Origin of the sequence: Veillonella sp. VA137 (genome assembly GCF_003992015.1) — a bacterium.
GTDB lineage: Bacteria > Bacillota > Negativicutes > Veillonellales > Veillonellaceae > F0422.
Genome location: NZ_RQVK01000001.1, coordinates 115,344 through 230,686 on the forward strand (window position 1 = coordinate 115,344; position 115,343 = coordinate 230,686).

Annotated in this window: 92 protein-coding genes and 1 riboswitch (1 of these 93 only partly in view); of the genes, 12 read left to right on the forward strand and 80 right to left on the reverse strand. The window is 39.3% G+C overall.

The genetic code is table 11. The annotated features are described in order from the left end of the window. Positions 1 to 96 precede the first annotated feature (96 nt). A riboswitch (TPP riboswitch) is annotated at positions 97 to 204 on the forward strand. A 143-nt stretch (positions 205 to 347) separates the two neighbouring features. The 3 genes from cytX to EO116_RS00550 all read left to right on the forward strand — a co-directional run bounded on the left by cytX (position 348) and on the right by EO116_RS00550 (position 2,163). Beyond that, positions 348 to 1,529, forward strand: a complete 1,182-nt coding sequence (cytX, locus tag EO116_RS00540; RefSeq protein WP_127160184.1) for a putative hydroxymethylpyrimidine transporter CytX — start codon at positions 348 to 350, stop codon at positions 1,527 to 1,529. Between the two features lie 81 nt (positions 1,530 to 1,610). After that, positions 1,611 to 1,883, forward strand: a complete 273-nt coding sequence (locus EO116_RS00545) for a type II toxin-antitoxin system RelB/DinJ family antitoxin (RefSeq protein ID WP_127160185.1) — start codon at positions 1,611 to 1,613, stop codon at positions 1,881 to 1,883. A 1-nt stretch (position 1,884) separates the two neighbouring features. Beyond that, the gene (locus tag EO116_RS00550; protein WP_126937299.1) at positions 1,885 to 2,163 is read left to right on the forward strand and encodes a type II toxin-antitoxin system YafQ family toxin; all 279 of its coding nucleotides are present in this window, start codon (positions 1,885 to 1,887) and stop codon (positions 2,161 to 2,163) included. Positions 2,164 to 2,263: 100 nt separating this feature from the next. On the opposite strand, the gene EO116_RS00555 is transcribed toward EO116_RS00550, so the two are convergent. The 31 genes from EO116_RS00555 to EO116_RS00705 form a co-directional block, all read right to left on the reverse strand. After that, positions 2,264 to 2,956 (reverse strand): DNA repair protein RecO, encoded by a 693-nt coding sequence (locus tag EO116_RS00555; RefSeq protein WP_127160186.1) that lies wholly within the window; start codon positions 2,954 to 2,956, stop codon positions 2,264 to 2,266. Positions 2,957 to 3,106: 150 nt separating this feature from the next. Further along, positions 3,107 to 4,408 carry a hemolysin family protein gene (locus tag EO116_RS00560; RefSeq protein WP_127160187.1) on the reverse strand — a complete coding sequence of 434 codons (1,302 nt, stop codon included), beginning with the start codon at positions 4,406 to 4,408 and terminating at the stop codon, positions 3,107 to 3,109. A 100-nt stretch (positions 4,409 to 4,508) separates the two neighbouring features. Next, on the reverse strand, positions 4,509 to 5,408 hold the full coding sequence (gene era, locus EO116_RS00565; protein WP_127010370.1) for a GTPase Era: 900 nt from the start codon (positions 5,406 to 5,408) through the stop codon (positions 4,509 to 4,511). Then, positions 5,401 to 5,877, reverse strand: a complete 477-nt coding sequence (ybeY, locus tag EO116_RS00570) for an rRNA maturation RNase YbeY (protein ID WP_127160188.1) — start codon at positions 5,875 to 5,877, stop codon at positions 5,401 to 5,403. Before ybeY ends, era begins: the two co-directional genes overlap by 8 nt. Beyond that, entirely contained in the window at positions 5,874 to 6,845 is a 972-nt protein-coding gene (locus EO116_RS00575) for a PhoH family protein (RefSeq protein WP_127160189.1), read from the reverse strand. The genes ybeY and EO116_RS00575 overlap by 4 nt, the downstream gene beginning before the upstream one ends. Positions 6,846 to 6,855: 10 nt before the next feature. Further along, entirely contained in the window at positions 6,856 to 7,818 is a 963-nt protein-coding gene (locus EO116_RS00580) for a TIGR01212 family radical SAM protein (RefSeq protein ID WP_127160190.1), read from the reverse strand. A gap of 1 nt (position 7,819) precedes the next feature. Next, positions 7,820 to 9,790, reverse strand: a complete 1,971-nt coding sequence (locus EO116_RS00585; protein ID WP_240629082.1) for a B12-binding domain-containing radical SAM protein — start codon at positions 9,788 to 9,790, stop codon at positions 7,820 to 7,822. A 104-nt stretch (positions 9,791 to 9,894) separates the two neighbouring features. Continuing rightward, positions 9,895 to 12,699 carry an autotransporter outer membrane beta-barrel domain-containing protein gene (locus tag EO116_RS00590; protein WP_164726012.1) on the reverse strand — a complete coding sequence of 935 codons (2,805 nt, stop codon included), beginning with the start codon at positions 12,697 to 12,699 and terminating at the stop codon, positions 9,895 to 9,897. Positions 12,700 to 13,350: 651 nt separating this feature from the next. After that, complete coding sequence (locus EO116_RS00595) at positions 13,351 to 16,515, reverse strand: efflux RND transporter permease subunit (protein ID WP_127160192.1); 3,165 nt, start codon at positions 16,513 to 16,515, stop codon at positions 13,351 to 13,353. Between the two features lie 9 nt (positions 16,516 to 16,524). Next, entirely contained in the window at positions 16,525 to 17,691 is a 1,167-nt protein-coding gene (locus EO116_RS00600) for an efflux RND transporter periplasmic adaptor subunit (protein WP_127160193.1), read from the reverse strand. Then, positions 17,672 to 17,962 carry a hypothetical protein gene (locus EO116_RS00605; protein WP_127160194.1) on the reverse strand — a complete coding sequence of 97 codons (291 nt, stop codon included), beginning with the start codon at positions 17,960 to 17,962 and terminating at the stop codon, positions 17,672 to 17,674. Before EO116_RS00605 ends, EO116_RS00600 begins: the two co-directional genes overlap by 20 nt. 6 nt (positions 17,963 to 17,968) lie before the next feature. Beyond that, positions 17,969 to 18,259, reverse strand: a complete 291-nt coding sequence (locus tag EO116_RS00610; protein ID WP_127160195.1) for a TetR/AcrR family transcriptional regulator — start codon at positions 18,257 to 18,259, stop codon at positions 17,969 to 17,971. A gap of 271 nt (positions 18,260 to 18,530) precedes the next feature. Then, the gene (locus EO116_RS00615; protein ID WP_062402936.1) at positions 18,531 to 19,517 is read right to left on the reverse strand and encodes a deoxyguanosinetriphosphate triphosphohydrolase; all 987 of its coding nucleotides are present in this window, start codon (positions 19,515 to 19,517) and stop codon (positions 18,531 to 18,533) included. 15 nt (positions 19,518 to 19,532) lie between these two features. Continuing rightward, positions 19,533 to 20,351, reverse strand: coding sequence for a pyruvate, water dikinase regulatory protein (locus EO116_RS00620; protein ID WP_127160196.1), 819 nt, complete (start codon positions 20,349 to 20,351; stop codon positions 19,533 to 19,535). Positions 20,352 to 20,359: 8 nt separating this feature from the next. Continuing rightward, entirely contained in the window at positions 20,360 to 20,989 is a 630-nt protein-coding gene (locus EO116_RS00625) for a CBS domain-containing protein (protein ID WP_009354020.1), read from the reverse strand. A 51-nt stretch (positions 20,990 to 21,040) separates the two neighbouring features. Beyond that, entirely contained in the window at positions 21,041 to 23,413 is a 2,373-nt protein-coding gene (gene ppsA / locus EO116_RS00630) for a phosphoenolpyruvate synthase (RefSeq protein WP_127160197.1), read from the reverse strand. A 465-nt stretch (positions 23,414 to 23,878) separates the two neighbouring features. Further along, complete coding sequence (gene tyrS, locus EO116_RS00635; protein WP_127160198.1) at positions 23,879 to 25,087, reverse strand: tyrosine--tRNA ligase; 1,209 nt, start codon at positions 25,085 to 25,087, stop codon at positions 23,879 to 23,881. Positions 25,088 to 25,101: 14 nt separating this feature from the next. Continuing rightward, positions 25,102 to 27,204 carry a penicillin-binding protein 1A gene (locus tag EO116_RS00640; protein WP_127160199.1) on the reverse strand — a complete coding sequence of 701 codons (2,103 nt, stop codon included), beginning with the start codon at positions 27,202 to 27,204 and terminating at the stop codon, positions 25,102 to 25,104. A 97-nt stretch (positions 27,205 to 27,301) separates the two neighbouring features. After that, entirely contained in the window at positions 27,302 to 29,677 is a 2,376-nt protein-coding gene (locus EO116_RS00645) for an endonuclease MutS2 (protein ID WP_127160200.1), read from the reverse strand. Continuing rightward, the gene (locus tag EO116_RS00650; protein ID WP_127160201.1) at positions 29,677 to 32,130 is read right to left on the reverse strand and encodes a DUF3656 domain-containing protein; all 2,454 of its coding nucleotides are present in this window, start codon (positions 32,128 to 32,130) and stop codon (positions 29,677 to 29,679) included. The genes EO116_RS00645 and EO116_RS00650 overlap by 1 nt, the downstream gene beginning before the upstream one ends. A gap of 73 nt (positions 32,131 to 32,203) precedes the next feature. Then, the gene (pheT, locus tag EO116_RS00655; RefSeq protein WP_127160202.1) at positions 32,204 to 34,648 is read right to left on the reverse strand and encodes a phenylalanine--tRNA ligase subunit beta; all 2,445 of its coding nucleotides are present in this window, start codon (positions 34,646 to 34,648) and stop codon (positions 32,204 to 32,206) included. Between the two features lie 9 nt (positions 34,649 to 34,657). Further along, complete coding sequence (gene pheS, locus EO116_RS00660) at positions 34,658 to 35,680, reverse strand: phenylalanine--tRNA ligase subunit alpha (RefSeq protein ID WP_127160203.1); 1,023 nt, start codon at positions 35,678 to 35,680, stop codon at positions 34,658 to 34,660. A 17-nt stretch (positions 35,681 to 35,697) separates the two neighbouring features. After that, on the reverse strand, positions 35,698 to 36,150 hold the full coding sequence (locus EO116_RS00665; protein WP_127160204.1) for a PaaI family thioesterase: 453 nt from the start codon (positions 36,148 to 36,150) through the stop codon (positions 35,698 to 35,700). Positions 36,151 to 36,218: 68 nt separating this feature from the next. Beyond that, the gene (gene ligA / locus EO116_RS00670) at positions 36,219 to 38,207 is read right to left on the reverse strand and encodes an NAD-dependent DNA ligase LigA (RefSeq protein ID WP_127160205.1); all 1,989 of its coding nucleotides are present in this window, start codon (positions 38,205 to 38,207) and stop codon (positions 36,219 to 36,221) included. A gap of 12 nt (positions 38,208 to 38,219) precedes the next feature. Then, entirely contained in the window at positions 38,220 to 40,403 is a 2,184-nt protein-coding gene (gene pcrA / locus EO116_RS00675) for a DNA helicase PcrA (protein WP_127160206.1), read from the reverse strand. A gap of 64 nt (positions 40,404 to 40,467) precedes the next feature. Continuing rightward, positions 40,468 to 41,754, reverse strand: coding sequence for a manganese-dependent inorganic pyrophosphatase (locus tag EO116_RS00680; RefSeq protein WP_127160207.1), 1,287 nt, complete (start codon positions 41,752 to 41,754; stop codon positions 40,468 to 40,470). 130 nt (positions 41,755 to 41,884) lie between these two features. Then, positions 41,885 to 42,064 carry a 50S ribosomal protein L32 gene (gene rpmF / locus EO116_RS00685; RefSeq protein WP_009354192.1) on the reverse strand — a complete coding sequence of 60 codons (180 nt, stop codon included), beginning with the start codon at positions 42,062 to 42,064 and terminating at the stop codon, positions 41,885 to 41,887. A 32-nt stretch (positions 42,065 to 42,096) separates the two neighbouring features. Then, on the reverse strand, positions 42,097 to 42,609 hold the full coding sequence (locus EO116_RS00690) for a DUF177 domain-containing protein (RefSeq protein ID WP_127160208.1): 513 nt from the start codon (positions 42,607 to 42,609) through the stop codon (positions 42,097 to 42,099). Between the two features lie 178 nt (positions 42,610 to 42,787). Further along, positions 42,788 to 42,925, reverse strand: coding sequence for a rubredoxin (locus EO116_RS00695; protein WP_009354175.1), 138 nt, complete (start codon positions 42,923 to 42,925; stop codon positions 42,788 to 42,790). 226 nt (positions 42,926 to 43,151) lie between these two features. Further along, positions 43,152 to 43,925: a YgcG family protein gene (locus tag EO116_RS08400; RefSeq protein WP_164726013.1), complete on the reverse strand. Its 774-nt coding sequence runs from the start codon at positions 43,923 to 43,925 to the stop codon at positions 43,152 to 43,154. Between the two features lie 184 nt (positions 43,926 to 44,109). Beyond that, positions 44,110 to 44,664 (reverse strand): LemA family protein, encoded by a 555-nt coding sequence (locus tag EO116_RS00705; RefSeq protein ID WP_127160209.1) that lies wholly within the window; start codon positions 44,662 to 44,664, stop codon positions 44,110 to 44,112. 352 nt (positions 44,665 to 45,016) lie between these two features. On the opposite strand from EO116_RS00705, the gene EO116_RS00710 reads away from it, so the two are divergent. Together EO116_RS00710 and EO116_RS00715 are read left to right on the forward strand one after the other, a co-directional pair. After that, positions 45,017 to 45,955 carry a nitronate monooxygenase gene (locus EO116_RS00710; protein ID WP_127160210.1) on the forward strand — a complete coding sequence of 313 codons (939 nt, stop codon included), beginning with the start codon at positions 45,017 to 45,019 and terminating at the stop codon, positions 45,953 to 45,955. A 210-nt stretch (positions 45,956 to 46,165) separates the two neighbouring features. Then, positions 46,166 to 46,714, forward strand: a complete 549-nt coding sequence (locus EO116_RS00715) for a gamma carbonic anhydrase family protein (RefSeq protein ID WP_127160211.1) — start codon at positions 46,166 to 46,168, stop codon at positions 46,712 to 46,714. 267 nt (positions 46,715 to 46,981) lie between these two features. Here EO116_RS00715 and nrdG read toward each other — a convergent pair whose 3' ends face one another. The 28 genes from nrdG to EO116_RS00855 all read right to left on the reverse strand — a co-directional run bounded on the left by nrdG (position 46,982) and on the right by EO116_RS00855 (position 75,731). Next, positions 46,982 to 47,479, reverse strand: coding sequence for an anaerobic ribonucleoside-triphosphate reductase activating protein (gene nrdG / locus EO116_RS00720; RefSeq protein ID WP_127160290.1), 498 nt, complete (start codon positions 47,477 to 47,479; stop codon positions 46,982 to 46,984). 25 nt (positions 47,480 to 47,504) lie between these two features. Then, complete coding sequence (nrdD, locus tag EO116_RS00725; RefSeq protein WP_127160212.1) at positions 47,505 to 49,655, reverse strand: anaerobic ribonucleoside-triphosphate reductase; 2,151 nt, start codon at positions 49,653 to 49,655, stop codon at positions 47,505 to 47,507. 632 nt (positions 49,656 to 50,287) lie between these two features. Continuing rightward, positions 50,288 to 50,818 (reverse strand): biotin transporter BioY, encoded by a 531-nt coding sequence (locus EO116_RS00730; protein WP_127160213.1) that lies wholly within the window; start codon positions 50,816 to 50,818, stop codon positions 50,288 to 50,290. Then, complete coding sequence (locus EO116_RS00735; protein ID WP_127160214.1) at positions 50,805 to 51,413, reverse strand: hypothetical protein; 609 nt, start codon at positions 51,411 to 51,413, stop codon at positions 50,805 to 50,807. Before EO116_RS00735 ends, EO116_RS00730 begins: the two co-directional genes overlap by 14 nt. A gap of 258 nt (positions 51,414 to 51,671) precedes the next feature. Further along, on the reverse strand, positions 51,672 to 52,247 hold the full coding sequence (locus EO116_RS00740; protein ID WP_127160215.1) for an outer membrane beta-barrel protein: 576 nt from the start codon (positions 52,245 to 52,247) through the stop codon (positions 51,672 to 51,674). A 23-nt stretch (positions 52,248 to 52,270) separates the two neighbouring features. Then, entirely contained in the window at positions 52,271 to 53,287 is a 1,017-nt protein-coding gene (gene ftsZ, locus EO116_RS00745; RefSeq protein WP_240629084.1) for a cell division protein FtsZ, read from the reverse strand. A 150-nt stretch (positions 53,288 to 53,437) separates the two neighbouring features. After that, positions 53,438 to 53,785, reverse strand: a complete 348-nt coding sequence (locus EO116_RS00750) for a small basic family protein (RefSeq protein WP_240629085.1) — start codon at positions 53,783 to 53,785, stop codon at positions 53,438 to 53,440. Then, on the reverse strand, positions 53,785 to 54,465 hold the full coding sequence (locus tag EO116_RS00755; protein WP_127160218.1) for a DUF881 domain-containing protein: 681 nt from the start codon (positions 54,463 to 54,465) through the stop codon (positions 53,785 to 53,787). The genes EO116_RS00750 and EO116_RS00755 overlap by 1 nt, the downstream gene beginning before the upstream one ends. 12 nt (positions 54,466 to 54,477) lie before the next feature. Beyond that, positions 54,478 to 55,344: a cell division protein FtsQ/DivIB gene (locus tag EO116_RS00760; RefSeq protein WP_127160219.1), complete on the reverse strand. Its 867-nt coding sequence runs from the start codon at positions 55,342 to 55,344 to the stop codon at positions 54,478 to 54,480. An 8-nt stretch (positions 55,345 to 55,352) separates the two neighbouring features. Then, complete coding sequence (locus tag EO116_RS00765; RefSeq protein WP_127160220.1) at positions 55,353 to 56,285, reverse strand: D-alanine--D-alanine ligase; 933 nt, start codon at positions 56,283 to 56,285, stop codon at positions 55,353 to 55,355. Between the two features lies 1 nt (position 56,286). Next, on the reverse strand, positions 56,287 to 57,660 hold the full coding sequence (gene murC / locus EO116_RS00770; RefSeq protein WP_127160221.1) for a UDP-N-acetylmuramate--L-alanine ligase: 1,374 nt from the start codon (positions 57,658 to 57,660) through the stop codon (positions 56,287 to 56,289). 14 nt (positions 57,661 to 57,674) lie between these two features. Next, positions 57,675 to 58,781, reverse strand: coding sequence for an undecaprenyldiphospho-muramoylpentapeptide beta-N-acetylglucosaminyltransferase (murG, locus tag EO116_RS00775; RefSeq protein WP_127160222.1), 1,107 nt, complete (start codon positions 58,779 to 58,781; stop codon positions 57,675 to 57,677). A 10-nt stretch (positions 58,782 to 58,791) separates the two neighbouring features. Further along, positions 58,792 to 60,144, reverse strand: a complete 1,353-nt coding sequence (murD, locus tag EO116_RS00780) for a UDP-N-acetylmuramoyl-L-alanine--D-glutamate ligase (RefSeq protein WP_127160223.1) — start codon at positions 60,142 to 60,144, stop codon at positions 58,792 to 58,794. Between the two features lie 61 nt (positions 60,145 to 60,205). Then, the gene (gene mraY, locus EO116_RS00785) at positions 60,206 to 61,168 is read right to left on the reverse strand and encodes a phospho-N-acetylmuramoyl-pentapeptide-transferase (protein ID WP_127160224.1); all 963 of its coding nucleotides are present in this window, start codon (positions 61,166 to 61,168) and stop codon (positions 60,206 to 60,208) included. Between the two features lie 17 nt (positions 61,169 to 61,185). Beyond that, the gene (gene murF, locus EO116_RS00790) at positions 61,186 to 62,550 is read right to left on the reverse strand and encodes a UDP-N-acetylmuramoyl-tripeptide--D-alanyl-D-alanine ligase (RefSeq protein ID WP_127160225.1); all 1,365 of its coding nucleotides are present in this window, start codon (positions 62,548 to 62,550) and stop codon (positions 61,186 to 61,188) included. A 1-nt stretch (position 62,551) separates the two neighbouring features. Continuing rightward, positions 62,552 to 64,036, reverse strand: a complete 1,485-nt coding sequence (locus EO116_RS00795) for a UDP-N-acetylmuramoyl-L-alanyl-D-glutamate--2,6-diaminopimelate ligase (protein ID WP_127160226.1) — start codon at positions 64,034 to 64,036, stop codon at positions 62,552 to 62,554. Positions 64,037 to 64,084: 48 nt separating this feature from the next. Next, positions 64,085 to 64,492 (reverse strand): cell division protein FtsL, encoded by a 408-nt coding sequence (locus EO116_RS00800; RefSeq protein WP_127160227.1) that lies wholly within the window; start codon positions 64,490 to 64,492, stop codon positions 64,085 to 64,087. Positions 64,493 to 64,507: 15 nt separating this feature from the next. Then, positions 64,508 to 65,440 carry a 16S rRNA (cytosine(1402)-N(4))-methyltransferase RsmH gene (gene rsmH / locus EO116_RS00805; RefSeq protein WP_127160228.1) on the reverse strand — a complete coding sequence of 311 codons (933 nt, stop codon included), beginning with the start codon at positions 65,438 to 65,440 and terminating at the stop codon, positions 64,508 to 64,510. 10 nt (positions 65,441 to 65,450) lie between these two features. Continuing rightward, a complete protein-coding gene (gene mraZ / locus EO116_RS00810) occupies positions 65,451 to 65,888 on the reverse strand; it encodes a division/cell wall cluster transcriptional repressor MraZ (RefSeq protein ID WP_127147949.1) in 438 nt (145 codons plus the stop codon). A 452-nt stretch (positions 65,889 to 66,340) separates the two neighbouring features. Further along, on the reverse strand, positions 66,341 to 67,585 hold the full coding sequence (locus tag EO116_RS00815; RefSeq protein ID WP_127160229.1) for an aminotransferase class I/II-fold pyridoxal phosphate-dependent enzyme: 1,245 nt from the start codon (positions 67,583 to 67,585) through the stop codon (positions 66,341 to 66,343). Positions 67,586 to 67,952: 367 nt separating this feature from the next. Beyond that, positions 67,953 to 68,663 (reverse strand): ABC transporter ATP-binding protein, encoded by a 711-nt coding sequence (locus EO116_RS00820; RefSeq protein ID WP_009353026.1) that lies wholly within the window; start codon positions 68,661 to 68,663, stop codon positions 67,953 to 67,955. A 1-nt stretch (position 68,664) separates the two neighbouring features. Beyond that, positions 68,665 to 69,423, reverse strand: coding sequence for an ABC transporter ATP-binding protein (locus EO116_RS00825; RefSeq protein ID WP_126937350.1), 759 nt, complete (start codon positions 69,421 to 69,423; stop codon positions 68,665 to 68,667). Positions 69,424 to 69,433: 10 nt separating this feature from the next. Further along, positions 69,434 to 70,447: a branched-chain amino acid ABC transporter permease gene (locus tag EO116_RS00830; RefSeq protein ID WP_127160230.1), complete on the reverse strand. Its 1,014-nt coding sequence runs from the start codon at positions 70,445 to 70,447 to the stop codon at positions 69,434 to 69,436. After that, a complete protein-coding gene (locus tag EO116_RS00835; RefSeq protein ID WP_127160231.1) occupies positions 70,444 to 71,325 on the reverse strand; it encodes a branched-chain amino acid ABC transporter permease in 882 nt (293 codons plus the stop codon). The genes EO116_RS00830 and EO116_RS00835 overlap by 4 nt, the downstream gene beginning before the upstream one ends. A 10-nt stretch (positions 71,326 to 71,335) precedes the next feature. Then, on the reverse strand, positions 71,336 to 72,484 hold the full coding sequence (locus EO116_RS00840; RefSeq protein ID WP_127009454.1) for an ABC transporter substrate-binding protein: 1,149 nt from the start codon (positions 72,482 to 72,484) through the stop codon (positions 71,336 to 71,338). A 425-nt stretch (positions 72,485 to 72,909) separates the two neighbouring features. Further along, positions 72,910 to 74,154, reverse strand: coding sequence for an adenosylhomocysteinase (locus EO116_RS00845; protein ID WP_127160232.1), 1,245 nt, complete (start codon positions 74,152 to 74,154; stop codon positions 72,910 to 72,912). Between the two features lie 32 nt (positions 74,155 to 74,186). Further along, positions 74,187 to 74,981, reverse strand: coding sequence for an S-methyl-5'-thioadenosine phosphorylase (mtnP, locus tag EO116_RS00850; protein ID WP_127160233.1), 795 nt, complete (start codon positions 74,979 to 74,981; stop codon positions 74,187 to 74,189). A gap of 144 nt (positions 74,982 to 75,125) precedes the next feature. Continuing rightward, positions 75,126 to 75,731 (reverse strand): hypothetical protein, encoded by a 606-nt coding sequence (locus EO116_RS00855; protein WP_127160234.1) that lies wholly within the window; start codon positions 75,729 to 75,731, stop codon positions 75,126 to 75,128. Positions 75,732 to 76,008: 277 nt separating this feature from the next. Between EO116_RS00855 and EO116_RS00860 the strand changes: the two genes are divergently transcribed. Next, positions 76,009 to 78,096 carry a nitrilase-related carbon-nitrogen hydrolase gene (locus EO116_RS00860; protein ID WP_127160235.1) on the forward strand — a complete coding sequence of 696 codons (2,088 nt, stop codon included), beginning with the start codon at positions 76,009 to 76,011 and terminating at the stop codon, positions 78,094 to 78,096. 167 nt (positions 78,097 to 78,263) lie between these two features. Here the strand turns inward: EO116_RS00860 and EO116_RS00865 are convergent, their stop codons facing one another. Continuing rightward, positions 78,264 to 81,413 (reverse strand): YadA-like family protein, encoded by a 3,150-nt coding sequence (locus tag EO116_RS00865; protein WP_164726014.1) that lies wholly within the window; start codon positions 81,411 to 81,413, stop codon positions 78,264 to 78,266. A gap of 330 nt (positions 81,414 to 81,743) precedes the next feature. Between EO116_RS00865 and pflB the strand changes: the two genes are divergently transcribed. The 4 genes from pflB to EO116_RS00885 all read left to right on the forward strand — a co-directional run bounded on the left by pflB (position 81,744) and on the right by EO116_RS00885 (position 86,377). Further along, complete coding sequence (pflB, locus tag EO116_RS00870; RefSeq protein ID WP_164726015.1) at positions 81,744 to 83,873, forward strand: formate C-acetyltransferase; 2,130 nt, start codon at positions 81,744 to 81,746, stop codon at positions 83,871 to 83,873. A gap of 2 nt (positions 83,874 to 83,875) precedes the next feature. After that, positions 83,876 to 84,115: an autonomous glycyl radical cofactor GrcA3 gene (gene grcA3, locus EO116_RS08690; protein WP_126938357.1), complete on the forward strand. Its 240-nt coding sequence runs from the start codon at positions 83,876 to 83,878 to the stop codon at positions 84,113 to 84,115. A gap of 6 nt (positions 84,116 to 84,121) precedes the next feature. Further along, entirely contained in the window at positions 84,122 to 84,892 is a 771-nt protein-coding gene (gene pflA, locus EO116_RS00880) for a pyruvate formate-lyase-activating protein (protein ID WP_127160237.1), read from the forward strand. Between the two features lie 303 nt (positions 84,893 to 85,195). After that, the gene (locus EO116_RS00885; RefSeq protein ID WP_127160238.1) at positions 85,196 to 86,377 is read left to right on the forward strand and encodes a sodium/glutamate symporter; all 1,182 of its coding nucleotides are present in this window, start codon (positions 85,196 to 85,198) and stop codon (positions 86,375 to 86,377) included. A 192-nt stretch (positions 86,378 to 86,569) separates the two neighbouring features. On the opposite strand, the gene EO116_RS00890 is transcribed toward EO116_RS00885, so the two are convergent. The 7 genes from EO116_RS00890 to EO116_RS00920 all read right to left on the reverse strand — a co-directional run bounded on the left by EO116_RS00890 (position 86,570) and on the right by EO116_RS00920 (position 98,333). Then, complete coding sequence (locus EO116_RS00890) at positions 86,570 to 87,889, reverse strand: gluconate:H+ symporter (RefSeq protein ID WP_009353623.1); 1,320 nt, start codon at positions 87,887 to 87,889, stop codon at positions 86,570 to 86,572. An 18-nt stretch (positions 87,890 to 87,907) separates the two neighbouring features. After that, complete coding sequence (locus EO116_RS00895; RefSeq protein ID WP_127160239.1) at positions 87,908 to 89,461, reverse strand: gluconokinase; 1,554 nt, start codon at positions 89,459 to 89,461, stop codon at positions 87,908 to 87,910. Between the two features lie 12 nt (positions 89,462 to 89,473). After that, on the reverse strand, positions 89,474 to 93,172 hold the full coding sequence (locus EO116_RS00900) for a PolC-type DNA polymerase III (protein ID WP_127160240.1): 3,699 nt from the start codon (positions 93,170 to 93,172) through the stop codon (positions 89,474 to 89,476). Between the two features lie 12 nt (positions 93,173 to 93,184). Further along, positions 93,185 to 94,537, reverse strand: coding sequence for a VanW family protein (locus tag EO116_RS00905; protein WP_127160241.1), 1,353 nt, complete (start codon positions 94,535 to 94,537; stop codon positions 93,185 to 93,187). A gap of 7 nt (positions 94,538 to 94,544) precedes the next feature. After that, a complete protein-coding gene (gene holA, locus EO116_RS00910; RefSeq protein WP_127160242.1) occupies positions 94,545 to 95,513 on the reverse strand; it encodes a DNA polymerase III subunit delta in 969 nt (322 codons plus the stop codon). A 10-nt stretch (positions 95,514 to 95,523) separates the two neighbouring features. Continuing rightward, complete coding sequence (locus EO116_RS00915; protein WP_164726016.1) at positions 95,524 to 97,629, reverse strand: ComEC/Rec2 family competence protein; 2,106 nt, start codon at positions 97,627 to 97,629, stop codon at positions 95,524 to 95,526. Between the two features lie 101 nt (positions 97,630 to 97,730). Further along, entirely contained in the window at positions 97,731 to 98,333 is a 603-nt protein-coding gene (locus EO116_RS00920; RefSeq protein WP_127160244.1) for a helix-hairpin-helix domain-containing protein, read from the reverse strand. A gap of 85 nt (positions 98,334 to 98,418) precedes the next feature. Between EO116_RS00920 and EO116_RS00925 the strand changes: the two genes are divergently transcribed. Beyond that, positions 98,419 to 99,645: an aminopeptidase gene (locus EO116_RS00925; protein WP_127160245.1), complete on the forward strand. Its 1,227-nt coding sequence runs from the start codon at positions 98,419 to 98,421 to the stop codon at positions 99,643 to 99,645. A gap of 235 nt (positions 99,646 to 99,880) precedes the next feature. Here EO116_RS00925 and EO116_RS00930 read toward each other — a convergent pair whose 3' ends face one another. Next, complete coding sequence (locus EO116_RS00930) at positions 99,881 to 100,552, reverse strand: HAD hydrolase-like protein (protein ID WP_127160246.1); 672 nt, start codon at positions 100,550 to 100,552, stop codon at positions 99,881 to 99,883. 221 nt (positions 100,553 to 100,773) lie between these two features. Here EO116_RS00930 and EO116_RS00935 point away from each other — a divergent pair, with 221 nt between their 5' ends. Beyond that, a complete protein-coding gene (locus EO116_RS00935) occupies positions 100,774 to 100,998 on the forward strand; it encodes a (2Fe-2S)-binding protein (protein ID WP_009353629.1) in 225 nt (74 codons plus the stop codon). Positions 100,999 to 101,107: 109 nt separating this feature from the next. Here EO116_RS00935 and sufU read toward each other — a convergent pair whose 3' ends face one another. The 12 genes from sufU to EO116_RS00995 form a co-directional block, all read right to left on the reverse strand. After that, on the reverse strand, positions 101,108 to 101,533 hold the full coding sequence (sufU, locus tag EO116_RS00940) for a Fe-S cluster assembly sulfur transfer protein SufU (RefSeq protein WP_127160247.1): 426 nt from the start codon (positions 101,531 to 101,533) through the stop codon (positions 101,108 to 101,110). Between the two features lie 13 nt (positions 101,534 to 101,546). Beyond that, the gene (locus tag EO116_RS00945; protein ID WP_127160248.1) at positions 101,547 to 102,776 is read right to left on the reverse strand and encodes an aminotransferase class V-fold PLP-dependent enzyme; all 1,230 of its coding nucleotides are present in this window, start codon (positions 102,774 to 102,776) and stop codon (positions 101,547 to 101,549) included. Positions 102,777 to 102,790: 14 nt separating this feature from the next. Then, on the reverse strand, positions 102,791 to 103,840 hold the full coding sequence (locus EO116_RS00950) for a SufD family Fe-S cluster assembly protein (RefSeq protein WP_127160249.1): 1,050 nt from the start codon (positions 103,838 to 103,840) through the stop codon (positions 102,791 to 102,793). Positions 103,841 to 103,849: 9 nt separating this feature from the next. Further along, complete coding sequence (gene sufB / locus EO116_RS00955) at positions 103,850 to 105,259, reverse strand: Fe-S cluster assembly protein SufB (protein WP_127160250.1); 1,410 nt, start codon at positions 105,257 to 105,259, stop codon at positions 103,850 to 103,852. A 9-nt stretch (positions 105,260 to 105,268) separates the two neighbouring features. Beyond that, positions 105,269 to 106,012 (reverse strand): Fe-S cluster assembly ATPase SufC, encoded by a 744-nt coding sequence (gene sufC, locus EO116_RS00960; RefSeq protein WP_009353596.1) that lies wholly within the window; start codon positions 106,010 to 106,012, stop codon positions 105,269 to 105,271. Between the two features lie 609 nt (positions 106,013 to 106,621). Then, positions 106,622 to 107,875, reverse strand: coding sequence for a diaminopimelate decarboxylase (locus EO116_RS00965; RefSeq protein ID WP_127160251.1), 1,254 nt, complete (start codon positions 107,873 to 107,875; stop codon positions 106,622 to 106,624). 648 nt (positions 107,876 to 108,523) lie between these two features. Next, positions 108,524 to 108,943: a DoxX family protein gene (locus EO116_RS00970; RefSeq protein ID WP_127160252.1), complete on the reverse strand. Its 420-nt coding sequence runs from the start codon at positions 108,941 to 108,943 to the stop codon at positions 108,524 to 108,526. Positions 108,944 to 109,555: 612 nt separating this feature from the next. After that, positions 109,556 to 111,025: a catalase gene (locus tag EO116_RS00975; RefSeq protein ID WP_206168300.1), complete on the reverse strand. Its 1,470-nt coding sequence runs from the start codon at positions 111,023 to 111,025 to the stop codon at positions 109,556 to 109,558. A gap of 364 nt (positions 111,026 to 111,389) precedes the next feature. After that, positions 111,390 to 113,018 (reverse strand): chaperonin GroEL, encoded by a 1,629-nt coding sequence (gene groL, locus EO116_RS00980; protein ID WP_127135461.1) that lies wholly within the window; start codon positions 113,016 to 113,018, stop codon positions 111,390 to 111,392. A gap of 42 nt (positions 113,019 to 113,060) precedes the next feature. Further along, the gene (gene groES / locus EO116_RS00985) at positions 113,061 to 113,339 is read right to left on the reverse strand and encodes a co-chaperone GroES (RefSeq protein ID WP_126938549.1); all 279 of its coding nucleotides are present in this window, start codon (positions 113,337 to 113,339) and stop codon (positions 113,061 to 113,063) included. A 206-nt stretch (positions 113,340 to 113,545) separates the two neighbouring features. Then, positions 113,546 to 114,118 (reverse strand): ANTAR domain-containing response regulator, encoded by a 573-nt coding sequence (locus EO116_RS00990; RefSeq protein WP_127160254.1) that lies wholly within the window; start codon positions 114,116 to 114,118, stop codon positions 113,546 to 113,548. Then, positions 114,096 to 115,343: the 3' portion of a sensor histidine kinase gene (locus EO116_RS00995; protein ID WP_164726017.1), read on the reverse strand. It continues 213 nt past the right edge of the window; only the last 1,248 of its 1,461 coding nucleotides appear in the window; its start codon lies beyond the right edge, outside the window — the gene reads right to left on this strand; its stop codon occupies positions 114,096 to 114,098. The genes EO116_RS00990 and EO116_RS00995 overlap by 23 nt, the downstream gene beginning before the upstream one ends.

Sequence of the window (115,343 nt, forward strand, 5' to 3'; positions counted from 1 at the left end):
TCTCAATATAGATATTCAAATATTCTATGTATTTCATATAATATATTACATTCACCTATACATTCCTATTGACGTAGTATCATTCAATTCGTATAATACATCTATAAGGGGTGCTCACTAAAGTGGGCTGAGAAGTGGCTACGTGCTACTAACCCATAACCTGATTTGGATAATGCCAACGTAGGGATATATTAGTATATTTTTGTAGTACCTATACAAACACATAAGGACACATTACCATATGGTTCCTGTTTGCAATACTAGGTATCTTAAGAATATCTATCATCTATAGGCTAATCGTTTCAGATTAGTCTTTTTTGTTCCCACTGGCATAGTTAGGAGTATTCATGACAGAATCAAAACTTTCATCATCGCGGTTGTCCCTCATTTGGTTCGGCGCCGCTCTTTCCATTGCGGAAATTATGACGGGCACCTATTTTGCGCCCCTAGGATTTTCCGACGGCCTATTAGCCATCATCATAGGTCACGTCATCGGCTGTTTGTTATTATTTGGTGCAGGACTCATCGGCGCTCGTGAACACATGAGTTCTATGCAAACTGTATCCACTGTCTTTGGCAATGGGGGCATGAAATTATTTTCCATTTTAAACGTTCTACAACTGATTGGTTGGACCGGTATTATGATTTATGACGGTGCTCTTGGTGCCGTAGAATTATGGAATCTACCATTCACTGCATGGACTATCATTATCGGTGCTCTCATCATTGTATGGCTCTTCATCGGTATCCGTAATATGGGCTACATCAACAGCATCATGGGCTACGGCTTAGGTATTCTGTGCATCTATTTGCTAATTAGCTTGTTACAAGAAAGTTCCATTCATAGCCAAGGCATCATCACTGATGAAATGACTTTCACAGCGGCTTTGGAATTATCCATCGCTATGCCATTGTCTTGGCTACCATTGATTAGTGATTATACTCGATTATCCAAGAACCCAGTGGCAGGTACTGCATCTAGTGCCATCGTATACGGCGTAACTAGTTCTGTCATGTATGTATTAGGCCTCGCTGCGGCCCTCTATACAAATGAAAGCAACATTGCGAAGGTTCTTCTTCATGCTGGCTTAGGATTTGGTGGGTTAATTATCATCGTATTCTCTACTGTCACAACTACTTTTATGGATGCCTTATCTGCTGGTATTTCCTCTGAAAGCTTGCAGACTAAATATTCTGGTCGCACCATCGGTATTATCGTTACGATCATTGGCACTATCGGTGCATCCATCTATCCAATGGATAATATCATCCCTTTCTTATATATGATTGGATCCGTGTTTGCCCCCATGATTGCTATTTTATTAACTCACTATTTCTTATTGCGCAAATGTCCGCGCCTTGACCATGGTCCTACCCTATACATCATTTGTTGGGCATCTGGTACTTATATGTACCATCAATTCCTTGATAGCAACCCATTCTTAGGGGCTAGCCTATCTACTATCGTAGGAACAGCATTAGCAGCCATTGCAACGGCCTATATCATTAGCAAATTGAGCAAAAGTTAATATTCCCCTTATTATTTTATAATTACATTTAATTTACATTGTAAACTGAATGTAGTAAAATAAGAAAAAGGAGGTAAGACTATGGCTACAATTCCTACACAAATACGTATCGACGAACATGTAAAAAAAGAAGCTACTGAACTTTTTGGATTACTCGGTTTAGATATGTCTAGTGCTGTAAATATGTTTTTAAACCAATGTATACTACGAGGTGGAATTCCATTTTCAATAGAAGTACCAAACTATTCCACTAAAGTTCTAGATGCCATGAATGAAGCCCGACATATATCTAAAAATCCTAACGTAGTTGGTTATACTACCATGGAAGATCTAAAAGAAGCATTAGAGGCATAATATGTTTACAATTAAGTTTACTACTGCATACAAGAAAAGTTATAAACTTATGAAAAAAAGAGGTCTAAATCTTTCCCTCTTAGATTCAGTGGTGTACATGCTTGCAAATGGAGATACACTTCCAGAAAAATATCATGATCACGCCCTCAAAGGTAAGTTCAAAGGGTTTAGAGAATGTCATATTCAACCAGATTGGCTACTAATCTATATGTTAGAAGATGATATCTTAACTCTTACATTAGTAGATACTGGTACCCATACCGATTTATTAAATATTTAATACTTTATTATACATTACTTTTAGAAACTACATTTTATCATAGAACTATTTTAGTATCTTATAATAACAAAACGCGGTCACATGACCGCGTTTTTATTAATTATATCATCGTCTCTAAAAACTCAATGCTATGCAATGTATATCCTAGTTGATATGTCAAAAGTTTCCGTAATAGAATTTCTAATTGATCCCATTGATTCGCAGTAAGACGTAAAGGCTTTGTAGGAATCCAATCATAGTTCAAAAGCATTGTTATACCTTGTTGTAACTCTTGTTTCACTACATACTGACAGGCTTCATAGAATTCATCACAAAGAATTGCCATTACCTCAGGGTCTTCACAATGTTGCCCTTGTGGCACAAATCCCGCTAGACTTAACATATGCCAACCTAATACAATAGAGCCTAAGCGAATGGGTTTATCCTGTATAGATTGTAAAAATCGGCTCATATTTGTATATACACTGCGGTCTAATTTACCTTTTTCAAACAAAGCACTTACTAGTTCACCGCTAAAGGTAGCATAGGAAATATCTTCTAAACTTTCATAATCACGTGTAGAAATCCCATCTATCTGGATAATATCGTACATGTCTCCGTTAGGAGCTACGGTCAAATATAAACGGCTTAAAGGTTGCAAATACGCCCCTTCTTTATAGTTAGCTTTACGTTTATGAGGCACAGAACAAAGTATAATGCCTTCTAACTTTGTGAGGAATGCATAGATACTATAGTATTTTCGTTTTTTACGCCACAGTACGATGGCTTCACTAGTAAACGTATTTGCTTTCATCTAGAAATCCTCACACTTAACGGTATATTAATACTAATTTAGCAATACATGTATCATCCTTGTATATACTCTTAATATTCTGCTACATATACATACTCTATGTAGTCTACACAAACTTAAAATCTGCATGATTCTTGCATACAGTATCTATTAATTTGATTCGTCATCTATTTCTTCTTCAACAGGCACTGGCACGGCATATACACGTTCGATACGATAGCCTTGCATTTCTGTGACTGTGAAAGTATATCCATCTACGGTAATGACGTCACCAATGGCAGGTGTTCGCTCTAACATACCGAAAATAACACCACCAATAGTATCTTCGTCCACATCACCAAAGGAAATATCCAATAGATCTTCTACCTCATCCACCAGCACTTTACCGGCAAAGTTATAAGTTCCATTAGGATTTTGAACAATGGCAGGCAAGTCACGTTCGTGTTCGTCTTGAATATCACCCACCAGTTCTTCTAGGATATCTTCTAAGCCAACTAAGCCCACCATACCACCGTATTCATCCACCACAACAGCTTGATAAATACGACGTGTCCGCATGTGCTGTAATAGAACCGATAATTTCATCACTTCTGGAATGACAAGAATATTACGACGTATGGAACGTAAATCTTTACTCGCCTCTTCACGGCGTTCCATTAAATCCTTAATATGCACCAAGCCGATAATATGATCTTTATCTTCTAAACACAATGGATATCTTGTGTGGCTTGTAGACGATACGATATGCATGGTCTCTTCAAAACTATCTTGGGTATATACACACACCACATCTTGTCGAGGAATCATAACTTCCTTCGCAATACGATCCACAAAATCGAATACATTATCGATAAGCTCACCTTCCACATGGTCAATTTCACCTTGTTGATGACTACGGCTTACCAAGGCACGGATTTCTTCTTCTGTATGAACTAAGTCAATTTCTGTACGATACGGCGCTTTGAAAGCTTTCAGTACTGTATTACCAATTTGTTCCGCAAGATATACAAAAGGAATTACAATTTTTCCAGCTAACCGAACAATCGTCACTGTAGTCCCTACATAGCGTTCAGGGAATGATAATGCTAGTCCTTTTGGGATAATTTCTCCGAAAATAAGTATTACCACAGCAAATAAAGCTAGCACAATCCATTCCACTACAATGGCATACATAGAATCATAGAAACCGAACCACTGTAGCAGAGTATCAGCACCATCTTCTAAATAGCGTCCTACATAGACTGCTAAAACGACTATAAAGAAGAGAATAAAGAAAGTGGATGTATTCATAAACCGTTCAGGTCGTTGGTATAATTCACGTAATTCTTCTTTTTTTCCATCACTCAAGGAGTCCATATCTTCTAGATGTTCTTCTCGTAATCGAGCAAAGGAGAATTTACTTATAACAAACAAACTAATGATTAAAATACAAAAGATGGCAAATAGAATCATGCCACCCGTGACGGGGGTATCGATATAAATCAGTCCTTTCTATATACACTATTTTAACAATGCCATACTCTATCTCAAGGTATGTGATTTTTCATACGTACTAATTACGGTATCCCAATTCAGATAACATACCAGATTTATTGCGCCAGTCTTTTTTTACTTTTACCCATAAATCTAGGAATACTTTTGTAGCCAATAAACGCTCTACATCACCACGAGCTTGGCGGCCAATAGTTTTTAACATGGCTCCTTGTTTACCAATGATGATACCTTTTTGGGAATCTCGCTCTACGTAAATAGTAGCTCGTACATAGGTAGTGCCATCCTCTCTCGTTTTCATTTCATCTACATCGACAGCAATGGCATGAGGAATTTCATCATGAGTCTGTAACAGGATTTTTTCACGCACAATATCAGAGATAATCAAACGTTCCGGTTGATCTGTAATCATATCATCTGGGAAGTATTTTGGACCTTCCGGTAAATGTTTTTCTAGTAAATTCACCACTTCTTCAATATTGTCTTTTTCCTTTGCAGAAATCGGCACTACTGCCTCAAAAGGATAGCTATTTTCATAGGATACGATAGCCTCTAACAAGTCTTGTTTTTCCATCGTATCAATTTTATTCACAATTAAGAATACTGGTACATTAACCTTACGAAGTTGTTCAATGACGAAGTTGTCCCCAGGACCACGTTTTTCATTCGCTGCTACTACAAATAAAACAGCCTCTACTTCACGTAAAGAATCTACCGCTTGGTCTACCATAAATTCACCTAACTTATGTTTTGGCTTATGTATACCCGGTGTATCCATGAACACAATTTGTTTCTTTTCATCTGTATAGACACAAACAATACGATTTCGCGTCGTTTGCGCTTTATCAGAAACAATAACAATTTTATCATCAATTAAGGCATTAATTAACGTAGACTTCCCTACATTAGGACGTCCTACAACGGCTACAAAGCCTGACTTAAATCCTTTTTCACTATTCATTATATGGCATATCCTCTCGTACATAACCTAAATTACCAAGCACAAATTCTTCCTCTGTGCGCATTTCTTTCTTATCGTCTTCTGTCATATGGTCATAACCTAAAATGTGTAAACAGCTATGAACAGTTAAATAGGCAAGTTCACGAATAAAATCATGATTATACTCTTTTGCTTGTTCTGCTGTACGCTCTAGGGAGATAACAATATCTCCTAATAATTGACCTTCTTCCTCGATAGAAGCTTCATCTCCTTCATTGAGGGCAAAGGATAACACATCTGTAGGCATATCTTTTCCACGGTATTCACGATTTAATTCCTGAATTTTTCCGTTGTTACAGAGGAGCACACTATATTCATCTTCCTCGTGTAATCCATACACACGAGCCACTTCATTACAGCACCGTTGAATGACTTCCTCGTAAGTGCTATTCTGTTCGATTCCCTCATCATAGGAAATACTTACAATCATTCTTGTTTCCCTTTCTCTGAAAGTTGATATTCTTCATAGGCTTTCACAATACGACCTACCAAATCATGACGCACCACATCTTGGTCAGAAAAATAAATACACCGAATCCCTTTGATGCGTTGTAACACTTGTTCTGCTTCGATTAAACCGGATGTGATTTTAGGAGGTAAATCAATTTGCGTAGGATCACCATTGACTACCATCTTTGACTGATAGCCTAAGCGAGTTAAAAACATTTTCATCTGTTCTGGCGTCGTATTCTGCCCTTCATCAAGGATCACAAAGGAACGTTCCAAGGTGCGACCACGCATGTAAGCCAATGGTGCTACCTCGATAGTCCCTTGTAAGAGCATCTTCTGCACTCGTTCTACACCGAACATATCATGTAAAGCATCATAGAGAGGACGTAAATAAGGGTCTACTTTTTCTTGTAAATCGCCTGGCAAATACCCTAGCTTTTCCCCTGCCTCTACGGCAGGTCTCGTCAAAATAATACGATCCACTTCACGATTTTTCAAGTAAAATGCTGCCAGTGCAACAGCTAAATAGGTTTTTCCTGTTCCCGCAGGACCAATACCAAAGGTGATCGTATTGCGACGGATACTATCTATATATTGTTTTTGGCCCACTGTTTTAGGAATAATAGGATTCCCCTTCACAGTCACATTGATAGTATCTTCATATAACTGAAAAAGTGATTCTTTTTCGCCTTTCAAGATCATCGTAGTAGCGGTTCGTACATGATGGTCTGTGATCTTAATGTGATTTTTAAATAAATATAACAATACATCAAGAACTTCTATCGCCACATGTACAGATGTTTCAGAACCTGTCACGTCTATGGTCGTATCTCGATGTAATATATCAACTGTCAATAGTTCTTCTAATACTTTCATGTGAGATCCTTGAGGTCCCACGATAGGTCCTACCATGTCATAAGTAGGTATGGTAAATCTCTGATTAGCCATATGCTCCCTTTCACAGAAATTTTTGAACCGCAGCGCCATGTAAATAATCATAGCCGCTGCCTTGAGAAATATCTTCGTCTTCCATAATTTGATCAATCAAATCTTGTACACGCCACCAGCCCATAGACCAATTCGTGAAGATTGTATTTTCCTCTGGCGCACGTCCTACGAGTCGTTGTAAGACAATCATAGGATCTAGGTAACGTAAAAATTCTACCACTCGTCGAGCGTATTCTTCCGCACTGATTAAGGTAAATTCACCAGCCTCATAATCACGTGCCATTTTCGTATTCTTTACTAAGTATAATGCATGGAGCTTCACTTGGTCTACTTGTAAGGCTGATAAAGTTTTCGCCCCTTCAATGACATCATCCATGGTATCCCACGGAAGATTGAGTATCATATGAGTACATACTTCAAATCCATAGCGCTTGATGCGCAGTACCGCGTCGATAAACTCCGCCATCGTATGTCCTCGATTCACCTTTTGCAGTGTATGATAGTTCACCGATTGTAGGCCTAATTCTATGTAGATATCAATGCCATATTTATTTTGTATTTCTTTTAAAATATCTAAATACGCATCATGTACACAGTCCGGGCGTGTGGCAATGGCAATACCTACCACATGTTCTAAACAAGCTTCCTCCACATACTGGCGAAACTTCTCTGGTGGTAAATAGGTGTTACTAAAATTCTGAAAGTACGGTATATATATATAGGCTTTATACTTTTTTGCGATATGCACCACAGTCTCATCAATTTGTTGTTTTACCGTCATAGAGGCTGGTCGATTTTCATAGCCTGCTCCAATTTCACCGCAGAATGTACATCCACCTACACCAGCGGATCCGTCACGATTAGGACATGTCAAAGGGAGTGCCACTGGAATTTTATAAGCCTTTTCTCCATATCGTTCTTTATAAAACGCAGATATCATACGATACCGCTTTGGTTTTGTCGTATCGCTCATGTCACACCTCCTCTCTGATCGTTGGGCTAGTAGTATCTTCGTGATGATGTATATGGTCATTTCCACATTGTTGAGGGCGTATAAAAGGTTTCGTCTCACCTTTTACGTCAATGATGATAGTATATTTTTTATCTTGGCTAGGAATAGTACCACTCAATACATGGATATTACTGTCATTCACCCCTTGGCAACTCGCACCAACAAGTATTTCTTGATTATGACATTCTCTGGTATTTCCTGCAGAACATAGATAGAAATCAGAAAGTTCCTCATCACACAATGATATTGCAGGAGTTGTAGAATCGATACACTGTTGAATCTCTAAGTATGGCAATGACTCTCCACACACCTCAATTGTATGATAATCCTGTCGGATTCTTCGCCACTCCACAAAGGAATAGTTAGGGATGTATTGTTGTACTAAACTTTCCTCACGCCAAAACACCTCAGCATCTTGCATTTCTTGCTTTCTATCTTTAGATAGACCAAATCGTTCATCACGAATTTTCCCATTGAAAGATGTCAATACATCGTAGCGAAGTAAATCACATGCCACTCGGTCCTCTTTCAAGGTGAAGAACTCATAAAGGAATGCTATTTGATCAGCATCGTTTAATTTGCGATCTTGATTCCCTTTTTCTAACCATAACTTGGTCATGTCTTCAAAATAAGCAAAGGCCGATCCTTCTTGGATTAAGCTTTCACTAATGTACCCAAAAACTGTGCGATACCGTTCACTATTATAGAACCGTTCGAATACATCTTCAAAATGTTTCAGCATGCGTACATCATCATAAGGCAATACATGGGTTTGTAACACTTCGTAAGGTGCTTTCGGATTCGCAATGTACTCGTACTCTGCCATGGAACGAACGCCAGAGCCTTTTAATAACTTTAAAAATCCAATCTGCAACGCATGAGGTTGCAAACTGAATAAATCATTGAAAGATTTCTCGAAAATAGCTTTGCTTTCATAAGGTAAGCCTACAATTAAATCCATATGCACATGAGTGCGCCCCGCCTTAATAATCGGAGGGATAACGGACTGAATACGGCCCCAATCGTTACGGCGATGGATAGCCTCTAATGTTTTATCATGCGTACTTTGAACTCCTACCTCAATCTGTATTTGACCATGACGAGTAGAACTTAGAATATCTACTTCCTTTTCAGTCATTAAAATAGATTCCATTTCCAAGTGAAAGTTCGTTTGTCCTCCATGGTCACGCATCCACTCCATCAATGGAATATGATGATGAGGAGCACAGTTGAACGTACGATCCACAAACTTCACCTGTTTTACATTGTGGCTCACAAACCAAGCCAACTCTTGCAATACCCGTTCTCGAGGAAAGAATCGAACGGTGTTGCGATTACCAGATAAACAATACTGGCAACAAAACGGACAACCTCGTGAAGATTCGTAATAGACAATTTTATTCCCTAAGGTAAGCATATCTTCTTCTGTGTATGGAAATGGTATGGTGCTTAAATCCTTCACCTCTGCCACCTCTTCAGAACCCTTAATATGACCCTGTTCTCGGCCTAAAATGCCAGGTATGATAGGATTCAAAGCAGATTGCCCCGTACGAATCGCTTTCACAAAGGAAGTGAAAGCCTCCTCAGCTTCCCCTTGCACAATGTAATCTATATAGGGATACTCTTCTAATAATTCCCTAGCAGTATAACTTACCTCTGGACCACCTAATATAATTTTCGTGTTAGGACGAACTGCTTTGATCATAGAACAAAGATGCAATGTCATATCGATATTCCAAATATAACAAGCAAACCCTAGTACATCTGCGTCTAAGGTAGTCACATTGTTTAAGATATCTAAAATAGGCATATTAATAGTGTACTCCACTATCTCATATGCCTCATCCTTTGTTCTTCCATAAGCCTGCAAATAGCGCAACGCTAAAGAAGAATGTATATATTTTGAATTCAACGTAGAAATGATAACTTTCATTGGTACCTCACTCATCGAATGAACCTAGTTCATCGGCTATTGTTCTATTATATCATATAATGCAAATACCTCACTACTGGATACCCAATAGTGAGGTATTACGATTAGAATCGATGTCTAAATCCTGCATTAATTTGCCAATTTTGTTTTACCTTATGTTTCGTTGACCCTTGTGCTTCAAAATAAAATTGTTTAGTTTCATCTTTACTTATATAGGATGCACCAAATCCATAAGTAAACCAACTATCTTGTTTCGATGGTTTTTCCACAGCCACTTCATTAAAAGTATGCGTTGTATCTCCCCATAATTCTCGTTCATGCATAATCTTAATATATGGATTAATATGTCCTGGTGTGATATTGTCTATACCAATTCTGGCACCGATACGCAGAACTAAACCTTTAAAATCATCTGTCACTGATGTTAATCCATGTTTCATGTGCATAGGATAACTACCAATACTTTGATACGTCAATTGTGCTTCTGGTTCTATATAATACTTGCGTGTATCATTTTTCTTGAAATAGAAGCGTCTACCTAGTTCAACTGATCCGAGATATGATACAGTGTGCATAGTATCAGAAGATACATCTGTATGAGAACGGTTTATCATGTCGAACCCACCACGGTAATTAGCGATATGTCCCACAATATCAACATACATATTTGTTTTTGGATGCACCCAAGCGGAATACCCACCTATTGCAGCTTGTGTGAGCTTAATAGAGCCGCTGAATTCATCTAATGTGCCACGGGCCTGTAACATACCTACATCAAGTCCATGATAGGCAATCCATGCTCCATGCTTTCTTTGCCAATCAAACCCACCTTGTATGCCATAATAGTTATTGCTATATGTACCTACCTTTACATCTCCATCGCTACTATATTTACCACCAATTAACTTTACCCAAATGTCATTAGAGTTGCGCACCTTTTTATCTAGGTGTGTTTCCCCTAATCGTTGTACTAGTGTACCCATGGTAGCCAAATTACTTTGGTATATCATATTATGTAGTACTTCAACAGCCTGAGCTCCAGAACTCAATCGACCAGTAGGATTTAAGTAAAAATCATTCTTTCCATCTGGTTCAATTTGGGCTATCTTTGAAGTTTCAGAATTAGATACAGTGAACTCATAGGCGCCTTGATCTGTAGTACCATACAGTAATTTATACTTGGCCTTATTGTCAGTCAAATCTCCTAAGTTTTCTACAAGTTTTAAGTGCTCACGGCCCTTCGTTTTAGCTGTTCCATCATCTTTATAGACAATATTATAGACTCCATCACTGCCTTTTCGAGTCACCAATCTATCAGAATCACCACTGACAATATTCCCGTTCATTTTCAGTGTGCCTGCATCCCCTATTAAATGTTTTACAGATACATTGACATACTTGTTAGCGCCTGCAAATTCTACAATGGCACCTTTGGTTAAATCCAAATCTTTCACCATGGAATCATTCGCGACTTTCCAGTGAGCGCCATTGCTCATAGTAAGATTAATCGCATTATTTGTGTTATCAATAACATCATTTTTTATGATGCCATGCTCATCAAAATACAATTTGCTTTTCTCGATAGAAGCTTCTGCCTCTGCAATCTTTTTCATAAGATTTTCTCTTACTTTAGCAGATAGGGTAGGTTTCTCTAGTGTTTTTTTCCAGCCCTCAATCTGTTTCTCAAATTTTTCAATATCCTGTGCCCGTAGGATGACATTATCATCAGCATCGACAGTTTCATCAAATAGATTCTGCTTCGATGTAAACTTTTCTTTACCTATATGAGCCTCGCCTTCAAAATAAGAGTCTTTATTACCTAAATTTAAATTAACGATACCACTATTATAGGCATGTATATCCCCTCTGATTTGAATCACTTTATCGGGTCCACCTACAATATCAACTTTGCTATTTTTTCCGTCCACACTAATAGCGTCTCCAATGCTTTTAGGATTACCCTGCGCATCATATACAGGTGTTACATCTACAGTGAGATTTCCTCTAAATATAGCTTCTAATTTAGAATCATCGGGAATTGTATCCCGATCTCTTTTACTCGCCCTGGAAGTGAGACCAATCCCATAATTTTCTGCCTCTTCTTGACCATGTCTATCTATTTTTACATTCACATCACCATCAAACTCCATCACCGTCACAGTGGGGGTTTCTTTTTTTACAGCCGTTGATCTAACCGTATTATTATAATGATTCACAAATATACCACGAGCATGACTAGAAGCTGACGTAACATTCACATTCAATGTAGATCCTACTTCTGAATGTATATGATAGTTTCCTACAGTTGTGCCATTATTAAATAATTGAATACCATTTGACTGTTTTCTAGCATAATTATCTAGCTTTGGATCATCTAATAAGGTGTTGATGGTATTCACCCCTTTAAATGTAATCGACGCAGCCGCAAGGCCCTGCTTTCCGGTACTATTCACACTGATTTGATCCACTGTTTGAATCCCAGATGACATGATATGATTGTCAACGGTAACATCCTCAAATACAATATTATTCTCTCCAGCAACACCGCCATCAGATATCAAGATACTTGATGATGGCTCATAAGCTTTCTTAGAATTAAGTGAAAAACGATAGTCCCCTTCACGTAGTCCCACAACTGATGTATTGGTATTGAACGTACTAGATGGTCCATTGGAATCTTCTAATTTACCTTTAATCGTGATATTATTAGTGCCACCCAATGCAGAAATTGCTAAAAAATTCAACGGCTTATCTTCCTTAGTTGCATCGTACGTATAAGACGTTTCCTTTCCAGGATTTGAATACACCACAGTATACTTGTCTCTTGTTATCACCTCTGCGGATACAGTCCACACATTTGTCAATAATGAAAGAGTAATACAAGATAGCAATACGTCATATCGTTTCATAATACACCCCATATACATATACACACATAACCATGCAGTCCAACCTAAACCTTATATAGAAGGCTTGAACACTTTTTTCCTGTGATTGCTGAAATAATGATAAGAATATACATACATATTATCATTAATAGCAAGCAGTTTCAATCATTTTAGATAATTATTTCTTATATACTACCCCCCCCGATTTTTACACGAATTGCATATTATAAGTGTACTCTTAACAACATACACTTCAGTTATACTATAAAAGGAGCATCTGTATAGCAGATAAACATTATATCTACACTAACCGCCTCCCTAAGGAACGCAGTTAGGCGTAGCAGCCTTCGTGGCGCCCTTACTGACCAAATAACACAAATACAAGAAGAGCACGACCTGCTCCGAACAAACATTATGAAATACCGTTTGTGAGGAGTATGCCGTGCTCTAACTATACTCTGAGAAACGCAGTTAGGCGTAGCAGCCTTCGTGGCGGTCCTTACTGACAAAATAATACAAACACAAGAAGAGCACGGCGTGCTCCGAACAAACATTATGAAATACCGTTTGTGAGGAGTATGCCGTGCTCTTCCCTTTTTATCATATTCAATTAAGACCGCCACAAGGCTGCATAGCCTTACAAGTAACGACCCACGAGGCTGCATAGCCTAATTAGTGACGTTTAAATCCCATTTTTTCCATAATGATGAACAGCATAGGGATGATTGCCACTCCAAAGAATGTGGCTGTAATCATACCAAATACTACGGTCACACCCAAGGATGCACGGGCACCAGCACCGGCACCACTTGCCAACATCAACGGCAAACAGCCAATGATGAATGCTAAAGACGTCATCAAGATAGGACGTAAACGAATCTTCGCGGCTTCAATAGCGGCATCTACATAATTCATACCTCTTTCATCGACACGAATCTTAGCATATTCAATGATCAAGATCGCATTCTTCGCCGCTAAGCCCACCAAGGTAAGCAAACCGATTTGGAAGTAAATATCCAAGGCAAAGAAATGTGTAGATTTCATCATGGCACCAATCATATTGAATAACCATGGGGCAAGTACAGCACCAAAGATACCTGTTGGAACAGATAATAGTACTGCAAATGGTACTTTCCAAGATTCATACAAGGCAGCCAACACAAGGAATACAAAGACAATACCGAATCCAAAGATAATCAACACTTGGGATCCCGCTTTGATTTCCTCACGAGTTTGTCCACCCCAATCATAGGTATATCCTTGTGGCAATGTATTTTTCGCCACTTCTTCTAATGCTTTGATAGCATCACCAGAGCTAACACCTTGCTTAGTATTACCACCAATGCTCACTGCTGGGAAGTTGTTATATCGTGTTACCACAAAGGCAGAGGTTGTCTTCTGTGGTGTAATATATGTGTCAACTGGTACCATTTGACCTGCTGCATTACGTACTGTCAACAGATGATTCATACTTGGGTCTGTACGGAACTGATTGTCCGCTTGTAACATAACTTTATAGTTTTTACCAAACTTAGTAAAGTCATTTAACTGCATGCCACCATAATACCCTTGTAAAGCCATATAAATATCTGTCACAGCTACGCCATCACGAGCTGCTCTATCACGATTCACATCAAAATTATAGGATGGTGTAGCCGTATTGAAAGTAGTATAAATACTGCGGAATTCAGGGCGTTTTTGAGCTTCTACCAAGAATTGTTGCACCACTGCATTCATTTGTTCAGTACTATGACCTGCTTTATTGATAAGATACATGGAGAAACCACCAGTGTTGCCCAGACCTGGAATAGATGGCGGATTCAATGGAATAATTGTTCCTCGTGGATCTTTAGAACCATGCATGAAAGTATTTCGAATCTTTAAGCCAAGCTGTTGATCTGGTTGCGTTCTTTCACCCCAATCTGTTAAGGATGTAAAGATTACACCACCACTCGTTTGTGCTGCCCCAGCTAAGATATCAAAGCCAGGTACTGTGATGGTCCCATCAGAATCTTTATCTTCGTTCAAGAAATGACCTAAATCAGTTAATACATCTTTTGTACGACTAGAAGTCGCCCCTGGAGGTAAGGATACAGCAACCATGAAATAGCCACTATCTTCAGCTGGTACGAATCCACTTGGCACCATACGCATCATACCAAAAGCTGCACCTAAGAAGATAGCCAATGCCAACCATGTGGCCCATAGACGATTGGACCAACGAGCTAAAAGAATACCATACTGATCGATTCTTCGATCCAAGAATCCATTAAACCACTCCAAGAAACGACCCACTATATTAGTAGTCTCTTTTGGCTTATGTGGTTTTAACATAATACCACACAATGCAGGCGTCAATGTCAATGCTACAAAGGCAGAAATAATAACAGAAATAGCTACTGTTAAAGCGAATTGTTTATACAATACCCCCGTTAAACCACCCATGAAGGCCACTGGAACGAATACGGAAATCAATACGAAAGCAATACCAACAACAGGGCCTTGTACTTTTTCCATGGCTGCTACGGTAGCCGCCTTTGGTTTCAACCCATTGTAGCGCATTTCATATTCTACAGCTTCGATTACGACGATCGCATCATCCACGACGAGACCGATCGCTAACACCATGGCTAGCAAAGTCAATGTATTAACAGTAAAGCCCATTACTTGGAACGCCGCAAAAGTACCAATCAAAGATACTGGCACTGCAATCATTGGAATCACTGTAGACTGCCATGTTTGCAAGAACAAGTACACAATAATCGCTACGAGAATCAAGGCTTCTTCAAAGGTTTTTACTACTTCTTTCATAGAAGCTTTTACAAATTTTGTATTATCTACAATAATCTTCGCTTGCATATCCGGTGGGAATGCTTCTTCTTGTTGGTGAATAACCTCTTTTACAGCATTGATTGTTTCTAATGCATTCGCATCATTCGTTAAAGAAACAGCAAATACAGCTACTGGTTTATCATTGCCCGTTTCTTTTGAGAAACTTGTAGGCTCTACAGAATAACTTTGTGCCCCTAATTCAACACGAGCTACATCTTTTAAATGCAATAAATTATTCTTTTTATCCTTTTTAATAACAATATTTTCAAATTCAGAAATTTCAGCCAAACGACCTTGCACTTTTACAGATGTGTTGAACGCCTGATCTTTATCGATTGGGTCAGAACCTAATGCACCCGCTGCAGCCTGTTTGTTTTGGCTACGAATTGCATTACTTACATCTGTAATAGTAACCCCAAATTTAGACATTTTTGTTGGGTCAAGCCAAATACGCATGGCATAATCAGCACCGAACTCTTGCACTGTACCCACACCATTCACAGATTTGATGGCATCCATCATATAGTTAGTGGCATAGTTTTTTAAGAAAGTTCTATCATAACTACCGTTTGGAGATACCAAGGAGAATACCATGGCCATATCCCCAGAAGATTTCGTAGTGGTCACACCTACCGTTTGTACTTCGGATGGCAAAGATGCCAAGGCACGGGCTACACGGTTTTGTACGTTTACCGTATCCATATCGGCATCAGTTCCTTGCTCAAATTGAACTGTCAAGTTATAGGAACCATCCCCTGTACTCGTGGATTGCATATAATCCATATTTTGGACGCCAACGATTTGTTTTTCGATGACTGCCGCTACCGATTCGCTTACAACCTCAGCATTGGCCCCCATGTAGGCAGTACGTACCTGTACTTGCGGTGGAGAAATCTGTGGATATCTGTCGATCGGCAGTTTTGATAAGGAAATCAACCCTAGCAATGTAATAATAATAGAGATTACGATGGCAAAGATAGGGCGATTAATAAAGAATTTTGACACAATATCACCCTAATTACCTTTCTCAATATCTTCCTTGCTTAATAAAGTTGCCTTAACTTCTGCTCCATTTTTCGCTTTTGTTAAGCCGTCAACAACGATTTCATCGCCTACAGTTAACCCTTTTCCATCTTTGGAAGGACGAATGATGGTGTATTTACCACTAGTACCACTTGTTGTGACAGGTACTTGTTCTACTTTACCATCTCGGATGACCATCACAAATGTTTTATCTAGTACTTGTAATAAAGCACGAGATGGCACTAAGATCGCCCCTTGAATAGTTTCACCGCTAGTAATAACGGATGCATACATATTTGGCAACAACATATGATTTGGGTTCGGGAAGGCCGCTTTCAAAATCAACTGACCTGTACCATTATCCAAGTTTTTCGCAGCTTCTACAATATGACCTTTAATAGTACTTACAATTTTATGATTGTCATCATAGGTACCATAAATCTCACCATTGGACAATTTCAATTCTACTTCCCCATCAACAGAACGATGTGCTTTTTTATATTCTAAGTACTCTGCTTCACTCATGCTAAATTGTACATATACTGGATCTGTAGAGTTCAATGTGACAAGTGCTGTTTGTCCAGCTGTAACGAATGTACCTAAATCTACATCATCCATTTCCAATGTACCATCAAATGGCGCATATACAACCGTATCTTGTAAATTATTTTCCGCTAAGCGGATTTGTGCTTCCATAGCTTCTAAGGCTGCGCGATTTTGGGCTGCCACACTAGCTTGTGTATCTAATGTTTGGCGGGCAATAGCATCTTCATTGGCCAATGTTTGATAGCGCTGTAAATCGACTTGAGAGTTTTGGTACGCTGCGCTAGATCGTGCTGCATTGGCTTGTGCACTAGCTAGGTTCGCTTCATATTGACGTCCATCGAGACGATACAATGCTTGACCGGCTTTTACCGTGTCGCCCCCTTTTACATATTTTTCAACAACTCGACCGGATACATTCGCGCGAATCACAATAGAGTTTTGCGCCAATACAGTACCATTGAAAGATTCTTGTACATTTGTATCAGTAGCTGTGATTTTATAGGAGTTAACCTCCGTTGGACCTTGCCCCGGAGCTTGTCCACCACAACCAGATACAAGTACAAGGGCTGCCAAGCTAGCTGCCACTAAACCATTATACGCTTGTTTTTTCATTCATTTCACCCTTATTTGTAATACCCTGTAATATAACTGAAATAACCTTTGGCATATATTTATAAATATCCTCATGATGATTGGAGCTTTCAAACACAATGCGTCGTACAGCACCTTGCAACATCATAATGATAATATCAACATCCACATAGCGAGCAATAGTTCCTTGCTCTTGTTGGTGTAGTAAATAGTGTTTAAGTAAGTCCCAATCTTTCTTGAACAAAGTTTTCAACGTTTCTTGTAGTTGCGGTATAGATAAGAAGATTTCCATGAAAGATTATCCACTGAAAGCCGCATACAAATTTGATCGTACTTTAAAATACCTATCTAATACTTCTTCTACAGTAAGACTTTTATTGTTCACAATATTCTCATGCTGTCTGTAAAAATCTTCTGCCCCATGGACTAAAATGGTTTCTACAATTTCATGTTTAGAACGAAATTGTTCATACAACGTACGTTTACTGATAGTCAGTGCTTTTGCTAAATCATCCATGCGGAATGATATGCCTTGCTCTTCAATCATTATGGCCGCCGCTGCTAAAATTTTCTCTTTAACCGTAACCAATATAGCCCTCCTTTCACACTATAAGTAAAGATTTACAAAACTCAACTAATGTATTTCAGTACCAATCTTTAGTTTACTTAAAATAGGAACAAATGTCAAACTATGAAACCCATCAATTCGATGATGTCTATATACCCCAAACTTTTATTTTTAGAAAGTTTAGGGTATGAATAACCCAAACTTTTATTTTTAAAGAGTTTAGGGCATGAATAACCTAAATTTGCAAGCAAAAAAATGCCACGCCTTAGCGCAGCATTTCTTTGAAAGCAGATTAATTATCCCATACTTTAGGAATATAATATTCAGTAAATAGTTTTATCGCATAGTTATCTGTCAGACCCGCCACATAATCCACAATATCTTGGTCTGTAATGGGATTGTCATGATGGATTTCATGGCGAATCGCCTCGGGGTGTTCTTTATAGTACATAAATAAGTGTTTTACCACATAGTCACCTTTATTCCGATCTGGAATTAACGACGGTGCCCGATAGACACGTTCAAACATAAAACGACGGAAAATATTCATAGTTTCCACACCACGTTCTGACATAGAAATCACCGGTTGATCCATAGAGGATGTCACCATGTCTGTGACCATGGCAGTAATCATTTTGGAATGGGTATCTCCAAAGACCTGTACCACTTCTTTCGGTAAATCATTCACTCTGAGCATATGTGCTCGCAACGCATCATCAAAATCATGACACAAATAGGCGATACGATCAGCAGTGCGTATAATCTGCCCTTCCAAGGTAAGAGGCATATGAGAACCTGTATGCCCTAAAATACCATCACGAACAGCAGTTGTTAGGTTAAGACCTTGTCCATCCTTTTCTATACTTTCCACCATGCGCAAGCTTTGCTCATTATGATTGAAATGACCTACCATATCACGAAGGGCGTATTCCCCCACATGTCCAAATGGTGTATGTCCCACATCATGCCCCATAGCGATAGCCTCTGTCAAATCTTCATTCAACCGCAACGCCCGTGCAATGGTACGTCCAATCTGTCCCACTTCTAAGGTATGTGTCATACGAGTCCGATAATGGTCCCCTGGAGCAATATATACTTGTGTTTTATGTTTTAATCGACGGAAACATTTGCTATGTAAAATACGATCTCGATCTCGTTGAAAATCCGTCCGATATGGATCAGGCTCTTCCTTACGATCTCTTACAGATTCTCTACTTTTAGCCGCATAAGGACTTAACATAGTATATTCTCGTTCTTCTAGCATTTCACGAATACTCATATGACACCTCCTAGCTTAGCGTGTATCCATAACACGATTTTTTTGAATGATTTGCATCACCATACCAGCTGTTTCTTCGATAGATTTATTAGTTACATCAATTACTGGACAATGCAACCGTCTCATCACAGTTTTTGCATAATTTAACTCTTCTTCAATACGGCTTACATTCGCATAATTAGCGTCCGCATGTAGTCCCATGGTACGAAGACGTTCTTCACGAATATTGTTCAATTTGAAAGGATCAATAATTAACCCCACAATCTTGCGCCCTGGAATTTGGAACAATTCTTCTGGTAACGGTACTTCTGGTACCAATGGTAAATTGGCCGCTTTTATTTTTTTATAGGCTAAGAACATAGATAATGGTGTCTTACTAGTACGAGAAATACCAATAATGACAATATCTGCTTTTTCAAAGCCTTTTGGATTTTTACCATCGTCGTATTTCACGGCAAATTCAATAGCCTCTACCTTTTTGAAATATTCTTGGTCTAGTTTATGAATCATACCAGGTGCCAATCTAGGCTCTGTATCTGTCATAGTTCCTACTGCATCCATAACAGGACCCATAATATCTACGGCTTGCACACCCTGTGCTTTACAAGCTGTATCTAAATAAGACCGCAATGCTGGTGATACAATGGTATGACAGATCACATGTCCGCCGGTAGCGGCTTCTTTTACCACTTCATTTATTTGTAATTCATCATTAATATAGGGCACACGAACGATATCAATCGTTTCCTTATCATATTGACTTGCCGTAGCACGTGCCACTGATTCAGCTGTTTCTCCTAGGGAGTCAGAAATTGCATAAATAATTTTAGCCATAATTACTCCTATCGTTTTCCACAGTCCCAAAATAAACGGGTCACTGTGGTTTTAGAAATACGACCTACTACACGATATTCTTTACTTGTCTCTAATAATACCTTATCTACTACCGGTACGCAATCGATTTCAAAATCAATCATCCGTTCTACTGCTTCCACAACAGGCATATCGGGATATGCCACTACGACTTTACTAGTAGGTGTCATGATCATGGAAATAGGCATAGTATTTAAATCAGACCCGCCAAGAGAGGCACGCAATAAATCTTTACGAGAAACCACTCCTTTTAATATACCATCATCGCAGATTAAGATAGTTCCTACATCTTCTGTGAACATGGTAACAATTGTGTCATACACAGATGCTGTAGAACTGACTGCTACCACACTAGACATAACTTGTGCCACTGTGAAACTATTAATCTCTGCCGCTAAGGGATTATTTGCCACTTTACCAACATAGTAATACCCTACCTTTGGCCGTGCATCTAAAATACCCATCATTGTCAGTACCGTTAAATCTGATCGCAACGCAGACCTCGTTAAGTCCAATTTTGTAGCGATCGCTTTACCAGTGATAGGCCCTTCTTGTTGTACAATTTGTACAATCGATTCTTGTCGTTTTGAAAGATTCATATTGTTACCTTTCTATGAAAAAGGAGGCTCCTTCCAGAGCCTCCTCATCTATTACCAATCTAAAGCTTCTGTATTTTGACGACCTTTGCCTGTCAAAGCATCTAACATAATGCGTTGTTCTAATTGTGCCACCATTTTTTTCGTAGACACCACAGCATCTGGATTTACAGAAATAGAATCAATACCATGTTTTACTAAGAACTCACAGAACTCTGGATATACACTTGGTGCTTGTCCACAGATGGATACTGTTTTGCCATCTTTGTGTGCTGTTTCAATTAAATGTTTAATAGCACGTTTTACAGCCAAGTTTCTTTCATCATAAATATGTTGTACAGTTTCATTATCTCGATCACAGCCTAATACAAGCATCGTTAAGTCATTGGAACCGATAGAGTAACCATCTACATATTGATTGAATTGATCCGCCAAGATAATGTTCGCAGGGATTTCAGCCATCAACCATACTTTGAAGTCCGCATTACGTTGTAAGCCGTGTTCTGCCATAATACGAGTTACTTCTGCTGCTTCCTTCACAGTACGACAGAATGGAATCATAACTTGCAAATTTTTAAAACCGAATTCATTGCGTACTTTTTTAATGGCTTCTAATTCTAACAAGAACGCTGGTGCATAGCGTTCATCATAGTAGCGAGAAGCACCACGGAATCCAAGCAACGCGCTAGATTCTTCTGGCTCGTATTTATCACCACCATTTAAATCACGGTATTCGCTAGATTTGAAGTCACTCAAACGCAATACAACTTGTCGAGGGGCTAAGGCTGCACATACTTTACGCATACCTTCGGCTAATGTATCGATGGCAAAATCACGACGACCTGTTTCGATTAAATGCATTGGGTGTTCATGAATAAAGGTAGTCCAAATGAATTCCTCACGCATTAAACCAATACCATCACAAGGTAATACGCCATATTTTTCAGCCAAGTCTGGATCGCCTAAGTTCATGTAGATTTTAGTGGCTGTAATCGGTGTTGGCTCTACATAGCGAGCTTCTGCTGCCGGTTCTACTTTTTTGGTAGCCTCTTCTAAAATTCCATCATACACAATACCATTGGTAGCATCTACCGTAATCATTTGACCGTCAGAAATCGTTTTCGTCGCCTCTTCACTGCGAGATTTTGTACCTACAATACAAGGAATACCTAACTCACGGCTTACGATAGACGCATGACAAGTCATACCACCAGCATCAGTGACAATAGCTTTAGCTTTTTTCATCGCTGGTACCCAGTCAGGTGCAGTCATAGTAGTAACAAGGATTTCTCCTTCTTTGAAATCATCGATATCTTCTGGATTTTCGATCACATGGGCACGACCTGCTGCTTTACCAGGGCTCGCAGGAAGACCTTTTACAACAATCTTACGTTCTGTGGTAGTCGCTTCTGCTACAGCTTCTTCTTTTTCTTTCTTTTGAGAGAATACAGTTTCTGGGCGAGCTTGTAAAATCCATACTTTTCCATCACGCTCATCGATGCCCCATTCCATATCCATATAGCATCCATAATGCTTTTCAATGGCTTTTGCATAGGTTGCTAGTTCGATGACTTGTGCATCAGTAATCACTTGGGCACGAGCTTGATCATCAGGGATTTGAATTTCTTCACAATCTCCATCAGGTTTACGAACTAATGCCACATTTTTATCATTAATCATACGATCTGTAATTTGCAAAGTTGCTTTGTCTACAGTGAAATTATCTGGTGTTACAGTACCTTGTACAACATATTCACCAAGACCCCAAGAACCTTCGATGATGATCGATTTATCATCGCCGTTCATAATATTCACAGAGAACATAACACCTGCCGCTTTGGAGTATACCATCATTTGGATAGCCGCAGACAAGGCTACTGTCATATGGTCGAAACCTTGTTTTACACGATAGTACGTAGCACGGTCTGTGAAAGTAGATGCATAGCATTCTTTTACTTTCGCAATGATCATATCTGCGCCACGAACATTTAAGTAAGTATCTTGTTGACCTGCAAAACTAGCATCTGGCAAATCTTCCGCTGTAGCACTAGAACGAACCGCCACAAATGGGTTCACTTCTCCTACTTTACGGGCTAATTCTTCATAACCTTCACGAATCGCCTTAGCTAATGGAGCTGGCATTTCTTCATCCATAATCATTTGACGCACTTCTGCAGTGACCTTACGTAACAACGCAGAGTTCTCTACATCATGTAATTCTTCTAATTTAGCTTTAATACGTTCCACCAAACCAGTTTCTTCCATGAAATAACGATACCCATGGGCTGTCGTAGCATAGCCATAAGGAACAGGAACATTCGTAGAAGAAGTCATTTCTCCCAAAGAAGAAGACTTACCACCAACAATATCCACATCCTCACGATGCAATTCATCAAACCAAAGAACATATGCAGTATCACGACTCATGATTATCCCTCCATCAGAAATAGTACTCATAATTCAATTATATAGTACAACACATATAATAAATAGTCAAGCATTATTAAGAATATAAGGAAAGGTGATTTAGTAAGATAACTATCATATACCCTAATTTATTAATAGAAAACTCCAGATAATAGGATAAGTTAAAGTTGAATGCACATTCAATCATCTTATAACTGATATACCAAAATTAGTATAGCACTAATAAAAAAGCACCCTATACGGGTGCTATCATAGATTGACTAGGTGGGAGTCGAACCACACGCTTCTCCTCAGAGGAACGCAGTTAGGCGTAGTAGCCTTGTGGCGTCTCTTTCTACTAAAATGAGTCTAACCCAAGAAGAGCACGGTGTGCCCCGAACAAACATTATGAAATACCGTTTGTGAGGGGTATACCGTGCTCTTCCCTTTACACTATTTAGTTAAAACCGCCACAGGCTACATAGACTAACAAGAGACGATTTTGATGAATTTCCGCTTCCCAACTTGCAACACCATACCATCTTTCAAAACGACATGCTCTTCGTTGCATTTTTCACCATCAATTTTAAAGGCACCCGCTTTAATGGATCGTCTCGCTTCTCCATTACTTGCTGTTAATCCTGCATCAGATAATAATTGTGGTACGAAAACAGGTTCTTCTGTAATAGCCATTTTATATTCTGGAATATCTGTTGGCATCGCATGTTTTTGGAACACACGAACAAACTCATCTTGACCAAAGTTAGCAGCTTCTTCACCATGGTATAAACGAACAATGGTATGAGCCAACTTCATTTTTACATCTCTTGGATGTGCTGCACCAGACTCTAAATCTTTGCTCAATTGTTCTTGTTCTTCAATAGACATATCGGTAACAAGCATGAAGTAACGCATCATCAATTCATCTGGAATCGACATAGCTTTGCCATACATTTCAGAAGGAGCTTCGCTAATACCGATGTAATTGCCAAGGGATTTACTCATTTTTTGAACCCCATCAAGGCCTTCTAAAATCGGCATAGTGATGATTGTTTGTTCTGGCATGCCTTCTTCGCCTTGTAGATGACGACCCATTAACAGGTTAAATGTTTGGTCAGTACCACCAAATTCTACATCAGCTTTTAAAGCAATAGAATCATAACCTTGCATCAATGGATACATGAACTCATGAATACTGATAGGACGACCTTCTGTATATCGTTTATGAAAATCATCACGTTCTAACATACGAGCTACGGTGTACTTAGATGCTAGTTTCAACACATCAGCAAAGTCTAATTTGCTCAACCATTCGCTATTAAAGCGCACTTCTGTTTTTTCAGGATCTAAGACTTTAAAGATTTGCTCTTGGTATGTTTTTGCATTGGTGATAACTTGTTCTTCAGTCAATGGAGGGCGTGTTACACTTTTACCAGTAGGGTCACCGATACGAGCTGTAAAGTCACCAATTAAGATGATAACTTTATGTCCAAAGTCTTGAAACAATTTTAACTTACGCAAGACTACAGTATGACCCAAGTGGATATCTGGAGCTGTAGGATCCAAACCTAATTTAACAATCAATGGCGTATTGGTTGCTACGGATTTTTCAAGTTTCTTCTTAAATTCATCTTCTGGTAAAAGATCAGCTACCCCATGGGAAATGAGGCGAAACTGTTCTGCTGCACTAATCATGATTATCTCCTATATTACTGTGAACTTTTAGAGGATTTAGGGGCAATAACGGGATCTTTCCCTTTATTACTTTTTGATTTAGAGGGGCTTTCATCATTTGATGTTGTACCATCATCATTATCTAAATCTCCATCTCCATCTTTCTTATCTTTATCGTCTTTTTTCTTGTCTTTATCATCTTTTTTCTTATCTGGATTTGTATTACCTGCATATGCCTCAGGACCTACACCATCTGGTACTGTAAAGTTAGAGGCTGGTGTATCTGCCAAAGCTGCTTGCATGTATTGTCTCCAAATTACGGCTGGTGTTTGTCCACCTGTGGTGCCGTGCAATGTTTCAGATCCGCTGTCATCACCCATCCATACGACGGTAACTAAATCAGGCGTATAGCCAGCAAACCAGGCATCTTTTTCCTCGTCAGTAGTACCCGTTTTACCTGCTGCAGGACGTCCAAAGTAAGCATTGCCACCAGTACCATATTTAATAACAGATTCTAGCATATTCGTCATTATGTAGGCGTATTTAGGTTCTACTACACGAGTTTCTTCAATGGATGATTCTTCTACAATATTGTTATTGCGGTCTACAATTTTTGTAATTGATACAGGTTTAACTTTCACACCATTATTAGCAAGAACACCGTACGCTACAGCCATGTCTATCGGTGTCACACCTTTTGTTAAACCACCTAAGGCTACGGCTAAGTTGTCATCGCCTTTTTTATCCAATGTGGTAATGCCCATTTTTTCTGCTAAGTCTAGCACGTTGGACATACCCACTTTATCAGCTGCCAATACGGCTACTACGTTATTAGAATGTGCTACCGCATTACGCATCGTCATGGCACCATAGTGTTTACGCGAATAGTTTTGCGGTTTCCAACCATGGAACTCCGATGGTTTATCCACATACACAGTACCTGGGTTATCGCCATGCTTTAAAGCTGCCAAGTATACAAATGGTTTAAAGGACGAACCTGGTTGACGTACCGCCATGGTAGCACGGTTGAAAGAATCTGTACCGCGACCACCCACCATAGCTACGATATGACCATTGTGAGGATTAATCGAAATCAATGCCCCTTGTGGCTGACGCAAGCCATTTTCATCGGTATAGTAATCCGGTAAGTTTTCCATAGCATGTTCTGCTGCACGTTGCGCCTTCATATCGATGGTCGTGTAGATTTTCATGCCCTCTTTGTAAATAGCATTATCACCATATCGTTCCGATACTTCATTGATGACATAGTTAACGAAATATCCCATACTGCCATAGCCATTAGTGGATTGCGGTTTATCCAACAAGTGGATATCTGCTTCTTTCGCTTCCTCTGCATCAGCTTGAGATAAGTAATCATATTTTACCATCTGTCCCAATACGACGGCTTGACGCGCCTTCGCTGCTTTCAGATTATTAAATGGAGAATAATAGTTAGGACTTTGTGGTAAGCCTGCTAAAATTGCCATTTGCGCCAAGGATAAGTCTTGTACATCTTTGCCAAAATACACATGAGCGGCAGTTTGCACACCATACGCACCTTGACCAAAATAGATTTGATTCATATACATTTCCAAGATTTCTTGTTTTGTATAATGCTGTTCAATACGCAATGCCAACAAGGCTTCCATAATCTTACGTTTAAACGTACGATCCTGTGTTAAAAAGGCGTTTCTTGCCAACTGTTGAGTAATCGTAGAACCACCTTCTGCTACACCGTCATGAGCAATATTGACCCACACAGCACGCATGATACCGATAGGATCGATACCATGATGGCTATAAAAACGATTATCTTCTGTAGCAATAAAGGCATTTTGCAGATTTTTTGGAATGTCCGCCAATTTCACAGGCAATCGATTTTCCTCTGAATGAACAGTGGTAATCAAGTCACCATTAGCATCATAAATCTGGGATGATGCGGCAGGTTTTACATTACCTACATCCGGCAAGGACGACATGGTGGCACCTAAAAAGCCACAACCTGCTCCTGCCACAATCAATATAAATAAGATAAAGAAAATCCAAAAAGAACGTTTCCAAGATGATTTTTTCTTTATCGGTTTCTTTTGCACTACCCGTCTCCTAGGAGGAATGGGTCTTGATGAACTAGGATTCATACGTCACCTCTCTAAAGCTCATTATTTCCTATAGAACTCCCTTAATTATACTCTATTGCAGTTTTTTGCACAAATTAGAATTCCATAAAGGATTCATTTATAGGATTACAGTCGTCGCTCCTGCACCACCTTCATCTAAACTAGCTAGGTCATAACTTTTAATACCTGGCAAGGTCCTTAAATAATCATGAACTCCAGACCGTAAAGCTCCCGTTCCTTTACCATGAACAATACGCACCGAATTTAATCCAGCTAGTATAGCTTGGTCAATGAATCTTCCTACTTCTACAATAGCTTCATCCACAGTTCTACCAATAATATTTAACTCAGTAGAGGCTTGTTGTTGACGAATGACCGCCATACCAGATCGTTTCCGCTGACGATTGGACATAGGTGCAGGATTTTCTTTACGCAATAAGGCACTGGCTTCCTCACGAGTGGCTGCTAATAAATCCTTTTCTTTCACAGTCACTGTCAGTCCATTCATGTCAACTTGAATCCGTTTTCCTTGAATAGCCAATATAGTGCCCAACGATTGTAAGTTATCTAGGAACACAACATCGCCTACTTTTACCTTAGTCACATCTAAAGGATCTCGTTTTTCAATAGTCCCTGTTGGAACAGCTACATTGGATACGCCTTTTCTAGCTTTAGATATAGCATCCTGACGTTTTTGCTTGTCCGTTTCATTAAAAGAACCTTTTAACTCTTTAATGATTTGTTCACTTTCAATACGAACAGATCGTTTCATATTTTGCGCTTCTTCTCGAGCTTTTTCTAAGATGACCTTTTTCTTATCTTGTAATGCTTTTTTATCACGCATCACTTGGGTACGCATACGGCGCACTTCTTCTTGTTCTTTTTTCAAAGCTCGTTCCCGTTCTTGCGTTTTTCTAAGCTCTTGATTTAAATCACGAAGCATATCTTCCATAGCACTACGTCCATTCAGTTCCCATTGTTTGCGAGCTAAGTCCACCACGTCTTGCGGTAATCCTAAGCGTGCTGCAATGCTAAGTGCATGTGAACTACCTGCTACACCAATATGTAATCTGTAGGTTGGTCGCAATGTACGTTCATCGAACTCTACATGAGCATTTTCAATACCTTCCGTTTGATACGCATAGGTTTTCAACTCATTATAATGCGTGCTCACCATCATGAGCGCTCCTTTTTTACGGAAGTATTCAATGATTGCAATCCCTAAAGCACTTCCTTCTTCTGGATCCGTGCCAGAACCTAATTCATCTAGTAATACTAAATCATTTGGTCCTACCTTTTTCAGTATCCGAATTACCTGCGACATATGGGCAGAGAATGTACTCAAACTGGCTTCAATGCTTTGTTCATCTCCAATATCTGCATAGATATGGTGAAAGATTGGTAAAGCAGATCCGCTGTCAGCTGGAATACATAAGCCACTTTGATTCATTAACGCCAACAATCCCAATGTTTTTAGAGACACTGTTTTACCACCAGTATTGGAACCCGTAATCAACAAAATACGATACTTCGTCCCTAAAGTGATGGTAGTAGGAACTACCACATTCGGAGCTAGCATAGGATGACGCGCTTGTAGTAAATTCACTTCTCGACCTTGACTGATGATGGCACGGACGGCTTTCATCCGTATGGCTAATTCTGCTTTTCCATAGACAAATTCTACATGGGATACACGTTTACATGCATCTAATAATGTGTCTACATGAGCTCGTACCAACTCTGTTAATTCTTTGTAAATACGAAGTACTTCTTGTTCTTCTGCCAAGGTAGCTTCTTGTAATTCATTATTTAAGTCTACCAATCGCATAGGCTCAATATATAAAGTGGCACCTGTAGCAGATCTATCATGAATAAGACCAGGAAATGCTCCTCGATATTCTTGTTTTACAGGAATGACGTAACGATTATTACGCATAGTAACGATAGCTTCTTGAAAATATTTTTGATTATCCTTATCCTGTAATATTCGCTGTAGATCATTTTTAATAGCATTCTTTGTGCGACTCATGGTCATTCGCAACTGTTGTAGTTTAGGTGTAGCGCCATCCAGTAACACACCATAAGCATCAAAAGTTCGTTCAAAGCGCTTGGTCAGCTTATCATGACTTGGCAAATCCTGTACCCACAAAGATAATAATGGGTAGAGCAAATACTTTTCTTTAAAAAAACGATGCATCCGATTATATGCCAAGATAGTGGTATGCAAGTCCCAAAGTTCTTCACGAGTCAAAATAATTTCTTTACGACTTTTCGTACAAGTTGTACGAATATCTTTCGTACCACTGATGGGTTGCTCCACTTCTTGCTCTAAGGAGCGCATAGCTTCCACTGTTTCATCTAGGGCATCTTCAATTTTTTGACGGTTGTGCATAGGTTGCAAATTCAGTGCATATTCTTTAGCTATGGCAGAGGAACACACATCTGCCAGCTTTTGCCGTATATGTTGAAAGTCTAAGACTTGTTCACTATTCATTATGATTCCCCTAATATTCCTTTAAAAAAGTGTCCCCTTGTGATATGAGTAGCTCCTTCTTTGCTCGGTGGTTTCACAGTCCCCTCTAGTAATTGATGATACATACTCACCTCGTTAGCAATCCATTTAGGACTTCGTTGTCTTCCATCAATAACCAATCGTTGTAACCCAGAACGTCGTAAGTCATCGATATAGCTTTTCATATCTAACTCACGGCTATTCATAATATGGGTACGACAGAATGGATCTGTATAAATTGGAAATAGTTCACCCTTTCTATCTTGCAAAGCATAGTCTTGTTTCGTACACACCACAGGACAACCTCGTTTATAACCTGTACCGGCAAAACTGCTGATAGGACAATACTCAGAAATCATCAATTCTACACGACCTTGCACAATAGCTCCAATGGGCATAATATTTTTACTTGCCATCGTATTCATTTGATGCAAGGTAGCCTCTAAGGACACATTGACAGTACTAAATCCTAAGTCATTAAGTATACCCAAGGTGTGAGAGTTAAAGGTTTGCAATCCTGTATCACCTTCCACCACACCTGTATATCCCAGTTGATGTAATACTTCCAAAGCCCCCAAGAAATGTACTCGAATCCCATCTGGATTGGCTTCTACCATATGGGCTAGCATATCCCTAAAGGCTGTACTTTCATTATCCTTAATCACCCTTGGGGTACTGAATATAATTTCTTTATTAGCCTCACGACACATTTGTACAGCTTCTTGATATATAGGATATGCTACTGGGATTCTGTGTAATGGATCGCCAAACACAATGCGGTCTACTGGTGTCATGACTGCCTGCTGCAGGCCTTCTAAAGAATCCACTAAGATTTCTAATTGTTTTGTATTAGATTCTAGGGCATGCGCCTGTGTAAATCCTAAGACCTGTCCCACAGTTTTTGTCATATCTCCTAATAATTCCATCCCTGTCGGCAAGTTCGCTTTACGTGCTTCCCATGATGCCACGTATTGTTCTATTAGCAATTCTTCCATAGCCTCCACAGCATTTCTACGGAGACTATTTAAGACACTGCTAGGCCACATGAAAGAACCTTCTGGAACCGTCACATGATCTAACTCAAATAGAGTATTTCCTAAACGACCTAATTGTTCCGTAATTTTCTCCACAGAAGTAGGTTTGTGATTAGCCATTTGTAATACATATTCATCTGTGACTGTTACCGTTTGACCAGAATCTAACATCATCGTCAATGACACAGTACTACCTTCTTCACCATGTAAGAACATATAGGATTTGTATTTACGAGTAAAATCTTTTAACCCCCGTTGTTTGGTGTATCCCCCTTGGCTGGCACGATAGACCTTGCCTGCACTAATGGTTTCCGTAAGTGGAATGCGATATATATTACGATCAAAAGTCATATCCGCCGTCACCGTAATATAGTGTACATCTCCCGTATGGGCGATGACTTTCAGCAAGTCACCTTCTGCTACAGCCTCCTTAGTGCACAAGACCAGCATACGGCCTTTTACCTGACCTTCTCCCAAGTATTTTCCTAAATGATTAGGCGCACTGATGGTCATCATAGACTTGGAACCATTATTTTCTAAATAAGCCGTAGAGAACCCACGATTAAACCCTTCTTCTAAGCGAGTAAAATCTGCCTCTGTGGCTTGTCCAGATCTATCGATGATAGTCCGATACGTACCGATAACTTCATGCACATAGGATACCTTTTTCATGCGTCCTTCTACTTTGAATGAAGCTACACCTGCTTCGATGAGCTCTTTCATATACGCACTATAGTTTAAGTCCTTAGGACTCATGATATAGGTCTCTTTATCATGAGTAATTTGTTCACCATCTAAAGTAACCAATTGGTATGGCAAGCGACATGGTTGGGCACAAGACCCACGGTTGCCACTACGTCCACCAATGAAACTACTCATCAAACATTGTCCAGAGTAGGAGATACAAAGCGCTCCATGAATAAACACTTCAATTTCAGCCTTCGCATGTTCACAGATATGGCGAATTTCATCTAGGCTCAGCTCCCTAGATAGAACCACTCGTGTAAATCCTAAGCGTTCTAGAAATTGTACAGTCTCCAAATTAGTAGCCGTCATTTGTGTACTACCATGTAGCTCTAAGGTAGGCGCTACTTGACGCGCTATTCTTGCAACACCAAGATCTTGCACAATAATGCCGTCTACACCAATGCGTTCTAGTTCCCGTAGATGCTCTGCTAAGGCTTTACTTTCACGGTCACCTACCAAGATATTCACCGTTACATAGATACCCACCTGTAATATATGAGCTAATCGCAAAGCCTCTCGCAACTCATCATAGTCAAAATTTCCCGCATGAGATCGCGCATTAAAGACCTTACCGCCTAAATAAATGGCATCAGCCCCTGCTTCAAGGGCGGCCATAAAGTTTTCCATTGTCCCTGCTGGGGCTAATAATTCCATCACAACTCCTTATAATAAATCGGTCATCCCATAAGAGAGATGACCGATTGTTACATCCCGTAGGATTTACGTATTATCGTAAAGTGCAACCTTTGTCTGCTAATTTTGCTAACATCGCTTGGATTCTATCTTCAATATCAGCATCTACTAATGTACCTTCATGAGAACGGAACGACAAGGTATACGCCAAGCTACGATATCCTTCTTGGATATGTTCCCCTTCGTATACGTCAAAAATACGAACACTCTCAAGATATTCGCCGCCTTCTTGTTTCATCACTTCTAACACATCAATAGCTTGCACATCTTTTGGTGCTACAATCGCTAAGTCACGACTAGTACCAGGGAATTTAGAAATTGCTGTGAAAGAAATTCCTTTGCGGTTCACTTGTAACAATGCTTCTAAATCCATTTCAAATAAATATGCTTTACCACTAATGTCATAATGACTTGCTACTTGTGGATGTAATTCACCAAAGCGTACTATTTCAACACCCTCTACGGAGATACTAGCACTTACACCTGGATGTAAATAATACTCTTTACTTCTACTAATTGCATAATTTTCAATACCAAGATTAGCGAGTACAGATTCAATGATACCTTTTAGATCATAGAAGTCTACATTTCTAGCCGGTACATTCCATTCTTGGCGATCCCATTTGCCTAGGATAACCCCTGCTGCCATCATGCGTTCGTTTGGTAATTCTGTAAGCGGCAATGCCTTAGGTTCGTACACAGCAGCCACTTCAAAAACGGCTAAATCTAAATTCTTTTGAGCTATATTGCGTTTTGCTGTTTCTAAGACGCTAGGTACTAAAGTAGTACGCATCACCGGAAACTCTTCGGAAATTGGGTTTAGAATAGGAATCGCTTGATGTCTGCTATCTGTTTCAGGAATTAACAAATCTTGCAAACTATCTTTATGCATGAAACTAAAAGTAATAATTTCATCTAAACCAGCTTCAGCCAAAGCATGTTTTACATCATGTACTAACGCATGCATAGGAGATACTGTTCCCGTTTGGATTCGTGCCAATGGCGTAGTAGGTGCAATATTATCATAGTTGTGAATGCGTGCTACTTCTTCTGCAATATCTGGCATGCCTGTTACATCATCACGCCAAGATGGAATAGTAGCCACTAATACCTCACCATCAACTTTCACGTCGAAGGATAAAGTTGTTAGGATAGTAATCATCTCTTCTTCTGCAATATTAGTACCTAAATACGAATTTACAGCTTCACTCGTGAAAGACACTGTACGCACTTCTTTTGGCGCTGCATATACATCAACCACACCTTTTGCTACTACAGCACCTGGTGTAATATCCAACAACAATTGTGCTGCCCGATCTAAAGCTAGTGGTGTCACTTCGCTATTCACACCACGTTCAAAACGACCAGATGCTTCAGAGCGCAAGCCTAATGCACGAGAGGTACGACGAATAGAAGCTCCATTAAATACAGCAGCTTCCAATACAACCGTTGTTGTTTCATTGGATACTTCACTATCAGCACCACCCATGACACCAGCCACCCCTACAGGACGGTCAGTATCAGCGATAACTAGCGTAGTGTTTGCTAATGTACGATCATTGCTATCCAAGGTTTGAATCACTTCTCCCTCTGTAGCTTTACGAGCTACTAAACTATGTCCATGTAGATGATCATAGTCGTAAGCATGCATTGGTTGACCTAATTCCAACATTACATAGTTCGTTACGTCCACTACATTATTAATAGGACGAATACCGCAATTACGCAAACGATTTTGTAACCATAATGGAGATTTTTGAACTTTTACATTTTCAATCAAACGTCCCATGAAACGAGAGCATAACTCTGTATCAGCAATAGAAATATTCAAACGACCTTCAATAGATGGTCCCTCTTCTTGGACTGTTACCTCTGGGAATGTAGCTTCTGTTTTATCTAATACGGCAAATTCACGGCTTAAACCAACCATGGAGAAACAGTCCGCACGGTTTGGCGTCAACTCAAATTCATAGACTACATCATTAAGACCTAGTACTTCTTTTACATCTTGTCCAATAGCTGTACCTTCAGGGAAGATATAAATACCAGTAGCTTCTTCTGGTAACACTACATCTGTAGATAAGCCAAATTCTGCTACAGAACAGAACATGCCTTCTGATGTTTGTCCACGAAGTTTGCCTTTTTTAATTTCTGTACCATCTGCTAAACGAGATTTATGGTACGCTACAGGAACGATTTGTCCCACTGCCACATTAGTAGCCGCTGTTACGATTTGTTTCGTAACCGGCTCACCTTCTTCTGTTAAGCATTCTACTTGGCACACTTGTAATTTATCTGCATCAGGATGTTTTGTAATTTCTACAATTTTTCCTGTATAGATTTTTTTAATACCTGTATCACAGTTGATCACTTCTTCTACTGGAATCCCAGCTTGTGTTAAGGCATCTGCAAATTCTTGAGGGTTCTCGCCAAGATTCACAGATACATAGTCTTTCATCCATTGTAAACTAGCTTTCACGGTAACCTCCTAGAATTGCGTTAAGAAACGTTTATCATTTTCATAGAATAAACGTAAATCATTAATACCATATTTCAACATTGCAATACGTTCTACACCCATGCCAAAGGCAAAGCCTTGTACTTCATTTGGATCATAACCATTCAATTTCAATACATTAGGATGGACCATACCACAACCAAGAATTTCTAACCACCCTGTATGAGAGCATACACGGCATCCTTCACCGTGGCACATGCAACAAGAAATATCTACTTCTGCACTTGGTTCTGTAAAAGGGAAGAAACTTGTACGGAAACGTACAGCTGTATCTTCACCAAACATGTGTTTCAAGAACAACTCCAAGGTTCCTTTCAAGTCAGAGAAGGTAATCTTCTTATCGATAACAAGACCTTCCACTTGATGGAATACTGGAGAATGTGTGGCATCATAGTCCCAACGATATACTTTTCCCGGTGCAATCATGCGGATAGGTGCATTTTTTTCGCTACCTTGCAATGTTCTCGCTTGCACTGGAGATGTATGGGTACGAAGTAATACGGAATCGGTAATATAGAAAGAATCTTGCATATCACGAGCTGGGTGATCTGCAGCTAAATTCAAGCATTCAAAATTAAAATAGTCTGACTCAATTTCAGGACCTTCTTCTACAGCATAGCCCATAGACACAAAAAATTGTTCAATTTCTTCGTTGATTTTTGTTAATGGATGTAAATGGCCTTTACGAACAGGACGACCTGGTAATGTAATATCAATAGTTTCTTGTTCTAATTTAGCTGCCAATACAGCAGCCTCCATTTGTTGTTGTACTTCATCCAAGGCTTCTTCCAACGCTACACGCACTGTATTTACCAAGGCACCCATAGCAGGACGCTCTTCTGGAGATAGTTTACCCAATCCTTTTAATAAGGAGGTAACTTCTCCCTTTTTACCTAAATAGGTAACACGAATATCTTGTAATTCCTGCAAGTTCGCAGCCCCTTGAATTTGGGCGATTGCTTTCTCTTGCAATGCTTGCAATTGTTCTTTCATTGATTCCTATCCTCCAACTATTCTTCATCTAACAACGACCATGGCAATTCTGGTAATACCAAATCGTCAAGAACCATAAACGTTCCACTTCCCATATAGACAAGGTCTCCCATATCATTATACAAACGACAAGATGTAACCATCGTACTTTGACCTTTGTGTTCCACATTGGATACACCGCGGATTCTTGCATTTTTCGGCAATGATTTCACAAAATTACCATTAATTTGTGCCGTTGTCACTTGCTTTCCTAGTGTAATACAAGCCAATCCCATGAGATAATCTGACAAACTCAAATGTACTCCACCATACACATCACCTCTCGGATTGCTGTGCAATTGTTCTTCGCTGTGAAAGTCTAGTTCCACATGTCCTGGTGACACATTCTTAAGTGTGACGTGATGTAGCACCTCAAAAGGATGTGAACTTGTATGCTCTTGAAAGTATTCTAATAATGTTCTATGTTCCATATAGCTAACCTTTCTAAGCTTATCTTTTTATTATAGAGGAAAAACTACCTCATTATCAATAGATAGACTTAGAAATCCTTGATTAAATCTAATAAGCCTTGTTCATCTATCACAGGGATTCCCAATTGTTCCGCTTTCGTTAATTTACTACCTGCATCGTCACCGGCAATGACCAAAGTAGTTTTTTTACTGACCGAACCTGTTACCTTCGCTCCATGAGCTTCTAAGATTGCCCCTGCTTCAGAACGACCCATGGAAGTGAGTTTACCAGTCAATACAATAATCTGTCCTTCTAGTTCATTACCAGCTGCTTTTTGTACGTCCTCTTCTAATCGTACTCCCGCATGACGTAACCCTTCAATCAATTGGCGATTTCGTTCATTTCCAAAATATTCTACCAAACTTTTCGCCATGGTAGGTCCTATTTCATCAATATTAGTCAACTCATCTATGGTGGCATTCATTAAGCTATCAATGGAAGTAAAGTATTTCGCAATGGTTTGCCCTGCTTTTGCACCAATTAAACGTATACCCAGTCCAAATAAAACTCGACCTAAGCCGCGTTGTTTAGAATCGTCAATCGCTTTTAGTAAATTTTGCGCCGACTTTTTGCCCATTCGCTCTAAGGATGTAATATCCTCTTCCTTCAAATGATACAAGTCCACTACCGTTTCAATACGATGATTTGTCACTAGCGCTTCTACAATACTAGGACCTAATCCATCAATGTTCATGGCATCACGGGATGCAAAGTGAATGATACCTTCCTTCTCTACCGCTGGGCAATGTTCATTACTACAATAAATAGCCACTTCTCCTTCACGGCGCACCGTAGGAGATTCACACACCGGGCAAACATTGGGCATTTCATAAGGCACAGAATCTGATTTTCGCTTATCTACCACCACAGAAATGACCTCTGGAATGATTTCTGCAGCTTTATGAATACGTACCGTATCACCAATACGAATATCTTTTTCTTTAATAAAGTCTTCATTGTGTAAAGTTGCCCGTGATACATTCGTTCCGGACACAAACACAGATTCTAATTCTGCAGTCGGCGTCAACACGCCTGTGCGACCTACATTTATAGTAATATCTTTAACGACAGTTTCCACTTTTTCTGGGGGGTACTTGAAGGCGGTCGCCCATTTGGGATCCTTCGCTGTGGTGCCCAAGGTTTCTTGGTCTTCAAAGTCATTTACTTTTATCACCATACCATCTGTATCATAAGGCAAGTTATGTCGCTCTGTCTCCCAGTAATGAATATGCTCCGCAACCTCTGCTATGGATTGACACACTTTATAGTGAGGATTTACATGAAATTTAAAAGCTTCGAGTTGCTCTAATAATTCCTGTTGTGTATGTATGTTAGATCCTTCTGATGAACCAATCGCATAGGCAAAAAAATCTAAGTTTCGACTTGCCGTAATGGCTGGATCTTGTTGCCGCAACGATCCTGCTGCCGCATTACGAGGATTCACAAACGTTTGCAAACCTGCTTCTTCTCGTTCTTCATTGATTCGTTTGAACTCCTTATGCGGCATATAGGCTTCTCCACGAATTTCAATGAAAGCAGGCGCATTTTCAATAACTAATGGAATAGACTGAATGGTTTTTACATTCGCTGTTACATCTTCCCCTACACGACCGTCACCACGTGTGACAGCACGTACAAAGAGACCATTTTCATAATGTAGGTTAACCGCTAAGCCGTCAATCTTCAATTCCACTACATATTGCGGCGTATGACCCAACTCTTTTTCACAGCGTAAACCAAATTGTTCTACTTCACCATCATTGAATACATTACTTAAGCTGAGCATTCGTTGTCCATGTACTACTTTTTCAAAGCTACCTTCCACCTTGGCACCTACCCGTTGCGTAGGAGATGTCGGCACAATATACTCTGGATGTGCTGTTTCTAACTCTACTAATTTTCTATATAGTACATCATAGTCATAGTCTGAAATAACTGGCGCATCTTTTACATAATATAAATACGCATGATGGGCTAATTCTTTTTGTAATTGTTGAATGTCTTCTTGAATACTCATTGTATGGTTTCCTTATTTTTTTCGTATAGGAGCGAACTTAGCCATAATTTGTCGTAATCCCTGTGTGGGGAACTCAATTTTTAGTTTTACATTGGCACCTTCACCAACTACATCCACTACAGTTCCTTCACCCCATTTAGCATGAATAGCAGTATCTCCCACAGTCCAATCTACTACCTGTGGATTACGAATCATAGGTTTTGTAACAGGTCGATTCGCTACAGATTGATGGAATGGTACATTTCGTTGTAATTCTTCCTTCACAGTTCGTTTTGGACGTACTTCTTCTACAAGCTCACTCGGAATTTCTTTTAAGAAACGAGATGGTAAATACCCTGTAGTTTTACCAAACACAGTCCGTGTTGTGGCATTCGATACATATAACTCTTCTTCAGCCCGTGTGATCCCTACATAGGCAATACGACGCTCTTCTTCTACTTCCTCAGGATTCATCAAAGTACGACTATGCGGGAATAATCCTTCTTCTAAACCAGCTAAGAATACCACAGGAAATTCCAGTCCTTTTGCAGCATGCAACGTCATTAACGTCACTTTGGATTCTTCTTGTTCAAAGGAATCTACATCATTCACCAATGCTACTTGCTCAAGAAAGTCTTGCAGTGTACCTTCTGGATTTGTATCCATAAACTCTTTGGCTACCGACACCAACTCACCAATATTTTCCAACCGAGCTTGGTCTTGTGGGTCTGTACTATTCTCTAGTTCCACTACATATCCAGTTCGATCTAATACGGCTTCAATAATACCTTGTACGGAAAGCTCTGTGGCCTCGTTGACTAAGGTAAAAATTAAACCCATAAAATCTTCTAACTTTTCTTTCGTTTTACCTTTTATCGTAGGAATTTGGTTCAATTGACTCAATGTCATAAATAGTGAGTTATTCGTTTCTCTTGCAAAATCTTGCAATTTTCCTACTGTAGTTAATCCAATACTACGTTTTGGTACATTAATAATACGTTGTAAGCAGATATCATCAAATGGATTGATTAAAATACGCAAGTACGCCAAAATATCTTTGATTTCTTTACGATCATAGAACTTGGTGCCTCCTACCATTGTATAAGGAATACCCCGTTTAATCATGGATTCTTCTAGCACACGAGACTGTGCATTCGTACGATATAAAATAGCCATATCTCCATAACTACGATTGTGAATTTCCTTTTGTTTTTTGATGGTATCTCCTATGAAAGCTCCTTCTTCTTGTTCAGATTGAGCTTCAAAATGACGAATTTTGGCACCTTCTCCTTTATCTGTCCACAATACTTTTTCAGGGCGACCTTCATTATAATCAATAACAGCATTCGCAGCTTCTAATATGGTTTTTGTAGATCGATAATTTTGTTCTAGCTTGATCAATTTTGCGTTAGGGTAATCTTTTTCAAAATCCAAGATATTTTGAATATCAGCACCACGCCAAGCATAGATACTTTGATCCACATCACCTACAACGCATAAATTATTCCATTCAGAAGCTAATAAAGACGCCAATGTATACTGTGCATGGTTTGTATCTTGATACTCATCAATCATAATATAACGGAAACGATGACTGTACTTTTCTAGTACGGCTGGATTTTCTTGTAATAATTTAACAGCTACTAGCAATAAATCATCAAAATCTAAAGCATTATTTTTTCGCAATTCTGCTTCATAATAATCGTACACCTTAGACACTTGTTGTGAATAAAAGTCACGGGCTTCACTGCGGAAATCCTTAGCTAATTTCATTCTATTTTTTGCATCGCTAATCTGCGATTGCATAGCCCCTACAGGGTAATATTTATCATCCAAATTTAGCGCTTTAATAGCCTGTTTAATCACTGCTTGAGAATCACTAGAATCGTAGATAGAAAAGTTTTTACTGTATCCCATAAAGGAATCTAGTTCAAAGCGCAAAAATTTTGCACAAAAAGAATGAAACGTACTAAGCCAAATACGATGCGCCGTATCACCGACCAACGTTTCCACACGTTCTTTCATTTCTTTAGCCGCTTTATTAGTAAATGTAATGGCTAAAATTTCATAGGGGCTTACCCCTTGTGTCAACAAATAGGCGATACGATATGTTAACACTCGTGTTTTACCTGATCCAGCGCCAGCCAATATAAGAAGAGGCCCTTCAGTTGCGTATACTGCCTCTTGTTGCTCTTTATTTAAACCGTCAAATATCATAATACCTCTCTTGCATATAACAAGGGTGCGCTGTGTTTCACTACAACGCACCCCCTATGATAAATTAGCCTTTCATAGCACCCACGATTGGTGGTACTACTTGTTTTTTACGGGATAATGTATGCTCTAAATATACTTCATTGTCCACAGGTTGTGCATTAAATGCAGCTGCTACCACATCATTCGCATCTCCAACAAAGATTAAGTTTGTTGCTTCTGTTAAGATATTTGTAATCATTAAGTAAGAAGCGCTGTAATTATTGGCACTACGCAATTCTTCCATAGCTTTTAACAAGCAGCCTTTACGACCCAAAATATCTGTAGTATCCATTACTTGGATTTGGCCAATACTGATGATTTTACCATTCGCTTCAAATTCTTTTAAATCTATACGCACGATTTTTTCATCGGAATAATCAGATACATCAGAACCAGCTTTCAATAATTCCATGCCATATTCTTCTAAGTTAACACCAGCAATGTCTGCTAATTTTCTCGCTGTTTCTTTATCTTTTTCAGTGCTAGTAGGAGAACGGAATAATACTGTGTCAGAAATAATGGCAGATAGCATTAAGCCAGCAATATTTTTAGGAATCTCTTGGCCATATTGCCAGTATAAATTAGCAAGAATTGTACAAGTACATCCTACAGTTTCATAATGAATGAAAATAGGATTGTCTGTGACCAACCCACCAATACGATGGTGATCAATATTTTCGATTAATTCTGCTTCTTCAATATCATCGATAATTTGTACTTTTTCATTGTGGTCTACCAACACTACTTTAGTTTTTTGTTTTGGTGCTTCCACATTAGAACGAATGATACCTAAGTATGTACCATTGTCTACTACTGGATAGCCACCGATGTGAGAATTAGCTTTGAAGTCACGCAATTTAGTTTCTTTGCTAATCACTTGGCAAGAAGTTTTTGTGCAAATCTCACCAGCTGTTACATTCACATTGCCACCCATAGCACCTTCTAACGCATCAATTAAGCGTTGTGCCGTAATCGTACCTACATAGGTAGTGCCATTTTCTACCACTGGAATACGGTTCATTTCATATTGTTTACGCCATGCTAACACATCTTGTAACGTTGCTTTTGCATCCACTGCTGGAATTGTTTCTAGTACATCTTCTACTGTTACAGCAAAAGAAGTTACAATTTCTGGATGTTCAAAGCCAAAATACTTTAACGCAAAAGATGTTTCTTTATTAGCTTGACCCGCACAAATTGGTTGTGCTGGAAAGCCCATTTGATTTTTTAAATTTGCATAAGAAATTGCAGAACAAATAGAATCTGTATCTGGACTCTTATGTCCTGTTACTAAAATTGTATCTCTTAACATAATGTCACCTCGTATAATCATCACTTGAGTTATATATCAATGTTTCTATATTATACCATAATTAGCCATAAAATGCATACAAAAAAGACCTCGTAAACAACAGTTTACAAGGCCTTCTCATTCGTTTCTATTACGCATTTTTAGAAACTACTTGTTCTCCTTTGTAAGAACCACATGTTGGGCAAACGCGATGCGGCATCATTGGTTCGTGACATTGTGGACAAGCTACATAACCAGGTACTTCTAATTTCCAGTTAGCACGACGACGATCGCGACGGCATTTGGAAAGTCTACGCTTTGGTACTGCCATTATCTGCACCTCCTTAACATAATCACTAGGTATTAATCATCATTTTCTTCCTTCAGCAATGTTCTTAGCACTGCTAATCGAGGATCTACCACAAAGGATTCACAAGAGCATGGTGAAACATTTTGATCTGCTCCACACTGAATACACAATCCTTTGCAATCATCCTGACATAACACTTGAGAGGGCTCATTGATGATTAATGTTTCCCGAATGGTCTCCGTTAGATCAATTTCTTCCCCATCGAAAGAAATTATATCATCGTCTCCATTGTTGGAATGTGTAACACCAAAAGTCTCTTCAAATGGAACAGTATGGGTATAATTAGTATCGGTTAAGCATCTTGAGCACTCATATTGTCCATTTGTTGTTATGGTACCATTCACCACATAATGTTGACCATCATAACGAAGCTCACCACTAATGGTTATATCATGACGGCTCCAAGGAAAAGCAGATACGTCACCAAGATCATCACCTGATGTCGTACATAGAAAAGGGACAATACGTCCAATCTGTTCTTTTGCTTGCTCTACTTGCAGTTTCATAATTTTACCTCGACTATACTATTATAGCTACCTATACTATCTTTGTCAAATGCTAGCCCCTATATGTTGTTAATTTTTCATAAAACTCATACAAGACTTAGCACTCGACTATCATGTGAAAAAGAGCTCTCCTATTGGAGAGCCCTTATGTATGTGGATTAATTTATCGAAAAATTAATTACATTTCTTCGAATTGGTCTTTACCAACCCCACAAACTGGGCAAAGGTAATCAGCTGGTTGATCTTCGAATTTAACGCCTTCAACAGCTTCGTCGTAAACCCAACCGCATACTACGCAAACGTATTTTTTATCCATTATGTGCACCACCTTTCGTACTAAAAGATTTGTCTCAGATACTTTATCTGTAAACAGTATACCACTACAATCGAAAACTTTCAATATATTCTCAATCATTTTCTATGTTATTTTTATATACTTATTTGCAAACTACGCATAATAGGTTCAGCCTATATAGTCTACCATATACGATAAACTGTTACTTCTGGACTATCACAGAGTATTATGGCGAGATATAGTAAACTCACCAACGTCGACTAGCGCCGCCACCCCCAGAGGAACCTCCACCAAATCCACCGAATCCACCACCACTGGAACGACCGGAGCCACCGCCCCCTCGTCCTGATGCTAGAATCCACAACAAAGATTGTGTGATAGCCCCTCCAAATACAGTGAAATCAAGGATTAGCAACAGCAATATACCGCCACCAATCAATAACATTTCAAAAGGAGTTAACTCTATTCCTTCTTGTCTTTCATAGGTTTGACTTCCATCAATGGTCACACCATATTCTTTAGCGGCTTCACCAACTAATACAGCATAGGTGTTGACTACCCCTTTTCCTATATGACCTTGTTTAAAGTGAGGAATCGTATAGTCATCTAAGATTTGACCTGCTTTGGCATCATTGATGGCACCTTCCAGTCCATAGCCCACTTCAATCCGCATTTGCTTATCCTGCAAGGCTATTAAAAAGAGAATGCCATTGTTCTTATCTTTTTGACCAATACCCCAGGTACGAAATACCTTGTTAGAATAGTCTGTTACATCCTCACCATCTAAGGTAGGAATAATCAGAACCGCAATTTGAGCCTTTGTTTTTTGTTGTAACTCCAGCCCCATACGGTTTATCTTTTGGATGTCCTCTTTCTTCAAAGTTTGCGTTTGATCCAAAATATAGCCGTTCTTTGGTGGATTGGGAACATCTAAGGCGAAAACAGATAGGGTCGCCAGACACATCCATAGGGTGACCACTACACAGCTGATGCAAGCAGACCATGCGTATCTTTTCATCATCTTGCCACCTTTCTTATATCCATTCCTTCCTCATCCTATTCAATTATAGAAGCAAGCATCCTAGGATCGGAATGAATCTCGGCATCTTACTATGATATACCACTACAATGAGTCTAATATACTTTAAAAATAATGACATTCCTAGTACAGAAACTTGCCATCCTAATTGTATTCAACCACAGAGTTAAAACTGCACTTTCGGTGCACTTTGTGCTCCTTGGTCTGCTTCAAAATACGGTTTTACTTGAAAGCCCATAGAACCAGCAATAATGGATGTTGGCAACGTACGAATCTTCATGTTATATGCTTGTACACTGCCATTATAATCTTTACGTGCCACCGCAATGCGATTTTCAGTGCCTGCTAATTCGTCTTGTAAAGCTCTGAAATTTGCATCTGCTTTTAAGTTTGGATAGTTTTCTACCACTACTAATAAACGGCTCAAAGCACTACTCAACTCTTGATTGGCTTTCGCTGTTTCTTCTACCGTCTTAGCGCCGCCTAATTTAGCACGTGCATCTGCTACCGCTTGGATGGTTTCTTTTTCATGGGTCGCATAACCTTTCACAGTATTTACTAAGTTGGGAATTAAATCAGATCGGCGTTGTAATTGTGTTTGCACTTGTGCCCATTGCCCATTCACTTGTTCTTCCGTTTGCACTAATCCATTGTAGGAACTGAATATCCAAATTAAAAGAATACCTACAATACCTAAACCAATTAACCATGACTTTTTCATAAGTCCTCCTTTACAACATGTACTCCTAATGTATGTACCTGCATCACCACAAGTTATTTAATTGATATATCCCTATACGAGATATCGCTCTTTTATGTCTATCCTTATGTGTATACTTAAGTTCATACCGAGTGTCTACAAAATTACATTTCTATTAATTCTACACCTATCAAAAATAACCTATCACAAACTTTCACAGATATAATTCAATAATATGAGTACTTATATTATACATTGTTTTAGGCTTATTTTATAGCAACTATATTTTTTCATTTTATTAGGCTATAATGAAAGCATGTTGAAAGTCCCAGTGATTCAGAAGGATGATTCACTACTCTATATAGGAGGTATTATGAAAACTAGTTTAACAGAATTATTAGGTATTCAGTATCCTATCATTCAAGGTGCTATGGCTTGGACATCTGAGCACACCTTAGCAGCTGCCGTTGCCAACGCTGGAGCTACTGGCGTTATCGCTACCGGCGGTCGTGACACAGAATGGGTTCGCCAAGAAATCCGTCAATGTAAATCCTTAACAGATAAACCATTTGGTGTAAACTTAATGCTAATGGCACCAAACTTAGATGATATCTTAGCTGTTATCGTAGAAGAAAAACCAGCTTTCGTTACCTTAGGTGCAGGCAATCCTGTTCCTTTCATTGAACCATTACATGCGGCAGGCATCAAAGTCATCCCTGTGGTACCGAATGTAAAATTAGCTAAACGGGTAGCAGCAGCTGGAGCAGATGCCATCATCATTGAAGGCCAAGAAGCTGGTGGCCACATCGGTACACAAACAACAATGGCTTTACTAGAAAACGTTGTGCCAGAAGTTGATATCCCTGTGGTCATCGCTGGCGGTATCGTTGACGGACGTGGTTTAGCTGCTGGTTTGACTATGGGCGCTGCTGGCGTTCAAATGGGATCTCGTTTCATTTTGGCAGAAGAATGTAAAATGCATCAAAATTGTAAAGACGCTATCATCAACGCTACCGACACGGATTCTACTGTAACAGGTCTTACTTTCAACCATGGTGTACGTGGTCTAAAAAGTGAATTTACGGCCCGTTATTTAGAAGCTGAATATAGCTGTGCTCCAAAAAGCGATTTGACAGCTATGGCCATTGGCACTAACAAAAAAGCTGCCGTGGACGGCGACATTGTAAACGGCGTTGTGCAAGTGGGACAAGGCTTAAACCGTTTAACACAAGTAGAACCTGCGAAAACCATCGTAGAATCTGTTGTAGCGGAAGCCAAGGAAGCTATCAAGAAGGCACAACAATTCATCTAAACCAAATATATCTGCAAATTTATAAACTAGTCAGTAAACAAATATAGTTCATTAGATATCATTAGATATCATAAGTTCCAATATATTTCTATAGCATTCCTGTTTTTTTATGCTAATAGGTACAAATTATTTCTTGAACTAATATCCTGTTATTACTGAAGATACGTTACATATATCGTAGTTATTTACAGCTACATCTAGGAGGTTACTATGCTACCATTTAAAGGAAAGTATCCAAAATTAGATCCAAAAAGTCACGCTATGCCAGGTGCTGAGCTTGCTGGTGATGTAGAATTAAAAGAATATGCCTCTGTATGGCAAAATGTATCTGCCCGTGGAGACGTCAATAAAATCGTTGTAGGCCGCTACTCCAATGTACAAGATAATTCCGTACTTCACGTAGACGATGACCACGCTTGTATCCTTGGTGACTTCGTTACCATCGGTCACAGCGCTATCATCCACGCCTCTACCCTAGAGGACCACGTATTGGTGGGCATGGGCGCTATCGTTCTTAGTCGCTGTCATATCGGCCGTGGCTCCATCATCGGCGCTGGCGCTCTCGTCCTAGAAGGCACAGAAATCCCACCCTACTCCCTTGTGGTAGGTAGCCCTGCGAAAGTCATCCGTACTGACGAAACAATGATTACAAAAATCCACAACCAAGCCGTAAAATACAAAACATTGTGGACAAAAGAATACGGATTCTTGCCAGATGCAGATGGCGAAGTATGGGATCCTAGCCAAACCATCGTATAAAACAATACAATGAATTTTTATAAAAAGAGCTGTATAGTGTTCCCTATACAGCTCTTTTAGTTCACTCTTTATCTCGCTATCGTGCATACCTATTGTCTTATAGCAGAAAATAAGTTGCTCGACGTATCCTTATCTTTTCTAAAAAATCTATTATAATTATTTGACTCTCATATATATTTAACGTAAATATCAGCCAATGTAAAACGGATATTTGACAGTACAGTTCAAATATCCGCTATTTTATAATATTAATTTAACTAGCTCATGTTATTCCAAATACAACACTACTTCTCCACTTTGCAGAGACTTTTGTATATCAATAATCCGCTGATTGCTACTCCCTCTAAATGCCAGCCCAGGATCTCGTAACTCATCCACGAATTTACCATCTACTAAGATATGGCATCGCTCTAACAATTGGCGTTTATTAGGGCATGCCAATATTTCTTCATAGGTATATCCCGAATAGACCCAAATTGGTTTTTGCGGCGCTACTGTTAATACTCTATCCACTAAGGGTAGCAATCCGTCAACATTTTGAAATGGTTCTCCTCCTAATAAGGTCAATCCACTGCATGCAGGAGATACGACATAAGAAAGCAATCGTTCCGTATCATCTTCAGTCCATTCTTTGCCAGCGGAAAAATCTTGATATTCCTCGTTAAAGCAATTATAGCAACAATGGGTGCACCCAGTAACGAATAAGGATGTACGGATGCCCTCACCATTAGCAATATCATATTGTCTAAGCTGTCCATAGCGCATAGTACAACCTTCTTTCATCATCTTATTAAATATGCATTACTCGATCTTTAATTTCTTTCGTACGACCTTCATTCCAGAAGTTTTCTCCTAAATATCCGCAAGTTCTACGAATAACCGTTAAGGTATCACGATTGGTATTGTGACACCGAGGACATTCCCATTGCACTTGATCATTGACGATGATCTCACCATCAAAGCCACATTCATGGCAATAGTCAGATTTCGTATTAAATTCCGCATAGGAAATGGTATCGTAAATATACTGCATCATCGTCAACAACGCAGGAATATTATTATTCATATTAGGGATTTCCGCATAGGAAATACATCCTCCTGTGGATAATTTTTGGAACTCCGATTCGAAAGCAAATTTATCGAATACATTGATTTCTTCTCGTACGTTCACATGGTAACTATTGGTATAGTATCCTTTGTCAGTAATATCTGGGATTTCCCCAAACCGTGCTCTATCAATGGAGGAAAAACGGTTCGTGAGGCTTTCAGCTGGCGTACCATAGAGGGCAAATCCGATGTTGTGTTTGCTGCGCCATGTTTCCGTCGCATTATGCAAACGTTCCATCACTTTTTTAGCAAACTCATGGCCTGTGTCCGATGTATTGGAATCGCCTACAATTAGCTTGGTCGCCTCATATAAGCCGATATAGCCCAAGGAAATCGTTGCATACCCACCTTCTAGTAAAGGACGAATTGGCGCCCCTTTAGGCAAGCGAGCAATGGCTCCATATTGCCAATGAATCGGTGACACATCACTGGTCACATCTTTCAATAGATCATAGCGGAATAATAAGGCTTTTTCTGCTAATTCTAACCGTTTTTCAAGGATTTCAAAGAATACATCTTCCTTACCTTGTGCTAAAATCCCAATTTGCGGTAAATTCAAGCTCACTACGCCCATATTAAAGCGACCATTGAATACATACTCTCCCTTTTCATTTTTCCAAGGAGACAAGAAAGAGCGACATCCCATAGGAGCAAATACATTGCCCTCATAGATTTCTTTCATTTTTTTCGCAGAAATATAGTCTGGATACATGCGTTCCGCCGTACATTGCGCTGCCAATTCTGTTAAATAGTAGTATTCGCTAGTAGGATGTACATTGTGTTCATCTAGCACATAAATCAATTTAGGGAAAGCTGGTGTTATGTACACATCAGCTTCATTTTTAATGCCTTGGATACGTTGTTTTAAAATTTCTTCATCGATTAACGCAGCTTCTTTTGCCAGTTCGCTATTCGGATCAAAATGCATGAACAAAGTCACAAAAGGGGCCTGCCCATTGGTGGTCATCAATGTATTGATTTGATACTGTATAGTTTGGATCCCGTCTTTTACCTCTTTCTTCGTACGGTTCCACGCAATTTCTTCTGCTTTTTTCACATCTGGAGTCATGCCATACACTTCGACTTGTTCTTGCAGTGTTAACTCCAAATATTTATCATAGGATTTCCGCACGTAAGGAGCCAATATACGGTCGATGCCGTTAATGCTTTGCCCTCCATATTGACCAGATGCCACCTGCGCAATGATTTGCGTTGTTACCGTACATGCTACCTGAAAGGATTTAGGCGTATCAATGCGTTTCCCATTGATAACGGTACCGTTCGTCAACATATCTTCTAAGTTCACTAAACAGCAATTAAACATAGGTTGGATAATATAGTCCATGTCATGGAAATGGATCGCACCGCTGTCATGAGCTTGTACAATATCCGTAGGAATTAATTTTCTACGAGCAATGTCCTTGCTCACTTCTCCTGCAATTAAATCGCGTTGCGTGGACACAATGGACGCATCTTTATTGGAGTTTTCATCTAGGACTGCTACATTAGACCGATTGAGCAAACCAAAGACATCTTTATCCGTCGTATTTTCCACCCGTTTGAAAGCTTGTACTGCTTTATAATTTTCATAGGCACGAGCCGTAGCAGGATTATTATTTTCTAGGAGTTTATAATATACTTGATCTTCAATGGCATAGATGGTAATATTACGCCCTATTTTTTCAGCATAGGCTTCAATTTCATTGGCGATTTGCAATGCCAATCCTGGCGTATATACTCCAGTACTACTATGCATAGCCTTTTCGATAGCCACAATGATCTTTTCCTTATCAAATGCAGCCTCTTTGCCATCCCGTTTTATTACCTGTATCATAATATAACCTCCTATTGACTCATGCCCCCTATGCCAGTATGAGCACGATGGACATTCGATTCAGTATGAACTATACGCAATATATAACAGATACGCTGACTGTCTTTACATTGCATAATTAAATCAAAATGTAGACATATAAAAAGAGCAGTCTCTGCTCCTGTCTATCTCTTGTCTACACCTGTAGAGTATTCTTACTTAATCTTTAGTGTCTAGGCATTAGATAAGTTCTAGAGCCATTGTTGTCAAGAACTTACTCTTGTGTCTAATCATCTAGTATGGTGTTAGATGTTTCACTAGAGACTACCCTGCACGGGTATCATTGACTTTAGTTTACAACATCTTGTAGTTAATTTCAATCTAAACCACTATATCATGTATGCCAATTAGATATAGTAAACTTGTAAAAATTCATAGAATCATACAATTTCAGAGAACTACCACACTTTGTAAATCACTAAATTGCATGGATAAAGGGCTTTCAATGAATGACTAATTGATATAGAACATGCGTTGACATTCCCCTAATCTTTCAAGAGCAATCTCTCGTCCCTCAGCAATAGATACAATATACCGAACACAAAAAAGCGACTACATCCAACAGGATCTAATCGCTTTTTATAACCTAGTTCTTATAATTTAATTTTTGTAGCAATCCATGCAGATAGGATGGCTTTCAATATATCACCCACCACAAATGGATAAAATAAAATCCCCAAAGCTTTATGTAATCCATCAACTGTAAATGGTATATTGGCAACAGACATAAAGTAAGGTACTGCCGCTACATAGGTAATGACTATGCTTACCACAGTCGCTACTACAGCATATCTAAGAAACCGCTTTTCAGTTCCTTTCAGACAACTAACTGCTGTATATGCAATCGGCCAAATTAGAATAAATCCGCCTGTAGGACCCAGTATTTTCCCCATACCACCAGTAAATCCGGTAAATACAGGTAATCCCACTGCTCCTAATAAAACATAGACTAATACTGTCAAAAATGCTTGCTTTGGTGGCAATAATAGACCAATCAAACAAAGTGCAACGGTAATTAAGGAAATCATTCCTACTCCCATTGGGTTGGGAATCGATAATTGAGCCATTACACAAACTAATGCCACGAGTAATGCCATTTTTGTCAACTCTCTAGTCTTTAACATTTACTAACTCCTCTTCATAAATCCATTTACAACGAGCACGCCCTCCATGAGTACCGACTAATTCGCACTCACCAATTTGTGTATGCTTTTCTGAATGGATTGTAAGTTTTTCTACATAAATAACATCTCCACCATAAAATGGCGCAGAAAACGTAATATCTAATTGAAGTAACATTGTTTCATCTAACACGTGATGGGCCATGTGTGATAACACCATTAATTCTGGTACAACAGGAACTTCTTCCCGATAGATGGGATTATCATCTTGAATGGCATCGACAAACTCAAGAATTGATTCTGGTGTAAACACAAATTTCGTTCTTGTTCTGTCTTTCAACTCACCTGGCCAAACCTTTGGCATTTCCCCCAATGAAACTTCATCATGGTGATTCCATTCGGAATCGAACCGTTCTAACATCGTGGACACTAAGGTGCCTTTTGAATTACAAACCGTCACTATATGTTCTTGCTTTCTTGGGGTATAGTTAATTTGTAACTGCGGTGATCTTGTAGTTCGTTTGTATTGCACATTTCGTACAATCACGGCATTCGGTACTTCTCTTACACTTGCTAAACCTTTACAAAGTGTATGCATAGTACTACCTCCTCCCCATAACATGGGTATACTGGATCTGACAAGCTTACATGATTCTTACATTCTGTTACACCTTTATTATAAGAAATCAAGCGTCATATAGTCAACTTATTTTTCAAATTAATTGTTTACATATAGTAATTGACTGTTCATATGTATTACACAAGGAAATCAAAAGGACTGCCATAGATCGGTTCTCACCTTCTATAACAGTCCTTATCTATTCTTTTCTACATCTCGACGATGCAACTTGTTTACTTAGAAAGAGTATCCTACTCCTGCATGCAAACCTTTCACATCCGTTTTATTTTGATTCATATTGTATTGATCATATTGATAGTACACATTTAAATCAATATCTGGACGTAATCCATAGGAAGCTCCCACTTGGTAAGTTCCTTTAATATCATTACCGAAACCTACTTTAGCAAAGCCTTCAATTTTATCAGCTAGTTGCGTGTGACCAATTACACCTGCTTGGTAACCAAACCCATTTTGTTTAGGTCCCATATCTACGTATGTACCAGCACCGTATACATTGATATTAGGATGTACCGCATAAGCACCAGCCAATTGATGATCTTTAATATCAGCACCTGTACGATGTACTTTATTGAAAGAATATTGTGCCGCTAAATTATCGGATACACCTTGCTGTGCAGATACGCCAAAGCCATCTTTACGTTTTGTATCTTGGGCTGTTTTTTTAGATAAAGAATATTCAGCGGCTACTTTTGTTTCGCCTGCATTAATATTTGTGACAGGAACAGCAGCTGCGAATGCAGAAGCACTAAAGGCAGCTAATACAGCTGTGGCTACTATGATTTTCTTCATAATATCCTCCTACTATGAGTATCTTATCGTTTCATGAAAGCTGGTACGTCTGGAGAGTTTCCTGTAGCACCGAATGGGCTTTTACGAGCAAAACTATTGGAAGAACCTTGGTCACCAAAACCAGTAGCTACCACAGTGATAAACACTTTGTCGCCTACATTTTCATCAATAACAGAACCGAAGATAATATTTGCTTCTGGATCTGCTGCTTCAGAAATAATTTCTGCTGCTTCATTAATTTCAAATAAGCTTAATTCTTCGCTACCAGTGATGTTTAACAAGATGCCTTTTGCACCGTCAATGGAAGTTTCCAATAGTGGGCTATTGATTGCTTGTTTCGCAGCATCTACAGCACGGTTTTCACCTTCGCCTACGCCGATACCCATCAATGCTTCACCTTGGTTTGTCATGATAGTTTTTACATCGGCAAAGTCAAGGTTGATTAAACCTGGTTTTGTAATTAAGTCAGAAATACCTTTGATACCTTGACGCAATACTTCGTCAGCTGTTAAGAACGCATCTTTCAAGGAAGTTTTACGATCAATGATACCCAACAAACGGTCATTTGGAATTGTGATGATAGTATCCACTTTACCAGTTAATGCTTCAATACCACGTTCAGCTTGTTCTTTACGTTTTTTACCTTCAAAGCCAAATGGTTTTGTCACAACACCCACTGTTAATGCGCCAGCTTCACGAGCACATTCTGCCACTACAGGAGCTGCACCAGTACCAGTACCACCTCCCATACCAGCAGTAACGAAAACCATGTCAGCACCTTGTAATGCTTTCAAAATATCTTCGCGACTTTCTTCTGCTGCTTCACGGCCTACTTCTGGATTCGCACCAGCGCCTAAGCCTTTAGTAGCCTTCTCACCAATTTGGATGCGAACAGGTACATTAGTACCATCTAATGCTTGTGTCTCTGTATTAGCTACTAAGAAATCAACATTTTCCAAGTCGCTGCCAATCATACGAGATACGGCATTTCCGCCGCCGCCACCAACACCAATAACTTTAATTTTTGCAAACTCTGACATCGAATGCTCCTCCTCTTTACTAGAGATATATTTCATATGCTATTACAATGACATTATACTACTAGTCTATCTTATCATTTATAATTTGCTTTTATTTTACAATATATTTTATATTTTTTCAATGAAAGTCAAAAATTGACTTTAAATTTTCTATGTATGTAGTCGTTTTGTTAATAATAATCTACGGATAGCCGCTGTATTTTGAAATAAACGCAACCCAAATGAGATCAATGCTACATAATATAAATCTATGCCTACCACATTTCCTAAAAATACCAATACTGCTGCTAATAAGGAATTAGAAAAGAACCCTGTAATAAAAATAGACAGTCCAAATGTTCTTTCTATAGCTGCTCTTGTGCCACCAAAAATAGAATCCAAGGCAGCTAAGAGTGCCACAGATGTATATTTAGCATAGGATACTGGCACATCAAAAGGTGTAATAATACCAATGATAATGCCTAGTAGTAATCCTCCTATAATCCACACATATACCATCATTGACCTCCCTTCACTTTGATGTAATTTTGTTTTATCGTTCCATCATAAGCAGGGACAGTTACATTCTCTTCGTCTTGAATTTTCACTTCAATCCCCCAATATTTGAGAGACTCTACTACACCACCTCTCATAGTAAGAGCCGAATGCAGTGTTTTTGTATCTCCAATGGCTTTAATGATAAATGGTGGAGCAAAAATTTTTCCATTGACTGTAACGGTTGGTCCTGAGCAACGAATTTCTGAAGTTCCTATCAACCGTTGGTCATTAATAGAAATAGCCTCTGCTCCAGCTGCTCTCAATTCATTGACAATACGTAGCATATCTTCATCATGAATTAAGTATAAATTAGGATTTTCTCCATCTTTCACAGGTGTTTTACTATCCGTTATAGTTAAAATCACGCCTGGACCTTCTACATCGACTAAGGAAGCCCTAAGGGCTAATAGTCGATTTTCTTCTTTCATACCCTCTAGACTTCCTTCTTCTTTCATAGTAGCAATTTGTTTTTTAAGGCCCGCCCGTTCTTCTTGAAGAGAGTGAATCTTTAGTGCCAACTCTCCACTTCTTTGTAAGTTTATATTGCCATCTGCAATAGTCTGCGTCATTCTGTACTGCGTAACAAGCATAACCCCTACAATCATACTTACTACAGCTATGGCGATACGCCCTTGTTTCAACTCTGTACTCCTTTATTGTGTTTTAATAAAAGGGGATTTAATATTTACATCGATAAACTCCGCAGATACATGACGTTGTGCAATATCCACAAGCATATCTGCAGTTATTTTTGCCTTTTCTTCTAAATTATTACGATCACCAATATGAATTGGCAATCCTTCTACCGTATAGGCAATCATTTTATCAGCATCACCTACATTGATTTCACCAATTTGCTTTCGTCCCTCTTCAGTGAAAGCCTCCATATACGCAATGGCTCCACGGATTCCTTCAGCTTCGATAGTATCACCTAATAATGCATTCCCTAACCGTACTCCAGAAATAATGGGTACAGTTGTGTCAGGAATGGTGGCACTACTAGCAATGACCATACCCTGTCGATCCAAGGAAACAAAACCAAATTGAGATGGAACTACAACCAACGCTTTTCGTTCTTTCACATCTACCTGCAAAGTAAGTGGTAATGCATAAGATACATGCGCCGTATCTACACGTATATCCTTTTGTAAACGCTCTTCTAAAGCGCCCGTTCTAACCCGCAAAATATTGACAGGATACCCTAAATCACCTATGTGTACCACATCTTCTGACGTTAATTGACTAGTTCCTATCACCTGAATTTGACCAATTGGCAACGGTAATGTAAAGAGACCGATTAATATGCAGGCACCAACGACTAGCTTCCAGACCGCTGGCTTTGATTGTTTGCGTGGTTTTAACTTCCGTCTACGTCGTACACGTTTAGTTCCTTCTGGTGTATCTATGGTCACAACTTCCCAGCCATCTTCTATGGAATACCTCTGTCTTTCATTCCTTGGTTGTTCCTCAAATGGAGGAACATTTTGCTCCTCTTGCGTTTGAAACCCATTTACATTCATAGCTACTCCTAAAATTTATGCAATCCAGCTGAATGAAGAATTTGTTCGCACAATTCAGGAAATTCAATTCCTATAGCTTTTGCTGCTTTAGGTACTAAAGATGTAGCTGTCATACCTGGTACTGTATTATATTCCAGTACAAACATGTCATCTGTGCTGTTCATCATAATATCCACACGAATGACACCAGCGCATTGCATTTGTTGATATACAGACTCTCCAATGCGTTGCATAGCAGCTGCTTGTTCATCTGTAATTGGTGCTGGCACTAAATAATCAGTAGCACCAGTTGTGTACTTAGAAGCATAATCATATTCCCCAGAATGTGGTCGAATTTCAATCACTGGTAAGGCTTTACCATCTAATACAGATACTGTAAATTCTCTACCATCTACAAATTCTTCTACTACGATAACATGGTCTATGTCTAATACTTGTTTTACTTCGGCATCAACAGTGGCTTCATCCTTAATAATTGCTACCCCAATACTAGAACCTTGGCTAGCTGCTTTCACAACAAATGGCACTGAAAAGTTAGCATGAATATCTTCTAAAATCGTATCCACAGGTTGTAATTGACTATCATAGGATTTTGAATTAGCTGTAGGAATCTGAGCCCCTAAAAATACATGTTTGCTCATTTTTTTATTCATTCCCACCGCATGCGCCATTACACCAGATCCCGTATAAGGAATACCTGCCATTTCAAGGGCCCCTTGTAAGGCTCCATCTTCCCCATATTTGCCATGAATCGCATTAAATACAACATCACAGTTTAAATCTTGTAAATCTTGTACTACTGTACTCGGATTACATTCTAATGTTGTAGCTGCATACCCTTTATTTTGTAATGCTTCCGCAATAGCTGCAGCCGTTCTTCTTGATACATCGGCTTCTTTTGATGGTCCTCCCATGAGGACAATAATACGTTTATCCTTCACTTTATTTTTCCTCCAATAAAGCTAATAGTTTAGGTCCAAATTGATTAATATTACCTGCCCCCATAGTGATGACTAAATCATTAGGTTCAATGTATTCTAATACGGTTTGGGGTAATGTATTGACATCTGCCACATAATGAGTCTCTTTGCCTGTCAATTCTTTAATCATCAATGGAATGGACATACCATCAATCCCCGCCTCAGGTTTTTCACCAGCACTATAAATGTCTGTAATGAACACTAGATCAGCTTCTTTGAAAGCCGTACCAAACTCACGCAACAATAATTTTGTACGACTATACCGATGTGGCTGGAATAAAATTACTACTCGATGGTCTTCCAAAGATTTTGCTGCTTTAATAGTAGCTGCAATTTCTGTAGGATGATGGGCATAATCATCTACCACCCAAACATCTTTTACATGACCTTTCGTCTCAAATCGACGTTTCGCACCAATAAATTTACGCAATGCTCGAGCAACTACTTCAAAGGAAATTCCTTCTCCCAAGGCCACTACCAGAGCACCTAGTGCATTCAACGCATTATGTTGACCCGGTACAGCTAAACGCAAGGTACCCAGTATAGTATCATTATGAACTACTTCAAAGGTAGTAATCCCTTGTTCAATGCGTAAATTCTCAATTCTATAATCGTTGCCTGCTCCTAAACCATACGTAATACATGTACGCTTAATATCAGGCATAATCCGTCGAATCGAAGGATTATCACCACATACTACAGCAATACCATCTTCTGGTAATTTCATAGAAAACTCCGTGAAAGCTCGCAATAAGTTTTCCACCGTTCGATAATGGTCCATGTGGTCATTTTCAATATTCGTGATTACAATACGCTTAGGATTTAAGTGCAAGAAAGAACCATCACTTTCGTCAGCTTCAGCAATACTATATTTACCTTTACCTACATGGCTACTACCATTTAAATAATCCACTTCTCCACCAATGATGATGGTTGGATCTTGGTTTGCTTCCATAAAAATTTGCCCAATCATAGACGTAGTTGTCGTCTTACCATGTGCACCAGCCACAGCAATACCATAGGTTTCATCTAACACTGCTTTTACCACGTCGGAACGGTGTAAAATTGGAATATTTCGCTCTCTAGCCCCTACAATTTCAGGGTTATCATCATGGATCGCAGTAGAGCGAATAACCACATCCACTCCTTCTACATGAGTAGCATCATGGCCCATAAAAATAGTAGCCCCTGCATTTCTAAATTTTTCTGTAATCGCAGATTCTTGAATATCGGAACCAGATACAATAAATCCTTTTTCAATCAATACATGCGCAATAGCACGCATGCCAGAACCTGCAATTCCAATTAAATGTATACGTTGATAGGTATCTAACATAGAGATACTCCCTCCTATGATTTCTTAATGGATAGTGCCAACTTAGCAATTTCTATAGCTGCCTCAGGCTTTCCTAATTGTAATGTAGCTTCAGCCATACGTTTGCGACATCTCTGATCCGCTAACATTGCATCTACCGCTTGCAATAACCTTGTACCGTTTAATTCTTTATCTACTATCATCGTAGAAGCACCGGCGTCTACAAATGCTTTCGCATTAAATGTTTGATGGTCAGCAGCTGCATAAGGATAAGGGATTAAAATAGATGGTATGCCACGCACCGCTAATTCTGCTAGCCCTATTGCTCCCGATCTAAAAATCGCCATATCTGATGCAGCCATGGCCATATCCATATTGTCTAAATAAGGAACAATATGTGATGTTGAGCTGTATACATCACCTTCTTGTATACCTAAGCTTTCACAAACACGACTGTATTCATCAGTACCTGTAGCGTGGATAATTTTAATATCCTCTCTACCTTTATAATGCTCATGAACGGCTTGCATCGCTGTATTAATACTCCGTGCACCACGAGATCCTCCAGCTACTAAGATAGCTGTTTGATCATCTTGTAAACCAAAGTACGCTCTAGCCTCTTCCCGATTTGCAGTCATTACACTTGGACGTACCGGATTGCCTGTATATATAACTTTCTTTGCGCTTGGAAAATGTGGAATCGCTTCTTCATATCCTACAGCTACTACATCAACAAATCGGCTTAAAATTTTATTCGTTATGCCTGGCACTACATTTTGTTCTTGAATTAATGTAGGAATCCCACGTAAAGCAGCTGCTAATAGTAGAGGACCACATACATAGCCACCAGTACCAATGACAATATCTGGTTTAAAATCAGATAGTAACCGATTTGCTTTCCACAAGGAGGACAGTGTTTTACCTGCTGTTACCAAAGTATCTAAGGACAATTTACGTTGCAATCCTTGTACAGGTAATGTAGTAAATGGAATCCCTTCTTTAGGAACAATGCGTGACTCAAGTCCTCTTTCAGTTCCTACATAAAGAAAGTTAGCATCTACCATTGTTTCTAATGTTTTATAAATCGTGAGAGCTGGATAAATATGACCTCCAGTACCTCCGCCTGAAATCATGATATTCATGTATGACCCCTTACAATCGTTCTACTAATCTTCTGAAATGATCGCCTCTATCTTCAAATCGTGCATACCAGTCAAAACTTGCACAGGCTGGAGATAATAATACTACATCCCCATCTTCCGCAATGCGAGCACTTAAGGATACTGCATCTTCCATAGATTTACAACGATGAATGTGTGGCACTCCTACTTTAACAGCGGCTTCAGCAAAACGCTGTGCTGCTTCACCAATAAGAATTAGCTCTTTTACATTGGTTTTCACTAGCTCCATCATTTCTTCCAGATCTGTCATTTTATCTTTGCCGCCTGCAATCAATACAAGAGGTGCAGTAAAAGACTCTAAAGCTTTAATGGTAGAGTCCGTATTAGTTGCTTTAGAATCATTATAATACGTAACTCCATTTAGGGTACGAATTCTTTCTAAACGATGTGCCACACCATGAAATTTTGCAATAGCCCGATAGATATCTTCTACTGGTACACCCAACGCATAAGTTAAAGCTATAACACTCAGAATATTTTCAATATTGTGAGATCCTGGAATATGGATATCTTTTGTCGTAATCACTGGTACGGCATTTCCATGCATCACTGCATAGCATGTGTTGTTTTCAAAATACGCCCCATCTGTGACAGGTCTTTCTTGACTAATTCCTAATACATGGCCTTTTACTCGTTTTTCCATATCAGCCACAATAGGAGAATCAAAGTTTAACACTGTCCAATCCCCTAATTCTTGATTGCGGAATATATTTTCCTTAGCCTCTTGGTATCGTTCCATCGTTTTATGACGCAACAAATGGTCTGGTGTCACATTTAGCAAGATAGCTCCTTTAGTACGAAACTTATCAATACTCTCCAATTGATACGATGAAAGTTCAGCCACTAACACACCTGTTTCAGGTACTGCCAAGGCTTGTTCACTAAGAGAGTAGCCAATATTCCCCCCTACATAAACGTCCCATTTTGCTTCTTTCAATACTTCTGCTAATAAAGAAGTCGTTGTCGTTTTACCATTAGTACCAGTCACACCTAAAATAGGAGCTTTTGAGACTTCATAGGCAATTTCCACTTCCCCTACTACGGGAATATTTCTTTTTTTCGCCTCTTGAATAATAGGTATCTCTAAAGAAATACCAGGTGATACAACCACTCTTGTAGCTGTATCAAGTAACACAAAATCTTGTTGCCCTGTAATCACTTCTATATGATTCTCTGCCAAATACTGACTTTCAGCAGGATCAAAATCAATTTTTTTATAATCATTAAGCGTCACTGTTGCGCCTAATTTAGCCAATGTGTGGGCTACACCAATACCACTAAGACCCGCACCTAATACCAATACATGAGAATCTGAATAATCCATTCTAACCACCTAACCCTATATGCAAGAATAACGGCTCTTACTAGTAGAGCCGTAATCTATATTATTTCATACTAAGAAGTGCAATACCCAATAATGCCATTACCAAAGAAACAGCCCAGAATACATATACCACTTTTCGCTCACTCCAGCCACCTAATTCAAAGTGATGGTGAATTGGGCTCATACGGAAAATACGAACACCTCGAGTTTTAAAAGATGCTACCTGCAAAATAACAGATAAGGCTTCTACTACAAATACAAAGCCTATGACAATTAATAAAAGTTCTGTTTTTGTAGCAATGGCCATCCCTGCAAAAGCACCACCTAATGCTAATGAACCTGTATCTCCCATAAATACTTTCGCTGGATTCGCATTAAAATATAAGAATCCTAAGCAAACCGCACTCACGACAATACCAAAGAAGGTAACACTTAAGGAGCCTACTAATAATCCTACCACTGCGAAGGCAGCCCCTGCAATAGCAGAAATACCAGTTGCCAATCCATCTAAGCCATCAGTTAAGTTAACAGCATTCGTTGTTCCTAAAATAATGATAAATGCCAATATATAATACGCATAACCAAGATCTATAGTGATATCTACTAATGGAATCCATAAAGTAGTTGGCAATGCTGCATACGCGATTGAGATATAACAAAATACGACAGCCAATACCGCTTGACCTAGTAATTTTTGTTTCGCCGTTAATCCTAAGTTACGACGTTTGACAGCTTTGATAAAATCATCACTAAATCCTAATGCACCATGGCCTAAGGTTAAAAATAATAGCATCCACAATGTTACAGAATAGGGTGGTACTATGCAAACTGTGATGACTAAAGCTAGCATCATAAATAATCCACCCATTGTTGGTGTTCCAGCTTTAGCTAAATGTGCCTGAGGTCCATCTTCACGAATCGACTGTTGTGCTTTCAATCGCTGTAATAGAGGAATCCCTATTTTACCGAATACTAATGTACTTACTAGGGCTAAGCCAAAGGCTAATGCATAGTCCATATTCATGTCACATGTCTCCTTACTTATTCATGTCGTTCTTTAAAATCTTCAATAATACGTTCCATTTTTAGGCCACGGGACCCTTTTACTAGAATCACATCACCTTCTTGTCTTACATCATAATAGGCATTGGCAATATCAAGATGACTCTTTCCTACATAGACATAAGGAACCCCTGCTTCTTTTGCTACGGAGGCTGTTATTTTCATCATATCGCCGAAGGTAAACACCATATCATAGTGCTCTTCTCCGAGAATCCTGCCAATCTCTTCATGAGCTATTTTGGAATGCTCACCTAACTCTAACATATCTCCTAGCATAGCAATTTTACGTGTCCCTTGCAACTGTCCCATAGCTCGAATGGACTCTGCCATACTATTTGGATTTGCATTGTACGCATCATTTAATACTGTGAAAGTTGGAAAAGCTACAATCTCTTGACGCATAGGTATGCCTGGAAACTCTTTAAAAGCCTCCACAATTTCTGCTTTCGGTACACCTAAAATCGTCCCTACTGCAATCGCCGATAATGCATCATACACATTGTGAATCCCAATCATAGGTAAAAATACATTCCAATCACCTGATGTATCATGAACAATAAAGTTAATACCTTTCGCTGTATATTCTAATTGAGTCCCTTGTACCTGAGAACCCTCTTGCATACCGTAGGTCATCACCCTTGCCTCCGTTACGTTAGACATAGGCAATACAAAAGGATCATCATGATTCAATACAGCTGCTCCTGTACTTGGTAAGGCTTCAATCAATTCTTGTTTCGCTTTTCCAATATTTTCTTGAGACCCTAATAGTTCAATGTGGCTAGTACCTACATTAGTAATAACCCCTATTGTAGGCTCTGCAATCTCTGCTAGTTCAGCAATTTGACCAAGCCCACGCATCCCCATTTCAAGAACACATACATCATGGTCTTCCGTCAATTGCAATAACATCTTTGGAACGCCAATTTCATTATTATAATTCTTTTCTGTTTTGAGCACTGTAAAGGCTTTTTCTAATACAGCGCTAATCATTTCCTTTGTGGTTGTTTTCCCAGAGGAACCAGTAATACCAATGACAGGGATTGGGAAACGTCTACGATGATAGGTTGCTAATTGTTGATATGCTTGTAATGTATCTTCTACTTCAATACAAACTAAGCCATCGATCTTTTTACCTCGTTTCACCACAGCACCAGTAGCACCACGTTCTTTTGCCACTGCAAGGAAATCATGACCATCAAATGTCATTCCTTCCAAAGCAACAAATAATCCATTTTTCCCAATTGTACGGGTATCAGTTGATACATCAGCAAAGGAACAAGTACTTGTTCCTACATAGAACCCTTGTGTTGCCTCTAGTACTTCTTGCACTGTAAATTGTGCCATATTATCTCTCCTTCAAGGCTTCTCTTGCCACTTCACGATCATCAAAATGGATAGTTTCATCTTTTAAAATTTGATAATCTTCATGGCCTTTACCTGCAATGATAACTACATCTCCTGTAGTGGCCTCTTTGATCGCCTTATGAATCGCCTCACGACGGTCTACAATGACTTCGTAGGTTACACCATCATGTAAACCTTCTTTCACACCTACCTCGACATCTTTTACGATTTGTACTGGATCTTCTGTTCGAGGGTTATCCGATGTCACAAATACGCAATCTCCAAATTGTGATGCAATACGTCCCATAATAGGGCGTTTTGTAGCATCTCTGTCACCACCACAACCAAAGACAACTAAAATACGATTCTCTACAATCTTCTTCGCAGTTTGTAAAATATTTTCTAATCCATCTGGTGTATGAGCATAATCTACAACGACTGCAAAATCTTGTCCTTCTTCAATGAGCTCAAATCGACCTGGTACAGCTGTAAAAGTAGACAATGCTTTCACAATCTGTTTCATCGTCAACCCTTCATATAAGGCAGCCCCTACAGCTGCTAAGGTATTATACACATTGAACATACCTGCAATTTTCGTAGAAATCGGATAGGTTTTTCCTTCATAGGATAAGGTGAATTGGGAAGATTTAGCAGTAATCGCCAAATCAGAAGCATTCATTGTACCTTTGCCTTCTGTACTGTAAGTAATCATAGGTGCTGTAGTCACATCTACAATCGCTTGACCATAGGCATCATCTACATTAATAACAGCGCCCTTACCTTCTTTCACCTGATAGGAGGCACTAACTTGTTTAAATAGCTTAGCTTTTGCCGCTAAATAATTATCAAATGTTTTGTGGAAATCCAAATGGTCTTGTGTCAAATTAGTGAATACGGCTGTATCATATTCTACTCCTGCTGTACGTCCTAATGCTAAGGCATGAGAAGATACTTCCATGATACAATGTGTGACACCAGCATCCACCATTTGTTGTAAAATTTGCTGTAAATCCGCTACATCTGGAGTTGTGTTATGAATTGGATAGGATTGGTCATCAATTAAGATGTGTACTGTTCCAATAATGCCCACTGTATAGCCTTGAGACCGTAACATATGACCAATGATATGCGTCGTCGTAGTTTTACCATTCGTACCAGTTACACCAATCATACGCATTTTAGATGCTGGATAATCATAAAAAAATGGAACAGCATCTTGCAAGGCTTGTCTTGTATCCTCAACATATAGTACAGCTACATGTTCTGGCACTGTCACTGGTTTAGAGGCAATAATCGCTACTGCGCCATCTTCTACAGCTTTATCTACAAAATTGTGAGCATCCACTGTAGCGCCCACTAAACAGATAAATAAGCTACCTTCTTGTACTGTTCTAGAGTCAGCCGTAATATGGCTAACAACGGATGTCAAAGGACCTTCTACTTTCGTAGGAGATACAACCTTTACAATTTCTTCCACTCGTTTCATATTGATTCCTCCAATCATAGAGAAAGCAGCCCAAAAGGACTGCCTTCATCATTCTCTAATATCCTTTTTCATCGTCACATTTCGTTCTTCCACTGTATTTTTACTAGTGTAAACGAAATTATCTGGTAATACCATGCCAAGTTTTTGTTGCGCTATTTTTTGAATGCGCGTAGGAGATCTTAGTTCTGCTAACCCTAAATTATATTCATAATTAGTACGATTTTCTAACACGATTTGTTCCTGTAAATTGACTGTTTCTTTACGTGCATTTTCAGTTACACCTGTTAAGAGCAAGCAAGTCATACCTAGAACCATCGCCAGCAATACAGTTAACAAACACTGACGCATATCTGGGGTTAAATCCCAAATGAACGCTTGCGTTTTTACTTTCTTCTTTCTGACGGGCTCTACATAAGGCGCTGATTGCTCCCAGTACGCAGCCTTTCGTACTAACATATATATTCCTCCTAACTATAATTTTACGGCTACCCTTAACTTGGCACTACGGGACCGTGGATTCTCGTCTACTTCTTTATCACTTGGCTCTATGGCCTTATTTTTTGCTTTCACAGTAGGTACATGATGACACACACAGACTGGTAAATTCGGTGGGCAGGTACATCCCTGTGCTAACTCTTTAAAAGTTTTCTTTGTAATTCTATCCTCTAAAGAATGAAATGTAATCACTGCAATTCTTCCACCTGGTTGCAACATAGATACAGCATCTACAAATGCATCATGCAAAATCTGAAGTTCCTGATTCACTTCTATGCGAAGCGCCTGGAATGTTCTTTTTGCTGGATGGGGGCCATCTTGTCTAGCCTTTGCTGGAATCGCACGTTTAATGATATCCACCAACTGAAAGGTAGTCACTATAGGCATTTCTTCTCTAGCTTCTACGATAAATTGAACAATCCGTTTTGCCCATCGTTCTTCACCGTACTCCCAGATAATCCGATATAAGTCATCACTAGAATAGGTATTTACTATCGTTTCTGCGGTCAACGTACCAGTTTGATTCATACGCATATCCAAGGGACCATCTTGCATATAAGAAAACCCTCGTTCCGCTGTATCTAGTTGATGACTCGATACACCTAAGTCAAAGACAAATCCATCGACTTTATTAATTCCTGCCTCTTGTAATGCTTGCTTTAAGTTAGAGAAATTAGTTTTAATGACTTTCACCCGGCAAGTTAAATCAGATAATCTCTGAGAGGCTGCCTCTAATGCCGCTACGTCTTGATCTAAACCAACAATCATACCTTCTGAAGATAACCGTTCACCAATAGCATGGGAATGTCCCCCACCACCTAATGTACAGTCCACATAGGTTCCATTTGGTTTAATCGCCAATCCTTCTAGCGTTTCATTGAGCAATACACTCACATGATGAAAGTCCATAATTCCTCACTTAAAATCCAATATCATCCAAATCAAGTTCTTCTGCCATCGCCTCAATATTTCCATAAATTTCGTTGTTATATGCTTCCCAACGAGTTTTACTCCAAATCTCGATGCGTTCACCATTACCAACCACCACTACATCTTTTTTTAGCTCACCATGGGCACGTAGATTACTAGGTATCAACACTCGACCTTGTTTATCAAACTCAAGGTCAGCAGCACCACCTACAAAAAAACGAACTAGCCCACGCTGATTGGCTTTATTTGAGCTTTGAGAACTTAATTTTTTTGCAATTTCATCAAATTTTTCTTGGGTATAAATGGCTAAGGTATTATCAAAATATCGTGTCACAACACAAGTTTCTCCTAGTTGTTCACGCATTTTGGCGGGAATAATCATGCGCCCTTTACTATCAATTGTATGTGAAAATTCACCTTTAAACATAGTAAGGACACCTCCTTTTCTCTCACCCATTTGCCCTATTTACCACTATATGGTAAATTTTACCACAAATCCCCACTTTTCACAACAAAATAACCACCCAATTTATAGATATTTATACATTTTTTTCCTACAATCCGTTAATAGCGAACAAATTTATAAATATTTATGTATATGTTCGCGTATAAGCAATAATATCGAACATTTTTAACTAGATAATAGAGTGGGAAAAAGTGGAAGATTTTTTCCATTTTTCTTCAATTTTAATATTTACTAACTATAGAATAGGCTATTTTTATCCTATATTTATGTAAATATAAAGGTAATCTAAGAATTTTCATAATATGACAAGGCATATCAATCCCATAAGACAGAAAAAAGACAGGTGAATCTAGATTCACCTGTCTTTTCCTAACAGTTATTATGTCATATTCTATTCTCTCTATTCTATCGTATTATAACTGCCCTACACGTTTCATAGCATCATAAATTCGTTGTGCCAATCCAGTAATTTGTCTTTTAGGAATGGAACATACGGCAATGCGAACACCACCGGCTACAGGAATTAAAAATACATTTTCTTTTTTCAATTCATCTGCCAAGGCCTTTGGATTATCACTTGGAATTGTTGCAAAGAAACCACCCATGTATGGCAACATCGGTAAGCCAATCGCTTTTCCTTCACATTCCAAGATACCTGCCCGTTCTTCTACGAGACGAGAGTAGCAATTACGTTCCTCTTCATAACGTTTTAATTTTTCAGAATCAAGCACGATATTAGCGACCGTACGCATAGCCGGTCTATTAATGTTAGACCAAGTACCACGAGATGTCATTTGGTTAATATCAAAAAACTCCTGTGCCACTTCTTTATCAGAAGTAATCCCTAACATGCAACCAACACGTTGACCATACATGGTAAATCCTTTGGAAATACTATAGCATACGACTGTTAAAATATCTTTTGACAAATGTTCGAACTTTTTAAAGAATCGACGTACATCTTCTTTAGGTCCAGAGAAATCAATATACGCGGCATCTACACCAATAATAACTTTATTTTTACCAGTATTGACGATGCGTTTCACCAAATCTAATACCTTATCCCAATCACTGTCACATAAGGAAAACCCTGTTGGGTTATTGCCAGGTGTATTAAAAATAACCAGCACATTTTCTTGCTTCTCAGCAATTTCCAACATCAAAGATTGTAAAGCTTCAAAATTGAAACCATAATTCTCATCAAATAAAGGATATGTAATTAATTCGCGTCCATTATCTTGGCATATTTGCTTGTATGCCCCCCAGTACCAATCAGCGGTAATTACCTTATCACCTAGTTCTGTATAATTGTGAACTAAGTGATGAATACCACCTGTACCACCCGCTGTGGCTATCCCTTCAATATAGGCATCTGGCCGAGATTGTCCAAAGCATTCTTGTTTACATGCTTCTACAAATTCTTTTAACCCTTCAATCGGTGCATATGCAACATATTCATTACGTGGCAAATTACGAAACTCATCTTCTACCACTTTCAAGAAAACAATGTCGCCATTTTCATCTAGGATAGATCCGACAGTTCCAATTAATACATTTTCTTTGCCATATTGTTTCGCTGCCTCTTGAGCTTGTGAGTTTGTCGCGAAGATGACATCGTTTGCTTTTTTCCCACGTGCTTGTTTTGCTGCCATACTCATAGTAAACACCTTCCTATATTAGTTATATATATTTTATATTTATAATACTAGTTTACAAGAAAAATCATTCTCCTACAAGATATGTAGCTCATGTATACACAATAGTTTTTGGCACCATTCAATTCTTCTTATATTGTAATAAATGTCACCATACAATATAGCGTATGTAATCAAAATACTTTTTACAGTGATTATTCGTTATATAATAAAATCTATACACCTTTATATCCTAGATTCTGCACACTCTTATGATAGTATACATATCCCCCATTTCTATCGGCAACAACCACAAATTCAAAATGCTTACACTAAAAAGCAGATACACAACCACAATGGATTGTATATCTGCTAATTATTTTAGAGTATTCTATTCTACTTTACCACCTAAGTATGCTTCCATCACTCTAGGGTCGTGACGTATTTCTTCGGCTGGTCCTGAAAGAACGATTTTACCTGTTTCTAATACATATGCATAGTCAGCAATTTTCAAAGCTTGACGCACGTTTTGCTCTACTAACAATACTGTCGTTCCTTCGGCGCTAATCTCTTTGATAACTTCAAAGATTTCATTCACTACCAACGGCGCCAACCCCATGGATGGTTCATCTAGTAACAGCAGTTTAGGACGAGCCATTAAAGCACGGCCAATGGCAAGCATCTGCTGTTGGCCACCAGATAAAGTACCACCTAATTGGTAACTACGTTCGTCAAGAATAGGGAATCGTTTGAACACTTTTTTAATATCATCGTTAATTTCAGCATCCTTACGAATATAAGCGCCCATTTCTAAGTTTTCATAGACACTCATATCTTGTAATATTTGGCGACCTTCTGGAACGAGAGAAATACCAGATTTCACAATATCATGAGTTTTCATAGATGTAATATCTTTACCTTCAAAGGTAATGCGACCTTCTGTAGGTTTTACTAAGCCCATGATAGAACGCATGGTTGTCGATTTACCGGCACCATTAGCACCAATCAAAGATACAATAGAGCCTTGAGGAACTTCTAGGTTAATGGATTTCAACGCTGTAATGTGACCATATCCAGCCACAACATTTTCAATTTTTAACATATTATTCCTCCTTTCCTAAGTACGCTTCGATTACATCTGGATTATTTTGAATCTCTTGTGGTGTGCCTTCTGCAATCTTTTTGCCGAAGTTCAACACTGCTAATCGATCACAAATATTCATCATCAACGCCATATCATGTTCTATGACAACAACAGTGATACCTAAATCACGGATTTTGCCGATCAATTGACGCAATACTTCTGTCTCACTATCGTTCATACCTGCCGCAGGTTCATCTAACAAGATTAACTGTGGATGCGTTGCCAAGGCACGGGCAATTTCCAAGCGACGTTGCTTACCATATGGTAAAGACGTTGCTACTTCTTCTGCATCTTCTTCTAAGCCAACCAGTTTTAAAAACTCATAGGCAATACCACGGCAACGTTCTTCTTCAATGCGTTGGCGTTTTGTACGGAAGAAACTAGACAATACACCAGAACCTGTGCGGCAATGCATTCCAGTCAACACAGTCTCCAACGCCGTCATATTACCAAATAAACGGATATTTTGGAACGTTCTAGCAATCCCCATCTCCACTGTACGATGTGGCTTAATACCTACCACATTCATGCCGTCGAATACAATATTACCAGTACTTACAGGAAACACTCCTGTAATTAAGTTGAACAGCGTTGTTTTACCGGCCCCATTCGGTCCGATTACACCAAAGACTTCGCCTTGATTCACTTGGAAGGTAACACCTGTCAAAGCAGCCACACCGCCAAAGCTTTTACTTACATCATCTAATTGTAATAGCATGGGTTACCTCCTATTCTTGACCAGACTTGCTCTGTGCTTTATAAGCTTCAAAGCGTTCTGTTAATACTTGTGATTCTGGAATGTATGGTTTCTTTTTTACACCTAGTTTACGATAGATTTTGTCCATCAAATCTTCTGTCAAAATACCATCTGGGCGAACAGCCATCAAGATGACTAGTAATGCACCATAAATAATATCTCGGTAATCTGCTAAGAAACGCAATACTTCTGGTAATAATGTCAAAATGAAAGAGCCCAGTACGGAACCCCATACTACATTGGAACCACCAAACACAGGGAACAATAAAATTTGCACTACTTTGTGGTAGCTAAAATCTGTAGGGTTAATGAAGTTTGTAATATGTGCATACAAACCTCCACCAATACCGGCAATAAAAGCACCGATGACGAAGGCTAACATTTTGTAATACACCACATTGATACCCATCAATTCTGCTGCATGGTCATCAGCTTTAATGGCTTGGAATGCACGACCTACACGACTATTATGGATGCGTAAACAGAACAAAATAATCACCACTAAAATAACCAACAAAATGATGATGGTCAACAAGTTGCCCCATGTTAATGCGTCGATATCTAACAAACCGTCCATATCAAATTCATACACATAATTTGTCAATTCTTGGGCAATCGCTGGAATCCCTGAAAGACCCAACGCACCATGTGTCACTTCTAAGTTCAAAAAGATAACACGCACTACTTCACCAAAGCCTAATGTTGCAATAGCCAAGTACAAACCTTTCAAACGTGTCGTAGGTAAACCAATCACAATAGCCACTAAAGCCGCTACGATACCACCAATGAAGATAGCAATCGGAATCGGTAGCTCAGCTTTCAGAGTGAGCAAAGCACCTACATAGGCACCAACACTCATGAAACCAGCTGCCCCCAATGTCAACTGACCTGTCGAAAGGGTGAAGAAAATGGAAATACCCATGATAGCATTGATGATGAAGAACATCACAATTTGTAGATAATATGGATTTAAAATTTCACTCATGGTCGTCCCCCCTTATCTTTGGATCCGAATAACCCTTGTGGTCTCCAGAATAATAAGAGAATGATTAAACCGAAGGCTACGGCATCACGGTACGAAGATGCTCCATAGGCAACAGAGAATACTTCAGAAACACCTAAGATGAATCCACCTACCATAGCACCGGTAATATTACCAAGTCCGCCAAGGATTAACACCGCTAGCCCTTTAAATCCGATAACAACACCCATCATAGGCTCTACGGCATCGAAGGATAAGCCAACCAATACACCAGCTGCAGATCCTAAGGCAGAGGCTAACATGACTGTTACGGAAATAACTAAAGTTGGATTAATCCCCAACAAGGATGCTGTTTCTGTGCTCAAAGATACAGCACGGATAGCTTTACCGATTTTAGTTTTTTTAATGAGTACATTTAAAATCAACATTAACACAATGGATACACCAAGGCCAATGATTTGAACCATGGAGATTTTGAACATACCAAAATCGATAAGTCCACCGATAAAGTCTGGTGGGAATGAACGTGTTTGTGGCCCCCATACAAGCAAGGCTACACTTTCAATAAAAATAGAGACACCAATTGTAGAAATCAATGGCGCCAAATGGGATACGTTTTTCTTGCGAAGTGGGCGAAGTGCCACAAATTCTAATAGATATCCAAGAATTGCCCCTACGACCATAGCCACAAGGATGGCTACGAAGATATTAGCTTCAAAGACTGTCACCATAAATAAACCCACGAAGGCACCTATCATAAAGATGCCTCCGTGAGCCATGTTGATGATGTTCAACACACCAAACACGAGTGTCAATCCGATGGCTAATACCGCATAGAGACTGCCTAAAGTAAGGCCATTCACTAATTGCTGTAAAAACATCGTGTTACTCCTATTTTTGTAATGCGTCAAACTGACCGTTTTTAATTTGTAAAACTTGAACTTCCATAGATGGGTCACGTTTTTCGTTGAATTGGAATTTACCAGTTACCCCTACGAAGTCTGTAATGCCTTTTAGTGCATTACGGAATTTTTCGCGATCTGTTGTAGAACCAGCTGCTTTCAAAGCTGCTTCATACAAGAACACTGCATCATATGCTTGTGCTGCGAATTGATCAGGTTCATGACCATATTTTTCTACATAAGCTTTGCGGAAGTCGCGAACTTTTTGGTCATCTTTGTTAGGGAACCAAGGTGTACCTACGATCGCACCATCAGCAGCGGCACCTGCATTTTTAATGAACGCTGGGCTGTTGAAACCATTGGAACCTACTACTGGTTGATTCATACCAAGTTCACGCATTTTTTTCATAATCAATGCACCTTCTTGGTACAAGGAAGCAACGATGATGATATCTGGTTTTGCTTGTTGAATTTTAGTCAACTGTGCAGAAAAATCTGTATCTTTATCAGCGAATGTTTCTGTCGCTACAATTTGAACCCCTTCAGATTCCAATGCTTTTTTAGCAGTATTATTTACAGATACCATTTGGTCATTGTTGTTGGAGTACATAATCGCTGCTGTTTTGAAGCCTAATACTTTGTGAGATTGACGAATCGCTGCGTCAACTGCTAAAGATTCTGGTACAGCATTACGGAAAATGTAATCTCCAATATCAGTGATGCCTTCCGCCGTTGTAGAAGTACCCAATGCTACCACTTTATTTTTGTTAGCAATTGGGCCTGCCGCCATCATTTCACCAGATAACATAGGTCCAATGACAGCTACGACTTTATCTTTTGCAATGACTTTGTTCATCGCATTAATCGCTTCGTTTTTGTCACCTTTTGTATCTTCCACTAACAAATTAATTTTTACATTGTTAGCATCGCCGTTAATTTGCGCTACTGCTAACTCTGCACCATTCTTAATGGATTCGCCATAAGCAGCTGCTGCGCCAGACGTCGTAGTCAATAAAGCTACTTTTGCTTCATTTGCATTGTTTGTTGATGAACTATTGCCACCGCAACCAGCTATCGCCGCAGCTAGAATAGCCGTAGCACCCAATGCTAGTGCACGTTTGAACATGGATTTTTTCATGTTACAACCTTCCTCCTTAAAACTCTATCTTACGGATTTTCTGTTTCTGAAAGCCACCTCAATCTTTTTCTCTTTATCAGATTAAAACACAAATGACAATTCTATAGAAACCCTATTCTTATCTATTATGAATGTAACATGAGTAGTTTGTCAAATATAATTATAAGAATTTATATATGAGTTTATTTAGTAAACTAGTCACGTATATTTTTCTTATTTTTGTATTTGTACAGAGGACAAATATCTTTTTTGAAAAGTAAATAATAGAAATAGATACGTTCCGTTACCAAGTATATTCTTTTTAAAAGTATGCCTCGATCTACTACTTAAGCATATTAAAACTGACGATGAAAGTGATCATTCTCATCGCCAGTTTAGCACAGTTGCAATTGTATTTATTATGTATCAATAAAATTTCATCATTATTAGTTTACAGTATATAAATAATCATATTGTTCTTGTGTCAATGTATCTAAATCATATCCCATGGATTGCAATTTCAATTTCGCAATTTCTGCATCCACTTCATATGGTAATACATGTACATCATGTTCCATGTCTGCTCCATGGTGCAAGATATATTCTGCTGCTAAGGCTTGCATTGCAAAGGACAAGTCCATGATTTCCGCTGGATGTCCATCACCTGCTGCTAGGTTTACAAGGCGACCTTCTGCTAATACATACAATTGGCGACCATCTTGCATATGGTAGGCTTCGATATTTTGGCGTACTCGTTCATGAGATACTGCCATGGCTGCTAAGTCTTTCACATTGACTTCGCAATCGAAATGTCCCGCATTACAAAGCACAGCGCGGTCTTTCATCACTGCATAATGTTCTTCTGTGATGACATCCTTACAACCTGTGACAGTACAGAAAATGTCACCGATTTTAGCTGCTTCCACCATTGGCAATACTTTGAATCCGTCAAATACAGCCTCGATGGCTTTAATTGGATCTACTTCCGTTACATACACGTGGGCCCCTAAGCCTTTGGCACGAAGTGCCACTCCTTTACCGCACCAGCCGTAACCAGCAACCACTACATTTTTACCTGTTACTGTTAAGTTCGTAGTGCGCATAATACCATCCCAAACAGATTGTCCAGTACCATAGCGATTGTCAAATAAATATTTACAGTTAGAATCGTTAACAGCGATCATAGGGAATGTCAATTGTTCCGCTTCAGCAAGAGCTTTCAAACGGTGTACGCCTGTAGTGGTTTCTTCACTACCTCCTAATAGACGTTCTTTTGCATCTTGGCGTGTTGTGTGAAGTAAGCTTACTAAATCGCCACCATCATCGATGATGATATGTGGTTTATGATCCAGCGCTTTGTTCAGGAACATCGTATATTCTTCGTCTGTACAATTGTACCAAGCATAGACAGTCAATCCCATATCCACAAGTCCTGCTGCCACGTCATCTTGCGTAGATAATGGATTAGAACCTGTAACGATAACATCTGCACCACCACGTTTTAACACCGTAGATAAATAGGCAGTTTTTGCTTCTAAATGAACAGACACAACAATAGTTTGCCCTTTGAAAGTTTGCTCTTTTTCAAAACGGTCTCCTAATGTGTTTAATGTAGGCATAAAATTAGCTACCCAGTCAATTTTTTTACGACCTTCTGCGGCTAAAGAAATATCTCGAATTAAAGATTGCATTTGCGTTCTCCTTTTAGACTCTTCATGATAGATTATAATTGAAAGCCACCATACTCAGCCATACGATGATGCGCAGGATAGTCTGCATTCACATCGATGCCTTTGATGACTTCTTTCACTAACGATTGCAATTGTTCTGCCATTTGTTGCATCATATCTACTACTTCACCATGGGTCAAAGCAGATTCAGAAATGCCCGCTGCATAGTTAGTGATCATGGAAATTGTCATATATGCCATTTCCGCTTCATTGGCTAAGGTCACCTCTGGTACATTTGTCATGCCCACTGTTTGTCCACCTAACATAGCATACATACGAATTTCAGCAGGAGACTCAAAGCGAGGTCCCTCTGTACATACGTAAGTGCCACCATTGTGAACCGTTAATCTTAAGGATTTAGCTGCACTTTCTACAATACCTCGCAACTCAGGGCTATATGGTTCTGTCACATCCACATGCGCCACCGGACGATCGCCACCTTCGTAGAAGGTATTCACACGGTTTTTCGTAAAATCTAGGAATTGGTCCGTCAACACAAAATGACCAGGTCCAAAGTTCTCATCCAAAGAACCTACCGCTGTAGTAGATACAATGAACTTAACACCTAACTTTTTCAAGCCCCAAATGTTGGCGCGATAATTAATCTTGTGCGGTGGAATGGAATGATTACGACCATGACGGGCTAAGAAATATACCGTCTTGCCCTCATAAGTACCGCACACATAGTGAATTTCACCATAAGGCGTCATCAAAGACGATTCCGTCATAGTTTCAAACATATTTGGGTCGTACACACCAGTACCACCAATAATAGCAATGGATGACATATCGTTCCTCCTTGTGAAAGATAGAAAAATATCTGTATGAATTTATTATAGCATGAAATGGGCTATTTCTAATAAAATTTTAAGAAAACATCCCCACATAAGAATCGCTTCCATGTGGGGATGATGTTATATACGTATTATCTTTTATTCATAATCAATCATAACTTGACGAGGTGCTTGATATTCTATTTTTCTTGTACTATTGTTCCAATCTAATGGATACCAAAACTCTTCTTTATGATGTTCCATATCCGAGAATATTAACATAAAGTCAGCGTGTTTAAACCCTAAATCTTCAGCGAATCTTGTATAGATATTTTGCACTGTATACGGACTATAATAGTTAGCAGAGTCTACTAATTTCTCCCATATCTTTGCTTGTCGATTATATCGATATATAAAAGTACGGGTCGATGTACCTCTATTACCATTTTTTATGCCTGCATCAATCACATATAAAGTAATATCACGATTAACATCATAATAGGATCTAATCCGAAAAGTATCTTCCCCTAAAGTAGTAGGCACCTGTGTTTTCTTACCTTTAGCTCGCAATTCAAGCTTGCCATCATTGGGGTACATATACACTTCATCTGCATCGTTATTAAACCATATCTTATAATCGTTATCATAGTTTTTAAAATCAATTGTTGCTGAATCCACATTGCTAAACTTTGCTTCAGAAGAAAATCCCCCTAGAAAAGCTACGCCTAACCCTACGCATATTGTCGCTTTTATTAATTTATTCATATACATACGACCTCTCTCAAACCGAAACTATATGATTTTATTATACTTAATCTTTTAATTAAAAACTAGTATGCATCCCATATTTTTACGTTATGCCAATACACAATCTTTCATTCAAATACAGCTTATACCCACCATCTCCTCAATGACAACATCTCATATATGAGATATTTCAATTTTTCTTTATTTTCCGTTCCCCACTACAAATCCCCCATAAAATGCTATAATATACTCAACAACTATGAACACGTTAATCTATATAATAAAGGAGTTCTCCATGATTCGTATTGCTTTTGGTCAAATTCAGGTGCACCCTGGTGATCCTGCTACAAACTTTCAATCTATGATGCAAGCCATCGACTACGCCAAGGCGGTGAGCACGGACATCCTTATCTTTCCGGAATTGTGTCTTAGCGGATATATGGTAGGTGATATGTGGGACCAAGTGCCTTTTATAAACGATTGCCTCTACTATGGTAACGAAATTGTGAAAGCCTCCGCTAACACCAATCTTACGATCATCTTTGGTAATGTAGATATAGATAAAAGTCTCCGTAATCTAGACGGCAGTCTTCGTAAATATAATGCTCTGTATGTAGCATCCAAAGGACAACTGGTATCCAATCCATCCCAGCCATATCCGTTTACGATTAAAACACTATTGCCCTGTTATCGATACTTTAATGAACCTCGCCATTTCACTAGTGCCAATGTAGTGGCGAAAGAGCGCAATCTTTCTTTATCGGATATCAATCAACCTCTCACAATTTCCATGCGTCACGGATCTTTCACCATTGCTCCTGTTATCTGTGAAGATAGCTGGGATACGCATTACCCAGATTGTCCTACGAGTCTTATGGTGGAATCTGCAAAAGCGAAAGGCCAGCATATCGATTTAATCGTGAATTGTTCCTCTTCACCATATACAGTCCATAAGCAAGAACACCGTCACGCCCTGTTCAGTGCTCAAGCCAAACGATACAATACCCCTATTGCCTATACAAACCATGTGGGCATTCAAAACAACGGTAAAAATATCTGCATCTATGACGGTTGCTCCACGCTATATGACGTGAACGGTTCTATTGTGAAAGAAGTACCTGCTTTTGAAAACACTGTACGACCTACCTTATTAAAAGATACCTTATGGCAGCTGATTTCACATAATAACACTAATCATATTGAGCATTCCAAAGGTGACATAGTATCTACTCATGTACAAATAAATGAGACCATTAGTAAATATATTGCACATGATACAAACAGTACATATAGTACAAATGAACTATATGCAACAATGCCTAACTACATCCCTACTCTATTCAAAGCCTTGCAATACGGCATTCGTCAATTTTTAGCCCAAACAGGTATCAAGAAGATTGTCATCGGTGCATCTGGCGGTATCGACTCTGCCCTTAATGCTGCTTTATACAGCACTATATTGCCGCTAGAGAACTTATACTTAGTCAATATGCCAAGCCGTTATAACTCGGATATGACGAAAGATTTGGCTTACCAATTAGCACGAAATATTGGTTGCCATTACGGGGTATTTCCCATTGAAGAAGGTGTCAATGCCACCATTGAGCAATTAGAGAATACTAGCTTTACAAAGTATAACACCCCTGTCATCCCAGAATTACATGATGAATCCAACACTACATCATTCTTGCAGTTGTCTACGTTAGGTAAAGAAAACATCCAAGCTCGTGATCGTTCGTCTCGCATTTTAGCTGGTATAGCATCCGCTGTGAATGGGGCTTTCACGTGCAACGGGAATAAAACGGAGTTCACTGTCGGCTATGCTACGATGTACGGTGATTTGGCAGGTTTTCTCGCTGTGACGGGGGATGTGTGGAAAACGGATGTCTATGCACTGGCGCGCTATATGAATGAACACATTTTTCAACGAGAGGTCATTCCGCAAGGTTCTATCGATGTAGTGCCGAGTGCGGAGCTTTCAGATGCACAAGATGTGACACAAGGTCTTGGTGATCCATTGCAATATGAATATCACGACTGTTTATTCCGTGCCTTCGTAGAGGGTACAACACATACACGGGCTCATCAGCGTTTGACCCCTGAGGATATCTTATGCGCCTATGAGAACGGTACATTGGAACACCTATTAGGCTTGCAAAACCCTATTTCTCACTATTTCACATCTACAGAACAGTTTATCAATGACCTTGAACGGTGGTGGAAATCGTTCAATGGCTTAGCAGTGGCAAAACGTATCCAGTCTCCTCCACTGTTCCTTGTCAGTGAACGTGCCTTTGGGGCTGACCTAAGTGAAAGTCAATTAAAACCGTATATCTCACGAGGTTATGAGGCTTGTAAATCTAGATTGTTAGAAAAACAATAACATATACATGTAAAAGAGCTATCTGTCCGATGGTATATCATCGGTAGATAGCTCTTTTGTATATCGAGATAAAAATGTTAAATACTATTTACTATAACATATATAGAACGGCTTTATTCCGCAAGCTAATGCTATAGAAATATTCTTAACTATCGATAGGTATGCAATTAGTTACGGTTCAACAACTGCGCTGTGATTTGTTGCAATGCTTGAATTTGTTCATTCTGCACTTTCACTTGTTCAACCAATGCTTCTACTTGACCTTTCAATGTACCGTTTTCTTGTACCAAAGCTTTGATTTCAGTTTTCATCACTGGCACGATAGAAATTGGTCCATAATGTGTATGCTTCAATGCTTTTTGTTCTTTTTCTGAAAGCGTATCCACATTGACATTGAATGTATCTGTGTCTTGGTTATACAAGGTGGATTGGTATGCATCTGATTTGGATCGAGATCCAACTTTAAGGCTCATACCCACGTTGTACATTTTTTCAGAGTTTCCTACTGCCATACCGCCATGAAGTAATACATCTTCATTTGGATAATATCCAACACCTAGCGCAGTACCTGTAGAACCTTTGAAATGTCCTACACCAGCCATGATTTGGAATTTATCATCTGCATCAAAGGATAATGGTTTCAGAGCAGATAATGCTGCATTTAAAGCACCAGATGTATTTACTCTGTGGCCTAGTTGATCTAACTTAGTTTCTACAGAGTTCATACGTGTATGAACTTCTTTTACTAATGCTTCGTCTACACCGCCTTTAGGACCTTGCGGACCTGCTTCACCTTGCGGACCTTGTGGGCCAGGTACTCCTTGCTCACCTTTGTCGCCTTTGTCACCCTTTTCACCTTGAGCACCTTTTGGGCCTTGATCTCCTTTTGGTCCCGCTACTCCTGGGTCACCTTTTTCGCCTTTTTCACCTTGAGCACCAGTTGAACCTTGTGGGCCTGCTGGACCCGCTACTCCTGGGTCACCCTTTTCGCCTTTTTCACCTTGAGCACCAGTTGAACCTTGTGGGCCTGCTGGGCCGGCTACTCCTGGGTCACCTTTTTCACCCTTTTCACCTTGGGCTCCTGTTGCTCCTTGCGGACCTGCTGGGCCGGCTACTCCTTGGTCACCTTTTTCGCCCTTTTCACCTTGAGCACCAGTTGCACCTTGTGGGCCTGCTGGGCCGGCTACTCCTGGGTCACCTTTGTCACCTTTTGCTCCTGCAGCTCCGTCTTGTCCTTTTTCACCTTGTAGACCTTGCTCTCCTTTATCCCCTTTTGGTCCTTTAAAGTCTGGATCATTCTTTAAAGCCTCACGGTTCAATTCGATGGTAACGTATTTTTTATTATCTGTTGTTGTTTTTTCTACAACTTTAAAGTCACTAGATTTAAAATCTAATCCTTCAATCGTTCCTGCGTTTACTTTATTTCCTGGCGTAAATGCGTTTGTTTCACCAGATCCACCTGTGTAGATATTCCAGCTGTTTCCACCTGTGATATTAGCCAATTTATTGTTGATTTCACTTGCTACGCTATATAATTGGCTACCATTGATAGCATCTGTACTTGTCGCACTAATTAAACCTGGTGCTACGTGTTGGATACGGCGTGTTTGGTCGGATTTACCAACGCTAATTATACCTGTTACGGTGTTGCCACCAGCAAAGTTCAATGTATATGTCTTAGCAGATGTTCCTGTACCTAGGTTCAATGTATCAGTCGTATAGGCATTATCAGTACCTTTTGTGCTGTCCCCAGCTGTTGCTACCGTCTCTGCTTCACTGCCGAGAGCCACACTTTTTGCTACATTGGCAATGGCTTTATAGCCTAAAGCAAGACTAGATTCTTCTTGTGCTTCACTTTCATTACCGAAGGCAGCGGCATTTGTTTTCAGTGCTTTCGTACTTTTACCGATGGCAATTGTTGCAGTAGCTGTTAACCCACCATCAATGGTGTTAGCTTTTTTACCAATAGCAATATTATCATCACCTGTGATGGAGTTACCTGCTTCATGGCCCATAGTAACGTTATCATTACCAGTAATTGAGTTACCTGCTTTATAGCCCGCTGCGTAGTTATTATTACCTGTTACTTTGGTACCTGCTTCCGCACCTGCTACATAGTTACTATTACCACTAACTTTATTACCACTGTAGTAACCTAATGCCGTATTAAAGTTACCAGTTATTTCTTTACCTGATTCTTTACCTAATACTACGTTACTTTCACCATCTACCCAGCTACCTGAATTGACACCTGCTGCCAAGTTATCTTGTCCTGCAATCCATCGACCTGCACTAAAGCCCAATGCAATGTTGTGCTCCGCACCATCTACAGTACCGCCATCAGTCGTACTTTCCACACCACCATTTGCATTATAGGTATTTGTCCAGCGATGGCCTACATAGTTACCAGCATTTTCCGCAAAGGCAATATTGAAATTACCAGCTACATGAGAACCGGCCGCTTTACCAAATGCCATATTATTGGATCCTTTGGATTGACCGTATCGATCTGCTGCTTCAGTTGCAGCTGCATTCACAACATGTCCATCTACATCTTGACCTGCGTTCAGACCTAAGGCAATGTTATACACACCTTTTACATTAACCCCAGAGTTTTGTCCAATGGCGATGTTGCGGCTACCAGACATGTTGGCACCAGCATCTTGACCATAGATAAAGTTATGGTCACCAGTCACACCCTTACCAGCTGTATGACCTAATGCAAAGTTATCGGAACCCGTCATATTTTCACCAGCATGGAATCCAAAACTTACATTTCGATTACCTTTGTTGTTGTAGGCTGCGTTTTGACCAAAGCTGAAATTATGGTCACCTGTAGACACAGCGTCTTGAGAATAGGCATTTTCACCAAAACTAAAGTTATAGTTACCTGCAGTACGACGTCCTGCACTATCGCCGAATATAAAGGCATATGTGCCACTACCAGCCCAACCCGCTGCATCACCAAGAATAAATTTATGAGTGTTGGTTCCCCACATAGCTTCTCCAGCTGATTTTCCCATTAGCATAAGATACTTAGATGTACCTGTGCCATTGCTTGCATCATAGCCAGCACGTTCTCCTAAGACCAAACTGTAGGACGCACCAAACAATTTTGTCCCTGTAGTATTCATGATATTATTCTTCGCATTTGAATAAAAACTAACACCATCCCCTACGGTAAGGTTACTCGTGTTCGACGCATCACCTGTCTGCGCTCCTCCAACTACTAAATTATCCGTATCTGCTGCCAATCCCATTGTGGAAATGCTTGCCAATACTAAAGCTGTCAATACTGTCGATCGTTTGTGTTGCATAACTCTTCCTTTTTCCTTCATTGTCACACGCATCATATACTCAATTGTTTTTATGTAAAACATACTCATAATTTTACCCAATCTATACTAGTAAATCAATAGGATAATGCTCATAACTTATGCTGAAATTGCATACTTCCATCATAGCATTTACACTATGTTTAATCCTTTAGACATATACTACTTTCAAATGTTTGACCATTTATGCATACATCACTTTCAAAAATAATATAAGCCCATGCCAAAAAGTATATTGTAATGATAATCGTTATAGATTACAATAAAGTTAACCCTATGGGTTGCGTTTTAATGTGTATTTGGAGGTATATTATGCAACAAGCATGGAAAGACTTCAATACAGGTGTATGGGATAAATCCGTGGACGTACGCGATTTTATCCAACGAAACTATGTGCCTTATGTAGGCGATGATTCTTTTCTAGTAGGTCCAACAGAACGAACTACTAGACTTTGGCAACGGGTATTAGATTTATATGAGGAAGAACGACAAAAAGGTTCTGTCATCGATGCAGATACTGATGTAGCAACTCATATTACGGCGCATGCCCCTGGATATATTATTAAAGAGGATGAACAAATTGTAGGTCTTCAAACTGATTATCCTTTAAAACGTGCCATGTTCCCTTATGGTGGTTTACGAACTGCTAAAAGTGCTATCGAAGAGTATGGTTACAAAATGGATCCAACTCTTGAAAGTTTCTTTAAAACTCATCGTAAGACACACAATGATGGTGTATTTGATGTATATACACCTGAGATGAGAGCTGCTCGCTCTGCTCACATTATTACGGGCCTACCTGACGCGTATAGTCGTGGCCGAATTATCGGTGATTATCGCCGTGTAGCCTTATATGGTGTAGATTATTTGATCAAAGATAAAGAAGATCAATTCAACATCACCATGGGCGATATGATGCCAGATGTCATTCGTGACCGCGAAGAAATTCGAGATCAAATCCGTTCTTTAAAAGAGTTAAAAGAAATGGCTGCGTCCTACGGATTTGATATCTCCAAACCTGCTACCGATGTAAAAGAAGCGATCCAATGGTTATACTTTGGCTATTTGGGCGCTATCAAAGAACAAAACGGTGCAGCTATGTCCATCGGACGTAACTCCACTTTCTTGGACATCTATGCAGAACGTGATTTGAAATCTGGTAAATATACAGAAGAACAAATCCAAGAAATGGTGGATCACTTCATTATGAAATTGCGCATGGTTCGTTTCGCACGTATCCATGAATACAACAATTTATTTACTGGTGATCCTGTATGGACAACTGAGTCTATCGGTGGTATGGGCACTGATGGACGTACACTAGTGTCTAAAACGGCATTCCGTGTTCTACATACATTGCAAAACCTTGGTCCAGCTCCTGAACCAAACTTAACAGTACTTTGGTCTCCTTCCCTTCCTGAAGGTTTCAAAAAGTTCTGTGCGAAGCTCTCTATTGCAACATCTTCCATTCAATATGAGAACGACGAAATCATGCGCCCAAATTCTGGCGATGATTACGCTATCGCCTGCTGCGTATCCCCTATGCGTATTGGTAAAGAAATGCAATTCTTTGGCGCTCGCTGTAACTTAGCGAAAGCCTTATTATACGCAATCAATGGTGGCGTAGATGAAAAGCTGAAAAAACAAGTAGGTCCAAAATTCCGCCCTATTACTTCTGAATACCTTGACTTCGACGAAGTCATGGAACGCTTTGAAGATATGACGGAATGGTTAGCAGGTGTCTATGTGAATGCTTTAAATATCATTCATTACATGCATGACAAATACGCCTATGAAAAATTGGAAATGGCATTGCATGACCGTAAGGTGACACGTTGGTTTGCCACAGGTATCGCTGGACTTTCCGTAGTAGCCGATTCCCTATCTGCTATTAAATATGCAAAAGTAAAACCAATTCGCGATGAAAATGGTATTGCTATTGATTTTGAAATTGAAGGCGAATTCCCTAAATATGGTAATGATGATGATCGTGTAGATGAATTAGCAGCTACAGTCGTATCTGGTTTTATGAATAAAATTCGTAAACATCCTACGTATCGTCAATCTGTTCCAACCATGTCACTATTAACCATTACATCGAATGTGGTATACGGTAATGCTACTGGTGCTACTCCTGACGGACGTAAAGCAGGTATTCCATTTGCCCCAGGAGCCAACCCTATGCATGGTCGTGACGAACACGGTGCTATCTCTTCCCTAGCATCTGTTGCTAAAATGCCATGGCGTGATTGTTGCGATGGTATTTCTAATACATTCTCTATTATTCCAGATTCTCTTGGTAAATCCGGAGAGTCTATGGTTACATTAGGCGACTTAGATTTAGACTTAGACCTAGGCAATATTGAACATGCCTTAGCTGATGGTTGTGAAAATCTAGCTTGCCGTGAGCCAAATGTTACTTTCCCTGAAGAAAAGGAGTAAATATGACTAACGAACAACAAGTTGATAATTTAGTACAGTTATTAGATGGGTACAGCAAAAAAGGCGGCCACCATTTAAACGTAAACGTATTCAATCGTGAAACATTATTAGATGCTCAAAAACATCCTGAATTGTATCCACAATTGACTATCCGTGTATCTGGTTACGCTGTTCATTTCAACAAGTTGACAAAAGCACAACAAGATGAAGTGATCTCCCGTACATTCCATCAATCCATGTAATGCACTATGGTAGGTCGCATTCATTCCATTGAGACCATGGGTACTGTCGATGGCCCAGGCATGCGATTTGTCTTGTTCCTTCAAGGTTGCCCATTGCGATGTGCCTATTGCCATAATCCAGATACTTGGGATCCCTCTACGTATGCCCAAGAAATGACGGTGGCAGATGTGTGGACACAATTTGAAAGGAATCGAGACTTTTATATCACTGGAGGCATTACTGTCACTGGTGGCGAAGCATTGTTGCAACTCCCTTTTATTATCGAACTCTTTACTTTCTTTCACGGAAAGGGAATTCATACTTGTTTAGATACAAGCGGGATTTGCTACACACAAGAACAGGCTAGAGAGTACAAACTGCTTCTTGATGTAACGGATTTAGTCATTCTTGATGTGAAAGAGATCGATTCCTCTATACACGAAACACTAACCGGCAAACCTAATGATGCGGTCCTAGAGTTCGCTCAATTTGTAGACGATCATGGAACAGATTTTTGGGTGCGCCACGTGGTAGTCCCAACCATCACAGATAATCGCGATCGCTGGTATCGGCTTGGTTTCTTTCTAGGTACCTTCAAACATTTGAAAGCCGTAGATTGCTTACCTTACCACGTCATGGGGGTTAATAAATATGAAAGTCTTGGCATTTCCTATCGCTTAGATGGAATACCGCCCCTCTCAAAAGCTGACGCACAGCGTGCACTCCGCGTTGTCCTTTCTGGAATACGCGACTACCGCCGAGGTTTATGGTGTCCTCTTAAAACACCAGAAAGTTAAACTCATAATAATACTTTCCTGATCTTTCATAAAAGCGCACTATCCTTCGTGGACAGTGCGCTTTTTCTGTATACCTCCCTAGACATATCGGTATGTATATATTCCTATGTATCTGTTATATTAGCATTTTGTGTTCATGTATTGATATTCATTTCTTATGGATAGCTTTTACATATTAGATGTTTAGTTGTATAATAGGAGGGTATTATTTCAGACTATCTCACTATGATTTTGGTTCAAGTGAATCCTATGTGCACTACTGCACCATCATAGTCTTTTGTATCTAAAGTTAGGAGGCATTTCATGGCATCGTCGTACATGCTACAATTCCATCTTGGCGCCGTAGAAACGGTCATACTCTCACTGTTTTCCTTTTTACTGGGAACCTTTATGCACAAGCACATTAACATCTTGCATCGCTGGGCTATCCCAGTTCCTGCTATTGGTGGTTTAACTGTAGCAATGATTGTATTTCTATTACAAATTTCTGGTCTTATACTCATTACCTTAGACAAGGCTGTTCTTGTTCCTGCTATGGTGGCATTCTTTGCCACTATGGGGCTAGTAGCGCCCGTGCAAATTTGTACATCTTCGTTAAAAGCCATCCCTCGCTACTGGGGCATGAGTACTTTGCTTGTGATTATGCAAATCAGCATTGGCTTAGGGCTAGCTAGTCTATTTGGATTAGACAAACACTATGCAATTTTATTAGGCTCTTTATCTCTTGAAAGCAGCTACAACTTTGTGTCCGCCTTAGGTCATGACTTAGGGAATGCCTTAAATGGTGAAACTGTGGCACATGGTATCATTGCATTTACTACTATTATCGGTGTGTTCATCGGCGGTCCTATGGGACAATATTTAATCGAAAAATTCAATCGCTATGAAACAGCACCTCCACCACCAGATTCCCCAGCACCCACACCGGTTGGGATTATCGTCAACTTATTGTTGGTTCTAATCTGTGTCAGCATCGGCATCGGCGGTTCCCACTACTTATTAGATACCTTTGGTTTGCACATTCCTACGTTCATCGTATCCATGTTATTGGCTATTGCTATCCGTAATGGTGGTGATGCCATGGGCCAAACGTTCATCAATTCTAAAGCTATTGCCTTGTTCAGTCAAATTAGCATTACCATCTTCTTAACTACTGTATTCATGAGCGTACCTGTAATCGCATTACGGTCTCTTACAGGACCAATGCTTGTGATTCTTGTGGTACAAGTCATTGCGATTATTCTGTTTACACGATTCATCGTATTTCCTGTGCTATGTAAAGATTATGACGGCGTTGTCATCGGTGCTGCACTCCTTGGCCACGGTTTAGGCATCACACCAAATACGGTAGCAACCATCGCTACCCTCGGTGGTCGCTACAGAAAATCTGTAAAAGCTTTCCTAGTTGTTCCTATTACAGCTACTGTATTAATCAATGTACTTGGTATACCTATCTTGCATTGGATCATGCAGTTCTACTGGTAATCTAAGTGTTCACTGATTAGACTTAAAATTATTTATTAAATATACCCCATACTGCATCAGGTTGGGGTATTTTTGCTATCTACGTATACGAACATACTACTAATACATATATAAAAATAGAGGGCATTGATATATGACTATCAATGTTCCTCTATTTTTGTTATCTATTTACTTGTTATCTCATGATTGTAATTATAAGAATAAATTAATGATTTCTACACCAATTAATCCACATACGGCAATCACTGTTTCCACCATACACCAAGAGCGTAATGTTTGTTTCACAGATAATCCGAAAAACTCTTTAAATAACCAGAATCCTGGGTCATTTGGTGGGCTAAAGAATACAGAACCAGCACCTACTGCAATTACCATCAATTCAGGACTTACACCTGTTAATGGAATTAACGGCGCCACAATGCCGCCAGCTGTCATAGCTGCCACTGTAGCAGAGCCCACAGCAATACGAATCACCACAGCAATTAACCAAGCTAAAACTAATGGAGATACATTCACTTGCATCACTAGTTCACCGATGTAAGTACCTACACCACTATCGATCAATACTTGCTTTAAAGCTCCACCAGCCCCTACAACGAATAGAATCATAGCTACTGTTAAAATCGCTTTTTCGGAAGTAGCCATAATATCTTTCATAGATTTGCCACGAGCGAAGCCAAACGTATAGAAAGCAATAATAATAGAAATTGTCAACGCCACAGAAGGGTCACCAATGAAGTTAAGAATAACCATAATGGTAGATGTTTTTGGCAAATTCATCATTTTACCGATAGCTGTAGCTGCCATCAAGATAACTGGTACTAATGCTGTAAAGATAGATACTCCAAAGGATGGCATTTCCTCTTCTGTAAATACCTTATCATTATGAAGACCTTCAGGGATATCTGTTTTGATATCTTTCACAGTATTATACAATAATGGACCTGCCAAAATAACTGTAGGAATACCGATTAAAATACCATACACTAACGTTAATCCAATGTCTGCATTAAATAATACAGAAATCGCTGTAGGACCTGGATGTGGAGGCAAGAAACCATGTGTCACAGATAAGGCTGCTACCATTGGCATACCTACTTCTAACAATGGAATATCCGCAGATTTAGCAATGGTAAAGATCAAAGGAATCAATAAGACGAAGCCGATTTCATAGAATAAAGCAATACCTACAATGAATCCAGTTAAACATACAGCCCATCTTACATTATTACGACCAAACATGTTGATCAATGTAGTTGCAATACGTTGCGCTCCACCGCTATCGGCCATCAATTTACCTAAAATAGCACCAAAGCCTACTACGATTGTTAAACCACCTAAGGTAGCTCCTAAGCCTTTTTGAATAGTTGGGAAAATTTTGTCAAGTGGCAATCCTTCTCCAAAGGCTAATAATACACAGACCAATAGCAATGATAAAAAGCTATTCATCTTTACTTTTACGATTAGGAAAAATAGTAGAATAATTCCTAATGCCAGAATAACTAATGGCATTTCTAGTCTCCTTTCTAATTATAAACGACTAAATGGATGTTCCTTTTGGAACTGAACAAGACGTGCCAAATCGTCTTTCATATGAATATACAAACTTTCATAAATAGAGAAAAGTTCTTCATATACGGCTTGATGTTGCTTCTTAGGGTGATAGATACATTCAGGCTGTACCAGCTCTGCGGTATCCTTAATATCTGACAAAGTTCCATCAGAAATAAACCCTAACACAGCGGCGCCAAAGGAGGCACCTTCACTATTATTTGGTAAGGTGATATGTTCACCGAATATATCACTCATAATTTGTACCCATAATTCAGATTTAGTGAAAGAACCACTAATGCGGATATCTTTTACCTCTTCAAACTCACGTAATGCATCAAGAACAAACCGTAAGCTATAACAAATCCCTTCCATTGTGGCGCGAATCATGTAAGAGCGACTATGATTTAAGGATAAACCTACGAAAGCTCCACGCAGATCAGAGTTCCAATAGGGAGCTCGTTCACCAGTAAAGTATGGCATTAATAACAAGCCACCAGATCCAGCCGGTACATGTCTTGCTTTCATGGTCATTAAATCATAAGGATCCACCGATAATTGTTCCATTTGGGAGCCATGATAATGCAGGATACGATCTCGCATCCAACGCAAAATCATACCCCCATTGTTGATAGCTCCACCAGCCACCCACATGGTATCTGTTAAATTATAGCACCAAGTACGACCTTTAGAATCCATTTGCGGCTTTTTAGTGAGCATGCGTATAGCACCAGATGTACCTATAGTAGCACTTAACTGTCCTTTAGATACAGCGCCAATACCAACATTCACCAGTACTCCATCCGTAGCACCGATGACAACCGGTGTATTCACAGGTAAACCTAAACGCTCTGCTACGCCTGCTACTAACTTACCACTATATGTAGTAGATACAACCTTAGGCAGTTGTTCTTCTTGAATCCCTACATAGTCTAAAATCTCAGAATCCCAAGTTTCTGTAAAGGCATTAAATAAACCAGAACTAGATGCCACTGATTTATCTGTTACCCATTCTCCTGTCATCAATCGGAACATGTAATCTTTAATAGAGCCAATATGCGCCATACGAGCAAAGATTTCAGATTGATTTTCTTTGACCCATATGATTTTAGCCAATGGATAAGATGCATGTAAAGGGCAGCCTGTTCTAAAGTAGAATTGTTTGCACGTTTCGTCTTGTTCCATACGATGCACGATAGTAGAGCTTCTACTATCTGCCCAAGTAATCATATTCCCTAATAAATCAAAATGTTTATCTTGAGGAATAAAACTATGCATCACCGAGCTCAAAGCAATTCCAGATATGGTAACTAGTTTATATTGTAACTCTTTTACCACTCCAGCAATGACTTCTTCTGCAGCATCATATATTTGTTGAGGATTCTGCTCTGCTCGATCATATTGTGGTGTTTCTAATGGATAAAAAGCATCTCGTACAGCTACAGATTTACCTTGTGCTGTATATGCCATAGCACGTACGCCTGTGGTTCCCACATCAACGCCTATCCATACTGCTTCTCTAACTTCTGACATATATACCTCCTATCATCCAAATAAACTCATTTGCTCATCTTCTGGTAAGTCGCCTAAACAACCTAATTCCACCATACGATTCGCAATAGTTTGAGACATTTTTGTACGCCTCCGCAAATCTTTAATGGATAAGAACTCTGCTTGCTCTCGTTCTTCTACGATGGCATCCGCTACCTTTTCGCCTAAACTAGTAACAGCTACAAATGGCGGTAATAAAGAGGTTTCATCTTTAATCATAAACCGTCTAGCTTGTGATTTATATAATTCTACATTGCCGAAGGAGTACCCTCGCTGTTTCATTTCCAAGGATACCTCTAAGGCAGACATTAAATCTTTTTCCTTTGGTGATGCTTCATACTTCGCAGCTAGGGCTTTCAACCGTTTAAATTCTTGTTGCTGCTCTTCTAAGGAACCCATCATAATTTTCAAGTCAAAGGCTTTTGCCCGAATAGAAAAATACGATGCATAGAATGCTAATGGATAATTAATCTTGTACCAAGCAATGCGAAATGCCATCATAACATAAGCTACGGCATGGGCCCGTGGGAATAAATAAGAAATCTTTTTACAAGAAGCGATAAACCACTCTGGTACTTGGGCTGCTCGCATTTGGTCTTCATAATCTGTTTGAGCAATCCCCTCTTTATTACGCTTTTCGATTCCCTTCCCTTTACGCACATTTTCCATCACAGAAAAGGCTACATTATCTGCCACACCATGATTACGCAAAAAGTTCATAATATCATCACGGGTAGAGATAGCTTCATTCAATTTACATGTCCCTGTTTTAATCAAGGTCTGAGCATTATCTACCCATACATTGGTACCATGAGAGAAACCAGAAATCCGCACTAAGTCAGAAAAGGTTTGTGGTTTTGAATCTTCCAACATAGCCCGTACGAAGCCTGTACCTGATTCAGGTACTGCCAAGGTAGCCACTTTGTCTCCTTGTAATTGAGCCGGGGTCAAGCCTAATGCTTTCGTTGAGGAGAATAAGCTCAATGTAGCGGGATCATCAAAAGGAATACTCGTAGATGGTATACCCGTCATATCTTCTAACATGCGAATGATAGTAGGATCATCATGGCCCAGTATATCTAGTTTGGTCATACGACCTTCAATCGAGTGATAGTCAAAGTGGGTGGTAATAATACCACTTTCTTTTTTATTAGCTGGATATTGAACGGGTGTGAAATGATGTACATCCATATCTCGAGGGCAAACCATGATGCCTCCCGGATGCTGGCCTGTGGTATTCTTTACTTTTGTAAAACCTGTAGATAACTTTTCAATAAAACCTCGTCGTTTTTGTAAGTCATTCACATCTGCATATTTGTAGGCATAGCCAATCGCCGTTTTATCCGCAATGGTACCGATGGTTCCCGCTCTAAATACATTGTCTCGTCCAAACAATTCTTCCGTGTATTTATGGGCACGTCCTTGGTAATCTCCAGAGAAGTTCAAATCAATATCTGGGACCTTATCCCCATGGAATCCCATAAAGATAGCGAAAGGAATATCGTGACCATTCGCGATGAGTGGCGTACCACACTCAGGGCAATTACGACGTGGCAAGTCAAAGCCCCCCGCATATTCCCCTTTTAAATAGAACTCACTCCACTTGCATTGTGGACACACATAATGTGGCTCCAATGGATTTACTTCTGTAATATCCGCCATGGTGGCCACAAAGGAGGACCCTACGGACCCCCGGGAGCCTACTAAATACCCATCATCTAAAGATTTTTTTACTAGTTTATGGGCAATGTAGTACAACACACCGAAACCATTGCCGATAATACTTTTAAGCTCATAATCTAAGCGGTCCTGCACTGTTTTGGGCAAGGGATCTCCGTAAATCGACTTCGCTTTAGCATAGCACATGTCCTCCAAGGCTTTGTCGGCCCCTTCAATTTTGGGTGAATAGGTACCATTCGGGATAGGTATGATATAGTCAATACTTTGCTCAATAGCTCTCGTATTGGTCACTACTACTTGATAGGCCTTGTCTTCTCCTAAGTACGCAAACTCTGCTAGCATTTCATCAGTGGTACGCATATGCTGATCTGCTTTGTCTTTTGGATCTTTGACACCGCTGGCTGTGAGCATAATTTCACGATACAGTTTGTCTTTAGGGTCCATATAATGCACATTCCCTGTAGCTACTACAGGCATTTGCAAAGCATCTCCTAACGCAACAATACGAAGATTAATCTGTTGTAAGTCTTCCTCGTTTTTTAATACGCCTTCTTTGATGAAACCTTTGTAATTATCATGAGGTTGAATTTCTAAGTAATCATAAAACTTAGCAATCTCTTGCAATTCTTCATCGGTAGCACCATAAACAATGGCTTGAATCAATTCACCAGATTTACAAGCCGTGCCGATAAGAATCCCTTCACGATGGTCTTCAATGACAGCTCTTGGTAATCTAGGATATTCGTCGAAATAATTCAAATGGCTAATGGAAATCATCTTGTAAAGATTCCGCAACCCTACCATATTTTTTGCAAACATTATAATATGATGCGGTACAGTTTGGTCTTCTTTTTCAATTAAATAGGCTTCTACACCATAGAGAATCTTCACGCCTTTTTCCAAGGAATAGGCCTGTGCTTCTGGAAATGCTTGCACCACCCCATGGTCAGTAATGGCTACCGCTGGGTGCCCCCAATCTTTCACACGATTCACAATGTCTTTCACTGCTACTAGGGCATTTTTCTCAGACATTTTCGTATGTAAGTGAAGTTCTACTCTAGTTTCCTCATGAGTATCAGTGCGTTTCGTATTGTCCTTATCTTCTACAGGCCGGACCGAGTCCATATTTAACACATAGTCTCGTACAAATTGCTCATCATAGATGACTTCCCCTTTAATTTGTACCTTCCCAACAGATTTTAAAATTTTTAATAGCTTTGGTCCGTCTTCAGAAGGGCTGGTAAATCGCTTTATGTCCAAACTATTGTAATCATCCACAATATGACCTGTAATAATATACCGCTTTTTAGGCTCTTCACCTTTTTCACGTGCTTTTTGTACAGCCTTGCTATCTTCCTTAGGCTTGATTTCTCGTATATCTAAACCGTGAAAGTACCCAGAGATAACAACATTCTCTCCTGTTCTCACAAAGAAATCATCTGTGCGATGCGTATCTGCCTCATCAAAAGCAGGACCTAATAACATCCCATCTTCAGTAGTTAGCTTCCGTCTTCGCATAGAATATGGAGAACTACCTGTCGCCGTTGGAGCTGGCGTATTAGGACGATCTATGACCACTGGTGCATCGTACAAATCATCATAATCCGATGACATCTTGATAGTGCCATCCTTACCTACATAGAGCTCCATTTCATCGAATCGATTCTCTTCATCCATGTCCCAATAGATATCATAATCCGACAATTCGTTGGCTTGTTGCAAAAAGAGATACGCATCATCATCTGTCACACTAGGTTCTTGAACGTAACCAGTATAATCACACTCTTGCCTATGAGGCATCCGTGTAAGAACAAGCTGGTTCATGAAATCACCCGTATCCACAAATTCACAGGTGCAACCAATAGAATCGCAGATTTCCTCAATACGTGTTTGCACTGCCTTATCTAATGTTCCTGTCAACTGAGAACCAAATATATGCAATTTTCCGTTTTTCAAATAAAAGTGAAAGTCTACTTTAGACTCTCCCTTTAGTACCATATGATAATATTTCATAGTACATCTCCTTTACGGATTTGACTTCACCGGATTAGCTTTAATTTTTTTCACCACATTAGGACCTGTGACAATAACCGTATCTACAGGTTCATAATAAGAATTAAAGGTATACGTAGAAGACCTCCCATCTCCATATACTATGGTTCTCGTCGTATCTACAGAAACTCCCTCATGACCTGCTTCCTCTACAGTTTCCTCTTTCACAGCCTCATCGATTTTTTCTATCTTTTTATTAGGAATTCTTTGTTCTTTACCCTTTGTAATTGTTACAGACTGTGGTACATCTTCCTTAGCTCCTAATATAGTAATAGTCACATAGCCAGCACCTTCTTCGGCAATCACATAGATGGGATGAGAATAAGGGTTTTTAAACTGAAAGTCAATATATCCCCACGCCACAGTAGCATCTAAGCCTACTGGTATATAGGAAACAGGAGCAAAATGCGTATCACGTTCTACAATATCCATACCAGATAACAATGCAGTATTAAATAAAGTAGAACTTACTTGGCATATTCCGCCACCAATACCTGGCACCAAACGTCCTCCCATAAATACAGGTGCATCGTCATAACCCGCTTCAGCAGTCCGTTCTCCTACTACTTGATTAAAGGAGAAAATCCCCCCTGCCGGAATAAAAGTTTGATGAATTTTTTGAGATGCTAAATGAATATTATGGGCTCGGCTTGTATTAGAGCCATCAAAATAAGTCGTAAAGGACCCCAATATGGAAGTGATAGACACTAAATCTTTATCCGTTATCGTAGGCTGTGCAGACTCATTGATAACAAGTTCTAAAGTCTCTACCTTACCTTCTTGCAGTTGTTCTTGCAATCGCTTCATAGTAGCCGTCACATCCAATTTACGGCCTACCTTAGCGGGCTGATGTACGACTTTATCACCCTCAAGGGTAATAGTTGCATTAGTTCCTACTTGTCCCATGGCCTTTGCATAATTCATAAAGTAGGACTCAGCCACTGGTCCATCTACTTTATATCGAATGTTCATCTCTTTTCCATGAAGTAACGCATCTACTCGGTGCATGACATAGGTCATGACATCACTTTCATAGCCATAATCCATTACATCGGTTAAGGTTCCCACCCTATCTATGGTAATCCCTAAATCTGCTAAATTCATGGTCGTTTCTTTTCCCTTAGGATCTACTATGCGAATCCTTTGTGACTGTGTGTTCCGCTCTTGTAAATAGGTGTCTACTTCATCCATACTTTGATGAGAGATACTATGACCATCTATAGTTAATCCATAAATCGTATTTCCAGTAGGCCATACAATCCCTGTTACAGCTCCCCCAACGAGAGCTATGAGAGCCGCCACAGTGGCAATATACTTTCGTTTCATACTTCTCCTAATTTGCGCAATAGGCTAAACAAATATCTTGAAATTGGCTCATATCTGCTATACCTTGACGGCTTTGCAAAATTAAATGATACAGCTGGCTAATCAATGTTGCCACCGCTGGGATTTGAATTTTTCGACGCGCTTCAAAGGCTAATTTAATTGTATAGGGATTGGCTTTCATCCCTTTTTCCTTAAATAAGCTTTGAATCTCAGGTAATGTCATCCCATAATAGGCACATTCACTGACCATAAGTTGCAAATGCATTTGATTATGTACATAAGCCATCGCCATATCTACACTTTTATTCTTAAGCATAGAGGGGAATAAATCTAGTAATGTTCGTGCATCTTTTGCTAATAAAGCATCTTTAAAGCGAAAAATATTTTTCTCTCCAAAGTCTGTCATATGCTCTTTTAAAAATAGCCCTGTCATCGCTTCCCCTTTTTTTAGTAGTAGGAACAATCGATCAAATTCTGTGCGCAAAAATGCTAAAGGCACATCTTTCCACAAATCTACCAAATCACGTAGATATGCCATACCATCGGGATCTATCTTTTGCTTATGAGCCTTGCAATGTTGTTGTATCCACTGAAAGAGAGCTTCTCCCTCTACTTTTTCAAACTTAAAGGATTCTACAGCTCCCAAAAATGCTTTATTTCCTTGCAACCGTCCATCAATAGTTTCTGGATACACTACAATAATAGGATCCTCTCCAGTATAGCTTTGCAAATAGTCTCGCAATCCTTGCCACTCTGGAGCCAGCTTTTTCTTCGGTTTATCAAAGATAGGCAAATGGACAAGCAAAAATACTCGTGGCTCACCAAAGAGCGATACTTCTTGTAATTGCCCTAAAATAGAACCGGGACCTTGCTCCTCACGCAAGGTAAGCAAGGTCCGATCTGTATATTGATGTAAGAGATTCTGTTTTTTTTCTTCTAATAATTGTGGTTCATCTCCATAGAGTAATGTAACCATCTGTCACCTCTTATAATGTTACTACATTGTTTTCATCACTGCCTACAATATACACTCCTTCCTCCACATCAAATTGACTGTGCAGGGTATTCCACACGATAAACTGCGTTGCCCCTCGTTCTTGATAGTGCAATAGTTGATTGCTAGCGGTCAAGCCATATATTGTATTCGTTTCTCTTTTACTATTATACACTATTTCTTGAACTTTTTCTCCTTCTTTTCTAGGATGAAAGTGAAACTTTCTGTGTCCTTTTACTTTAATTTCATAGCCTGCTTTCCTGTGAATTTGTACAGATAGCCAATCTAGTGTTAGCTCTTTACCGGTTTGTCCTTTACTGTATAGATGCTCTAGGGTATCTACGTGAGCATAGCCCTTCTGATATCCCTCTACAAACACACCATTCCAATGACTAAATCCACGATGATGCAAGGCATCTATACATTGTTTCATCGCTCGTGGTGAAATATCGCCATTCTTAGCATCTATATATAGGTATGCCTCCCTATAAAAGCCTGTCTTACAGACCATAAAAGCTGGTCCTGAGGAGATAGCAATAGGGACCACTTGCACCATTGGTTTTACATACGATAGTCCTAAAGGCAACATCCCTACTACCAAGAGTGCAATACTTGCTATCCTATTCCATGCCACACGAATAGGCTCTTTCAGTGCTAACAACCAATATATATACGCCACGCCTAGATACCACACTACCACTAACCATAAAGGCATCGGCGGTGACCACAATAGACCTAGATTACGAATAGCAAATAAAAGAGACATGCTGGCTTTCAGAATGAAACCTAAGAGGGACCAACCTAATGTAAAAGTAAATACCATATTGAGCAAAGATAGACACAGACCTGCAATGATAGCTATATCTAGCAAAGGACCTACAATCAGGTTGGACAAAATACTAAGAAAGCTAAGGATATGAAAATAATACAGCTCTATAGGAAATATAAGAACTTGTGCAGAGATACATAAAGCCACACCTTTAGAGATAGGATTCGGTGGAAACAGTCGATACACATAGGGATATAATCCGATGATCCCCAAGGTAGACCCAAAAGATAATACAAAACTAATATCTACCGCGAATAATGGTTTCCATAACAGTAAACATAAGGCAGATAGTAGGAGCGCATGTAAAGCACGATACATCCCACCATGCATAACCACGTATCCACTTAGTAGTCCCATCATGGCAGATCGTAATACGGGCGGACTCCAACCCACAATAGTACAGTACAGCAAAATCAAAGTACAAGTGATGGAAAATTCTATACCTTTACGTAACTGTAACCGTTGTAATACGGTAGAAATAATGAGAAATAAGAGAGCAATATGGGACCCTGACACCGACAAAATATGGATAAGCCCTGTTTCACTGAATAACTTTACCATCGTTTCTGGCAGCATCGCGTATTGACCACCTAGAACCAAGGAGGAACCCAAGGTAGCAATGGATGGATCTAGATTTTCTTCAAATTGTTGTGCCACCCAATGATGGGCTCTATCTAGGTAAGCACCCAGTGCATACCCCGTATCAGCTAGCCATATGCCTAGGGTTCTCTCCACTGTATAGTTCCCCTCTATGGTACCTTGATACAAATTTCCTTGCAATCCATCATTGATATGTCTCGTTTTCATAGATAAGGCACCACTTTGCTCATAATAGGTAAAGCCTTTCACAGTACCACGAATGACGTATCGGTCTCCCATATGAATAGGTGGTTCCCCTGGCACATAAACACGAATACTGCCCTTCGCTGGTACATGTTCAGTAGCGCCATTCTTTTCTATATCCATACCTTCTACATCAGCATCTACCATGGTCATAATGCCATCTAGCGTCACAGTAGGTTGTGGATTAGAGGTGAATTGCACATAATAGGCACCATCGGCACCATAATAAAACGGTCTATCTTCAAAATAGTGTGTGATGACTCGATCTGTATGTACATATCCTATAGCCGTAAATACAGACATAATACCCACTAAGCCCATCACATATCGCATTATTTTATACATATGTTCATTACGTTGTTCGTATCCACGTAATCCTATTATCCCAAGGATACCAAATATCGTAATGATACTTAACCAATACATAAGATAGGTGTGTAATTCGTTTTCGTATAGACTCATACAAATTCCCAATAGCATTCCTAGCACACTGGTGATACCTAGATCTATTGGCTTGGGTAACCTTTTCATAATCGTACTTTCTCCACAATTTTTTTATACAATGCAGGTCCGATGCCCTTCACCTGTCGTAATTCTTCTAAACTTTTGAAAGGTCCATGTTCTTGACGATAGTCCACAATTTTTTTCGCCATCTTAGGCCCTATACCAGATACTTTTTGTAAGTCTGCTTCCGATCCATCATTGATGGATATGTTTTGTTTTCGTAATAATTCTTCCGGACTGCCGTGAAAGTTGAAATCTACATGAATATGTGCGCTTTCCTCTAAGGTATCTTCTAAATGTAGATGATTCACATCTGCATAGGGCAATAGTCCTTTACTGGCCTCAATAGCTGACTTCACTGTCGCAGGACTTTGTAGCTCATACAACCCTGGTTCTTCTACAGCTCCCGTAACATACACCAAAATCGTAGTTGCTTTTGTTTCCTTCTCCACTGGACCACCTCGGTCTCCTTTTTCAGAGGGTTTGACAATCTTCGGCGTATCAGATTGTGATACATCTCCATCGCCTTTCATAGGTGTATCTGCTATAATAAGATAGTATCCACATACACACAGTAGGAATAGGCATACAATGATGCCAATTCGTTTTCGATTTGTTACTTTCATTCTATCACATCCTTTCAAACAAAAGGTTCGTCATAGATGAGTAGTATCCTTTAAAATTCACTACCAGTATATATTTGGAGGTATTATGAAAGAAGATTTACAACAATATGCCCGCCTTTTACTACAAGAAGGTGTCAATTTACAACAAGACCAACTGTTGGTCATCAATGGAGATGTAGAAAATAAAGATTTTGTATACATCGTTGTGGACGAGGCCTATGCACTGGGTGCTAAAGATGTGCACATTAATTGGCGTAGCACTATCACAGCTAAGTCTCGTCTATCCAATGTGAAAGATGAAGTCTTATCTAACCCTGCTCCTTGGATTCAAGATATGTATCATCATATCCTTGATTCCAATGCCTGTATTTTATCCTTAATCAGTGCGAATCCATTTGCCTATGAAGGCGTGCCTTCTGAAAAAATCGCCCTCGCCTCTCGTAGCACGGGCAAGTTAACTAAATTTTACCACGAGGCCATTATGGATTCCACCCTTACTTGGTGTGTAGCCTCAGTAGCCACTCTCACATGGGCTGATTTGCTTGGTTATGAGGGCACAGAAGAAGAAAAAATCAACCGCTTATGGAATACTATCTTTACCTTATGTCGTATGAAACACGTACCAGAAGAAGAATCCTTCGCCAACCATTTAGATCGCCTTGCTAAGCGCACCAAAACACTGAATGATTTACAATTGGTATCCTTACATTATACCTGTCCAAACGGTACAGACTTAACTTTACAAATGCCAGAAGGGCACTTATGGTTAGGTGGTAAAGAATCATCTAAAAAAGGAATTATCTTTGATGCCAATATTCCAACAGAAGAAGTATTTTCTGCACCTCATTATGCAGGTGCCAATGGCATTGTGTACTCTACGAAACCATTAATCTATGATGGAAACCGCATCGAAGACTTCCATATGACATTCAAAGATGGTAAGGTCGTTGACTACGATGCCAAACAAGGTCGTGAGTATTTAACAAACCTCATTGAGACGGATGAAAACTCTTGCTACCTTGGAGAAGTAGCCCTTGTAGACCATTACTCCCCTATTAGCCAATCCAATATGATTTTCTTTGAAACCTTGTACGATGAAAATGCATCGTGTCACTTGGCTTTAGGTGCTGCGTACCCAACTTGCTTAACCCATAGCGATGAATTATCTCAAGAAGAACTCCATGCTCGTGGATTGAATACATCCTTAGCTCATACAGACTTTATGATTGGTCATGAAAAAATGAACATCATGGGCACCACTAAAGACGGCAAAGAAGTTCCTATTATGATTGAAGGACGATTGCAAGTATAAGAGCACTCTATCTAACATACTATTATGCATGTCCCCCATAAAATCATCAGAAGTCCACATCTTATGGAAAGGTGTATGAACTAACATATGGTAATGCAAAAAAGAGGTACCTCTCATGACCGCAAGGTGCCTCTTTTTATTGTGTCTATTTGTTTTCTGCCATATACCAGTAGTCTATTGCATGGCAGCCCTATGGTTTACATCTATTAAACTGTTGTACGATAAGATATTGATCTTATAACAATGTATCCACTGCAATATTCACTATTATATCTGATGGGCTTTCACAAATATAATCAGCACCAGCAGATTCTAGTTCTTCTACTGAGCCATAACCATAGGATACGCCCATGGCCACACAGTTTAATTCTTTCGCAGCTTCCATATCGTATTTACGATCTCCCACCATATACCAACGAGAGATTTTATATTTTAGTTCAGTCACCTTATTCATATCTTGTAATGCTTCTTGCAAGATATCTTTTTTATGTACTAACCCAATTTCTCGATTGGCCCCACGAATTACTTCAAAGTATGGATCTAGTTTAAAATGCTTAATAATATCCTTTGCTTGTTCTTCAGGTTTTGCCGTAGCAATCCCAACATAAGCACCTGTCTTACGAAGCGCTTTTAAGGCTTCTTCAATTTGGGGATACACTGCATTTTCATATTTTCCTACGGAATCATACCGTTCTTTGAAAAAGTTGTAGGCCTGCTCCACCTCTTCATCTGTCATATGGCAATGTTCTTTAAAAGAATCCGCCAACGGTGGACCAATGAATAATTGTAATGTGTCCTCATCAGGAATAGGATGATTCATACTCGTTAAGGCATGACGTATAGACTTTAAAATTCCTTCATGAGAATCTGTTAATGTTCCATCTAAATCAAAAATAACACAAATCATAATGACTCCTATCAAAAATAAATGCGTTGTTATATATGTTCTAATACATATAATAAATAAAAGTTAATTATTTCCCTATGTCAATTCCACTTTAAAAATATACTAAGTATATATCTTCTTAGGTACAAGATACATTTCTTGATGATAGAAAATACCTTTACAACTCATACAGTAAAGAGTATACTGTATATAGAAAAGTTTCTATATAGTAGGAGGACAGTATGGAAGATAATCAAATTCCTACGGCCATTTTAGATAAATTAACAAAAGTTTGTACTTGCCGTAGTATTACAAGAAAAGCAATCAAAGAAGCAATCTTAGATGGTTGCGATACATTTCCTAAAATTAGAGAGCGCACTAGTGCTGGTACTGGTGCATGCGGTGGCAAAGGCTGTGGCCCACGAGTGGTGAAACTTTTAAAAGAACACCAAGAAGGACAATGGTAAGCGTGACCAACATAAGAACCATAAGATAGGTGATATACATCACCTATCTTTTTTATATACACAAAAAAGGCTGCTCAAGAATGTACATCATTCTGTAGCAGCCTTTTTTTTATTTCTTTAATGCTTCACGCAATGTATGCCAAGCAAGCACTGCACATTTAACACGGGCAGGCATGTTAGAAATATTTTGCAAAGCAATCGCATCTTCTAAGGCTTCTAATTCGTCTTCATCAGTCACTTCTTTTTTGATCATTCCTAAGAAAAGGTCCACTAGTTGGAACGCTTCTTCTAAGGATTTACCAGTAATGACATCAATCATCATAGATGCCGATGCTTGGCTGATAGCACAGCCGGAACCTGTATAAGCAGCATCTTTTACAATACCCTCTACCACATTCACTTGCAATGTTAAATCATCACCGCAACTTGGATTATGACCATGTTCACTAGCAGTAAAGACCTCTAACAAACGCTTATTACGCTTATCTTGGTTATGCTCCAAAATCAGTTCCGTATACACTTGATCCATTTCCATGGTATTGTTCTCCTTACTCTGACAAGCCCATGGTTGGTCTAACTGTTTTTAGGGCTTCCAAAAATTGATCTAAATCTTCTTTTTTAGTATAGATATACATACTAATTCGACTGGATGCAGGTACTCCATAATACGCACCTAGTGGTTGCGCACAATGATGACCAGAACGTAAGCATACCCCATGGCTATCCATGATCGTTGCTACATCGTGAGGATGTACATCATCCACAGTGAAAGCAATAACTCCATGCTTTTCTTCTGGATTGGCACTACCTAATACATGAATATGTGGCATAGCCGCTAGTTTAGGTAATACATAGCGCACTAATTCTTGTTCATATTCATGAATAGCATCCATACCAAACTGTTCCAAATACTCAATGGCAGCTTTTAATGTAACAGCACCATGTGCATTGGGTGTGCCAGCCTCAAATTTATAAGGTACTTCATTGAATGTTGTAGTTTGTTCTTTCACATATTCAATCATGTCCCCACCAAATAAGAATGGATCCATGTCTTCTAATAAGTGATATTTACCATACACAACACCAATACCTTGAGAGGCACACATTTTATGACCTGAGAAAACGAAGAAATCACAATCTAATGCTTGCACATCAATAGCTTGATGAGGAGCCGATTGTGCTCCATCTAGGATAGCGATAGCACCAACAGCATGCGCACGTTCCACTAGCTCTTTCACTGGAAATTCCATACCTAGTACATTGCTTACATGGGCAAAGGATACAATTTTCGTAGATTCATCAATTTTATCCATTTCACCATCTTTAATGTGACCAGTTTCATCTAGGTACAAATATTCCAAGGTAGCACCTGTCATTCGGCATACATATTGCCAAGACACAAGATTCGCATGATGCTCCGCTACCGTAATGACGATTTTATCTCCCGCTTTCACATGCTTCACTCCATAGGAATGAGCAATTAAGTTCAAGCTTTCTGTCGTATTGCGAGTAAAGATAATTTCCTCACGTTTACGAGCATTGATAAAACGTTGCACCACATCACGAGTTCCTTCATAAGCCTCAGATGCTTCCATGGCAAGCACATGGGCCCCACGATGGGGATTCCCATTGTGATTTGCCATATGTGTTTCTAATGCTTTCATCACTTGCACTGGAATTTGTGTGGTTGCACCACTGTCTAAGTAAGCAATACGTTTACCACGATGGGTTCTTGTTAAAATTGGAAAATCTTTATATGCCTCTGCTATTGGTTTCATACTATCCCTCTCAATTATATTTTTTGTCGTAGTACTGCTAAGGCAGTTTCTTCCATTTCTTCATTGCCAATACGATCAATCAATGGTCGTAACATGGATTCTACGATGATGTGTTTTGCTTCCTCTTCGTTAAAACCACGGCTCATTAAATAGAATAGTTTAGCTTGGTCTAATTGACCAGCACTAGATGCGTGATTACCAGATACATTATCTTCTTTACATAATAACAATGGTAAAGAGATGGATTTAACTTGTGGTGTTAATAACAAGCATGTATCTTCTTCTGCACCTTCTGATGCCAAGCTACCACGCAAGAAATCTAAAGTACCACGGAATGATTTTTTAGAAGAACCATTCAATGCACCTAAGTTATTAATATTACTGATTGTTTTTCTACCAATATGTTTCATCAACATAGCGATATCAAATACTTGTGTATCAGTACCACAGTAGCCCAAGTCATGCTCTACTTCAGCATAGTCGCCTACTAAATCCTCTTGGTAATTCAAGAAGTTTTCAGATCCACCCAACTCAATATTGATGAACTCTACATGACCAGACTCTTCTACTCGTGTATAACGATGTTCAAATTGTTGTACCTTACCAGTTAGCAACTGCACTTTTTTGAACACTACCGACGCCCCTGTGTGGGACACGATTTCTGAAAGTAACCCCACATGACCATCAGTAGCTTCACCTTTCAAGCAAAGCGTTAACTCTAGGGTAGAGTCTTTTTCCGCTTCGATTTGTAAGAGTGTTCTTTCACTGACAGCACCTTGTACATCAAGAACTATGGTCAATGCTTCCTTTGCACCAGCTGGCACTTGAATGTGATAGCCATGTGTAAAGTGATGCGATGCATCACGCAAAGCACCTGCATGGACGCCTTCATAAGAAGGTTCTAATAGTTCTTTATTTGTAATATCTGTTACAATGTGCTTGGACCCTTCAACAGTCACTGTAGCACGTTCTGTACCAGCCCATACATTGCCTTCTGTATGATTTACCTTTAACCAACGGAAAGTCGGTCTAGGCAATTCATTAAAATGTAATGTGTTGCTCATCCTAACCTCCTATCCGATAGAACCTTCAAGTTCTAAGGTAATTAAATTATTCATTTCTACCGCGTATTCTAATGGTAATTCTTTAGAAATTGGTTCTACGAAACCACGCACAAGCATTGCTCTTGCTTCTTCTTCACTAATACCACGAGTCATTAAGTAGAAAATCGCTTCATCGGAAATACGGCCGATTTTTGCTTCGTGCCCTAAATCGACATTATCATTTTCAATAGTAATAGATGGAATGGTATCGGATTGAGACTCTTGGTCTAACATTAAGGACTCACAAGATACTGTCGCTTTAGAATGGTCTGCATTTTTGCCGATGTTCAAAACACCACGATAAATCGCTGTACCACCACTCTTAGAAATAGATTTAGAGTTAACATTACTTGTTGTATGTGGTGCGGCATGAACAACTTTTGCCCCTGTATCTAAATATTGTCCTTCCCCAGCAAATGTAACGCCTGTGAATTCACAATGCGCTCCTTCACCAGCCAAGATACTCATTGGATATAAGCAAGATACCGCAGATCCGAAGGATCCAGATACCCACTCGATTGTACCATTTTTACCAACTCGACTACGTTTTGTATTCAAGTTGTACATGTTTTTAGACCAGTTTTCGATAGTAGAATACCGCAAAGTCGCATTATCTTTTACGAATAACTCAACACAACCAGCATGTAAGTTAGCTACATTGTATTTTGGTGCAGAACAACCTTCAATAAAGTGTGCTTTCGCGCCTTCTTCTACAATAATCAAAGTATGTTCAAACTGACCTGCGCCTGGTGCATTCAAACGGAAGTAGGACTGCAGTGGAATATCTACAGTCACTCCTTTTGGTACATACACGAAGGAACCGCCAGACCATACTGCACCATGTAAAGCTGCAAATTTATGATCTGTAGGTGGCACTAATGTCATGAAATATTGTTTTACAATATCCTCATGTTCGTGTAGTGCTGTCTGCATATCAGTATACACAACGCCTTGACGAATCAAGTCTTCTTGAATACTATGATATACAACCTCAGAGTCATATTGAGCGCCTACACCAGCCAAAGAAGTTTTTTCAGCTTCTTGGATACCAAGACGGTCAAATGTCTCTTTAATATCATCTGGAACTTCGTTCCAGTCTTCTTTCATATCAATTTTAGGTTTTACATAAGTAACGATATCTGCCATATTCAAGGCACTAATATCTGGTACCCAATTAGGAACATCTAATTGATTGTAAATTTCAAGAGATTTTAAACGGAAATCTAACATCCATTGTGGTTCATTTTTGTTAGCCCACATTTCACGAATGATATCTTCTGTTAAACCAGCTTCTGATTTATAGGAGAATTCAAATTCATTACGAATGTCATAGACGCCGCGATCCATCTCCTCAATTTGAGTTTTCTTTCTCGCTTCCATGAAATCCTCCTATACTAAATTTTTATATGCGTCGTAGCCTTTTTCTTCGATTTCACGAACGAGTTCAGGGCCACCAGTTTTTACAATACGGCCATCGATTAAGATGTGTACATAGTTTGGATTTAATTTTTGAAGAATTTGATTATGGTGAGTGATGATTAGCACCGCATTCTCTTCATTATGGAAACGGTTTACACCTTCAGATACGATACGAACAGCATCTACGTCAAGACCGGAATCAGTTTCATCAAGGATAGCCAATTTAGGATTTAAAATAGACATTTGAAGAATTTCATTTTTCTTTCTTTCACCACCAGAGAAACCTTCGTTCACATAACGGTTAGCGTAAGAAGTATCGAAAGATAATTCTTCCATTTTCGCTTTCAATTCTTTTTTAAAAGCTAAAGCACGTACGTTTTCACCAGTAATTGTGTTTTTAGCTGTACGGATGAAGTTTTCTACTGTAATACCAGGTACGGAAATTGGATGTTGGAAAGACATGAAAATACCTTTTTTCGCACGATCGTTTACAGCTTCTTCAGTGATATTTTCACCATCAAATACGATGGAGCCTTCTGTTACTTCATAAGCAGGGTTGCCCATGATTACATTGGCCAATGTAGATTTACCAGCACCGTTTGTGCCCATTACTACATGGATTTCACCTTTATTAATTGTTAAATTGATGCCTTTTAAGATTTCTTTCTCTTCAATAGAGGCACGCACATTGTCTACGCGAAGTAATTCTGCCACGTATGTCACTCCTTATCAAATAAGCTACTATATACAAAAGAAGACTCGTTAGGTCTTAGCATATGTTGAATACCGTAAAAAAACGGATTCCACCAAAGTGTAATCCGCTGTTATATTCATAGCATGAGAACGCCACTTTGGCTTAAATCTAATTTAGTAAATATACTATTTATATTATACTGTGTATAGACTCGAACCGCAAGGTAATTTCTACTATTTTACTATGATTTTAATGATATATTAACATACCATCTATTCATTTATAGCATATTGAAATTTTAATTCTCTACCAAGAGACTCAACAATGTTTATTATACCGAACTTTCTCAATATTGTAAATGCTATTCCCATATTTTTTTAGGGATATAAAGCATTTTACTCTCTCTAGATAACTACACTCGATTTTTATAAATATAGTCTTGCAATTTTATCCTTCACGATTGTATACCAAGTCTAACAGATTGCCCTTCACGATTGGATGCTAATTATATATAAATAGACATATACTTTATTTCTCTGAGATGTATAACAATGTCTCAGAAGTAACTAAAGCATATGTCTATATTAGCCTAAATAACGATCGTAAGGGACGACCCTATACATTTCTACTTATAAATTAGAAAAATCTAATGTAGCAAAATAATCGTCTAGTGTTTCTGCTCGACGAATTTGTGTGACACTGCCATCTTCATGTAATAATAGCTCTGCAGAGCGCAATTTACCATTGTAATTGAAGCCCATAGCATGACCATGTGCACCAGCATCATGAATCACAATACGATCGCCCATGTCAATTTTTGGTAATTGACGATCGACGGCAAATTTATCGTTATTTTCACATAAAGATCCAGTTACATCATAAGTCATAGTCGCTGGTTCATTCTCTTTACCCATCACAGTAATATGATGATATGAGCCATACAAAGCTGGACGCATCAAGTTAGCCATACATGCATCTAAACCAATGTAATGTTTATAAATATCTTTTTTATGAATAGCCGTAGCTACTAAGTAACCATACGGCCCAGTAACCATACGACCACATTCATAGGCCAATTGAATTGGGCTATGTCCAGTACCCACGATTAAACGATCGTAAGCCTCTTTCACACCTGCACTTAACACTTTGTAATCTACTGGTGTTTGTTCAGGTTTATAAGCTACCCCAATACCACCACCAAGGTCAATAAAAGATACTTCTACACCAGTTTGTTCTTTTACGCGTAATGCTAGGTTAAACATTAATTCAGCTGTACCTACTAAACCATCGATGTCTAATTCATTAGACACTACCATTGTATGCAAACCGAAGTTAGTAATACCTTTACCTTTTAAGTAGTTAATAGCTTCCATGATTTGTACTTCCGTCATGCCATATTTTGCTTCTTCTGGAAGACCGATAATTGTATTACCGCCTTCTTTTAAAGAGCCTGGGTTGTAACGGAAACAGAAACGATTTGGTAACTCACCATGTTGTTCCAAATAGGCAATATGCGTAATATCATCTAGGTTAATAATCGCACCCAAATCCATCGCTTTTTTGTATTCTTCATATGGCGTATCATTGGAGGAGAACATAATATTATCTCCAATAATGCCTACTTTTTCACTCAAAATTAGTTCTGCCATAGAGGAGCAGTCTGCACCAATACCGATTTCTTTCATCATTTTCATAATATATGGATTTGGCGTTGCTTTCACAGCAAAATATTGTTTGAAGCCAGGGGCCCAGCTGAACGCATCTAAAAATGCGCGCATATTATCCATAATGCCCTTCGCATCATAAATATGGAATGGCGTTGGATATTGGGCGATAATCGTTTCTAATTGTTCTTTTGTAAATGGTGTTGTCTTTGCGTTCATCATAACTCCTCAATCTATTTGTAATGCACCATGTGACAGCCTCTTTCTGTAACATAGCAATATATTAAATAATAGGCACTCTTCATGTATTATCTCAATAAGAAGCGACACATTTTCGCCTAAACCTTAACGAAATATACCATTATCTGTGAAAGAAATACATAATACTATGTCATCAATCCAAAGGTAATCTATGAATACCGTAACGTATTGTAACATACATTCTATAGAATTGTAAAGATTCTATAGAATGTTCCATTTAAAAAGAACCGTATTCGATATACCATATACAATTTAGCTATTTCAAGCACTTGTATCTCCTATTACCACTAAACATGAAAACTAATACCTAGTACCACGCCCCTTGAGAAATGCTATTTCGCGTAGTAATCTCATAACAAGATATATTGCACTGAAACAGCAAACATAAAAAGAGCACGGCGTGCCCTCGAACAACCAGTATAAACTCCCCAAGGAATGCAGTTACGAGTATTAGACTTGTGGTGCTACTGCATATACTACAAAACCCAAAAGACCGCAATATACCTCCGAAGAAACATTATGAAATACCATTTCTGAAGAGGTCTATTACGGTCTTTCTTCCCACTGTATTAAGTAAGAACGCCACAGACTACATAGCGAATCAAGTTACTTCCCAAATAAAGACGCATCTACACTATATCGTCCACCACCCATAAAGAATATAGCCAGTGCAGCAAATCCCATTTGTGACGGATAGTCCCAAGCAAAAAATCCTGCATCTACATGAAGAAGAGTAGCCGTAAATAAAACTCCAGCCAACAATAAGGATCCTAGTCGAGTAAATAATCCAAATGCAACCAAAATACCACCTAAGAACTCGCAAATCGCAGCCATCGCACCAAAAAATTCGAAATATCCAGGTACTCCTAAGGCTGCCAACATAGCACCGACCTTATATAACCCAGATGCACCGCCTAAAAACTTCAAATATCCATGATAGGCCATAGAGATTCCTAGAGCTAATCTCAACACTAATATACCAAAGTTAACATACGTAGGTTTACCACGCAATAAAAAATGAACCATAATTATATCCTTTCCTAAATAAATCTTCCTACAATTAATTAACTAATATACATAAGTATACCATAACATCCTACCACCCACCTAAATACATATCTATTCATAATTCTACATCTTATATCATAGTAATAATAGATTATTATAATTGCCACATATTCTATAACCCGCCTTTGAAAGCAGATATGCATAGTGTTCTATGACCTTCCCTTCACCTAAATCATGCTAACACAAAAAGACTGTAACATGTTCCCAACCCCTCCTTTGAACGCACTTACACGTAGAAGTCTATGACGCTCCTTCCATCCAAATCATACTAACACAAAAAGACCTCAACATGTACCCGCCCCCTCCTTTAAACGCAGTTACGCATAGCAGCCTATGACATTCCCTTTGCCAAAATAATACCAACACAAAAAGAGTGCGACATGTTCCTAAATCTATCTTTGAACGCAGTTGTGCGTAAAAGTTTATGTTGTTCCCTCTGATGATAATACAAAAAGACCGCAACATGTTCCGCAGCAAACATCATGAAATGCAGTTTGCGAGGAAATATGTTGCGGTCTGTCTTTATACTATTTTCAAAGGAACGCCATAGACTGAATAGCGCTGCAAGTGTTACCCGATGTCAGCAGGTGTAGAGAAATCTACTGTAATACCCAATGCTTTCGCTACGCCTTCACCATATGCAGGGTCACATGCATAGCAATGTTTTGCATGGCGTTCTTGGATAAACAATGGAACTCCTGCCATATTGTTAGCAGTATTTTTGAACAATACTTCTTGTTGTTCTGGAGTCATGAGACGGAACAATTTACCAGGTTGTGTGTAGTAATCGGAATCATCTTCACGGAAGTCGTATTGGTATGCTTTACCAGATACGTCATATCCTGGATCTTTGTATTGCGGTTGGTTAGCCCATTGGCCAAAGCTATTTGGAGCATATCCAATAGTAGAGCCATGGTTGCCATCTACACGACCTTGTCCATCACGATGGTAAGAATTGAATGGGCATTTAGGCGCATTCACAGGAATGGATGGATAGTTTGTGCCTAAGCGGTAGCGTTGTGCATCAGCGTAGGAGAACAAACGACCTTGTAACATGCGGTCAGGGCTGAATCCAATACCAGGGATAATTGTGGATGGAGCAAATGCTGCTTGTTCTACATCTTGGAAGTAGTTTTCTGGGTTGCGGTTCAATTCCATCACCCCTACTTCGATTAATGGGAAGTCTTTTTTGTACCATACTTTTGTAAGGTCAAATGGATTGTATGGAAGGGCTTCTGCTTGTTCTTCTGTCATCACTTGGATATACAATTTCCAACGAGGGAAATCACCTTTTGCGATCGCGTCGAACAAGTCACGTTGTGCACTTTCACGGTCGTTCGCAATAATAGCAGATGCTTCTTCTTCTGTTAAGTTTTTAATTGATTGTTGGCAAACCCAGTGGAATTTTACCCATACGCGTTCGTCGTTTGCATTGATTAAGCTATATGTGTGGGAACCGAAACCATGCATATGACGATAGCCATCAGGAATACCACGGTCACTCATGACGATTGTAATTTGGTGCATTGCTTCAGGCAAGCTAGTCCAGAAATCCCAGTTAGCAGTAGCGTCACGCAAGTTAGTTTCAGGATTACGTTTTACCGCACGGTTCAAGTCAGGGAATTGCAACGGATCACGGATGAAGAATACTGGTGTATTGTTGCCTACTAAATCCCAGTTGCCTTCTTCTGTATACATTTTTACAGCAAAACCACGGATATCACGTTCCGCATCAGCCGCACCACGTTCACCAGCTACTGTGGAGAAACGTACAAACAAATCAGTTTGTTTACCTACTTCAGAGAATACTTTCGCTTTTGTATATTTTGTAATGTCATTTGTTACTGTGAAAGTACCAAATGCGCCAGATCCTTTCGCATGCATACGGCGTTCAGGAATCACTTCACGAGCAAAGTGGCCTAATTTTTCCATCAACCACACGTCTTGCATCAATACAGGACCACGTTTTCCAGCTGTAGCGCTGTTGTTATTGTCCGGCACCGGAGCGCCAAAGGCTGTTGTCAATTTTTCTTCTTTCATAACTTTCTCCTTTGTAAACTTATACATATATAAATAAAATTAAAACCTATATTTTTATAACGGATAATTATTATCCGTTAACTTATGGGTTAATTATAGAACTTTTTTTATATATTGTCAATAATGATTTTCCATTAATTTTTATTATTCTTCATGTTATAAACTATAACATTATCAAGTTATTAATTATATATTATCCATATATGTATGAAACTATAACTCAGAAAGATACCCCAGGCGCTCAAGGGCATTTTTATATTTTCCATATAACAAAAAGGGACTATGAAAGAATAGTCACCTATTCTTTCACAGTCCCCATAGTATTTATTTAGTCAATACTGCGATCCACGGATGCAATCTTAGATTACATCATACCGCCCATACCACCCATTGGAGGCATTGGAGGCATCATTGGTGCATTTTCGTCTACTTTATCCGCAACGATGGATTCAGTAGTTAATACTAATGCTGCGATGGATGCTGCATTTTGCAAGGCAGAGCGTGTTACTTTTGCAGGGTCCACGATACCAGCTTTTACCATGTCTACATATTCTTCTGTTAATGCGTTGAAACCGATGCCGCTTTCAGTAGATTTTACGCGTTCTACTACAACGGAACCTTCTAAACCTGCATTGTAAGCGATTTGGCGAAGTGGTTCTTCCACAGCACGGCGCACAAGGTTTACACCCGTCAATACGTCACCAGTAGCTTCGATACCGTCTAATGCTGGGATGATGTCGATCAATGTCGTACCACCACCTGCAACGATACCTTCTTCTACTGCTGCACGAGTTGCGTTCAATGCGTCTTCGATGCGAAGTTTTTTATCTTTCAATTCTACTTCTGTTGCTGCACCTACTTCGATAACAGCTACACCGCCAGACAGTTTAGCCAAACGTTCTTGTAATTTTTCTTTATCGAATTCAGAAGTCGCTTCTTCAGCTTGTGCACGAACTTGTGCAACACGACGAGCAATTACGTCTTTGTTGCCATTGCCATCAACGATAATAGTTTCGTCTTTTGTGATGCGAACTTGACGAGCTGTACCCAAGTGCTCTAAGTCTACGTTTTCTAATTTCAAGCCCACTTCTTCACTGATCACAACACCACCAGTTAAGATAGCAATATCTTCTAACATAGCTTTACGACGGTCGCCGAATCCAGGAGCTTTCACAGCTACTGCTTTTAATGTACCACGAAGGCGGTTCACTACCAATGTAGCCAATGCTTCGCCGTCTACGTCTTCAGCGATGATCACAAGTTCTTTACCAAGTTTTACAACTTTTTCAAGAGCTGGTAATAAATCAGCGATAACGGAGATTTTGCGGTCAGTGATCAAAATCAATGGTTCGTTCACAACTGCTTCCATTTTATCTGGATCAGTTACCATGTAAGGAGATAGGTAACCGCGGTCGAATTGCATGCCTTCTACTACGTTCAATTCAGTTTGTAATGTTTTAGATTCTTCTACAGTGATAACACCGTCATTACCTACACGGTCCATTGCTTCTGCAATCAATGCGCCGATTTCTTCATCAGCTGCGGATACGGACGCTACTTGAGCGATGTCTTGTTTACCGTTTACATCGATCGCTTTGGATTGAATTTCAGCCACTAATTTTTTAACGGCTAATTCGATACCTTTTTTAAGGATCATTGGGTTAGCACCAGCTGCTACATTGCGCATACCTTCTTGAATCATAGCTTGCGCTAATACTGTAGCAGTAGTTGTACCGTCTCCAGCTACATCGTTAGTTTTTGTAGCTACTTCTTTCACTAATTGTGCACCCATGTTTTCAAATGGATCTGGAAGTTCAATATCGCGAGCAATAGTCACGCCATCGTTAGTGATTGTTGGAGCGCCAAATTTTTTCTCTAACACTACATTGCGACCTTTAGGTCCTAATGTTACTTTTACAGCATTTGCTAATTGATCAACGCCACGACCTAATGCACGGCGTGCTTCTTCATTAAATAAAATTTCTTTTGCCATTGTATAGCCTCCTCTATGGGGTCGTCCCCTTCTTTGGTCAGATTATAATACTGCTAAAATATCTTTTTCACTGATAATTAAATGGTCAACACCATCAATTTTGAACTCAGTACCAGCATATTTGGAGAACATAACTGTATTGCCCACTTCTACTTCTGGTTTTACACGTTCGCCATTGTCACATAATTTACCAGGACCCACAGCGATAACTGTACCTTCAGATGGACGTTCCTTTGTGGAAGATGCTAAAAAGATACCACTTTCCGTTTTTGTTTCTACTTCTAATACACGAATAATGACACGATCGCCTAATGGTTTCATTGTTATACCTCTTCTCTTATACACTATAATATCGATGTTAGCACTCAAGAGTGGTGAGTGCTAATCACAAGTATTATTATAAATCATTTTTAAATTTTTGCAAGTCTTTTTTGACTTTTTGACTAAACACTTTTTCATGGCTAATATTTTACTTCATGGCTGACATAATCTTTTTATAATTTTGCCACATGGGTCATCACAATTTTTTACGATTTTGCCTCATGGGCTACGATAATCTTCTTACAAGTTTCCACGAGGCTAATGCGTTTATCCATACTGAAAGCTCGTATTTTCTCGTACGCTTTTTCCTCAGAAAATCCGTGTAACTCCATCAATATGCCCGTCGCTTTCGTCACATATTTTCGTTCTTCTAAGGAATTTTCCAGTCCTTTCACCTGTTCTAGTAAATCTCTTTCTTCTTGAAAGCGACACATCGCCATCTGTAGAGCGGGTCCTAAGTCCGGTTCTCGCAAAGGCTTAATTAAATAGCCATATACGCCCGATTGAGATGCCTTTTGGATTAAATCATCTTGGCTGTACGCTGTTAAGAGCACCACCGGCGCTAGTCGCTTATGACGAATTTGTCGCGCTGCCTCAATGCCATCTAATATTGGCATTTTCACATCCATGAGCACTATATCTGGCGCAAGGTCTTGGCATAGTTGGATGGCTTCCACTCCATTGGCACCTTCACCTATAACGGTATGGCCTTGGCTTTCTAATATATCTCGCAAGTCCATGCGAATGAGTGACTCATCATCTACTACTAAGACGCGCATACTCTTCTCCTTTATGTATCCATATATCTACCACAGTGCCCGTTCCTTGGGATGCCCAAGCAATCGTTCCATCTAATTCATTACGTACTAAGTTGTCAATAATTTGCAACCCTAAGCGACGTTGTCTAGTGTCTTCAAAATCCTCTGGTAAACCACAGCCAGTATCTCGAATAATAATATGCAACATATCTCGGTTTTCTTGAGACATCACCTCTCGCACCTCTACCTGCACTTGTCCTTCTGTTCTATCTTTGAAAGCATGTTTAAAAAGATTGGAGAACAGTTCATTCAGCACTAAGGACACATAGCTTGCCTTATGAGATGACATAATCATGTCTTCCCCTATATATTCCATATCGATGCGTTGATCAGAAGCCCCTAGCCCTTGTCTTAACAAGCGCCACAATTCTTCGATAATACTGCGCAACGCTACATAATCTTCATCAAAGTTCGACACAATTTCATGGACGAGAGCCATACTTTCAATACGATGAATACTGTCTTGTAAAGCTTGTTTCACATCATCGGAGCTACTGCGACGGCTTTGCATGCGCAGTAATCCTGCCACAGACTGCAAGTTATTTTTCACGCGATGATGCACTTCTTTAATAACAGAGTTTTTCACCAGGAGTTCCTGATCTCGTTTGCGCAATTCTGTTTTATCTTGTAACACTAAAATGCCACGTTTCCACTTCACTCCAAGTACGACGGGAATCATCACTTGTCGCAGAGCAATATCACCATATAACTCTTCATCAATAGTACCTACTCTATCTTCCAACGCTTTTTTGATACGACCTACTTTCAAGGTACTACTGTAAATAGATGTTCCCTGTAATCGTCGATCGATACCCAAAATATCTCCTAGTTTTTTCGCCGCTCGGTTTGCATAGAGTATGGTTCCGTCTTGTTCAAAAAAGAGAATCCCATCTAGGATGGAAATACCTTCATACAACTCTGGTTGCTGTAGTTGTGGTACCAACATACCTTGAAAGGCGGTTTGTGACACGATGGACATAAACTCGTCATAGCGACTGGAATACACTTCAGATACCGGATTCGTGAAAGCACAAGCCCCAATGCACTTGCCCCCATTATCTACGATAGGATACACGTAAGCATGGTACGATTCCTTTGTGATATCGGTATCAGTCGGTTCCTCCCAGTCCATGAGACCTGTATAAGGTTTGCCACTACGTAACATCTCCTGGATAGGATGGTTCAT

Coding starts and splice junctions, on each gene's coding strand:
- cytX (WP_127160184.1), top strand. CDS start 348: ATGACAGAATCAAAACTTTCATCATCGCGGTTGTCCCTCATTTGGTTC.
- EO116_RS00545 (WP_127160185.1), top strand. CDS start 1,611: ATGGCTACAATTCCTACACAAATACGTATCGACGAACATGTAAAAAAA.
- EO116_RS00550 (WP_126937299.1), top strand. CDS start 1,885: ATGTTTACAATTAAGTTTACTACTGCATACAAGAAAAGTTATAAACTT.
- EO116_RS00555 (WP_127160186.1), bottom strand. CDS start 2,956: ATGAAAGCAAATACGTTTACTAGTGAAGCCATCGTACTGTGGCGTAAA.
- EO116_RS00560 (WP_127160187.1), bottom strand. CDS start 4,408: ATGATTCTATTTGCCATCTTTTGTATTTTAATCATTAGTTTGTTTGTT.
- era (WP_127010370.1), bottom strand. CDS start 5,408: ATGAATAGTGAAAAAGGATTTAAGTCAGGCTTTGTAGCCGTTGTAGGA.
- ybeY (WP_127160188.1), bottom strand. CDS start 5,877: ATGATTGTAAGTATTTCCTATGATGAGGGAATCGAACAGAATAGCACT.
- EO116_RS00575 (WP_127160189.1), bottom strand. CDS start 6,845: ATGGCTAATCAGAGATTTACCATACCTACTTATGACATGGTAGGACCT.
- EO116_RS00580 (WP_127160190.1), bottom strand. CDS start 7,818: ATGAGCGATACGACAAAACCAAAGCGGTATCGTATGATATCTGCGTTT.
- EO116_RS00585 (WP_240629082.1), bottom strand. CDS start 9,790: ATGAAAGTTATCATTTCTACGTTGAATTCAAAATATATACATTCTTCT.
- EO116_RS00590 (WP_164726012.1), bottom strand. CDS start 12,699: ATGAAACGATATGACGTATTGCTATCTTGTATTACTCTTTCATTATTG.
- EO116_RS00600 (WP_127160193.1), bottom strand. CDS start 17,691: ATGAAAAAACAAGCGTATAATGGTTTAGTGGCAGCTAGCTTGGCAGCC.
- EO116_RS00605 (WP_127160194.1), bottom strand. CDS start 17,962: ATGGAAATCTTCTTATCTATACCGCAACTACAAGAAACGTTGAAAACT.
- EO116_RS00615 (WP_062402936.1), bottom strand. CDS start 19,517: ATGAGTATTCGTGAAATGCTAGAAGAACGAGAATATACTATGTTAAGT.
- EO116_RS00620 (WP_127160196.1), bottom strand. CDS start 20,351: ATGGCTAAAATTATTTATGCAATTTCTGACTCCCTAGGAGAAACAGCT.
- EO116_RS00625 (WP_009354020.1), bottom strand. CDS start 20,989: ATGAATCTTTCAAAACGACAAGAATCGATTGTACAAATTGTACAACAA.
- ppsA (WP_127160197.1), bottom strand. CDS start 23,413: ATGAGTCGTGATACTGCATATGTTCTTTGGTTTGATGAATTGCATCGT.
- tyrS (WP_127160198.1), bottom strand. CDS start 25,087: ATGATTAGTGCAGCAGAACAGTTTCGCCTCATTTCCCATGGGGTAGCT.
- EO116_RS00640 (WP_127160199.1), bottom strand. CDS start 27,204: ATGAATCCTAGTTCATCAAGACCCATTCCTCCTAGGAGACGGGTAGTG.
- EO116_RS00645 (WP_127160200.1), bottom strand. CDS start 29,677: ATGAATAGTGAACAAGTCTTAGACTTTCAACATATACGGCAAAAGCTG.
- EO116_RS00650 (WP_127160201.1), bottom strand. CDS start 32,130: ATGGAATTATTAGCCCCAGCAGGGACAATGGAAAACTTTATGGCCGCC.
- pheS (WP_127160203.1), bottom strand. CDS start 35,680: ATGAAAGAACAATTGCAAGCATTGCAAGAGAAAGCAATCGCCCAAATT.
- EO116_RS00665 (WP_127160204.1), bottom strand. CDS start 36,150: ATGGAACATAGAACATTATTAGAATACTTTCAAGAGCATACAAGTTCA.
- ligA (WP_127160205.1), bottom strand. CDS start 38,207: ATGAGTATTCAAGAAGACATTCAACAATTACAAAAAGAATTAGCCCAT.
- pcrA (WP_127160206.1), bottom strand. CDS start 40,403: ATGATATTTGACGGTTTAAATAAAGAGCAACAAGAGGCAGTATACGCA.
- EO116_RS00680 (WP_127160207.1), bottom strand. CDS start 41,754: ATGTTAAGAGATACAATTTTAGTAACAGGACATAAGAGTCCAGATACA.
- rpmF (WP_009354192.1), bottom strand. CDS start 42,064: ATGGCAGTACCAAAGCGTAGACTTTCCAAATGCCGTCGCGATCGTCGT.
- EO116_RS00690 (WP_127160208.1), bottom strand. CDS start 42,609: ATGAAACTGCAAGTAGAGCAAGCAAAAGAACAGATTGGACGTATTGTC.
- EO116_RS00695 (WP_009354175.1), bottom strand. CDS start 42,925: ATGGATAAAAAATACGTTTGCGTAGTATGCGGTTGGGTTTACGACGAA.
- EO116_RS08400 (WP_164726013.1), bottom strand. CDS start 43,925: ATGATGAAAAGATACGCATGGTCTGCTTGCATCAGCTGTGTAGTGGTC.
- EO116_RS00705 (WP_127160209.1), bottom strand. CDS start 44,664: ATGAAAAAGTCATGGTTAATTGGTTTAGGTATTGTAGGTATTCTTTTA.
- EO116_RS00710 (WP_127160210.1), top strand. CDS start 45,017: ATGAAAACTAGTTTAACAGAATTATTAGGTATTCAGTATCCTATCATT.
- EO116_RS00715 (WP_127160211.1), top strand. CDS start 46,166: ATGCTACCATTTAAAGGAAAGTATCCAAAATTAGATCCAAAAAGTCAC.
- nrdG (WP_127160290.1), bottom strand. CDS start 47,479: ATGCGCTATGGACAGCTTAGACAATATGATATTGCTAATGGTGAGGGC.
- nrdD (WP_127160212.1), bottom strand. CDS start 49,655: ATGATACAGGTAATAAAACGGGATGGCAAAGAGGCTGCATTTGATAAG.
- EO116_RS00730 (WP_127160213.1), bottom strand. CDS start 50,818: ATGTTAAAGACTAGAGAGTTGACAAAAATGGCATTACTCGTGGCATTA.
- EO116_RS00735 (WP_127160214.1), bottom strand. CDS start 51,413: ATGCATACACTTTGTAAAGGTTTAGCAAGTGTAAGAGAAGTACCGAAT.
- EO116_RS00740 (WP_127160215.1), bottom strand. CDS start 52,247: ATGAAGAAAATCATAGTAGCCACAGCTGTATTAGCTGCCTTTAGTGCT.
- ftsZ (WP_240629084.1), bottom strand. CDS start 53,287: ATGTCAGAGTTTGCAAAAATTAAAGTTATTGGTGTTGGTGGCGGCGGC.
- EO116_RS00750 (WP_240629085.1), bottom strand. CDS start 53,785: ATGGTATATGTGTGGATTATAGGAGGATTACTACTAGGCATTATCATT.
- EO116_RS00760 (WP_127160219.1), bottom strand. CDS start 55,344: ATGAATGTAAATGGGTTTCAAACGCAAGAGGAGCAAAATGTTCCTCCA.
- murC (WP_127160221.1), bottom strand. CDS start 57,660: ATGTTAGATACCTATCAACGTATACATTTAATTGGAATTGCAGGTTCT.
- murG (WP_127160222.1), bottom strand. CDS start 58,781: ATGAATATCATGATTTCAGGCGGAGGTACTGGAGGTCATATTTATCCA.
- murD (WP_127160223.1), bottom strand. CDS start 60,144: ATGGATTATTCAGATTCTCATGTATTGGTATTAGGTGCGGGTCTTAGT.
- mraY (WP_127160224.1), bottom strand. CDS start 61,168: ATGAATATGGACTATGCATTAGCCTTTGGCTTAGCCCTAGTAAGTACA.
- murF (WP_127160225.1), bottom strand. CDS start 62,550: ATGGCACAATTTACAGTGCAAGAAGTACTAGAGGCAACACAAGGGTTC.
- EO116_RS00795 (WP_127160226.1), bottom strand. CDS start 64,036: ATGAAACGAGTGGAAGAAATTGTAAAGGTTGTATCTCCTACGAAAGTA.
- EO116_RS00800 (WP_127160227.1), bottom strand. CDS start 64,492: ATGTTAGTACGAAAGGCTGCGTACTGGGAGCAATCAGCGCCTTATGTA.
- rsmH (WP_127160228.1), bottom strand. CDS start 65,440: ATGGACTTTCATCATGTGAGTGTATTGCTCAATGAAACGCTAGAAGGA.
- mraZ (WP_127147949.1), bottom strand. CDS start 65,888: ATGTTTAAAGGTGAATTTTCACATACAATTGATAGTAAAGGGCGCATG.
- EO116_RS00815 (WP_127160229.1), bottom strand. CDS start 67,585: ATGAGTATGGCAGCAAAACAAGCACGTGGGAAAAAAGCAAACGATGTC.
- EO116_RS00820 (WP_009353026.1), bottom strand. CDS start 68,663: ATGTTAAAAATTGAAAATGTTGTGGCTGGATATGGTCACATTACAGCG.
- EO116_RS00825 (WP_126937350.1), bottom strand. CDS start 69,423: ATGCTATTACAATTAGATGATGTAAGTAAAAGCTTTGGCGGTGTGGCT.
- EO116_RS00830 (WP_127160230.1), bottom strand. CDS start 70,447: ATGAGTGAAATTTTAAATCCATATTATCTACAAATTGTGATGTTCTTC.
- EO116_RS00835 (WP_127160231.1), bottom strand. CDS start 71,325: ATGTTTTTACAGCAATTAGTGAATGGCCTTACTTTAGGCAGTCTCTAT.
- EO116_RS00840 (WP_127009454.1), bottom strand. CDS start 72,484: ATGAAAAAATCCATGTTCAAACGTGCACTAGCATTGGGTGCTACGGCT.
- EO116_RS00845 (WP_127160232.1), bottom strand. CDS start 74,154: ATGCAATCTTTAATTCGAGATATTTCTTTAGCCGCAGAAGGTCGTAAA.
- mtnP (WP_127160233.1), bottom strand. CDS start 74,981: ATGTCATCCATTGCTATTATTGGTGGTACTGGTGTGTACGACCCAAAT.
- EO116_RS00855 (WP_127160234.1), bottom strand. CDS start 75,731: ATGAATAAATTAATAAAAGCGACAATATGCGTAGGGTTAGGCGTAGCT.
- EO116_RS00860 (WP_127160235.1), top strand. CDS start 76,009: ATGATTCGTATTGCTTTTGGTCAAATTCAGGTGCACCCTGGTGATCCT.
- EO116_RS00865 (WP_164726014.1), bottom strand. CDS start 81,413: ATGCAACACAAACGATCGACAGTATTGACAGCTTTAGTATTGGCAAGC.
- pflB (WP_164726015.1), top strand. CDS start 81,744: ATGCAACAAGCATGGAAAGACTTCAATACAGGTGTATGGGATAAATCC.
- grcA3 (WP_126938357.1), top strand. CDS start 83,876: ATGACTAACGAACAACAAGTTGATAATTTAGTACAGTTATTAGATGGG.
- pflA (WP_127160237.1), top strand. CDS start 84,122: ATGGTAGGTCGCATTCATTCCATTGAGACCATGGGTACTGTCGATGGC.
- EO116_RS00885 (WP_127160238.1), top strand. CDS start 85,196: ATGGCATCGTCGTACATGCTACAATTCCATCTTGGCGCCGTAGAAACG.
- EO116_RS00890 (WP_009353623.1), bottom strand. CDS start 87,889: ATGCCATTAGTTATTCTGGCATTAGGAATTATTCTACTATTTTTCCTA.
- EO116_RS00895 (WP_127160239.1), bottom strand. CDS start 89,461: ATGTCAGAAGTTAGAGAAGCAGTATGGATAGGCGTTGATGTGGGAACC.
- EO116_RS00900 (WP_127160240.1), bottom strand. CDS start 93,172: ATGAAATATTATCATATGGTACTAAAGGGAGAGTCTAAAGTAGACTTT.
- EO116_RS00905 (WP_127160241.1), bottom strand. CDS start 94,537: ATGAAACGAAAGTATATTGCCACTGTGGCGGCTCTCATAGCTCTCGTT.
- holA (WP_127160242.1), bottom strand. CDS start 95,513: ATGGTTACATTACTCTATGGAGATGAACCACAATTATTAGAAGAAAAA.
- EO116_RS00915 (WP_164726016.1), bottom strand. CDS start 97,629: ATGTATTGGTTAAGTATCATTACGATATTTGGTATCCTTGGGATAATA.
- EO116_RS00920 (WP_127160244.1), bottom strand. CDS start 98,333: ATGAAAGTAACAAATCGAAAACGAATTGGCATCATTGTATGCCTATTC.
- EO116_RS00925 (WP_127160245.1), top strand. CDS start 98,419: ATGAAAGAAGATTTACAACAATATGCCCGCCTTTTACTACAAGAAGGT.
- EO116_RS00930 (WP_127160246.1), bottom strand. CDS start 100,552: ATGATTTGTGTTATTTTTGATTTAGATGGAACATTAACAGATTCTCAT.
- EO116_RS00935 (WP_009353629.1), top strand. CDS start 100,774: ATGGAAGATAATCAAATTCCTACGGCCATTTTAGATAAATTAACAAAA.
- sufU (WP_127160247.1), bottom strand. CDS start 101,533: ATGGAAATGGATCAAGTGTATACGGAACTGATTTTGGAGCATAACCAA.
- EO116_RS00945 (WP_127160248.1), bottom strand. CDS start 102,776: ATGAAACCAATAGCAGAGGCATATAAAGATTTTCCAATTTTAACAAGA.
- EO116_RS00950 (WP_127160249.1), bottom strand. CDS start 103,840: ATGAGCAACACATTACATTTTAATGAATTGCCTAGACCGACTTTCCGT.
- sufB (WP_127160250.1), bottom strand. CDS start 105,259: ATGGAAGCGAGAAAGAAAACTCAAATTGAGGAGATGGATCGCGGCGTC.
- EO116_RS00965 (WP_127160251.1), bottom strand. CDS start 107,875: ATGAACGCAAAGACAACACCATTTACAAAAGAACAATTAGAAACGATT.
- EO116_RS00970 (WP_127160252.1), bottom strand. CDS start 108,943: ATGGTTCATTTTTTATTGCGTGGTAAACCTACGTATGTTAACTTTGGT.
- EO116_RS00975 (WP_206168300.1), bottom strand. CDS start 111,025: ATGAAAGAAGAAAAATTGACAACAGCCTTTGGCGCTCCGGTGCCGGAC.
- groL (WP_127135461.1), bottom strand. CDS start 113,018: ATGGCAAAAGAAATTTTATTTAATGAAGAAGCACGCCGTGCATTAGGT.
- groES (WP_126938549.1), bottom strand. CDS start 113,339: ATGAAACCATTAGGCGATCGTGTCATTATTCGTGTATTAGAAGTAGAA.
- EO116_RS00990 (WP_127160254.1), bottom strand. CDS start 114,118: ATGCGCGTCTTAGTAGTAGATGATGAGTCACTCATTCGCATGGACTTG.